The organism is Streptococcus sp. 27098_8_75 (assembly GCF_041432475.1).
In the GTDB taxonomy this organism is placed as follows: Bacteria; Bacillota; Bacilli; order Lactobacillales; family Streptococcaceae; genus Streptococcus; species Streptococcus gordonii.
The window spans coordinates 173015-288357 of the sequence record NZ_JAPVZR010000003.1 but is presented as its reverse complement, the minus strand read 5'-3'; the positions used below and the strand labels follow the sequence as shown (position 1 = coordinate 288357).

Annotated in this window: 116 protein-coding genes, 4 tRNA genes, 1 other RNA gene and 4 pseudogenes (1 of these 125 cut by a window edge); 25 read left to right on the top strand and 100 right to left on the bottom strand. The window is 39.7% G+C overall.

Annotated features, from left to right (window positions below; translation table 11 throughout):
- Nucleotides 1-31: 31 nt before the first annotated feature.
- From O3640_RS06890 to O3640_RS06825, 14 genes and pseudogenes are all read right to left on the bottom strand, one after another.
- The gene (locus tag O3640_RS06890; protein WP_061599432.1) at nt 32-610 is read right to left on the bottom strand and encodes a sugar O-acetyltransferase; all 579 of its coding nucleotides are present in this window, start codon (nt 608-610) and stop codon (nt 32-34) included.
- Nucleotides 607-1425 carry a PRD domain-containing protein gene (locus tag O3640_RS06885; protein ID WP_061599431.1) on the bottom strand — a complete coding sequence of 273 codons (819 nt, stop codon included), beginning with the start codon at nt 1423-1425 and terminating at the stop codon, nt 607-609. The genes O3640_RS06890 and O3640_RS06885 overlap by 4 nt, the downstream gene beginning before the upstream one ends.
- A 17-nt stretch (nt 1426-1442) precedes the next feature.
- Nucleotides 1443-2207, bottom strand: a complete 765-nt coding sequence (locus tag O3640_RS06880) for a ribonuclease HII (protein ID WP_227221306.1) — start codon at nt 2205-2207, stop codon at nt 1443-1445.
- The gene (ylqF, locus tag O3640_RS06875; protein ID WP_227221307.1) at nt 2194-3045 is read right to left on the bottom strand and encodes a ribosome biogenesis GTPase YlqF; all 852 of its coding nucleotides are present in this window, start codon (nt 3043-3045) and stop codon (nt 2194-2196) included. The genes O3640_RS06880 and ylqF overlap by 14 nt, the downstream gene beginning before the upstream one ends.
- Before the next feature lie 144 nt (nt 3046-3189).
- Nucleotides 3190-3528 (bottom strand): ATP cone domain-containing protein, encoded by a 339-nt coding sequence (locus O3640_RS06870; protein ID WP_008808609.1) that lies wholly within the window; start codon nt 3526-3528, stop codon nt 3190-3192.
- A gap of 240 nt (nt 3529-3768) precedes the next feature.
- Complete coding sequence (gene dapA / locus O3640_RS06865; RefSeq protein ID WP_060553553.1) at nt 3769-4704, bottom strand: 4-hydroxy-tetrahydrodipicolinate synthase; 936 nt, start codon at nt 4702-4704, stop codon at nt 3769-3771.
- Between the two features lie 208 nt (nt 4705-4912).
- Nucleotides 4913-5989 (bottom strand): aspartate-semialdehyde dehydrogenase, encoded by a 1077-nt coding sequence (locus tag O3640_RS06860; protein ID WP_227221308.1) that lies wholly within the window; start codon nt 5987-5989, stop codon nt 4913-4915.
- A 245-nt stretch (nt 5990-6234) separates the two neighbouring features.
- Nucleotides 6235-6390, bottom strand: a complete 156-nt coding sequence (locus O3640_RS06855; protein WP_227227196.1) for a hypothetical protein — start codon at nt 6388-6390, stop codon at nt 6235-6237.
- Nucleotides 6391-6581: 191 nt separating this feature from the next.
- Nucleotides 6582-6707: a hypothetical protein gene (locus O3640_RS06850; protein ID WP_264458297.1), complete on the bottom strand. Its 126-nt coding sequence runs from the start codon at nt 6705-6707 to the stop codon at nt 6582-6584.
- A 185-nt stretch (nt 6708-6892) separates the two neighbouring features.
- Nucleotides 6893-7552: a DNA alkylation repair protein gene (locus O3640_RS06845; RefSeq protein ID WP_227221310.1), complete on the bottom strand. Its 660-nt coding sequence runs from the start codon at nt 7550-7552 to the stop codon at nt 6893-6895.
- Between the two features lie 3 nt (nt 7553-7555).
- Nucleotides 7556-8164 (bottom strand): DUF5052 family protein, encoded by a 609-nt coding sequence (locus O3640_RS06840; protein ID WP_221738221.1) that lies wholly within the window; start codon nt 8162-8164, stop codon nt 7556-7558.
- Nucleotides 8165-8169: 5 nt separating this feature from the next.
- Nucleotides 8170-8697, bottom strand: a pseudogene (locus O3640_RS06835) (N-acetyltransferase family protein).
- Nucleotides 8698-8768: 71 nt separating this feature from the next.
- Complete coding sequence (locus tag O3640_RS06830) at nt 8769-10439, bottom strand: formate--tetrahydrofolate ligase (RefSeq protein WP_227955562.1); 1671 nt, start codon at nt 10437-10439, stop codon at nt 8769-8771.
- Nucleotides 10440-10621: 182 nt separating this feature from the next.
- Nucleotides 10622-11146 carry a hypothetical protein gene (locus O3640_RS06825; RefSeq protein WP_227221312.1) on the bottom strand — a complete coding sequence of 175 codons (525 nt, stop codon included), beginning with the start codon at nt 11144-11146 and terminating at the stop codon, nt 10622-10624.
- 152 nt (nt 11147-11298) lie between these two features.
- On the opposite strand from O3640_RS06825, the gene O3640_RS06820 reads away from it, so the two are divergent.
- From O3640_RS06820 to O3640_RS06800, 5 genes are all read left to right on the top strand, one after another.
- Nucleotides 11299-11991, top strand: coding sequence for a phosphopantothenate--cysteine ligase (locus tag O3640_RS06820; protein ID WP_227221313.1), 693 nt, complete (start codon nt 11299-11301; stop codon nt 11989-11991).
- Complete coding sequence (coaC, locus tag O3640_RS06815; protein ID WP_227221314.1) at nt 11988-12539, top strand: phosphopantothenoylcysteine decarboxylase; 552 nt, start codon at nt 11988-11990, stop codon at nt 12537-12539. The genes O3640_RS06820 and coaC overlap by 4 nt, the downstream gene beginning before the upstream one ends.
- A complete protein-coding gene (locus O3640_RS06810; protein ID WP_046165527.1) occupies nt 12523-13086 on the top strand; it encodes an ECF transporter S component in 564 nt (187 codons plus the stop codon). Before coaC ends, O3640_RS06810 begins: the two co-directional genes overlap by 17 nt.
- A 236-nt stretch (nt 13087-13322) precedes the next feature.
- Nucleotides 13323-15041, top strand: coding sequence for a phospho-sugar mutase (locus O3640_RS06805; RefSeq protein ID WP_008809162.1), 1719 nt, complete (start codon nt 13323-13325; stop codon nt 15039-15041).
- Between the two features lie 111 nt (nt 15042-15152).
- Nucleotides 15153-15500: a thioredoxin gene (locus O3640_RS06800; RefSeq protein WP_227221315.1), complete on the top strand. Its 348-nt coding sequence runs from the start codon at nt 15153-15155 to the stop codon at nt 15498-15500.
- Nucleotides 15501-15606: 106 nt separating this feature from the next.
- Here the strand turns inward: O3640_RS06800 and O3640_RS06795 are convergent, their stop codons facing one another.
- The 6 genes from O3640_RS06795 to O3640_RS06770 form a co-directional block, all read right to left on the bottom strand.
- On the bottom strand, nt 15607-16242 hold the full coding sequence (locus tag O3640_RS06795) for a hypothetical protein (protein WP_223347569.1): 636 nt from the start codon (nt 16240-16242) through the stop codon (nt 15607-15609).
- Between the two features lie 59 nt (nt 16243-16301).
- Nucleotides 16302-17450 (bottom strand): A/G-specific adenine glycosylase, encoded by a 1149-nt coding sequence (gene mutY / locus O3640_RS06790; RefSeq protein ID WP_227221317.1) that lies wholly within the window; start codon nt 17448-17450, stop codon nt 16302-16304.
- A 66-nt stretch (nt 17451-17516) separates the two neighbouring features.
- Nucleotides 17517-18494 carry a phosphate acetyltransferase gene (pta, locus tag O3640_RS06785; protein ID WP_227221318.1) on the bottom strand — a complete coding sequence of 326 codons (978 nt, stop codon included), beginning with the start codon at nt 18492-18494 and terminating at the stop codon, nt 17517-17519.
- 21 nt (nt 18495-18515) lie between these two features.
- Nucleotides 18516-19403: an RluA family pseudouridine synthase gene (locus O3640_RS06780; RefSeq protein ID WP_227221319.1), complete on the bottom strand. Its 888-nt coding sequence runs from the start codon at nt 19401-19403 to the stop codon at nt 18516-18518.
- The gene (locus O3640_RS06775; protein WP_048780091.1) at nt 19393-20217 is read right to left on the bottom strand and encodes an NAD kinase; all 825 of its coding nucleotides are present in this window, start codon (nt 20215-20217) and stop codon (nt 19393-19395) included. The genes O3640_RS06780 and O3640_RS06775 overlap by 11 nt, the downstream gene beginning before the upstream one ends.
- A complete protein-coding gene (locus O3640_RS06770) occupies nt 20201-20866 on the bottom strand; it encodes a GTP pyrophosphokinase family protein (protein ID WP_046165521.1) in 666 nt (221 codons plus the stop codon). Before O3640_RS06770 ends, O3640_RS06775 begins: the two co-directional genes overlap by 17 nt.
- A gap of 102 nt (nt 20867-20968) precedes the next feature.
- Here O3640_RS06770 and O3640_RS06765 point away from each other — a divergent pair, with 102 nt between their 5' ends.
- The 6 genes from O3640_RS06765 (at nt 20969) to O3640_RS06740 (ending at nt 25058) form a co-directional block, all read left to right on the top strand.
- On the top strand, nt 20969-21538 hold the full coding sequence (locus tag O3640_RS06765; RefSeq protein ID WP_227221320.1) for a CYTH domain-containing protein: 570 nt from the start codon (nt 20969-20971) through the stop codon (nt 21536-21538).
- Between the two features lie 71 nt (nt 21539-21609).
- On the top strand, nt 21610-22566 hold the full coding sequence (locus tag O3640_RS06760) for a ribose-phosphate diphosphokinase (RefSeq protein WP_111724295.1): 957 nt from the start codon (nt 21610-21612) through the stop codon (nt 22564-22566).
- Nucleotides 22567-22575: 9 nt separating this feature from the next.
- Nucleotides 22576-23703: a cysteine desulfurase family protein gene (locus tag O3640_RS06755; RefSeq protein WP_061599421.1), complete on the top strand. Its 1128-nt coding sequence runs from the start codon at nt 22576-22578 to the stop codon at nt 23701-23703.
- Complete coding sequence (locus tag O3640_RS06750; protein ID WP_008809173.1) at nt 23693-24040, top strand: DUF1831 domain-containing protein; 348 nt, start codon at nt 23693-23695, stop codon at nt 24038-24040. The genes O3640_RS06755 and O3640_RS06750 overlap by 11 nt, the downstream gene beginning before the upstream one ends.
- Nucleotides 24041-24074: 34 nt before the next feature.
- The gene (locus O3640_RS06745) at nt 24075-24308 is read left to right on the top strand and encodes a DUF4649 family protein (RefSeq protein WP_008809174.1); all 234 of its coding nucleotides are present in this window, start codon (nt 24075-24077) and stop codon (nt 24306-24308) included.
- Nucleotides 24309-24410: 102 nt separating this feature from the next.
- Nucleotides 24411-25058 (top strand): redox-sensing transcriptional repressor Rex, encoded by a 648-nt coding sequence (locus tag O3640_RS06740; protein WP_008809175.1) that lies wholly within the window; start codon nt 24411-24413, stop codon nt 25056-25058.
- A 19-nt stretch (nt 25059-25077) separates the two neighbouring features.
- Here O3640_RS06740 and radC read toward each other — a convergent pair whose 3' ends face one another.
- From radC to gyrA, 3 genes are all read right to left on the bottom strand, one after another.
- Complete coding sequence (gene radC, locus O3640_RS06735; RefSeq protein ID WP_008809176.1) at nt 25078-25758, bottom strand: DNA repair protein RadC; 681 nt, start codon at nt 25756-25758, stop codon at nt 25078-25080.
- 83 nt (nt 25759-25841) lie between these two features.
- The gene (locus tag O3640_RS06730; RefSeq protein ID WP_008809177.1) at nt 25842-26597 is read right to left on the bottom strand and encodes a class A sortase; all 756 of its coding nucleotides are present in this window, start codon (nt 26595-26597) and stop codon (nt 25842-25844) included.
- Nucleotides 26598-26600: 3 nt separating this feature from the next.
- On the bottom strand, nt 26601-29054 hold the full coding sequence (gene gyrA / locus O3640_RS06725; protein WP_371586803.1) for a DNA gyrase subunit A: 2454 nt from the start codon (nt 29052-29054) through the stop codon (nt 26601-26603).
- A gap of 195 nt (nt 29055-29249) precedes the next feature.
- Between gyrA and O3640_RS06720 the strand changes: the two genes are divergently transcribed.
- Nucleotides 29250-30236, top strand: coding sequence for an L-lactate dehydrogenase (locus tag O3640_RS06720; protein ID WP_008809179.1), 987 nt, complete (start codon nt 29250-29252; stop codon nt 30234-30236).
- Between the two features lie 42 nt (nt 30237-30278).
- Here the strand turns inward: O3640_RS06720 and O3640_RS06715 are convergent, their stop codons facing one another.
- The 12 genes from O3640_RS06715 to parE form a co-directional block, all read right to left on the bottom strand.
- Nucleotides 30279-30695 (bottom strand): NUDIX hydrolase, encoded by a 417-nt coding sequence (locus O3640_RS06715; protein ID WP_227221321.1) that lies wholly within the window; start codon nt 30693-30695, stop codon nt 30279-30281.
- Between the two features lie 53 nt (nt 30696-30748).
- Nucleotides 30749-30820 (bottom strand) — tRNA-Arg (locus O3640_RS06710).
- Between the two features lie 85 nt (nt 30821-30905).
- The gene (gene rpsA, locus O3640_RS06705) at nt 30906-32111 is read right to left on the bottom strand and encodes a 30S ribosomal protein S1 (protein WP_008809181.1); all 1206 of its coding nucleotides are present in this window, start codon (nt 32109-32111) and stop codon (nt 30906-30908) included.
- Between the two features lie 162 nt (nt 32112-32273).
- A tRNA-Gln gene (locus O3640_RS06700) sits at nt 32274-32345 on the bottom strand.
- 50 nt (nt 32346-32395) lie between these two features.
- Nucleotides 32396-32476, bottom strand: a tRNA-Tyr gene (locus tag O3640_RS06695).
- 53 nt (nt 32477-32529) lie between these two features.
- The gene (locus tag O3640_RS06690; protein ID WP_045503224.1) at nt 32530-32760 is read right to left on the bottom strand and encodes a DUF2969 domain-containing protein; all 231 of its coding nucleotides are present in this window, start codon (nt 32758-32760) and stop codon (nt 32530-32532) included.
- A gap of 98 nt (nt 32761-32858) precedes the next feature.
- The gene (locus O3640_RS06685; RefSeq protein WP_223343938.1) at nt 32859-33881 is read right to left on the bottom strand and encodes a branched-chain amino acid aminotransferase; all 1023 of its coding nucleotides are present in this window, start codon (nt 33879-33881) and stop codon (nt 32859-32861) included.
- 152 nt (nt 33882-34033) lie between these two features.
- Nucleotides 34034-36484 carry a DNA topoisomerase IV subunit A gene (parC, locus tag O3640_RS06680; RefSeq protein ID WP_227221322.1) on the bottom strand — a complete coding sequence of 817 codons (2451 nt, stop codon included), beginning with the start codon at nt 36482-36484 and terminating at the stop codon, nt 34034-34036.
- A gap of 244 nt (nt 36485-36728) precedes the next feature.
- Entirely contained in the window at nt 36729-37547 is an 819-nt protein-coding gene (locus O3640_RS06675; RefSeq protein WP_227221323.1) for an aminoglycoside 6-adenylyltransferase, read from the bottom strand.
- A gap of 145 nt (nt 37548-37692) precedes the next feature.
- Nucleotides 37693-38043: a YgdI/YgdR family lipoprotein gene (locus tag O3640_RS06670; protein WP_227221324.1), complete on the bottom strand. Its 351-nt coding sequence runs from the start codon at nt 38041-38043 to the stop codon at nt 37693-37695.
- A 265-nt stretch (nt 38044-38308) separates the two neighbouring features.
- The gene (locus O3640_RS06665; RefSeq protein ID WP_227221325.1) at nt 38309-39526 is read right to left on the bottom strand and encodes an AbiH family protein; all 1218 of its coding nucleotides are present in this window, start codon (nt 39524-39526) and stop codon (nt 38309-38311) included.
- A gap of 18 nt (nt 39527-39544) precedes the next feature.
- The gene (gene parE, locus O3640_RS06660; protein WP_268709894.1) at nt 39545-41494 is read right to left on the bottom strand and encodes a DNA topoisomerase IV subunit B; all 1950 of its coding nucleotides are present in this window, start codon (nt 41492-41494) and stop codon (nt 39545-39547) included.
- 162 nt (nt 41495-41656) lie between these two features.
- Between parE and plsY the strand changes: the two genes are divergently transcribed.
- Entirely contained in the window at nt 41657-42301 is a 645-nt protein-coding gene (gene plsY, locus O3640_RS06655; protein ID WP_012000642.1) for a glycerol-3-phosphate 1-O-acyltransferase PlsY, read from the top strand.
- A 17-nt stretch (nt 42302-42318) separates the two neighbouring features.
- Here the strand turns inward: plsY and O3640_RS06650 are convergent, their stop codons facing one another.
- From O3640_RS06650 to O3640_RS06600, 11 genes and pseudogenes are all read right to left on the bottom strand, one after another.
- Nucleotides 42319-42465, bottom strand: coding sequence for an LPXTG cell wall anchor domain-containing protein (locus tag O3640_RS06650; protein ID WP_268721976.1), 147 nt, complete (start codon nt 42463-42465; stop codon nt 42319-42321).
- 173 nt (nt 42466-42638) lie between these two features.
- Nucleotides 42639-44498 (bottom strand): annotated as a pseudogene (gene nt5e, locus O3640_RS06645) (cell surface ecto-5'-nucleotidase Nt5e); the annotation flags it as partial.
- 140 nt (nt 44499-44638) lie between these two features.
- Nucleotides 44639-45907, bottom strand: coding sequence for a dihydroorotase (locus O3640_RS06640; RefSeq protein ID WP_048774628.1), 1269 nt, complete (start codon nt 45905-45907; stop codon nt 44639-44641).
- 12 nt (nt 45908-45919) lie between these two features.
- Nucleotides 45920-46384: an 8-oxo-dGTP diphosphatase gene (locus O3640_RS06635; RefSeq protein WP_048774629.1), complete on the bottom strand. Its 465-nt coding sequence runs from the start codon at nt 46382-46384 to the stop codon at nt 45920-45922.
- A gap of 8 nt (nt 46385-46392) precedes the next feature.
- Nucleotides 46393-47046, bottom strand: a complete 654-nt coding sequence (locus O3640_RS06630) for a uracil-DNA glycosylase (protein ID WP_048774630.1) — start codon at nt 47044-47046, stop codon at nt 46393-46395.
- Between the two features lie 34 nt (nt 47047-47080).
- Nucleotides 47081-47833 carry a DUF4336 domain-containing protein gene (locus O3640_RS06625; protein ID WP_268723214.1) on the bottom strand — a complete coding sequence of 251 codons (753 nt, stop codon included), beginning with the start codon at nt 47831-47833 and terminating at the stop codon, nt 47081-47083.
- Between the two features lie 2 nt (nt 47834-47835).
- Nucleotides 47836-49389 (bottom strand): hypothetical protein, encoded by a 1554-nt coding sequence (locus O3640_RS06620; RefSeq protein ID WP_268721977.1) that lies wholly within the window; start codon nt 49387-49389, stop codon nt 47836-47838.
- A gap of 134 nt (nt 49390-49523) precedes the next feature.
- Entirely contained in the window at nt 49524-50153 is a 630-nt protein-coding gene (pyrE, locus tag O3640_RS06615; protein WP_061595899.1) for an orotate phosphoribosyltransferase, read from the bottom strand.
- A 78-nt stretch (nt 50154-50231) separates the two neighbouring features.
- Nucleotides 50232-50924, bottom strand: a complete 693-nt coding sequence (gene pyrF, locus O3640_RS06610) for an orotidine-5'-phosphate decarboxylase (RefSeq protein WP_045503251.1) — start codon at nt 50922-50924, stop codon at nt 50232-50234.
- Between the two features lie 249 nt (nt 50925-51173).
- On the bottom strand, nt 51174-52112 hold the full coding sequence (locus O3640_RS06605) for a dihydroorotate dehydrogenase (RefSeq protein WP_227221330.1): 939 nt from the start codon (nt 52110-52112) through the stop codon (nt 51174-51176).
- 9 nt (nt 52113-52121) lie between these two features.
- Nucleotides 52122-52928, bottom strand: coding sequence for a dihydroorotate dehydrogenase electron transfer subunit (locus O3640_RS06600; RefSeq protein WP_125397129.1), 807 nt, complete (start codon nt 52926-52928; stop codon nt 52122-52124).
- Nucleotides 52929-53115: 187 nt separating this feature from the next.
- Between O3640_RS06600 and O3640_RS06595 the strand changes: the two genes are divergently transcribed.
- Nucleotides 53116-54024, top strand: a complete 909-nt coding sequence (locus O3640_RS06595; RefSeq protein WP_227221331.1) for a LysR family transcriptional regulator — start codon at nt 53116-53118, stop codon at nt 54022-54024.
- A gap of 22 nt (nt 54025-54046) precedes the next feature.
- Nucleotides 54047-55027: a hypothetical protein gene (locus tag O3640_RS06590; RefSeq protein ID WP_048780139.1), complete on the top strand. Its 981-nt coding sequence runs from the start codon at nt 54047-54049 to the stop codon at nt 55025-55027.
- 27 nt (nt 55028-55054) lie between these two features.
- Here the strand turns inward: O3640_RS06590 and O3640_RS06585 are convergent, their stop codons facing one another.
- The 9 genes from O3640_RS06585 to rpiA form a co-directional block, all read right to left on the bottom strand.
- Nucleotides 55055-56020, bottom strand: coding sequence for a hypothetical protein (locus O3640_RS06585; RefSeq protein WP_227221332.1), 966 nt, complete (start codon nt 56018-56020; stop codon nt 55055-55057).
- Nucleotides 56021-56143: 123 nt separating this feature from the next.
- A complete protein-coding gene (locus O3640_RS06580; RefSeq protein WP_223343929.1) occupies nt 56144-56875 on the bottom strand; it encodes an NAD-dependent protein deacylase in 732 nt (243 codons plus the stop codon).
- Nucleotides 56876-56886: 11 nt separating this feature from the next.
- The gene (locus O3640_RS06575) at nt 56887-57648 is read right to left on the bottom strand and encodes a hypothetical protein (RefSeq protein WP_227221333.1); all 762 of its coding nucleotides are present in this window, start codon (nt 57646-57648) and stop codon (nt 56887-56889) included.
- Nucleotides 57645-58358: a purine-nucleoside phosphorylase gene (gene deoD / locus O3640_RS06570; protein ID WP_008809205.1), complete on the bottom strand. Its 714-nt coding sequence runs from the start codon at nt 58356-58358 to the stop codon at nt 57645-57647. Before deoD ends, O3640_RS06575 begins: the two co-directional genes overlap by 4 nt.
- A gap of 221 nt (nt 58359-58579) precedes the next feature.
- The gene (locus tag O3640_RS06565) at nt 58580-59290 is read right to left on the bottom strand and encodes a type 1 glutamine amidotransferase (RefSeq protein ID WP_227221334.1); all 711 of its coding nucleotides are present in this window, start codon (nt 59288-59290) and stop codon (nt 58580-58582) included.
- A complete protein-coding gene (locus tag O3640_RS06560; protein ID WP_268723215.1) occupies nt 59287-60522 on the bottom strand; it encodes a chloride channel protein in 1236 nt (411 codons plus the stop codon). The genes O3640_RS06565 and O3640_RS06560 overlap by 4 nt, the downstream gene beginning before the upstream one ends.
- A gap of 4 nt (nt 60523-60526) precedes the next feature.
- On the bottom strand, nt 60527-61339 hold the full coding sequence (locus O3640_RS06555; protein ID WP_227221335.1) for a purine-nucleoside phosphorylase: 813 nt from the start codon (nt 61337-61339) through the stop codon (nt 60527-60529).
- A gap of 28 nt (nt 61340-61367) precedes the next feature.
- Nucleotides 61368-62579 carry a phosphopentomutase gene (locus O3640_RS06550; protein ID WP_227221336.1) on the bottom strand — a complete coding sequence of 404 codons (1212 nt, stop codon included), beginning with the start codon at nt 62577-62579 and terminating at the stop codon, nt 61368-61370.
- Between the two features lie 12 nt (nt 62580-62591).
- Nucleotides 62592-63269 carry a ribose-5-phosphate isomerase RpiA gene (gene rpiA / locus O3640_RS06545; RefSeq protein ID WP_227221337.1) on the bottom strand — a complete coding sequence of 226 codons (678 nt, stop codon included), beginning with the start codon at nt 63267-63269 and terminating at the stop codon, nt 62592-62594.
- Between the two features lie 230 nt (nt 63270-63499).
- Between rpiA and mnmE the strand changes: the two genes are divergently transcribed.
- Nucleotides 63500-64873 (top strand): tRNA uridine-5-carboxymethylaminomethyl(34) synthesis GTPase MnmE, encoded by a 1374-nt coding sequence (gene mnmE / locus O3640_RS06540; RefSeq protein WP_227221338.1) that lies wholly within the window; start codon nt 63500-63502, stop codon nt 64871-64873.
- Between the two features lie 150 nt (nt 64874-65023).
- On the opposite strand, the gene O3640_RS06535 is transcribed toward mnmE, so the two are convergent.
- From O3640_RS06535 to dnaG, 8 genes are all read right to left on the bottom strand, one after another.
- A complete protein-coding gene (locus O3640_RS06535) occupies nt 65024-65593 on the bottom strand; it encodes a TlpA disulfide reductase family protein (protein ID WP_227221339.1) in 570 nt (189 codons plus the stop codon).
- Between the two features lie 415 nt (nt 65594-66008).
- Nucleotides 66009-66707 carry an LrgB family protein gene (locus O3640_RS06530; RefSeq protein WP_060553517.1) on the bottom strand — a complete coding sequence of 233 codons (699 nt, stop codon included), beginning with the start codon at nt 66705-66707 and terminating at the stop codon, nt 66009-66011.
- A complete protein-coding gene (locus tag O3640_RS06525; RefSeq protein WP_008809214.1) occupies nt 66700-67080 on the bottom strand; it encodes a CidA/LrgA family protein in 381 nt (126 codons plus the stop codon). The genes O3640_RS06530 and O3640_RS06525 overlap by 8 nt, the downstream gene beginning before the upstream one ends.
- Nucleotides 67081-67295: 215 nt before the next feature.
- Nucleotides 67296-67383, bottom strand: a tRNA-Ser gene (locus tag O3640_RS06520).
- A gap of 8 nt (nt 67384-67391) precedes the next feature.
- Nucleotides 67392-67740: a transfer-messenger RNA gene (ssrA, locus tag O3640_RS06515) on the bottom strand.
- Between the two features lie 114 nt (nt 67741-67854).
- The gene (locus O3640_RS06510; RefSeq protein WP_012000664.1) at nt 67855-68193 is read right to left on the bottom strand and encodes a metal-sulfur cluster assembly factor; all 339 of its coding nucleotides are present in this window, start codon (nt 68191-68193) and stop codon (nt 67855-67857) included.
- Between the two features lie 52 nt (nt 68194-68245).
- The gene (rpoD, locus tag O3640_RS06505; RefSeq protein WP_008809216.1) at nt 68246-69358 is read right to left on the bottom strand and encodes an RNA polymerase sigma factor RpoD; all 1113 of its coding nucleotides are present in this window, start codon (nt 69356-69358) and stop codon (nt 68246-68248) included.
- A 2-nt stretch (nt 69359-69360) separates the two neighbouring features.
- Nucleotides 69361-71142: a DNA primase gene (gene dnaG / locus O3640_RS06500; RefSeq protein WP_371586802.1), complete on the bottom strand. Its 1782-nt coding sequence runs from the start codon at nt 71140-71142 to the stop codon at nt 69361-69363.
- Nucleotides 71143-71343: 201 nt separating this feature from the next.
- Between dnaG and mscL the strand changes: the two genes are divergently transcribed.
- Nucleotides 71344-71724 (top strand): large conductance mechanosensitive channel protein MscL, encoded by a 381-nt coding sequence (mscL, locus tag O3640_RS06495; RefSeq protein ID WP_223349956.1) that lies wholly within the window; start codon nt 71344-71346, stop codon nt 71722-71724.
- A 108-nt stretch (nt 71725-71832) separates the two neighbouring features.
- Here the strand turns inward: mscL and rpsU are convergent, their stop codons facing one another.
- The 6 genes from rpsU to O3640_RS06465 all read right to left on the bottom strand — a co-directional run bounded on the left by rpsU (nt 71833) and on the right by O3640_RS06465 (nt 76072).
- A complete protein-coding gene (rpsU, locus tag O3640_RS06490; protein WP_000048054.1) occupies nt 71833-72009 on the bottom strand; it encodes a 30S ribosomal protein S21 in 177 nt (58 codons plus the stop codon).
- A gap of 127 nt (nt 72010-72136) precedes the next feature.
- A complete protein-coding gene (locus tag O3640_RS06485) occupies nt 72137-72820 on the bottom strand; it encodes a DUF4956 domain-containing protein (RefSeq protein ID WP_223349955.1) in 684 nt (227 codons plus the stop codon).
- A gap of 10 nt (nt 72821-72830) precedes the next feature.
- On the bottom strand, nt 72831-73562 hold the full coding sequence (locus O3640_RS06480) for a polyphosphate polymerase domain-containing protein (RefSeq protein WP_223349954.1): 732 nt from the start codon (nt 73560-73562) through the stop codon (nt 72831-72833).
- 209 nt (nt 73563-73771) lie between these two features.
- Nucleotides 73772-75217 (bottom strand): M56 family metallopeptidase, encoded by a 1446-nt coding sequence (locus O3640_RS06475; RefSeq protein WP_227955601.1) that lies wholly within the window; start codon nt 75215-75217, stop codon nt 73772-73774.
- Between the two features lie 14 nt (nt 75218-75231).
- The gene (locus O3640_RS06470) at nt 75232-75609 is read right to left on the bottom strand and encodes a BlaI/MecI/CopY family transcriptional regulator (RefSeq protein WP_008809223.1); all 378 of its coding nucleotides are present in this window, start codon (nt 75607-75609) and stop codon (nt 75232-75234) included.
- 109 nt (nt 75610-75718) lie between these two features.
- Nucleotides 75719-76072, bottom strand: coding sequence for a DUF1304 domain-containing protein (locus O3640_RS06465; protein ID WP_045773326.1), 354 nt, complete (start codon nt 76070-76072; stop codon nt 75719-75721).
- 192 nt (nt 76073-76264) lie between these two features.
- On the opposite strand from O3640_RS06465, the gene O3640_RS06460 reads away from it, so the two are divergent.
- The 3 genes from O3640_RS06460 (at nt 76265) to O3640_RS06450 (ending at nt 80573) form a co-directional block, all read left to right on the top strand.
- A complete protein-coding gene (locus tag O3640_RS06460; RefSeq protein ID WP_227955603.1) occupies nt 76265-77581 on the top strand; it encodes an FAD-containing oxidoreductase in 1317 nt (438 codons plus the stop codon).
- Between the two features lie 112 nt (nt 77582-77693).
- Nucleotides 77694-78662: an NAD(P)/FAD-dependent oxidoreductase gene (locus O3640_RS06455; RefSeq protein ID WP_227955605.1), complete on the top strand. Its 969-nt coding sequence runs from the start codon at nt 77694-77696 to the stop codon at nt 78660-78662.
- Between the two features lie 384 nt (nt 78663-79046).
- Complete coding sequence (locus tag O3640_RS06450) at nt 79047-80573, top strand: ATP-binding cassette domain-containing protein (RefSeq protein ID WP_061582915.1); 1527 nt, start codon at nt 79047-79049, stop codon at nt 80571-80573.
- A gap of 75 nt (nt 80574-80648) precedes the next feature.
- Here O3640_RS06450 and O3640_RS06445 read toward each other — a convergent pair whose 3' ends face one another.
- From O3640_RS06445 to O3640_RS06405, 9 genes are all read right to left on the bottom strand, one after another.
- Nucleotides 80649-82385, bottom strand: coding sequence for an ABC transporter ATP-binding protein (locus O3640_RS06445; protein WP_223349948.1), 1737 nt, complete (start codon nt 82383-82385; stop codon nt 80649-80651).
- The gene (locus O3640_RS06440) at nt 82375-84117 is read right to left on the bottom strand and encodes an ABC transporter ATP-binding protein (RefSeq protein WP_227221347.1); all 1743 of its coding nucleotides are present in this window, start codon (nt 84115-84117) and stop codon (nt 82375-82377) included. Before O3640_RS06440 ends, O3640_RS06445 begins: the two co-directional genes overlap by 11 nt.
- A 96-nt stretch (nt 84118-84213) precedes the next feature.
- The gene (locus O3640_RS06435; protein ID WP_227221348.1) at nt 84214-85401 is read right to left on the bottom strand and encodes an MFS transporter; all 1188 of its coding nucleotides are present in this window, start codon (nt 85399-85401) and stop codon (nt 84214-84216) included.
- A 158-nt stretch (nt 85402-85559) separates the two neighbouring features.
- Entirely contained in the window at nt 85560-86906 is a 1347-nt protein-coding gene (gene asnS / locus O3640_RS06430; protein WP_045503330.1) for an asparagine--tRNA ligase, read from the bottom strand.
- Nucleotides 86907-86927: 21 nt separating this feature from the next.
- A complete protein-coding gene (locus O3640_RS06425; RefSeq protein WP_008809232.1) occupies nt 86928-87293 on the bottom strand; it encodes a VOC family protein in 366 nt (121 codons plus the stop codon).
- A 198-nt stretch (nt 87294-87491) separates the two neighbouring features.
- Nucleotides 87492-87962: a hypothetical protein gene (locus tag O3640_RS06420; protein ID WP_125376784.1), complete on the bottom strand. Its 471-nt coding sequence runs from the start codon at nt 87960-87962 to the stop codon at nt 87492-87494.
- Between the two features lie 234 nt (nt 87963-88196).
- Nucleotides 88197-88511, bottom strand: a complete 315-nt coding sequence (locus O3640_RS06415) for a hypothetical protein (RefSeq protein ID WP_227955607.1) — start codon at nt 88509-88511, stop codon at nt 88197-88199.
- 150 nt (nt 88512-88661) lie between these two features.
- Nucleotides 88662-89840, bottom strand: a complete 1179-nt coding sequence (locus tag O3640_RS06410) for a pyridoxal phosphate-dependent aminotransferase (protein WP_008809235.1) — start codon at nt 89838-89840, stop codon at nt 88662-88664.
- Nucleotides 89837-90325: a DUF5590 domain-containing protein gene (locus tag O3640_RS06405; RefSeq protein WP_223349943.1), complete on the bottom strand. Its 489-nt coding sequence runs from the start codon at nt 90323-90325 to the stop codon at nt 89837-89839. Before O3640_RS06405 ends, O3640_RS06410 begins: the two co-directional genes overlap by 4 nt.
- Before the next feature lie 81 nt (nt 90326-90406).
- On the opposite strand from O3640_RS06405, the gene O3640_RS06400 reads away from it, so the two are divergent.
- Together O3640_RS06400 and O3640_RS06395 are read left to right on the top strand one after the other, a co-directional pair.
- Nucleotides 90407-90853, top strand: coding sequence for a MarR family winged helix-turn-helix transcriptional regulator (locus O3640_RS06400; protein WP_223349986.1), 447 nt, complete (start codon nt 90407-90409; stop codon nt 90851-90853).
- Nucleotides 90854-90937: 84 nt separating this feature from the next.
- Nucleotides 90938-91486, top strand: coding sequence for an NADPH-dependent FMN reductase (locus tag O3640_RS06395; RefSeq protein WP_223352187.1), 549 nt, complete (start codon nt 90938-90940; stop codon nt 91484-91486).
- 143 nt (nt 91487-91629) lie between these two features.
- Here O3640_RS06395 and O3640_RS06390 read toward each other — a convergent pair whose 3' ends face one another.
- The 6 genes from O3640_RS06390 to yaaA all read right to left on the bottom strand — a co-directional run bounded on the left by O3640_RS06390 (nt 91630) and on the right by yaaA (nt 98286).
- Nucleotides 91630-93096, bottom strand: a complete 1467-nt coding sequence (locus O3640_RS06390) for a glycoside hydrolase family 32 protein (protein WP_223349942.1) — start codon at nt 93094-93096, stop codon at nt 91630-91632.
- Nucleotides 93097-93104: 8 nt separating this feature from the next.
- The gene (locus O3640_RS06385) at nt 93105-93959 is read right to left on the bottom strand and encodes a carbohydrate ABC transporter permease (RefSeq protein WP_223349941.1); all 855 of its coding nucleotides are present in this window, start codon (nt 93957-93959) and stop codon (nt 93105-93107) included.
- Nucleotide 93960: 1 nt separating this feature from the next.
- Complete coding sequence (locus O3640_RS06380) at nt 93961-94845, bottom strand: carbohydrate ABC transporter permease (RefSeq protein ID WP_008809241.1); 885 nt, start codon at nt 94843-94845, stop codon at nt 93961-93963.
- Nucleotides 94846-95007: 162 nt separating this feature from the next.
- Complete coding sequence (locus O3640_RS06375) at nt 95008-96330, bottom strand: sugar ABC transporter substrate-binding protein (protein WP_012000694.1); 1323 nt, start codon at nt 96328-96330, stop codon at nt 95008-95010.
- 112 nt (nt 96331-96442) lie between these two features.
- Nucleotides 96443-97462 (bottom strand): LacI family DNA-binding transcriptional regulator, encoded by a 1020-nt coding sequence (locus O3640_RS06370; protein ID WP_223349940.1) that lies wholly within the window; start codon nt 97460-97462, stop codon nt 96443-96445.
- A gap of 89 nt (nt 97463-97551) precedes the next feature.
- Nucleotides 97552-98286, bottom strand: coding sequence for a peroxide stress protein YaaA (gene yaaA / locus O3640_RS06365; RefSeq protein WP_223343902.1), 735 nt, complete (start codon nt 98284-98286; stop codon nt 97552-97554).
- Between the two features lie 120 nt (nt 98287-98406).
- On the opposite strand from yaaA, the gene O3640_RS06360 reads away from it, so the two are divergent.
- Entirely contained in the window at nt 98407-98871 is a 465-nt protein-coding gene (locus tag O3640_RS06360) for a DUF1836 domain-containing protein (protein WP_053794563.1), read from the top strand.
- A complete protein-coding gene (locus O3640_RS06355) occupies nt 98846-99493 on the top strand; it encodes a hemolysin III family protein (protein ID WP_012000697.1) in 648 nt (215 codons plus the stop codon). Before O3640_RS06360 ends, O3640_RS06355 begins: the two co-directional genes overlap by 26 nt.
- Nucleotides 99494-99646: 153 nt before the next feature.
- Here O3640_RS06355 and O3640_RS06350 read toward each other — a convergent pair whose 3' ends face one another.
- Both O3640_RS06350 and hemH read right to left on the bottom strand, forming a co-directional pair.
- Nucleotides 99647-99841 (bottom strand): hypothetical protein, encoded by a 195-nt coding sequence (locus O3640_RS06350; RefSeq protein WP_045635253.1) that lies wholly within the window; start codon nt 99839-99841, stop codon nt 99647-99649.
- Between the two features lie 86 nt (nt 99842-99927).
- A complete protein-coding gene (gene hemH, locus O3640_RS06345; RefSeq protein WP_048775834.1) occupies nt 99928-101022 on the bottom strand; it encodes a ferrochelatase in 1095 nt (364 codons plus the stop codon).
- Between the two features lie 142 nt (nt 101023-101164).
- On the opposite strand from hemH, the gene pepT reads away from it, so the two are divergent.
- Complete coding sequence (gene pepT, locus O3640_RS06340) at nt 101165-102391, top strand: peptidase T (RefSeq protein ID WP_227221350.1); 1227 nt, start codon at nt 101165-101167, stop codon at nt 102389-102391.
- A gap of 168 nt (nt 102392-102559) precedes the next feature.
- Here pepT and O3640_RS06335 read toward each other — a convergent pair whose 3' ends face one another.
- From O3640_RS06335 to O3640_RS06270, 14 genes and pseudogenes are all read right to left on the bottom strand, one after another.
- Nucleotides 102560-105904: a pneumococcal-type histidine triad protein gene (locus O3640_RS06335; protein WP_227221351.1), complete on the bottom strand. Its 3345-nt coding sequence runs from the start codon at nt 105902-105904 to the stop codon at nt 102560-102562.
- Between the two features lie 8 nt (nt 105905-105912).
- A complete protein-coding gene (locus O3640_RS06330; RefSeq protein ID WP_227221352.1) occupies nt 105913-106845 on the bottom strand; it encodes a metal ABC transporter solute-binding protein, Zn/Mn family in 933 nt (310 codons plus the stop codon).
- A gap of 315 nt (nt 106846-107160) precedes the next feature.
- Nucleotides 107161-107892, bottom strand: a complete 732-nt coding sequence (trmD, locus tag O3640_RS06325; RefSeq protein WP_061582924.1) for a tRNA (guanosine(37)-N1)-methyltransferase TrmD — start codon at nt 107890-107892, stop codon at nt 107161-107163.
- Complete coding sequence (rimM, locus tag O3640_RS06320) at nt 107882-108400, bottom strand: ribosome maturation factor RimM (RefSeq protein WP_223349937.1); 519 nt, start codon at nt 108398-108400, stop codon at nt 107882-107884. The genes trmD and rimM overlap by 11 nt, the downstream gene beginning before the upstream one ends.
- Nucleotides 108401-108494: 94 nt before the next feature.
- A pseudogene (locus O3640_RS06315) lies at nt 108495-108856 on the bottom strand (TIGR02328 family protein).
- A gap of 75 nt (nt 108857-108931) precedes the next feature.
- A complete protein-coding gene (locus tag O3640_RS06310) occupies nt 108932-109486 on the bottom strand; it encodes a GNAT family N-acetyltransferase (RefSeq protein WP_223349936.1) in 555 nt (184 codons plus the stop codon).
- Nucleotides 109487-109651: 165 nt separating this feature from the next.
- A complete protein-coding gene (locus O3640_RS06305; RefSeq protein ID WP_223349935.1) occupies nt 109652-110317 on the bottom strand; it encodes a TrkA family potassium uptake protein in 666 nt (221 codons plus the stop codon).
- A 10-nt stretch (nt 110318-110327) separates the two neighbouring features.
- Nucleotides 110328-111677, bottom strand: coding sequence for a TrkH family potassium uptake protein (locus O3640_RS06300; RefSeq protein WP_227221353.1), 1350 nt, complete (start codon nt 111675-111677; stop codon nt 110328-110330).
- Nucleotides 111674-112225 (bottom strand): putative immunity protein, encoded by a 552-nt coding sequence (locus O3640_RS06295; protein ID WP_125367183.1) that lies wholly within the window; start codon nt 112223-112225, stop codon nt 111674-111676. The genes O3640_RS06300 and O3640_RS06295 overlap by 4 nt, the downstream gene beginning before the upstream one ends.
- Nucleotides 112226-112401: 176 nt before the next feature.
- On the bottom strand, nt 112402-112641 hold the full coding sequence (locus O3640_RS06290) for a KH domain-containing protein (RefSeq protein WP_008809259.1): 240 nt from the start codon (nt 112639-112641) through the stop codon (nt 112402-112404).
- A 15-nt stretch (nt 112642-112656) separates the two neighbouring features.
- Nucleotides 112657-112932, bottom strand: coding sequence for a 30S ribosomal protein S16 (gene rpsP, locus O3640_RS06285; protein ID WP_227221354.1), 276 nt, complete (start codon nt 112930-112932; stop codon nt 112657-112659).
- 120 nt (nt 112933-113052) lie between these two features.
- Nucleotides 113053-113701 (bottom strand): annotated as a pseudogene (locus O3640_RS06280) (hypothetical protein).
- A gap of 107 nt (nt 113702-113808) precedes the next feature.
- A complete protein-coding gene (locus tag O3640_RS06275; protein WP_143877613.1) occupies nt 113809-114765 on the bottom strand; it encodes a CPBP family intramembrane glutamic endopeptidase in 957 nt (318 codons plus the stop codon).
- A gap of 23 nt (nt 114766-114788) precedes the next feature.
- Nucleotides 114789-115343, bottom strand: partial view of a TIGR01906 family membrane protein gene (locus O3640_RS06270; protein WP_143877614.1) — the 3' portion only. The gene runs 66 nt beyond the window's last position; 555 of the gene's 621 nt are visible here — the last part of the coding sequence; its start codon lies off the right edge, out of view; the stop codon is at nt 114789-114791.

Below are 115343 nucleotides of genomic sequence, written 5' to 3'. Positions count from 1 at the left end.
TTCGCATTTAAAGTAAATAGGTGGATGTTAATTAGCTCAGGGCTTTATTTGACTTAGTTTTAGGGATTTCTTTGATAATCCGAGCTGGATTTCCAGCTAAAACAACATTGTCTCCAAAAGACTTGGTCACAACTGATCCTGCTCCTACTACCACATTATCTCCCAGTGTCACACCAGGCAGAATAGTCACACCGCCTCCAGCCCAGAAATTATCACCAATGGTAATGGGAGCTCCATACTCAATACCAGAATTTCTTTCAACAGGATCCAATGGGTGTAATGGCGTTAGCAATTGACAATTGGGACCAAACATAGCATTATCTCCAATCCTAATCGGACAAACATCCAGCATCGTCATATTCCAATTAGAATAAAAATTTTCTCCCAAATGAATGTTCACTCCATAGTCACATACTAAATTAGGATTCATTGAAATATTTTCAGCAGTTGAGCCAAACCATTCCTTAAGAATAGCACTACGTTTTCGAACGTCTTGTTCCTGGTTGAAAGAATACTGGAAATTTCTTGACCTAGCAGCTAGCTGTCTCAATTCCTCATCATGAGGGCGATAGGGTTCACCAGCAATCATTTTTTCGTATTCTGTTTTCATGACACCTTCCTTTTCATACGAGATAAGTGGATGATTAAATAGAGCTGTTCATCTTCTGATGTGGTGTAATTTCGAGTTTTTTCAAGATGGTCAACGATTTTTTGAGCCGTTTCAAAAGCACAAGGGTATTTAGACTTCATCAGTAGAAACATCTCATTGTCTTCTAAGTCTCTATATCCAGAGCCTGTCAAAACTCGCTCGCAAAAAAATTTCAAATGAGTCACAAAGCGTTGTACATAAATATCTTCCTCATCTAGAGAAATTTCTAAACTGTACTTGACAATGGTCATGATTTCTTCCATCAACATGGTCAGATCTCTTGCAGCTGCACCGTTCTCTAACTCTGCATTCACAATTGTTAAGGCCATGAAACCAGCCTCATCATCCGGTAAGTCTTTACCAAAATATTGACTTAGAAGCTGATTAGCATATTTTCCAACTTCAAATTCCTCTGGAAAGAATCGCTTGATATCCCACATAAGAAAATTTTTCAAATAGATGTCATCCTTCTCTCGCAAAACGACTCCATGCATGTGGTCAGCCATTGCTATAAAAGCATGATGATTTAACTTCTTAGAAATCTTTTTATGGGCAAATGCAATAACTTCGCCAGCTATTTCTATAATTTCAGGATCAATTTCGTTAATCAACTGCTTCCTGTCTGCTGACAAAATAAATTTTTTCTCAATCAGATCAAGCGAGATCTCCTGACCCGCTTTTCTACCAAAAGCCAGCCCTCTTCCCATGAGCACAATTTCTTCTTGGTTTTCTTCAGAAATAACGACATTATTGTTTAAAATTTTAATAATCTGCACTTCCAACCTCTTCATAACTAGTCAAGCATAGACTTAACTGGTTCAAATGTCTTTCTGTGAATTGGGCTCACCCCATAATGTTCTAGGCCCTCCAAGTGGCTCTTTGTTCCATAGCCAGCATTCTGCGCAAAGTCATAACCAGGAAATTCTTTGTCGTAGTCCGCCATCAGTCTATCCCTAGTAACCTTAGCAACAATGCTAGCCGCTGCGATAGACAGAGAATTGGCATCTCCTTTAATAATAGACTCTTGTGGAATTTCGACATCTAGTCTCATGGCATCAATCAGCAAATAATCTGGCTTGAGAGGAAGCTTTGACAAAGCCTCTTTCATAGCAAGCTTGGTCGCTTCATAGATATTGACTTGGTCAATAATATCATTGTCGATCTGGCCAACACCTATTGCCAAGGCCTTATCCATAACTGCTTGATAGATTTCTTGATGCTTTTTCTTGGGAATCTTCTTACTGTCGTTAAGTCCCTTAATTTTACATTCTGGTGGTAAGATGACAGCTGCAGCGACAACTGGACCAGCTAGAGGACCGCGACCAACTTCATCAATTCCAGCAATAGCTTGGTAGCCAGATTGATAGAGCTCTTTTTCATACCGTAGCATCTGATTCAAACGCAAATCTTCATCTAACTCTGCTTGAATAGCCTTTTTACGCTTTTCAACAGCCTTTTGAACTCCACTACGCTGATCCTTTGCCACCTCTTCTAAAAAAGAATCAGACAACTCAGTCACCAACTCCAAACGCTGCTGAATCTCCTTAATCGTTGCCATCTAATTCTCCAACAATATCCAAGCAGTAACGGCCCAGCTTACCATCACGAACATCTTTAACAAAAAGACTATAAAAATGATCGTAGTCATCACGGAAGCCAAGTTTTTGAGTCATATCCATAATCATATCAGGCGCTTCCTGACTTAGATCCAGCTGCTTGAAGCGTGCTGTCAGCTCATCAGGATAATGCTCCTTAAAATAATTAAGTCCAAAAATCGTCACTTCATCCATAGGTAACAGATTATCCTTAATTGCACCAGTCAGAGCTAACTTGAGAGCAACCGTCTCGTCTTCAAACTTAGGCCAGAGGATACCTGGTGTATCCAAGATTTCCAAATCTTTATTTGACTTGAGCCATTGCTGACCTTTTGTCACACCGGGTTTATTCCCTACAACAGCAATTTTCTTACCTGCCAAGCGATTCATGAGAGTTGATTTGCCAGCATTTGGGATACCGATTATCATGGTACGCAGGGTTTCGATGCGAATTCCTCTCTCCTTCTGACGAGCCAATTTGTCAGCCATCAATTTCTTAGCGGCATCTGTCACCTTTTTAACGGCAGACTGTTCTTTAGAATTAAGAGCCAAAGTAGGAATTCCTTGACCTTCAAAATAAGTCTGCCACTCCTTGAGACGGACAGAATCAGCCAAATCCGCTTTATTTAAAACCAAAAGCTTGGGCTTTTCTCCTACAATTTTAGTTAGCATGGGATTTTGACTAGATAAAGGGAGACGGGCATCAACCAAGACAGTCACAAAATCAACAAACTTAATACTTTCTTGGACCTGTCTCCGAGCTTTGGACATATGCCCAGGAAACCATTGAATCGTTGCCATATTTTTTCCTTTCAGCGAATATCTTTCAGAATATTTTCATCTTTAACTATTTTAACATATTTCTAGAATTTAAGAGGGAGAATCCAAAACGGACAACTCAACATCTCCTAAAACAAAGAAAAAAGCCTCTATGGGCTTTAGCATTTATCTAACTTGTTCAAAGTGAAGGTGTACTGCAATATGATCTCCATAACCACTGCGCTCCAAATCACGTTGTAAACGATAGGAGATGTAATGTTCAGCAATAGTAATGTAGCCTGCTCCCAAGAGACGACTTTCAACCATTGATTGAATCATACTAATAGTTGCTCTCTCTACTTTTGCTTCTTGCAAATCAAGAACAACCTTTTTTGTAACTTGTGCCAAATTTTGCCGTAAATCATCAGTCAAAACATAGACTGTCTGAGCAGCCTTTAATACAGCTTGATAGATTTTATCCGGATCAAAATCTACAACTTCACCACTGCGCTTAATTACTTGCATAATAAACTCCTTTATTTATCTATTTCTAATATAATGTAAGTCACTAACATGACTTCTGCCAATCTAGTTCTTCACAGCCTGCTCAAAAAGAAAACTCAAAGCTAGACCATACCTTAACATTATATAATTTTTTCCAATATTTTTCAAAGGTAGCTTTCTTTTTTAGACTTTAAAAAGCGAAAAAGAAAGGAAAGCACTTGGCAATCCTTTCTAAAAAATAATTTGTTTTAATTTCATCAATCAATAATCCGGTCTCAGGACACCTTTAACAGTCTCTTTGGTTGCTTGGTAGTCACCATCAACCACGACCTTAATAATGCGTTTGGCATCTTCTTCAGGTGCAGGCACAAGTGGTAAGCGAGTTGGGCCTGCCGCAAAGCCCAAGTAATTAAGCACAGCCTTGACTGGGGCAGGGCTTGGGTAAGAGAAAAGCGCATTGACTTTGGGAATGAATTTCCGTTGAATAGCTGCTGCTTTTTTGATGTCATTGTGCTCAATTGCGTCCAGCATTTCAAACATTTCATCACCGTTTGTGTGAGAAGCAACAGAGATAACTCCATCAGCCCCCAGATTCATAGCATGAAAGGCATCACCGTCCTCACCGGTATAAATCAGAAATTCCTCTGGACGATGCTCAATCAAATAAGCCATATTAGCAAGACTAGTACATTCTTTAACACCGATAATATTTGGATGTTCTGCCAATCTCAGCATGGTCTCAGGAGTCATCTCAACTACTACCCGTCCTGGTATATTGTAGATAATGATAGGCAGGTTTGAAGCATCCGCAATAGCTTTAAAGTGCTGGTACATGCCTTCCTGTGAAGGTTTATTATAATAAGGAACAATAGCCAAACCAGCTGCGAAACCACCAAAGGCATCTACTTCTTTGACAAATTCGATAGAGTCACGTGTTTCATTGGTACCAACACCCGCTATTAAAGGCACACGACCTTTAACAACCTTTTGAACAGCCGCAAATAATTCCAATTCTTCATCATGAGTCAGAGTGGGACTTTCTGCTGTTGTACCCGCCAATAAAATACCATCCGTGTGGTGAGCCAGAAGATGCTCTATTAAGTCAGGAATGGCTTCAAAATTAATTGATCCATCTTCATGAAAGGGTGTAATGAAAGCAGTGATTATTTTACAATTAAGCAAATCTTTATAAGCCATATGAAAACCTTTCTATATAAGGAAAGGAGGCTTAAAGAATTTCTTCTTAGCCTCTTTTTGTTATAGCAAAACTTGTTTGAGGTTTAATTGACTTAATGAAACTAGTCATTTATCAGTTATCTCATCTAGAATCTGAAAAAAACAGAAACATTAAAATTCAAACTAGCCTTATTCTATGTTAAAAACTATCAAGTTTTTTATAAACCTTTTATTTTAACTCGTAAACAAGTTCTTCAGTCGGACGAACTAAGCCACGCTCATGCAAGCTTTCAGCAATTTGTACTGAGTTCCAAGCAGCTCCCTTAAGAAGATTATCAGATACGATCCACATATGAACGCCATTTTCAACATCTAGATCCTTGCGAACACGACCAACAAAGGTTTCTTTTCTACCTACTGCGTTAACAGCTTGTGGATAGACTTGATGGGCGACATCATCTTCTAAAACTGTACCTGGAAAGGCTGCAATAGCTGCCTTTATTTCTTCGATAGAGGCAGTTTCTTTAGTTTCGATATAGACAGATTCAGAATGCGCTGATAAGACTGGAATGCGGACACAAGTAGCAGAAACTTTAACAGATTCATCTTCTAAGATTTTCTTAGTCTCCTTGGTCATTTTCATTTCTTCATAAGTATAATCATTGTCAGTGAAAACATCGATTTGTGGTAATGCATTAAACGCAATTGGATAATGTTTCTTGTCCCCACCAGAAGGCAAGATATTAGCAGTCAAATCCTTTGGATCAACACCATCATTTAATACCTGACGCAACTGATCCTGCGTTTCCAAAATTGCACCCATACCAGCACCAGATACAGCCTGATAAGTTGATACAATCACGCGCTCAATTCCCCATTTATCAGCGATTGCTTTCAATGGAAGCATCATTTGAATCGTAGAGCAGTTTGGACAAGAAATAATTCCGTTGTGACGGTCCAAGGCATGGGCATTAACCTCTGGTACTACTAATGGTGTTTTGCTGTCTTGGCGGAAGTAAGAAGTATTATCAACAACTACTGCCCCTGCCTTAACCGCATAAGGAGCATACTTTGCTGAAGTCGAGCCACCAGCAGAAAAAAGAGCAATGTCAACGCCATCAAAAGCAGTTTCAGTAGTCTCTTCAATTACAATGTCTTGCCCCTTAAACTGCAAAATCTTTCCAGCCGAACGTGCAGACGCTAAAAAGCGCACTTTATCAATAGGAAGACTTGAGTCTTCCAACATTTTAATCATCTGAGCTCCAACGGCTCCAGTAGCACCCACTACAGCAACTGTATATCCCATACAAACTACCTCTGAATTTTCTAAAAATTTTGTATATTCTATAATTATACTATTTTTTAAAAAAATTGTAAATCCAATCTGAGACTATAAAGGGATAAAATTGAATTTTTTTGATCTTAAATATGTTATATATTTTACATAAAATGATTCATCTACATCAACATACACAACATCTCTTACCTTTAAATAAATCTTTATAAGGTTACAGCTTTTCCCTCACGAACAAAACTGCATCCATTGCTCTATTACTCAACTGCCTTCTGCGAAGTCATTTCATCAAGAGCAATAGCACTCTCAACGCCGACCGTATCAGCATCAATTTCTCTAAGTTCGGCTTCAACTAATGGTCTTGCCTCTCTAAGAGAGGGATCAAAGTTTACAGCTTTTGTTCTTACGAACAAAACTGCATCCACTGCTCTACTACTCAACCGCCTTCTTCGAAGTCATTTCATCAAGAGCAATAGCACTCTCAACGCATATCGTATAAGCATCAATGTCTCTAAGTTCGGCTACGACTAACCGTCTTGCCTATCTAAGAGAGGGATCAAAATTTACAGCTTTTGTTCTTACGAACAAAACTGCATCCACTGCTCTACGACTCAACCGCCTTCTTCGAAGTCATTTCATCAAGAGCAATAGCACTCTCAACGCTGACCGTATCAGCATCAATTTCTCTAAGTTCGGCTACGACTAACCATCTTGCCTCTCTAAGAGACATAGAAAAATCCCCAATCCGTAGACTGGGGATTCGAGGCATCTTTCGATGAGAACAGCTGGTTCACACAACTGCTCAAGGTCCGCTCCTGCGTTACAATTGAATGTAGACCTCCTCAGCGCAAAAGGCTCCTAGGAGCCAATCGACTCATCGCATGAACCTAATATACCATGAAGGAACTCAATCTGTCAAGAAGATATATACTTACTTCCCTCTCGAACACTAAGTGCAGCCATTTCTGCCTGATGCCGCTCTATAAAATCCTTGACCCAGTCTGGATTGGTTTTTGAATAATCTCTCAGCGCCCAGCCGATGGCCTTGTTAATAAAGAATTCAGTCTGGCCTAGATTATTTACTAAAATCTTTTCCAACAGCTCTGTGTCCGTTTCTTCTTTTCGCAGCAGCTGATGATCGATGGCCAAGCGCCGCAGCCAGATATCCTCATCACAACTCCAGGATAAAATAGTAGCTTTGGTTTCTGGAAATCGGGCAATAATGGATCCGACCAAGCGGTCTAGAAAGTCAACTGTATCCCACCAAGATTTTGTTTGGGCAAGTTTTTTTAAATCTGGCAAGTCAGATGGTGTCAATAGTTTCTTGCGAATCTCCAGATAGTCGAGCGCTACGTACTGCAATTCTCGATAAGGATTATTCCAAGCTTCATTTATAAAATTCCAGTCAATAACACAGTCAGTCTGTTGTTTGAAAAAAGCTTTTACGAGCTTCCGTCTAGCCGGAGTCTTAACTCCTAGAAACTCAAATTTATTTTTCATATAGGCTTTCATAGCCACCGCATCATTAGATATGGCTACAGCTTTTAACTCTTTTACCAATTCCTCTACATCCATAGCTTACTCCAGCAATTCACGGTCATAAATAGTGTAGTCACATCGGTAAATCACGAGACGTTTGCCGTCAATCAGCAACTCCGAAGTTTTAGGAGCATCAGATTTATCAAGAGAGACACGGTCGCCAGCATAGGCTGCCAGCGGAGTCCCATTTTGAGAACGAATCAAAATAACCTTTTTCTTTCCAGTAAAGTCATTTTTAAAGGCTGAAATCATGCGATTCAAAACGGGAACAGAATGACTATTCTCCTCAATATCTGCAGTCTTTTGATATTGAGCAAAGACATCTTTCAAGCCTTTTTCTTCTGCAATCAGGGAAGAGCCCACATGGTCAATCTCATACTTACCCAAGGTGATTTTGAGAACAGAAGAGTCCTCCTTGGAATTTCCTTCCGCATCAACTGAGTCAAACTCCTCGTTACGAGAGATGGATAGAGACTTGCCCGACATTTGGTCAATAAGCTGAGAATTTTCATCATAGGTGCGAACTGTCATCTCTAAACCAATCCATTCCTCCTTGGCATTTTTAAGCCAGTTTTCAATCATCTGACAACCAGATAAGGTAATTAAACCAATGGTTAACAACAAAATAATTAGATATTTCTTTTTCATACTTCCTACTCCTTTTCTTTTAAAAGCTTGATTGGTCTAGCTTCCTTGTCTAAAGACTTTTGTAGCCAAACAATATCGTGCCAACGGTTGAATTTATAGCCAATTTTAGGAAAATGCGCCACCTGCTGATAGCCTCTTTTTCTATGCAAAGCCAGACTAGCCTCGTTTGGCAAAGAAATACAGGCTAGAAAATGCACATATCCCATCTGATCTAACAGGTCTTCTAGCGCATCATAAAGCTTACTGCCGACTCCTTTCCCTCTAGCATCTTGACTGACATAGACGGATAATTCTACCGCCTAATCATAGGCTGCACGCGCATAATAAGTCGAAGCGTAAGCATAACCTAAGACTACACCGTCTTCTTCCGCCACCAGGTAAGGATATTTTTCCAATGTTTTCTCAATCCTAATTGCAAAATCCTCAATGGTCGGAACTTCATATTCAAAAGTAATGGCTGTATTCTCGACATAAGGCGCATAAATATCTAACAAGGATCTAGCATCTGATGGCTTAGCTAATCTAATCTCCATAATGACTCCATGTTCTCAGTATTTTCATTATTATACCAAAAAAGACTCGTAACGAGTCTTTTAAACCATGATCAAAATAGACCAATCGCTGTACCATCTGATGCCACATCCATATTAAGTGCAGCAGGACGTTTTGGTAGGCCTGGCATGGTCATGACATCTCCTGTCAAAGCCACGATAAAGCCTGCCCCAAGTTTTGGTACCAACTCACGAATGGTAATTTCAAAGTTTTCAGGAGCGCCCAGAGCAGCAGGATTGTCTGAGAAACTATACTGTGTTTTGGCCATACAGATTGGCAGCTTGTCCCAGCCGTTTTTGATAATTTCCCGAATCTGAGTCTGCGCTTTTTTCTCAAAGTTCACTTTTGAACCACGATAGATTTCTGTGACAATCTTCTCTATCTTTTCTTCAATAGAGAGTTCATTGTCATAGAGGCGAGTGTAATGAGCAGGTTCTTCATTAATGGTTTTGACTACAGCCTCAGCCAAAGCTACACCACCTTGAGCGCCATCAGCCCAGACGCTAGCAAGCTCAACCGGTACTCCGATTTCTGCACAAAGTTCCTTCAAGGTTGCAATTTCAGCTTCTGTATCAGAAACGAATTCATTAATAGCAACAACTGCTGGAATACCGAACTTACGGATATTTTCAACGTGGCGTTTAAGGTTAGCAAAACCTGCACGAACTGCTTCTACATTTTCTTCTGTCAGTGCATCCTTAGCTACGCCGCCATTCATCTTAAGAGCACGAAGGGTTGCAACAATAACTACTGCGTCTGGAGAGGTTGGCAAGTTTGGAGTCTTAATGTCCAAGAATTTCTCAGCTCCAAGATCTGCCCCAAATCCTGCTTCAGTCACCGTATAATCAGCCAAGCGTAGCGCTGTACTAGTTGCTAAAACAGAGTTACAGCCGTGGGCGATATTGGCAAACGGCCCGCCATGAACAAAGGCTGGTGTCCCGTAAATAGTCTGTACCAGATTTGGCTTAATCGCATCTTTCAATACCAAAGCCAAGGCACCTTCGACCTCAAGGTCACGAACATAGACTGGTGAGCGGTCATAGCGATAACCGATGACAATGTTTGCCAAGCGATTTTTCAAATCTTCAATATCCGTAGCTAAGCAAAGAATTGCCATAATTTCAGAAGCAACCGTGATATCAAAGCCATCTTCGCGTGGAATACCGTTGACTGGACTACCTAAGCCAACAGTCACATGGCGCAGAGCTCGGTCATTCAAGTCAACCACACGTTTCCAGATAATGCGCCGCTGATCAATTCCCAGAGCATTTCCTTGATGTAAATGATTATCAATGAGTGCAGACAAGGCATTGTTAGCCGTCGTGATGGCATGCATGTCTCCAGTAAAATGCAAGTTAATATCTTCCATAGGCAAGACCTGCGCATAGCCACCGCCAGCTGCTCCTCCTTTGATTCCCATTACTGGACCCAAAGACGGTTCGCGGATGGCAATCATCGTTTTCTTGCCAATCTTGTTCAAGGCATCCGCAAGACCAATGGTAATAGTTGATTTCCCTTCGCCTGCTGGAGTCGGATTAATAGCCGTTACTAAAATCAATTTACCAACTGGATTTTTTCTTACCTCAGAAATCTTATCAAAGCTAAGCTTAGCCTTGTACTTACCATATAATTCCAAGTCATCATAGTCGATGCCAATTTTTTTCACCACATCCACAATAGGCTGTAATTCAATACTTTGAGCAATTTCGATATCTGTTTTCATCAAATTCTCCTTCATCCATTTAGTATATAGATTATAACAAAAAAAGAGTAAAACCTACACAATTTAACTCTTTTTAAAAAACATTGTTCGTGTTTTGCTTTGCGAAAACTAGAATTCATCAGATAAAATTATGAAATTCACTTGAAACTTTATAGAAATCTAAATTTTAAGTTGTAATTCCTTTAATCAAGAAATCCACTCAAAAGAATCTCCGGATGGTATTTATTTAAGACATCGTAGATATCATACTGGTCTTCATCTAATTTATCAATTGAAATTTCGTAATCAGGACCATCTTGGGTATAGGGACAAATATAATGCTTTACACTTCTATGTCCTTCAGAACTATATTCGGAACGCTTCTTATAAGAAATTCTTTGAATATCTTTCCATGGAATGCTAATTTGTTCATCATCAATGCGAAAGACGAACTCATCCTTTGTCCCAGCTAGAATTGGTACCTTACTCTCTTTTTCTTTAAATATATTTTTTATTAGATAGAGTATGATTCCGCCAAAGATCGCAGCTAAGAATATAATTATTAAGGTAGAGTGCGACAAATCATGCTCTATGCCCTTATCAATATCCATGTATATACTTATAAAAGCAACAATTCCAAATCCAAACATGACCAATATAAACATCAAATTTGTAAAATAAAAATTTGAACCAGCATAATATTCAAATTGATAATTCTCTTTCTCCATACTCTCTCCTTTTTTCAATAACATACAATCATTCATACAGAATCTTGATAAGAAACAAGTAAGCTCAAGCTGTTATCAAATTTCTAATTCACAACAACTTTCTGAAAATATAATTATTTTACTAAATTTACTTTTTCTTGTAAAATAAGGTTATGAATATATTGATTACTTCAGGCGGAACAAGCGAAAAAATAGATCGTGTTCGCTCTATTACCAATCATTCAACTGGACAGTTAGGAAAAGTCATAGCCGAAACTTTCCTAAATAAGGGTGACCAAGTGACTTTAGTAACGACTTCCAAGGCTGTCCGTCCTCTACTACATCCCAATCTTACTACAGTAGAAATTGAAAATGTCTCAGAGCTTCATGAAAAGCTGGAACCACTTGTCCATAGTCATGACGTACTGATTCACACCATGGCAGTTTCTGACTACACTCCGATTTATATGACCGGTTTTGATGAAGTTTTAGCTAGCTCTGACCTTACAGAATTACTGAATAAGTCTAACTCAGAAAGCAAGATTTCTTCTCAGGATGATGTCCAGGTACTTTTCCTTAAAAAGACACCAAAAATCATCTCCTTAGTAAAACAATGGAATCCCGACATTCGCTTGATTGGATTCAAACTCTTGGTTGATGTTTCTAAGGAAAAGTTACTTGAGACAGCGCGAGCCAGTCTCCAAAAAAACAAAGCAGATATTATTGTTGCCAATGATTTAAATAAAATTACTGAGAAAGGGCATGAAGCTTATCTAGTTGAAAAAAATAGGGTGACGCAAGCCCATTCCAAGCTTGAGATTGCTCAACTCCTCTACCAATATATCCACAGGGAGGCAAAAACATGACTCAGATTACTCTAGCAGTTAGTGGTAGCATATCAGCCTACAAGGCAGCAGATATTACTAGTCACCTAAAGAAAGAGAACTTTGATGTGACTGTCCTCATGACACAAGCTGCGACAGAATTTATCACACCTCTAACTCTGCAAGTCTTATCACAAAGGTTGGTTGCTCTTGATATCATGCAAGAGCCTGATCCTAGTAAGGTTAATCATATTGCCATTGCCAAAGAGTCTGACCTCTTCTTGCTGGCGCCAGCTACAGCCAATACCATCGCTAAATTAGCAAATGGTCTAGCTGATAATATGGTAACAGCCACTGCTCTGGCCTTACCTATTCAAACCAAGAAAATTTTGGCACCAGCTATGAACACAAAAATGTATGAAAACCCGCTAACTCAGCACAATTTGGAGCGTCTGCAAAATTTTGGATGGAAGATTATCCAACCACGCGAAGCTGTTTTAGCCTGTGGTGATCAGGGGACAGGTGCTCTAGCTGAGGTTGACACAATTATTGATACAGTAAAGGAACTTATTTATGAAAAAACAATCTAAGATTGCACAAATTGCTATTTTCTTTGCCATTATGTTGGTACTGCATCTGCTTAGCTCAGTGATTTTCAACCTTCTGCCAGTACCAATTAAACCAACGATTATTCATATACCTATTATTATCGCTAGTATCCTTTACGGTCCTCAGGTTGGAATGGTCTTAGGTTTCCTTATGGGATGTATTAGTGTGATTACTAACACCATAGTGCTTATTCCTAGTAGCTATCTTTTTAGCCCTTTTGTACCAAACGGAAATCTACATTCGCTTATGATCGCTATGGTGCCCCGCATTTTAATCGGTCTCACTCCTTATCTTGTCTACAAAGTCCTACATAACAAACTTGGTTTAGCTATAGCTGGAGCAGTTGGTTCTGCTACTAATACCATCTTTGTCTTGGGCGGAATCTTCTTTCTATTTTCAAATGTCTATCAAGGAAGTATCCAAGCTATGCTTGCTGTTGTTTTATCCGCAAATTCAATTGCAGAGTTACTTATTTCGGTAGTCTTGACAACAACTATCGTCCCTGCACTTGAAAAAGCTAAGCAATAATCTTCTAATCAATAATCTTGTAAGGGCAGTTATCTATCTGTCCTTTTTTGAATTCCTCTATATGATTTATTTGAAATTCTTTAAAAAATTTTTTCAAAAGTATTTCATCATTTTCTATATCTGACCTTTCAAAATAAGTGAAAATATGCTACAATGAAAGCGATTAGATATATTCAAGAGCGGGATGATTTATCATGATTTTCCTCTCTTCATTTTTTAAATAAAGGAGACATTCTATGACTTACCAAGAAAATTATCAAAAATGGGTCGATTTCGCTGATCTTCCAGACTACCTTCGTCAAGATTTAGAAAATATGGATGAAAAAACAAAGGAAGATGCCTTTTATACCAATCTTGAATTTGGTACTGCTGGTATGCGTGGATTGATTGGTGCTGGTACAAACCGCATTAATATCTATGTTGTCCGTCAAGCGACTGAAGGTTTGGCTCGTTTGATTGAGTCAAAAGGTGGAAATGAAAAAGAACGTGGTGTGGCAATTGCCTACGATAGTCGTCACTTCTCTCCAGAATTTGCCTTTGAATCTGCTGCAGTTCTTGCAAAACATGGTATCAAATCGTATGTATTTGAAAGCCTTCGTCCAACTCCAGAACTTTCATTCGCCGTTCGCCACCTCAACTGTTTCGCAGGTATCATGATTACTGCCAGCCACAACCCTGCTCCATTTAACGGTTACAAGGTTTACGGCGAAGACGGTGGACAAATGCCTCCACACGATGCAGATGCTTTGACAACTTACATCCGTGCTATCGAAAACCCATTCGCTGTTGAAGTTGCAGATGTAGAAGCTGAAAAAGCTTCTGGCTTGATTGAAGTCATCGGCGAAGCTGTCGACGTAGAGTACCTAAAAGAAGTGAAAGATGTGAACATCAATCCAGCTTTGATTGAAGAATTTGGTAAAGACATGAAGATTGTCTACACACCACTTCATGGTACTGGTGAAATGTTGGCTCGTCGTGCTCTTGCCCAAGCAGGATTTGACTCTGTTCAAGTTGTTGAAGCGCAAGCAACTGCAGACCCTGACTTCTCTACAGTTAAGTCTCCAAACCCAGAAAACCAAGCAGCCTTTGCCCTTGCCGAAGAACTCGGTCGTCAAGTTGGTGCAGATGTTCTTGTCGCAACTGACCCTGACGCTGACCGTGTTGGTGTGGAAGTGCTTCAAAAAGATGGTAGCTACCTTAACCTTTCAGGTAACCAAATCGGTGCTATCATGGCTAAATACATCCTGGAAGCCCACAAAAATGCTGGAACTCTTCCTGATAATGCAGCTCTCTGCAAATCCATCGTATCAACTGACTTGGTAACGAAGATTGCTGAAAGCTACGGCGCAACAATGTTCAACGTCTTGACTGGTTTCAAATTTATCGCTGAAAAAATCCAAGAATTTGAAGAAAAACACAATCACACTTACATGATGGGATTTGAAGAAAGCTTCGGTTACTTGATCAAACCATTTGTACGTGATAAAGACGCCATCCAAGCCGTTCTTGTCGTTGCTGAACTTGCTGCCTACTACCGCTCACGTGGTTTGACACTTGCTGACGGTATCGAAGAAATCTACAAAGAGTACGGCTACTATGCTGAAAAGACCATCTCTGTGACTCTTTCAGGTGTAGACGGTGCTGAACAAATCAAAGCCATCATGGCTAAGTTCCGTAACAATGCTCCAAAAGAATGGAATGCAACAGCTATCACTGTCGTAGAAGACTTCAAAGCCCAAACTTCTACTGCTGCAGATGGCACTGTAACAACCTTGACAACACCTCCAAGTGATGTTTTGAAATACACACTTGCGGATGGTTCATGGATCGCTGTTCGCCCTTCTGGAACTGAACCAAAAATCAAGTTCTACATTGCAGTTGTAGGTGAAAGCAACGAAGATTCACAAGCTAAGATTGCAAATATCGAAGCGGAAATCAACGCTTTTGTAAAATAAGAAATTATAAAAGATGAGAGCAACCAATCTCATCTTTTTTTCGTATCAAATCTAAGCAATTTTAGAAACTTTATGGCATACTAGTTTTATCAAAAGAAAAGAGGATGATTTATGGAACAATTTGCTCAAAATATTAAAGACTTAGAAGTCACAACTGTTGATCGTGCTCGTCAAGCGATTGCTGACAAAGAGACAGCAACTTTCTTCGTTGGTCGTAAAACTTGCCCTTACTGCCGTAAGTTTGCTGGAACATTAGCTGGTGTCGTAGCTGAAACTAAAACACACATCTACTTCATTAACAGTGAAGAAGCTAGTGAATTAGAGAAACTGCAAGCCTTCCGCTCTGAATATAGCATTCCGACGGTTCCTGGCTTTGTTCATGTTCAAGACGGCCAAGTAGCAGTTCGTTGTGATTCTTCTATGACTGCAGATGAGATTAAAGCTTTTGCCGGAATTTAAGCAAAACCTCCATCTAAAGGGTAGTTTATTAGCCTCTCTCCTTACAGAGCGAGAAGGTCTATAAGTTATTTTAAAAGCGAAAAAGACAAACTATATTGTTTGTCTTTTATTTTTCTTTCAAAGCATATATCGGAAAGCCGTGTTCTACTATTCTATCATCTAGTTTAAAATAATTTTTAAACCAAAGTTTATATTTTTTAAATAAAGCTTCAATACAGAAATACAGGATGATTATTAAAAAGATAAATAAAAGAGCGTGCCAATTTTGAAATTCCGATGAACTCTCAATGAACATATCCCAGTATGCACATGAGAAGAGCAAAAGAACTCCTAAAATTAAATTCAAATATAAAATATAGCTCACTAAGAAGAGAAATTGATGTTTCTTTGATCTTTTACTGTAATAGACTTTATAGTTTTTGGTATGTCTTTCGAAGACAGGCAAGTGAAAGGAATAGCTTCCGCTACCGAACTTAACTAACTCAGGTAAGGCATGATAGCCACACCAATGAAGGATTTTAAAATTTAACTCACGAATTAAGAAAAATAAATTGTAACAAATAAAACAACAAATTAAGATAGAACTGATTTTTGCATGATTAGAATATAATTCGCGAATAAAAGCAAAATATGCAAAAGCCAAAAAATAATTGAAACATGCTAATATAAAATAGAGAATACTAGCAAATATACTACGAGCTCCTATAAAATTTTTATCTGAATAATCTGGTCTATAATCCATATAAGTTACATAATCCTATTCTTTCTTCATAAACCTATGCTCTAAATTGAAATGAACGTTCATTTATTAAATGCCTCCCACATCTTCTGCTGGGGTTTGGCAAAAGGATACTTCTCAAATTCATCTGGATGTAGCCACATGACCTCTCCATCAGCTACGATCTGGCTATCATTAACTCGGCCATAAGCTAGCTGGATATGCCACTTGCGATGGCTGAAGACATGTTGCACCTTTGGAAAAGACTCCTGCTGCCAATCGACAATCAAATCATAATCCTGTTCAAAACTTTCTTGAGGAGACAAATCCAGACTTGGCTGATTTTCAGCTATCTCAAAGAGGGACATCTGATTTTCAGTTTGAAATTCCTCAACTTCAATCAGGGGAAAATGCCAAAATCCAGATAACAAGCCAGCTGTCTCATTCTTTTCAAGCAAGAATTGTCCCTGCTCGTTTTCGATAATCAAGCCCTGCAGATAGACCGAAACTGGCTTCTTTTTAGGGGCTTTAATAGGATATTTATCCATAGTTCCATGTAAATAGGCTGCACTGAACTCTTTTACAGGACTGTCTTCTGGATGAGGATTAAGAGGAGCTTCGATATCTGACCCCAGATCCATCAGTGCTTGATTGAAATCTCCGGGCCTGTCTGGATCAATCAGAATCTCCATCATAGCCTGAAAGACCTTCCGATTGCTGGGTTGACCAATATCTAAATCCACTTCAAACAATCGACTCAGCACCCGCATGACATTGCCGTCCACTGCAGGCTCAGCTAGACCAAAGGCAATACTAGCAATAGCACCAGCCGTATAAGGTCCAATTCCTTTGAGGCTAGCAATCCCTTCATAGCTATCAGGAAATTTCCCAGCGAAATCTATCATTATCTGCTGGGCTGCTTTTTGCATATTTCTCACCCGCGAATAATAACCCAACCCTTCCCATGCCTTGAGCAGTCTATCTTCTGGTGCCTGTGCTAAGTCAGCTACTGTCGGGAACCAGCCAAGAAAACGCTCATAGTAAGGAATCACCGTATCCACCCGAGTCTGCTGCAGCATAATCTCAGAAACCCAGATATGATAAGGATTATTTGTTCTACGCCAAGGCAGATCGCGTTTGTTTTTATCATACCAAGTTAATAATTTCTCGCGAAAAGAAGCAATTTTATCTGCCTCCCACATCTCAATTCCGTATTCTTTCAAATTTAACATAAATCTAGTATAGCATAAGGATAAAAAAATTGGAGAGCTTACGCCCCCCCAATTATCTCATATCGTTTAATAATGACCAACTGCCTGACTAGCTGTAATCAAGGTCAGCTTGTAAACATCATCCGCATTACATCCACGAGAAAGATCATTAACTGGATGATTAAGCCCTTGTAAGATAGGACCTACTGCGGAGAATCCACCCAAACGTTCAGCCAGTTTGTAGCCGATATTACCAGCTTCAATGCTAGGAAAGACAAAGACAGTCGCTTGACCAGCCACTGGGCTGCCAGGTGCTTTCAGCTCTGCGGTTGCAGGCACGAAAGCTGCATCAAACTGCAATTCGCCATCGATTGCCAAATCTGGACGCATTTCTTGTGCTAGCTTAGTTGCCTCCACTACCTTATCAACCTTTTCTCCAAAACCAGAACCTTTAGTAGAATAGCTGAGCATAGCGACTTTCGGATCAATATCAAAAATTTGTGCTGTCAAAGCTGAGTTAATAGCAATCTCTGCTAAAACATTGGCGTCTGGATCGATATTAATAGCACAGTCACTAAAAATGTAGCGCTCATCATCACGAACCATTAGAAAGGCACCAGAAGTGCGCGAAACCCATGGCAAAGTCTTGATGATTTGAAGAGCAGGTCTAACAGTCGCTGCTGTAGAGTGAATAGCGCCTGAAACCATTCCTTGAACCTTACCAAGATAGACTAGCATAACACCGAAATAATTGACATCTTCCTTCAACAATTGACGCGCTTCGTCTGCAGTAATTTTTCCTTTACGACGCTCAACAAAAGCTTCCACCATTTCCTCAAAGCAAGAACAGTTTGTAGGATCAATAATCTGAAAACCTTCTGTTATTCCTTCAATCTCTAAATAAATCCGAATTTTTTCAGGATTACCCAAAAGAACTGGAGTAATATTAGTTTCTTTGACAAGGCGCTTAGTTGCTTGAAGAATACGAGGTTCTTCGCCTTCAGGTAAAACAATTTTCACTTCTTTATCCTGTAAGGCATCACGAATATCATCAAAAATTTTCATATCTAGTTCATCTCCTATTAATTAATTTTTAAATATCTGAATTACTTGTTCAAAATCTGTTGGAAGAGGACTGGCACGTCCAATTTCCTCTCCACTGAATGGATTGTAGAATTTCAAAGTATGACAGTGAAGAGCTTGGCGGCTAATACCTTCAGACATGCTTCCACCATATAAATCGTCTCCCAAAAGTGGAAAACCGATATGTGAAAAATGAACTCGAATCTGATGCGTCCTTCCTGTGTGAAGGTGAATATCCACTAGGTAGATGTTACCAAATTGCTCAATAACCTTGTAGCTAGTATGAGCATATTTACCTCCCTTGGCAACTCTTCGTGTAATAATACTATCTTCATCACGCGCAATCGGAGCAATAATTTCTCCTTCTTTTTCTAAAAGACCATCTCCCTTAACCAAGGCTAAATAACGCTTCTCGATAGCTCTTTTTTGTAATTGCTTATCCAATCGTGCATGGGCATAGCCGTGTTTGGCAAATAGCATAAGACCGCTAGTATCCTTGTCCAAACGTGTCACAATATGGACTTGATGATTTTCATAACCAGAATCTATATAATAAGCTTTGACATAATTAGCCATAGTATTAGAGTGGTTCACGCTTGGAATGCTTGCAACGCCAGCCGGTTTATCAAGTATTAAAAAATGATCATCCTCAAAAACTACTTCTAGTTTTTTCGAAATCGCTTCTAAACTTTCAAAACCTTCTTCCTTGGGAATATCGATCGTAACTTTATCACCAATGTCTAACAAGTAAATTGCATTTTGCGGTTCGTCATTTACTAAAATACCCCCGCCTCTAAACTTAATTTTAGCAAGAAGGCCCTTTGAAACATCATGTTTTTTGAGAAAAGTTTTGACTTTGACATGTTCATCTGCAATAAACTCAAATCTCATCGTCTACTTCTCCAATAAAGGCATCCTTAACTCGGTTCCAAAAGCTCGTATGACTTGGGCTAGCGACAAAATGTATTTTATGATTATCTATTTGAAATTCAACCTTAGAAATATGCTTGAAAGTATAAGTTCTATTATCCACCGAAATCGTATGCTGATCATTTCGAGTTGGAAAGATTTCAATCTTATCTTTTTTGGGAACAATGATAGACGAGCCCAAAGTACGATATACACGATTATTAAGACTAGCCACTTCAGCAATTTGCAAGGCCTCGATTGTCGGATGGAGAACTGCTCCACCTAAGGATTTATTGTAAGCCGTACTGCCTGTCGGAGTAGAAACTGAAATCCCATCCCCTCGGAAGCGTTCAAAGGCCACATGGTTAATCATGACATCAGCGACCATAGTCCGATCTGATCGCTTTATCGTAGCTTCATTCAAAGCTAGTTTAGTTTTTACAGAACCATCCTCAAGAAAAATTCTAACATTTAAAATCGGATAGGAAACCTGAGCACCTGTGTCCAATTTTAGATTATCTATTAACTTGTCAATTTCGAAATCTCGATAATCAGTATAAAACCCTAAGTGTCCAGTATGAACACCGACAAAACGAACTTTATCTAATTGTTTTTCATATTTGTGAAAAACTGACAAGAGCATGCCATCTCCACCTACAGAAATAACTATATCAGGATTTTTATCGGTTAAAATGAAACGATTCTGCCTTAGTTTCTTAATCAATAATTGGCAGACTTCTTTACTTTGAGGTTTATAATTGCTAAAAACTGCAATCTTTTTATCTATATTCTTCATCTGTATCGTCACTATTTCCTACGCCATCATTTAACTTCCGATAAGGCGGATCAAACAGAACTTGAGCCTCTTGAATATCATGGCGAATTTCACCCATTGTTTTATCCAATTCATAGGCAATTCGAGCTGTTATTTCCAACCTTTCCTTAATTTCTTGAGGAAATTCTCCCTTATATTTATAATTCAGAGAATGCTCAATTGTCGCCCAAAAATTCATGGCTAAGGTCCGAATTTGAATTTCAGCCAAGACAACTTTATTACCGTCAATTGTATCAACAGGATATTCAACTATCACATGATAGCTACGGTAGCCACTTGGCTTCTTATAAGTGATATAATCTCGCTCTAGAACAATCTTCATATCTTTCCGCTGACGCAAGACTTTCAGAACTTCAGTGATATCATCCTCAAATTGAACCATAATTCGAAGTCCTGCAATATCATTCATATCACGGTCTAAGTTTTCTAAACTTATTCCATGCATAACCATCTTCTCTTGGATACTTTCAATAGACTTGACCCTACCGGTTACAAATTCTATAGGTGAGTGTCGTTGTTGCTTGCGGTATTGCTTTCGAATCCCACGCAGTTTGACTTTTAACTCACCAACAGCTTGGACATAAGGGTCTAAAAATTGTTCCCACTCCATAAATGCACTCACTCACCTTGTCATTTTTAATTATTTTATATAAAATAAATACGTCTATTATTATAACATAAATCGTTTTCAAGCGAAAGAAAAGGATCAACAATGAATCATTTAGAAATTGAATATAAATCTGGATTAAACAAAGAACAATTCGACAGTCTGCTACCATTTTTTAAAGATATTACTCCAGTAAAACAAACAAATTATTATATAGATACCCCTGATTTTTTTATCAGAGACCATAAAATGGCTTTCCGAATCCGTCGTTTTGATGATTCAGCCGAGCTGACTCTGAAGATATCGCAAGAGGTGGGAACGATGGAATATAACCAAGCTTTATCAGCTGATGAAGTTCATTCAATAATTGAGAATATGACTCTACCAGAGGGAGAGATTCTTGAAAACTTGAAGAAAACGAAGATTCAGCTAAATCAATTAACCATCCTAGGCCACTTAACCACCATTCGCAGAGAAATGAAACATGAGTTTGGACTTCTAGCTCTGGATGAAAATTTTTATTTTGATGTTCACGATTATGAAATCGAACTTGAAGTTCAAGATGCTGAAGATGGGAAAGTTAATTTCTTTGACTTTCTACAAGAAAACAATCTCCCATACACACCCCTAAAAAGCAAGATCGCTAGATTTGCTAAAAACTTGCCAAATAGCTGAAAAAATCTTATATTTTTGATAAAATAGTAATCAGAAAATTAAAGGAGTTATCTTTAGGTATGTTTGGTTCAATCAATGACAAAAAGAACATGAAATTATTCTCGCTCAACTCAAATCATGCTATCGCTGAGAAGATTGCAAAAGCTGCTGGAGTACCGCTTGGGAAACTTTCATCACGTCAGTTCTCTGATGGAGAAATCCAAGTCAACATCGAAGAAAGCGTACGTGGCTTTGATGTTTTCATCATTCAATCTACAAGTTTTCCAGTAAACAACCATTTGATGGAACTGCTCATCATGGTAGATGCTTGTAATCGTGCCAGTGCTAACTCAGTTAATGTTGTAATTCCTTACTTTGGTTACGCTCGTCAAGACCGTACAGCGGCGCCTAGGGAGCCAATTACAGCAAAACTAGTAGCAAATATGTTAGTAAAAGCAGGTGTGAATCGAGTACTGACTCTTGATCTACACGCTGTTCAAGTGCAGGGATTCTTCGACATTCCTGTTGACAATCTTTACACTGTTCCTCTTTTTGCAAAACACTATTGCGATAAAGGCTTAACAGGTGATGATGTTGTCGTTGTAAGTCCAAAGAACTCAGGTGTTAAGAGAGCTCGCAGTTTAGCAGAACATCTAGATGCTCCTATCGCTATTATTGACTATGCTCAAGACGATGCTCACCGCAATGAAGGATATATTATTGGTGAGGTAGCTGGTAAGAAAGCGATCTTAATTGATGACATCTTGAATACTGGACGTACCTTTACTGAAGCTGCTAAAATTGTCGATCGAGAAGGAGCAACCGAAATCTATGCGGTTTCAAGCCACGGTCTCTTCGTTGATGGTGCCGCTGAAAAATTAGATGCTGTTCCGATCAAAGAAATTTTAGTAACCGATTCTGTAGACACCAAAGAAAAAACTCCAAAAAACATCCAGTACATTACAGCAAGTGAGTTGATTGCTGATGCTATTGTCCGCATCCAAGAGAGAAAACCTGTCAGTCCTCTCTTTGCATATAATAAAAAATAAGGACTGAAAATGATTTATTTTGACAATGCAGCCACAACCCCTCTTTCGTCTATAACTATCCAAAAGATGACTGATTTAATGGGACAGGTCTATGGAAATCCATCTAGCACCCATCAACATGGACGAGAGGCTAGCAAGATTCTTAGACAGGCCAGGCAGACTATTGCTCAGGTATTGCGAACTAATGCCAAAAATATTCTGTTCACTTCTGGTGCTACCGAAAGCAATAATACCCTACTAAAAGGCTATGCTCTCAAGCATCAAGATCTAGGAAAACACATTATTACGACAGCAATTGAGCATCATTCTGTTTTAGAACCCTTACACCATTTAGCCGAAAAATACGGATTTGAGATTTCTTTTATCCAACCAGTCGACGGAAAGATACGAGTAAAAGATATAAAGGATGCACTTCGTCCTGACACAATTCTCGTTTCTACCATGTTTGCTAATAATGAGACCGGTTATCTACTACCTATTAAGGAAATTGGAGAAGTTTTAAAAGCTCATCCAGCAAAATTCCATGTAGATGCGGTTCAAGCTATGGGGAAGATTCCTATCTATCCAGAAGAATTAGGAATTGATTTTTTAAGTGCTTCAGCTCATAAATTTCATGGGCCGAAGGGAACTGGCTTCTTATATGCTAAAGATTTCCACTTTGATAATCTACTTCACGGTGGAAGTCAGGAAGATAAAAAAAGAGCTGGTACGGAAAACATCATTTCCATTGCTGGAATGGCTACAGCACTAGAAAATAATATTGAATATATAGCCGAAAACTTCAGTCATATTCAAGAGCTTCGATACGAACTTTTGCAAGGACTTGGTACTATCGACTATTATCTCAATGAACAGGAGCCTCATTTACCTCATGTGGTTAACATGGGATTTCCAGGCCAGGCAAACGATATCCTGCTGATGAAGTTAGATATGGCAGGAATTTCTGTCTCCACAGGATCAGCATGTACTGCTGGAGCGATTGAGCCAAGCCACGTTTTGTCAGCTTTTTATGGTGAGACTTCCCCCAAATTAAAAGAATCCTTCAGAATCAGTTTTTCTGATCAAAATACAATTCAAGAAATACAAATTTTAACAAAAAATTTAAAAGAAATTTTAGGAGAAACACATGGCCTTTGAAAAGTCAGTAGCATTAAAAGATTGTTTATACAGTTATGAAGTAAATCCAAATGTTAAAAAATTTACATTAAAAGATAATACCTTTGCCGAAACAAAAGTGGGAAACTTTGAGCTAACTCGCCTCTTAGAAGAAATTCCAAATAGTGGTCAAGGATTTTTATTGAAAATTATTTTCAATAAAGACCTGTCAGGCTTTAAAATTAATATCACAGATAAATCTGGTCTTCGCTTAGTTAATATTTTTAAATCAGAAGATCAAAAGATTATTCAGCAGAAATTCTACTTTTTGATGGATAGTTTAGTTGAGAGAGAGATTTTTATAAAGACAGAACAATAATCCAACATTCATTCAAGAATAGCAGAGAATATACATGATTGAACTTAAATACTTAGATTCTTATAAGGCCGAACGAATCGTTCGTTATCTTGATTTTGATGAATTCATGCTAGCTTTTTCAGGCTGTGTCACTATTCCGGATAACTTAAAGGTCCTCTCTTTGACTTATAACGGTAAGGAACTTCCCTACGAAGGAAAAATAGGCAATCTCTATCGAACCATGTCACAGTTTGATTTGTCAGCATACGAAAATAAAAAAGAAAACTAAGGATTTTAGTTTTCTTTTTTATTTTTACTTTCTTGGATTATTTTAAAATAGTTGATTTTTTCACAAACTTTCTATAAAATAGAAATGAAAGGACGTGATTTTGTGAAAACTGAAAAAAATTCAAGTATTCCTCGTGCAACTGCCAAGCGTTTATCCCTCTACTACCGTATTTTTAAACGTTTTAATGCAGAAAAAATAGAAAAAGCCAGTTCCAAACAAATTGCTGAAGCAATTGGTATTGACTCTGCTACTGTTCGAAGAGATTTTTCTTATTTTGGTGAACTTGGACGCAGAGGTTTTGGCTACGATGTTAAAAAATTAATGAATTTTTTTGCTGATCTACTTAATGATAACTCAATCACCAATGTCATGCTTGTAGGCGTTGGTAATATGGGGCACGCTCTTCTCCACTACCGCTTCCACGAAAGAAATAAGATGAAAATTGTCATGGCTTTTGACGTTGATAGCCATAAAGAAGTTGGAACAAAAACTCCTGACGGCATTCCAATTTATGGAATTTCTCAAATCAAAGAGAAAATCAAGGACGCTGACATCAAGACAGCAATTTTAACTGTTCCAAGTGTAAAAGCCCAGGAAGTAGCCAATATTCTTGTAGAGGCTGGAATAAAAGGGATCATGAGTTTTTCACCTGTACATCTTCACCTGCCAAAAGAAATTGTGGTTCAGTACGTCGATTTGACAAGCGAACTGCAAACTCTTCTCTACTTTATGAAAAAAGAGCATGATTAAGCACTATAGCTAACCGTCCTTAAATGAGGTCTGTTTCCTCTCGATAACTATAATAGCTATCCCCTCCCACAATTAAATGATCCAATAAAACGAAGCCCATCATTTCGCAGGCTTCTTTTATTTTCTCAGTCACCTGATCATCATCCCTACTTGGCCTAGTCGCGCCTGAAGGATGATTATGGACCAAGATAATTGATGTCGCCATATGCTTAATCGCATAATGAAGAATCTCCCTAGGTTCTGCTAAACTCCGAGTCAGACTTCCAATGAAAATTGTCTGTTGATGAATAATCTGATTTTGTGTGTTCAAATAAAGTGCAACCAAATGCTCCTGTTTTTTATGACTTAATTCCTGTTGCATTTTCTTAGCAAGTTTTTGACTACTCAGTATACGTTCTCCTTCAAAATTCTCCGCTTTTGAAATACGACTACCCAACTCAATCATGGCCTGTAGCTCAATCGCCTTTACTTGCCCTATACCAGATATCCCCTGTAGTTCAGATAGAGTCATGTGACGCAGTTCAGTCAGACTTGATACTGATGCTAAAATTCTACTAGCTATTTGGAATACATTCTCTTTTTTATTTCCTGTACGAATGAGAATAGACAGCAATTCCTGATTGCTTAACTGCTCTGCTCCTAGTCTTACTAATCGTTCCCGTGGTAATAATGATTCCTCTTGAAATGATATACTGTACATAAAAACCTCCTTACAATCTATTTATTCGCAAAAGAAAAAAGGAAAGCATTAAACTTATGCTTCCTTCTTTTTTATTATAAGATTTATAGTTGCATTTGATTGTATGATTTATTGAAGTAGTTCAAAATCTTCTTCGGTGTTTCTTTGTATGGAGTTTCACTTTCTAAAACACCCTTAACAATTGTACGAGAAGTTGCCGCAGCATCTTCACAGGTTACCAAAGTAACCTCTGCTGTACCATCAGCTGCATCATCAACCACATCTACCCTTTCAGGTTCCACGTTTTCAACACTAGTTATTGAATAAGTATAAACTTTATCTTTATCTGTCAGATAAATCTTCATACCAGCTTTTGCTCGATCAAGAGGGGAGAAGAGCATTTCATTGGCTCCCGTAATCCCGAAAACATGGTGGCTAGCTAAAGCATAGTTTCCTTTTCCCATTTGCTGAGTTTCTTTCATAGTACCAGCGCCATAATAAAGACCTGCATTCTCCAGTCCATTAAAAATTGGTAAATTAAGGGATAGTTCAGGAATCGCAATCCCACCGATAACAGGAAGTTGTTGCGCTTTCCATTGAGCATTTAAAACTGCTTCAGTCGATAGAGGCTCAACCTTTTCAAAATTGAAACTACCTTTACTTGCTTTATTCTTCTCAATTTCTTTCTTAGATACTTTAGAAACCTGGTACTTGTTTGTATGCCAAACCATAATCATATTTCTAATTGAAGAATTAAAGATTAGGGCAAGTGCAACTAACAGTAAGATAACCGAAAGAATATTTAATATAATATTACGTCTACTACGTTTCTTCTTGGCTCTTCGTGATCCTCTAGCCATATTTTACTCCTTCTCGTCTTGCAACTCTTCTTTATCATCTGCTTCTACAGTTGTAAAGGTAACAATCTGAGCATTCTGATCAAGACGCATAACCTTAACACCCATTGTAGAGCGACCAGTTTGTGAAATATTTGCAACACTTGTCCGAATAATCACACCAGTATTGGTTATGATCATCAGATCTTCTTGACCATTGACTGTCATTAAACCAGCTAAAGGACCATTTTTCTCTGTAATATTAGCTGTTTTAATCCCTTTACCACCACGGCCTTTTGTCGGATATTCACTAGCAAGAGTTCGCTTACCATAACCCTTCTCAGTAATAACAAGAACTTCATCGTTGTCAGACACAACACCTGCTCCAACAACCTGGTCACCGTCTCTTAGGTTAACACCACGTACACCAGTTGCAATACGACTCATGTTACGAACAGCTGTCTCATTGAAGCGAACAGAATAACCAAATTTTGTTCCGATAATAACATCAGCAGCTCCATCAGTTAGGAAAACATTAATCAGCTCGTCTTCATCCTTCAAATTCAAAGCCTTGAGTCCATTCTGACGAATATTAGCAAAATCAGCCACACTAGTACGCTTGACTACCCCAAGCCGAGTTGTAAAGAAGAGATAAGAGTCCTGGCTATGATCTTGTTCAACGTTGATAATAGTTTGAATTGTTTCTCCTTCATCCAATTTCAGGAGATTCACAATTGGTAAACCTTTTGCAGTCCGGCCATATTCAGGTATCTCATATCCTTTCAGACGATAAACTCGTCCCTTATTAGTGAAGAAGAGTAGACGATCATGAGTACTAGTCGAAACAAGTTCCTTGACGAAATCATCATCCTTGACGCCTGTCCCTTGAACACCACGACCTCCACGTTTCTGAGCTGTAAACTCATCTTGGTTTAAACGTTTGATATATCCTTTATTTGACAAGGTGATCAAAACATCCGCTTCTTCAATCAGATCTTCATCTTCTAGAGAGAGAACTTCTCCTACCATAAGCTCTGTTCGACGTTCATCAGCAAATTTCCGCTTAACTTCATCCAATTCTTCTCTAATAATTGTAAGAACTCTTTCAGGTTTAGCTAAGATATCTGCCAAATCAGCTATTAGAGCAATCAATTCATCATATTCTGACTGAATTTTATCGTGTTCCAAACCAGTCAAACGACGCAAGCGCATATCGAGAATAGCCTGACTTTGACGTTCAGACAATTCAAACTTAGCCATTAATTCAGCCTGTGCTTCAGCATCCGTCTCGCTGTTGCGAATAATGCGAATAACTTCATCGATGTGGTCAAGAGCAATTAGCAAACCTGCTAAAATATGAGCGCGAGCCTCGGCCTTATCTTTATCAAAGGCTGTTCGACGAGTCACAACTTCTTTTTGGTGCTCAATATAAGCTAAAAGGATCTCACGGAGAGAGAGTATTTTAGGAACACCACCCTGAATCGCTAACATATTAAAGCTGAAATTGGTCTGCATTTGTGTCAATTTAAAGAGATTATTTAGAATGACATGAGCAGACGCATCCCTACGAACCTCAATGACAAAACGGACACCCTCACGATTAGACTCGTCACGGACAGCTGTAATACCATCGATGCGTTTTTCTTGTACTAAGCGAACAATGTGTTCATGAACCTTAGTCTTATTAACCGTATAAGGAAACTCAGTTACGACAATCCGCTCGCGACCATTTTTCATTTCTTCGATTTCAGTCCGAGAACGTAAAACGATCGATCCTTTCCCCGTTTCATAAGCACGGTGAATACCTGATTTGCCCATAACTAGAGCGCCAGTTGGAAAATCAGGCCCAGGCAAAACTTCCATAATATCACGGGTTGTTGCTTCAGGATTATCCATGACTAGCTTAACTGCATCAATAGACTCCGCTAAATTATGAGGCGGAATATTAGTCGCCATTCCAACAGCAATACCAGTTGCGCCATTGACCAAAAGATTTGGAAAACGTGCAGGAAGGACTATTGGTTCTCGCTCATTAGCGTCATAGTTATCGATAAAGTCAACAGTATTCTTGTTGATATCACGAAGCATCTCAAGAGCAATTTTGCTCATACGTGCCTCTGTATAACGCTGAGCAGCAGCTCCATCTCCGTCCATGGAACCAAAATTTCCATGGCCATCAACAAGCATGTAGCGATAGCTCCACCATTGCGCCATCCGAACCATAGCTTCATAAATAGAAGAGTCACCATGCGGATGGTATTTACCCATAACATCACCTGTAATACGGGCTGATTTTTTATGTGGTTTATCAGGAGTAACTCCCAGCTCATTCATTCCATAAAGAATCCGACGATGAACCGGTTTTAATCCATCACGAACATCTGGAAGTGCACGAGAAACGATAACACTCATAGCATAGTCAATGAAACTTGTCTTCATTTCACTCGTTAGATTGACATTTACTAAATTCTTATCTTGCATTAAAAAAATGCCTCTTTTCACTTTATATAACTGTACTATTATATCATATTTTAAACATTTTTTCAGTAAATAGCCTTGATCCTAAAAACGTTTACATCTTTTAAAGTTGACCATCTGCCGTGACAAAGCATGTTAAAAGTGATAGAATAGACTTGTTTGGGACAAACCCGTAAAAAATAAAAGGAGATTTTAGAGATGACTCTTGAAAAACAACATAAAAAAGTAATCCTTATCGGTGATGGTGCCGTAGGTTCTTCATACGCATTTGCGCTTGTTAACCAAGGAATTGCACAAGAACTTGGTATTATTGAAATTCCACAATTATTTGAAAAAGCTGTTGGTGACGCAGAGGACCTTAGTCATGCGCTCGCATTTACTTCACCTAAGAAAATTTATGCAGCAAAATACGAAGACTGTGCGGATGCTGACCTTGTTGTTATCACAGCTGGTGCTCCCCAAAAACCAGGCGAAACTCGTCTTGATCTTGTTGGTAAAAACCTTGCTATCAACAAATCTATTGTAGAGCAAGTTGTTGCTTCTGGTTTCGATGGTATCTTCCTCGTAGCTGCTAACCCAGTTGATGTCTTGACTTATTCTACTTGGAAGTTCTCTGGCTTCCCTAAAGAACGTGTCATTGGTTCTGGTACATCACTTGACTCAGCTCGTTTCCGTCAAGCTTTGGCAGCTAAAATCGGTGTTGATGCTCGTTCAGTCCATGCCTACATCATGGGTGAACATGGTGACTCAGAGTTCGCTGTTTGGTCACACGCTAACGTAGCTGGTGTAAAACTAGAACAATGGTTACAAGCTAACCGTGACTTGAACGAAGCAGATCTTGTAGACCTCTTCATTTCAGTCCGTGACGCCGCTTACTCAATCATCAATAAAAAAGGTGCTACATACTACGGTATTGCAGTTGCCCTTGCTCGTATTACTAAAGCTATCCTTGATGATGAAAATGCCGTTCTACCACTTTCTGTCTTCCAAGAAGGCCAATATGGAGTTGAAAACGTCTTTATCGGTCAACCGGCAATCGTTGGTGCTCACGGTATCGTACGTCCAGTAAATATCCCATTGAACGATGCTGAAACTCAAAAAATGCAAGCTTCTGCTAAAGAGTTACAAGCAATCATTGATGAAGCATGGAAAAATCCAGAATTCCAAGCAGCTTCTAAAAACTAAGAAAAAAACATCTCCTTGTTAAAAGGGGATGTTTTTTTTGCTTTATACAGATTTGTCAGCAAAAATATCTATCAAATAAGGTACGATGAGCTCGCTCTCTAGGTCTTTCAAAGAAGAAATCCAGACAAAGTCTGTGTGCTCTTCTGGATCTAATATAATATCACGCTCTTCCAAAATTCTACCCGCATAAACTAAGCGTGTGAAAACAGTATCTTTGCTAGCATCAAACTGACTATCTTCATGGATAATCTTATCAATCCGAAGGTTTTGATTAACCTCCTCCATAGCCTCACGTAGAGCGGCCTCTCTAGGCAGTTCATTCTCTTCTACACTTCCGCCTGGAATATCCCAATAAGATGTATAGACATTAGGGAGGCCTCGCTTTATTTTCGAGCGTTTGATAAGCAAATACTTCCTGTCTTTCTCGATCAAGCTATGGGCAATTAATTTTACTGTCATTGCATGTTCCTCCAAGAAAGAAAAAAGACTCCGAAGAGTCCAATTTTAAGTCATCCACCCTGAGAGAATCGAACTCCCATCTCAAGAACCGGAATCTTACGTGATATCCATTACACTAAGGGTGGCAACTCATTTATTATAACTAATTTTCACTAAAAATACAAGTCAAAAAAGAAAAAGAAGTTGAGAAAACTCAACTTCTAAATTATCTTATAATTCGATATCACCGAACAAGTCAGCCATTGAGAATCCAGTTTGAGTTTCTGGAAGTTCAAAGTCACGTTTTTCTTGACGTTTAGGACGACGTGGACGTGATTGGCGTTTTTCTTCTTTTTCTTGTCCTTCTTCTTGCGCAGGGCGTTCTTCAAGAGCTTTAATAGAAAGTGATACACGCTCATTAGCTGGGTTAACTTCAAGAACTTTAACAGTTACTTCTTGGCCAACTGACAAGACATCTTTTGGATTTTCAACACGTTTGTGAGAAATTTGTGAGATGTGAACCAAACCATCAATACCTGGCAATACTTCAACAAAAGCACCAAAGTCTGTCAAGCGTTTAACAGTACCTTCAATTACATCACCAGCAGCAAGTTTTTGTTCAACACCATCCCATGGTCCAGGTGTTGTAGCTTTAAGTGAAAGTGATACACGACCTTCTTCTTCGTTTAAGTCAAGGACTTTCACTTCAATTTCTTCACCAACTGTTACAACAGATTTAGGTGATACGTTACGCTCATGTGATAACTCAGTTAAGTGAACCAAACCATCAACACCACCAAGATCAATGAAAGCACCAAAGCTAGTGATACGAGCAACTTTACCAGTTACAACATCACCAACATTCAATTTTCCAAATACTTCAGCACGAGCTGCTGCAGCTTCAGCTTCAACAACTTCACGACGTGAAAGGATGAAGCGATTTTCTTTTGGATCAACTTCTTTAATCTTAGCATCAAATTCTTGACCTACAAAGCGTTCAGTATTACGTACAAAACGAGTGTCAAGCATTGAAGCTGGAATGAAACCACGAAGTCCTTCAAACTCAACAGAAAGTCCACCTTTAACTGCACGAGTTCCTTTAACAGTAACAACTTCTTCTTCACGACCAACCAATTTGTCCCATGCTTTGCGAGCTTCTAAACGTTTTTTAGATACTAGGTAAGTAACTGTATCTGTATCTTTACCCACTACTTGACGAAGAACGAGCAATTCAAGTGTTTCGCCTGTTTTTACAAGGTCGTTAATGTCAGCATCGCGATCATTAGTCAACTCACGAAGAGTTAACACTCCTTCAACACCAGTTCCAGAAATTGCAACATTAGCTTGGTTTGCATCAACTGTCAATACTTCAGCTGTAACAACATCACCTGGCTCGACTTGGCTAACACTGTTTAGCAAATCTTCAAATTCATTCATCTAAAAAATCCTCCAACAATCAAGTTTTCACTTGACATCCATTTTATTTTCCTAAGCGCCCGCAACGACATATTGATTTATCTTTACCGTTTTTATACCATTTATAAAGAAATAAAATACCCTAAGATATTTTATCCCCTCATCTGATATATCACCTAAGAACTGGGGTAGCTGGATTCGAACCAACGCATGAGGGAGTCAAAGTCCCTTGCCTTACCGCTTGGCTATACCCCAAAAAAGAGCGCTGACAATAGTCACTTTATCATCGTCAAAATGAACGCTAATGGAGAGAGAGGGATTCGAACCCCCGAACCCGAAGGAGCGGATTTACAGTCCGCCGCGTTTAGCCTCTTCGCTATCTCTCCGTATACAATCAACGTCATCTATTATAACACGAAAAAAATGGAAAATCAACACCTTATTTACCTAAATTATAGGTTTCTATTAAATTTTCAACAGCTTTTTCAAGTTTTTTATAGAAAGCATCCGCATTTCCGTTTTTGATTATAGCATACTGACCGTCTAATTCTGCAATTTCACCAATAACTTTTTTACCAATAACGAGTGAATAGCCATCAAATAAATCTGCTCCCACTTTGACCTGGCTATCATTAATTTGAATTTCAATTTTCTTATCTTTTTTACTCATTTCTTACCTCTTTCAAGATACTATTTTACACAAAAAGCAAAAACCTGGCAAGTGATTTCTTGTAATTAAGAAGAAAAGAGCCTTTTAGGCTCTTCCTATCAATCAACTTTGTAGATCCAACCTTCTGGCGCTTCAACATCACCAAATTGGATACCAGTTAATTCATCATACAGCTTGCGGGTAACTGGACCGACTTCTGTCTCACTATAGAATACATGGAAATCATCACCATGTTGGATACCTCCGATTGGTGAGATAACTGCTGCTGTACCACAAGCTCCGGCTTCAACAAAGCGATCCAAATCATTAATCGGAACATCGCCTTCAACCGGAGTCAAGCCCAAGCGGTGCTCTGCCAAGTAAAGCAAGGAATATTTGGTAATGGACGGTAGAATGGATGGACTCAGCGGTGTTACAAATTCATTATTTGCTGTAATTCCAAAGAAGTTCGCTGATCCGACTTCTTCAATCTTAGTATGAGTTGATGGATCTAGGTAGATGACATCTGAAAAGTTACGAGTCTTAGCCATCTTACCTGGTAGGAGACTAGCTGCATAGTTACCACCTACCTTAGCGGCACCTGTACCATGTGGAGCCGCTCGGTCATATTCGTCTTGGATCAAGAAGTTGGTTGGAACCAAACCACCCTTGAAGTAGTTTCCAACTGGCATAGCAAAGATTGTAAAAATATACTCCTCTGCTGGTTTTACCCCGATGATATCTCCGATACCAATCAAAAGTGGACGAAGGTAGAGAGTTCCTCCTGTTCCATATGGAGGTACATATTCTTCATTTGCACGGACAACAGCCTTACAAGCTTCCACAAACATTTCAGTTGAAACTTGTGGCATCAAGAGACGATCGCAAGTGCGTTGCAGGCGCTTAGCATTCTCATCTGGACGGAAGAGCTGGACACTGCCATCCTTGGTTCGATAGGCCTTAAGTCCTTCAAAAGCCTGCTGACCATAGTGAAGGCTTGGAGAAGACTCAGAAATATGCAGGGTCGCATCTTCTGTCAGCTTGCCTTCCTCCCACTGACCGTTGCGGTAATAAGCTAAAAAGCGATAAGGCAATTTCATATATGAGAATCCTAGATTTTCCCAGTCGAGATTTACAGTCATAATCTTACTCCTCTACTTCCAAACTTCATTTTTTAGATACTCCTTATTTTACACCTTTTTAAGAAATTTTCAAGCATTATTTTCAATTTTCAGAAAATTTCGTTATTAAATTTTAGTTTGAAAAAACCAGCTCGTTTGAACTGGTTTGATAATTACTTAATATAAGCTGAGAAGACTTCTTCGTCTGAAATGGTATCAGAGATAAAGCTGCCGTTGCTGGTGCGCTCAGATAGGCTAAGATCAGCAAGGTTTACATCATAGACAGTTCCTTTATTAGAAAGCACCTGCAAAATTTGCTCCTCACTGGATTCTGCTTCAGTAGTAAAGAGGTCAAAGTCCACAGCTTCGCCATAGACTGGTCCAGCTACAAAGACACGATGTGGCTTGGTCTTAAGCTCTCTCAGAACTTGGAGACCACGATTTGCACGACTAGTAACAGGAATATCAGCGACTGCCATACGCTTGAGCGAACCACGCTGAGTCAGGATGTAAAGCGAGTCTGTGTTGGCGATAAAGGCTGCCGCTAGAACATCGTCCTTCTTAAGGTTGATGGCTTTAACCCCAGCTGCCTTAGCACCAATAACAGGTACTTCCTCAATATTGAAACGAAGGGCATAGCCATTCTTGGTCACGAGCATAACATCATCCAGCTTAATCGGCGCCAGAGCAATAACCTGGTCATCTTCATTTTTCAGCTTGGCAAACTTGAGCGACTTAGACTTGTAGGTCCGCCAAGGACTGAACTCCTTGCGCTCCACTCGCTTGATTTGACCTAACTTAGTCACTGCAAAGTAAGTGCCTTCCTCAAAGCTGTCCAGTAATTCTGTATAGATAACTTCTTCCTTGGTATCAAAGTTACTGATGGTCTGGCTGAGGTGTTCTCCAATTTCTTTCCAGCGGATATCTGACAGCTCATGAACAGGCCGGTAAATAACATTTCCGAGACTCGTGAAAATAAGCAAATGCTGAGTTGTCTTGGCCGGACTGACAAAAATCAGTCTGTCATCATCACGCTTGCCCATCTCCTCTAGGGTCGAAGCTGAGAAGGAACGCGGACTGGTTCGCTTGATATAACCAGAACGAGTCACGCTGACATAGGTTTCTTCCTCAACAATGAGACTAGCTGTATCAATCTCGATAGCGTTTGCTGTATCCTGCAGCTCACTGAGACGCGGATTACCAAACTTCTTTTTGACATCGCGGAGCTCTCGCTTCATGAGATTATACATGGTGCGCTCATCACCGATAATAGCAGCCAGCATCGCAATCTTCTCGCGAAGCTCTGCTTCTTCCTCTTCCAGAACCACTACGTCTGTATTGGTCAAACGGTAGAGTTGGAGAGTGACGATAGCCTCAGCCTGCTCCTCGGTGAAATCATAGCTGACCTTAAGATTTTCCTTGGCATCTGCTTTGTTTTCAGAAGCACGAATCAGGGCAATCACCTCGTCCAAAATGGAAATAACCCGAATCAGTCCTTCCACGATATGGAGCCGTTTCTCAGCCTTAGCCTTGTCAAAACGGCTTCGAGCCAGAATAATCTCCTTGCGGTGGGCAATATAACTGGTCAAGATTGGTACAATCCCCACCAAACGAGGCGTGAAATTGTCGATCGCTACCATGTTGAAGTTGTAATTAACTTGCAAATCAGTGTACTTGAAAAGATAGTTAAGAATCAGCTCAGTATTAGCGTCTTTCTTGAGCTCGATGGCAATGCGAAGACCGTCACGGTCGGATTCGTCCCGCACCTCAGCAATGCCAGCCACCTTATTATTGACCCGCACATCGTCAATCTTCTTGACCAAGACCGCTTTATTAATCTCGTAAGGAATCTCGGTGATGACGATTTGCTCTTTACCGCCCTTCAACTTTTCAATCTCAGTTCTGGAACGCACCACGACGCGACCTTTACCAGTCTCATAGGCTTTCTTGATCTCATCACGGCCTTGGACAATAGCTCCTGTCGGGAAGTCTGGACCAGGCAGAAACTCCATGAGTTTGTCCACCTTGGCAGACGGATGGTCAATCATATAGATGACAGCGTCAATAACTTCGGCTAGATTATGAGGAGGAATATCCGTCGCATAACCAGCTGAAATCCCAGTTGCTCCATTGACCAAAAGATTAGGAAAGGCTGCCGGCAGAACGGTTGGCTCTTTCTCAGTATCATCGAAGTTCCAGGCAAAAGGAACGGTATCTTTCTCGATATCCTGCAAAAGATAGCCAGCCATCTCAGACAGGCGCGCCTCAGTATAACGCATAGCCGCCGGTGGATCACCGTCCATGGAACCATTATTCCCGTGCATCTCAACAAGAATCTCACGGTTTTTCCAGTCCTGAGACATGCGGACCATAGCATCGTAGATGGAGCTGTCACCGTGAGGGTGGAAATTCCCCATAATATTCCCGACAGACTTGGCAGACTTGCGGTAGCCCTTGTCAAAGGTGTTACCGTCCTTGTTCATGGAATAAAGAATACGGCGCTGAACAGGCTTCAAGCCATCGCGAATGTCTGGCAAGGCCCGCTCTTGAATGATGTACTTGGAGTAGCGACCAAAGCGCTCTCCCATGATGTCCTCAAGGGACATGTTTTGAATATTACTCATATAGGATACAGAGCCCGTAAAATACAAAGTGAAAATAGGAAATTATTGCAGTGAGCGATGCTCACAAGAGAATTTATCTTTTTCACACAGTATTTAGGGCGTGTTCAACTCCTTTCAAAGAATGTAGAGTAGTTTTTTATAAAATAAAGGATATTTTACGGAAATTAGTCCCGTGTTCAGTTACTATAAGTAACCAAACTATCCTTTCTGTAGTTTAATGTTTTAAATTACGTTCTTTATTTAGTCAGTGATTGGTGAGTCTTGCCTCAGCATATTCAATCATCTTCTCAGCGGTTTCTTTGTCATAGTGGAAGCCGGTTTTGAGAGAGAAAGCTTGGGCTTCTTTGTGGAAAAAGTCCATGGTAGCAAAGAGAGACTTGGTAATTTTTTTCTGGTCAGAAAAGTCAAGCAAGGCTGTAAATTCCTTCTCTTTCTCAGCAGGCAAATACTGAAAGAGGTACTTGTAGTTCTTGCCAACATCGACAGTTCCTTTATCTGCTGCCACTTGCCAAGCTAAAAGCTTGAGCAATTCTTGCTGGCAGATTCCATACAGATGATCTGTTGCATAAACCAGCTGGTTCCGATAAATGCCCTTGACTACATAGGCTGACACCCACCAAAATTCATTACAGGATTTGTCAAAGTCAGTCGCGATGGCTGGTGCCGTCCAATAGCGCTTGGGTGTCGGTGCGTAAGGAGCAAACAGTCCCTGCGGGTCATCCAGCACCGTGAAATCCGCTTCGCTATCCACCCACTCTTTGATATGCTCCTTGGGGCAAAGAGTCAAATCTATCCGATTGCCATCTTCAAAGAGCATGAGATAGAGGCGACGATGGTCTAGTAGAACATGCTGCTCAATCACGCGCTCGCCAAACCTTTCCAACCAAGCAAGGTCGGCCACCAGAGCATGCAAATCCTCCACAATGTAGACCACATCATAGTCTTGGAACTCATCCTTGGTAGCATTTGGGTTTGTCCGCGAACCAGACATAGCGACAGCGTAGACCTGTAGCGCTTTTGCAGTTTGCAAAATCACATCAAACATCTCGGTTTCAGTTTTCATGGGAATACCTATCTTTTCAGTGGAACTTCTTTATATAGAATCAAAGTTGGCAAAGCGGATTCCTGCATGTCTCGAAAGATGAGACCGACCATTCCAAGTATAGTCATCTAATCACTCCTCTGCTCACCTAAATCTAAAAATAACTCTACTTTTCCTTTTTAAATTTAAAACTTTCTCCATTAGTTGCAGAAATGCCATCAGATGTAAAAGGTTGATATTCAATAGTATTTTCGTCAACTTTTTTAATCTGATGACGATTACCATTGACATCAACAATAGTGAATTGATCGCCTTTTTTATCTTTTACTTCACCTTTTTCAGCAATTTTTTCCTTACCGTTTAAAATATTCCATTTACCTTGCTTTTCTTCAAAAACATAGGTGCTTTTTGTTTTTTCACTCTTCCATGTACCGTTTAGCCAGGCTTCTTGCGAAGAGCAAGCAGTTAGGACAAATACTGAAAACACAAGCAATGCCAGTGTATAGATTTTTTTCATTTTTATAATCTCCTAATTTTTTTATTTATTTTAACATTAATTCCCTTTTTACCTTTTCTGATTTTCAGAAAGAAATATTGATTTAAAACTTCTTGATAGAAAAACTAACGTTCGTCTTTTTCTCAATAAAAACTCGCCTAATTTTGATAAACAGAATTTGACTTTAAATACTCCGTCAGAAAATTTGATACCTTTACTTTAGCTCTAGCGATCTTGTAAGAATATTTAGCGAGAGTTTTTTTAATATGGAGAATAATTCATGAATTCAATCCAAATAATCCAATTTGAACGCATTTAATTTTGTTTCAGAATCATACTGAACTATAGCAATCTTCTTATGAAGCTTATCTAATTCTTCATCATCTAGTTCCTTATAGGTTGCTACATCAATAAAACGATTAATTGTATCATTATCAGATTCTTTATTGCTATTGTAATTATAAATAATCAATTCAGAATCTGTCTCCAAAAGTGAATTAAGAATATTATTCCACCACCAAAAGTCACTATCACCGAGTGATAAACCATATAATATAAACAAATCAGAATTATTGAAATATGATTTATATTTTTTATCATTCTGAGCCCAATAGGGTTTTAAAAAATTCTTTGCTTTGTCTCTATTATTAACATTTGTTATTTGATTTTCGTTATCGAAACCAAATAACATTGACTTTGGAACATTTTGAAAACCATGAGGATGAGTGATATTGGTCATCAAATAACTGGAGTAATTAGTATCTTTATTTAAATATTCCTCAGGTATATAACCTGGCTCCCATTCTTTAGTTTCGGGGTTGAAAGCTTTCGAGAGAATCGTACCTCTATCTTCAGGATTTGGATAAAACTTAATCTGCCTATCTGCAAACTTATGGGGATGCGGATCAAATTGTCCTTTATCAAGCAATAAAATATTATCTAACATCGAAGTATAGTTGAAATTTAAAATTTCCCAGTTAAATAAAGAATAATGTTTGGTTTTACGAGGGAAACCCAATTTATTGAAATTTCTCGTATCTAAATCACCTAAAAAACGGGTAAAAGAATTAAGAGCAATTCCTTTTTCTGTGCTATCATTCCCTAACCTAGCAAGCATATTAGGAGTAATTATTTCATTTAAAAAATTTGAAAACTCGATTTGAAATTGAGTGAAATCTTTAGTCAATTTTACTATATTCTGCCAGTTAGGTTGATTAAAAATCTCAATTAAACTATTCTCGAAGTCACTCCAGTTTTGCTTGATATTAGGATCTTTTTCATTATCTTTCTTATCCTCAGTCATTTTTTGAAAAATCATATTATCCTTATCAAAATTCTTATAACAAAGATAATTATAAAAATTTTGATAAGAAGTTCGGTACGGAGATTTAAGATATTCCATTAACTGAATATCTACACCATTTCCAAAGAGAGCCATGATATTAATTTGTCCATCATTAGCTAGTTTTTTAAACTCTTGATTTGTATAAATATTATAGCCCATATTTTCTTTATCATCCTTTCAAAACACCATCTCCCCACTCTCCTCAAGCGTAAACTTAACATTATCCTCAATCCACTTACGGCGTGGTTCGACCTTGTCTCCCATGAGGACATTGACACGGCGTTCGGCGCGAGCAAGGTCTTCGATGGTGACACGGATGAGAGTGCGAGTTTCAGGGTTCATAGTGGTCTCCCAGAGTTGATCGGCATTCATTTCACCTAACCCCTTGTAGCGTTGAAGCATGGCACCTTTGCCAAACTTGCGACGCAGGTCTTCCAGTTCGCCATCAGTCCAGGCATACTCGACAACTTCGCTCTTTCCCTTGCCCTTGGACATTTTGTAAAGAGGAGGAAGGGCAATATAGACACGGCCAGCTTCAACCAGCGGACGCATATAGCGATAGAAAAAGGTCAGCAACAAGGTTTGAATATGGGCACCGTCAGTATCCGCATCTGTCATGATGATGATCTTGTCATAGTTGGCATCCTCAAGGGTAAAGTCCGACCCAACACCAGCTCCGATCGTGTAGATCATGGTGTTGATTTCTTCGTTCTTGAGAATATCGACCATCTTAGCCTTAGCGGTATTGATAACCTTACCGCGCAGTGGAAGGATGGCTTGGAACTTACGGTCACGTCCTTGCTTGGCAGAGCCACCGGCAGAGTCTCCCTCGACCAGATAGAGTTCGTTCTTGGCTGGATTCTTAGATTGGGCCGGAGTTAGCTTACCAGAGAGTAAGCCCTTGTCTTTCTTATTTTTCTTGCCATTACGGCTTTCGTCACGCGCCTTGCGGGCCGCTTCTCTGGCATCTCTAGCCTTGATAGCCTTGCGGATGAGGTTTGATGCCAACTCACCGTTTTCCAAGAGGAAGAAAGTCAGCTTGTCAGAGACAATGGAGTCCACAGCAGGACGAGCCAAGGGACTACCTAACTTGTCCTTGGTCTGGCCTTCAAACTGCAGGTGTGCCTCAGGGACCAGAATGGACAGAACAGCGGCCAAACCTTCGCGGTAGTCCGAGCCTTCCAAATTCTTGTCCTTTTCCTTGAGCAGGCCAGTCTTTCTGGCATAGTCGTTCATGGCCTTGGTAATTGCGGTCTTGAGTCCCGTCTCGTGGGTACCTCCGTCCTTGGTGCGGACGTTATTGACAAAGGACAGGATATTATCGGCGTAGCCGTCGTTGTACTGGAGGGCAACCTGAACTTGAAAGCCGCTCTCCTCGCCCTCGAAATAGAGGACAGGAGTCAGGGTTTCCTTGTCTTCATTGAGATAGCTGACAAAGTCTTCGACCCCGTTTTCATAATGGAACTCTACTTTTTCGCCAGTCCGCTCATCGGTCAAAGACAAGCGAACATTCTTAAGAAGGAAAGCAGATTCCTTAAGCCGCTCGGCAATAGTGTTATACTTAAAATCAATCGTTGAAAAAATCGTATCGTCCGGCATAAAGGTCACTTTGGTTCCAGACTTGGACTTAGGTGCAGTACCGATTTTCTTGAGCGTAGTGACTGGTTTTCCGCCATTTTCAAAGCGCTGCTTGTAGACTGTACCGTCACGGGTAATTTCTACTTCTAACCAGCTAGATAGGGCATTAACGACCGAAGAACCTACACCATGGAGTCCTCCTGAAGTTTTATAACCACCTTGACCAAACTTACCACCAGCATGTAATACTGTAAAAATGACCTCAACAGTAGGGATACCCATAGCGTGCATACCAACTGGCATCCCGCGTCCATGGTCAGATACTGTTAAGCTCCCATCTTTATTGATGGTGACATCAATCCGATCACCAAAACCTGATAAAGCCTCATCAACCGCATTATCCACGATTTCCCACACTAAATGATGGAGTCCTGTCCCGTCAGTGGATCCGATATACATACCTGGACGTTTACGTACCGCATCCAACCCTTCTAATACTTGAATGGCATCATCATTATAATTATTAATATTGATTTCCTTCTTTGCCACAAGGAACCTCCTGCATTATTCATCCTTACTATCTTACAAGTTTTTATAAAATTTTGCAAAAGTTTTTGTCACAAAAGCCTTGAAATAAACATTTTTATCGGATTAGACAAATAATTTACTAGATTGTTAAATACAAAGCAAAATTCGTGATATAATAAATTTATGATAAATACAATTTTGGGCCTAATTTTGGCATATTTACTGGGTTCAATTCCAACAGGTTTATGGATTGGACAGATTTTCTTTAAAAAGAATTTACGAGAATACGGTAGTGGAAATACCGGCACAACTAATACTTTCCGTATTTTAGGAAAGACAGCTGGAACTGTTACTTTTGCAATCGACTTTCTAAAAGGAACTCTTGCAACCCTACTTCCACTTTTTCTCCATATCAATGGTATATCACCCATGATTTTTGGTCTAATAGCTGTTCTTGGCCACACCTTTCCTATCTTTGCTGAATTTAAGGGAGGCAAGGCCGTTGCTACAAGTGCAGGTGTTGTTCTTGGATTTTCTCCCCTCTTCTTTTCCTATCTGATTATTATTTTTATTGTAACGCTTTACTTGGGAAGTATGATTTCTTTGGCTAGCATTGTTGTAGCTGGCTTTGCGATTATTTCCGTTCTTATATTTCCTTTATTAGGAATTATCCTTCCTAGTTACGATCTTCTTTTTACTTTGATCATTATTCTTCTAGCATCAATTATTCTGATTCGACATAGAGATAACATGGAAAGAATTAAAAATAAATCGGAGAATCTTATCCCTTGGGGAATCAATATCACTAAACAAGTACCAAAAAAATAAGCCCTAGGGCTTATTTTTTAGTCTTCTTGACTCTTCTTGAAACCAAGGATTCCCAAGAAAGCAGTAAACAAGGATACAATTAGTAAAGCTGGTGACTCTTTTGTTCCAGTTTCAGGAAGTCTAGCCTTAGATGATGTAAATGTTTTAGCAACATTAACTGTCAAAAGCTTACTGTTTGTAACAACTTCTTCCTTCTTCTCTTCTTTTGCAGGGTCTACTGTGCCTGCTGGTTTAGGAGACGGTTGAACTACATTGCCATTTGAAGAGTAATTGGAAGAGGTTGATAGTTTTGGCTACTTTGATTCTGATTAGACTGGCCATTTGGAACATCTGTTCTGCCAGGATAAGATTTTGGATCAGATGGATCAGTTCCATTTTTGATTTCTTCAATATCAGAAACTCCATCTCCATCGCTATCTTTTTTAGAAGAAATAGAAATCGTACGGGAATTTGGATTTATAACCGAATATGCACTTAAATCTGCTTTAGCTAGATAGTCAGCAAAAGCAACGTCCATAGAAGGGCCTTCTTCTCGCGCACCACCCAACATGGTGTAGCCATCACCACCGGCTGCTAAGAAATCATTTGTTGTCAAATAGTATTCTTTAGCAGGATCTAAGTTTTCATACTTACCGGTTTCTGGGTTTTTAATTTCAATATACAAAATACGTTTTTCAGCAGGCAAGGTTGTATCGTAATAAACCTTAGCACCTGAAACCTGTAGGAAGCCTCCGCTTGGTTCAAGAAGAGGTTGTCCATTTTCATCTAAAACAGGCTGGCCATTTTTTTCTTGTAAGATTGATCCAAGAGATTTAGCAAACATATCAGCAATGTTTTGACCTGTTACTTTGATTTGAGAAATGGTGTTTCCGAAAGGAAGAACCGCGATCACATCACCTTTTGTAATTGGCTTATCTTTGGCAATCGTTTCACGCAAACCACCACCGTTTGTCACAGCAAGATATGTTTTATGGCTAAATCCAGTTTGGCCGTATTCGTAAAGGGCGTCCGCCACCACATTACCAAGATTGGTCTCGCGAACCCGGACATTTTCACGCTGGCCGTTTAGCTCAACTGGACTGTTATCACGGACCACTTTAGCATTTTCAGCATCATAAGCTTCCTTAATTTTCTTGACCATAGCTGCTATTTTAGCATTTGGTACAACATCTTTAGTAGAAGCTGCAGAGATTTGTTGTGGATTTCCCAATAATTGATTAGCCTTATAAGTAATTTTACCAATGTTATTCAAATAACTTCCCGTTTGGTTATAAGTAACATTGTCTCCATAGGTTGTAGATTGAACTGTATGAGAGTGACCGTCAATAACCGTTACACGTTTGCCTTTGAGCTTTGGATTATTTGAAAGAGCTTCAGCTAAAGTAGATCCACGCCACTCTACTGGAGTAGTCGTATCAACACCTAAGTGAGCCAAAACCACATAATTCTTGTATGTTTTCCCCTCGGCAGCAGCGCGAGCTTCTACTTCATCAATAACTGAATTAACTTCTGAAATTGGATCTTTAAAAGTTACGCCTTGAACATTCTTAGGATGAGTTTTGGTTGCAGTTTCAGGTGTTGTCACACCGATTACCACAAACTCATCACCCACAACATTCTTATCCTTATCTACGATAGTTGACGCTTCAAATAAGCGAGCACCATTTACATAGGTGTTAGAACTTAAAAGAGGAAAATTAAGAATTTCTTTATATTTCTTAGCTTCATCTAGGCCAAAATCAAACTCATGGTTCCCAACGGCCATGGCATCGTAGCCCATCTCATTGAGTAGTTTAGCACGCTCTTCACCTTTGGAGCTATTTGAAATTGGCAGTCCTTGAAAGGCATCTCCCGCATCAACTACAAGAGTTGAAGGATTGTTTTTTCGTTCCTCTTCAATAACGGCTGCTAATTTAGCGTCTCCAATAACTCCTTTTTCTTCAACAATACGTCCGTGAACGTCATTTGTATGGATAATATTCGCTTCAAGCAAATCATTTTGTTGACCGGAAGCGCTTTCTTTACCCTGCGCACTTGTATCAATAGCTCCGTCCGGGACATTACCCTCTTGAGCTGAAGTTACTGCTGCAACTTCTTGACTAGGTTCAGTAGCTACTTGTTCATCTGCGTATGCCTGATGAGCTAGAAATGCTGGAGCAAGCAATAAAAGCGGTAAAAGAATTTTTTTCTTTTGCATAAACCGTCCTCTTTTTCTTTTTTATTAGTTTTATTATATCGAAAAAGGGAGTAAAAGTGAATTATTTTCTGTTATTTACCTATTTATGTTCGTATCTAAACAAAAAATCTGAGATCTTATTTATCTCAGATTTCTATAGTTTATCCTTCAAAAACAACTTCCCCATCACAGATGGTGAACTTCACTTGGCCTTTAAGCTTTTCACCAACAAAAGGTGAATTGGCAGCCTTGGAGGCAAAGTGGTCAGTCACAAGTCTATCGGCTTCCGGGTCAAATATTATCAAATCTGCAGGACCATCCTGAGCGATGAAGCCAACATCAAAACCATACAAACGTGCTGGATTGATTGTCATTTTCTCCAAAAGTTCCATCAAGCTCAGATGGCCAGCCTCAACTAGGTAGGTCAGTCCCAGAGAAAGCGAAGTCTCAAGACCAGTCATACCAGAAGGTGCTTTAGTGATGTCTTCAACATTTTTCTCGTCAGCATGATGTGGAGCATGGTCCGTCGCAATGACAGAAATGACACCAGATTTGAGCCCATCGATAACTGCTAGCCGGTCCGATTCTAAGCGCAGAGGCGGATTCATTTTAGCATTGCTACCCTTAGTCAATAGCAGAGCTTCTGTCTTAGAAAAGTGCTGAGGTGCTGCTTCAGCAGTGACTTGAGCGCCTAGCTTCTGAGCGAATTCCACAACCTTTACACTCTCAGCCTTGGACAAATGCTGGATATGCACATGAGCCTTTGCATCATAAGCAATCATAACATCGCGAGCAATCATGCTGTATTCTGCCACACCTGTCGCGCCGCAGATATGAAAATGCTCTTTGGCAATATGCTCATTGAAACCAAGTATGCCGTTGAGATTGGGATCTTCCTCATGCAAGCTGATAAAGGTGTCATTTTTACGTGCTTCTACGAGCGCCTGGCGGACAATGCCAGCGTTGGTCAGCGGAATACCGTCATCAGAAAAACCAACCGCTCCTGCTGCCAAGAGACCTTGGAAATCTGTCAGATGCTGCCCATCAAAATTCTCTGTAATCGTCGCGACCGACTTGATATGGATATTTTCCCGACTAGCTGACTCCAGCACTTCCTTCAGGGTTTCAACTGTAGAGATGGTCGGATTGGTATTAGCCATCATAACAACTGTCGTAAAGCCACCTGCTGCTGCTGCCAAGGCTCCCGTATGAATATCTTCCTTATGAGTCTGGCCCGGCTCCCGGAAATGCACATGTATATCCACCAAACCCGGAGCCACAACCAAACCACTGGCATCAATGACTTTTGCATCTTTCGCCTGCAAATCTTGACCGATTTTAACAATCTTTTTCCCCTCAACCAAGAGGTCAGTAATTTGGTCAAAACCAGTCTTAGGATCCATAACTCGTCCGTTTTTGATTAATAGCATCGTCTTATCTCCTTATTCGTAAAAGTCCACCTGCGTATCCAACAGCTTATCCCCGTCATAAACAAACTTTGCAGAAAAGAAAGGCTTGTCTTCTAAAAGCCACTCAACAAAGGTATGATCGCCTTCCCAGGTTGGTTTAGATAAGACCTGGTCATAGGGTACCCATTCCAAAGTCCCTTCATTGCAGTCAATCAGTTCCCCCTCAAACTCGGTCACCTTAAAAACATAGGTATACCAGTCCAAATTAGGAGTAAACTCTGGAAAAGTAATAATGCCTTTGAGAACGGGCTTGGCCTTTAGACCTGTTTCCTCTAAAATCTCGCGTGCAGCACATTCCTGCGGGGTTTCTCCTCGCTCTAGTTTGCCACCGACACCAATCCACTTCCCAGCATGAACATCGTTGGGCTTTTTGTTGCGGTGCAGCATGAGAAACTCCCGGCCATTATCAATATAACAAATCGTTGCTAACTGAACCATACTACCTCCTAAGCTAACCAATCGATAGGTTCCAAGCCTTTAGCCACTAAAAAATCATTGGTACGAGAAAAAGGTTTACTACCAAAGAAACCACGATAAGCGGACAGCGGACTTGGGTGAGCTGACTCGATTATCAAATGTTGGGAATTGCTAATCAAGGCTTTTTTCTTGCGGGCGTAAGAACCCCAGAGGATAAAGACGACTGGATCAGTCTTCTCATTAACTACCTTGATAATAGCATCCGTAAAAGGCTCCCAGATTAAACCGGCATGCGCATTTGCCTGACCAGCAGGCACTGTCAGCCCAGCATTAAGCAAGAGAACACCCTGCTGAGCCCAGGAAGTCAAATCATGCGACTCTTTCACTCCGATATCATCAGCCAGTTCTTTGAGAATATTCTGCAAAGAAGGCGGAGCTGGAATGTCATCAGGCACCGAAAAACTCAAGCCCTGTGCCTGTCTCGGTCCGTGGTAGGGATCCTGCCCTAAAATAACCACCTTAACATCCGCTAAATCTGTCGTCTGAATCGCGTTAAACACCTTTTCCCGCGGTGGGTAAATGGTTCCTGAAGCATACACTTCATCTAAAAAATGATTGATTTTTGCAAAATAACCTTCCGGCAGCTGCTCCTTAATCAAAGCGTGCCAAGCTGAATGCTGCATATATGTCTCCTCTCATTTCCTAGGATTGGATTTTTTATCGAATCCACCTAAATGCTCTTCTTAGTTCTGCTGTGCCATTTTCCAGAAAACAGCGACCGTGAGCCAGAATGATTTTTTCTGGTTTCCATGCTAACATCTGCTCTAAGCACTTCTTTGCTTCTTTTTGGTAACCGACAAAAGTCATACGGTAGTCAATAGGGGTCTGCCCATCCGGAGCTGAAACACGAACTAATTTATAAGCCTTGCTGCGAAGCGGACTTGCAAAATGCTCTGTTTCAAAATTCTCAATCAAATCCGTCAAAATCAAGGTTCCACTGTCCTTGTGGAAAAAGACCACTTCCTCAATATAAGCACTTCCCTTGAAAACCAACTGATCTATCTGGTCTGCCCAAACTTGTGGAGCCTCATTCGTCAGCTTTTCATCAAAAGAGACTGGGATTTTCTGCTTGGATGCTCTTCTTTCAACTCCTGGGCTAGACCAAGCAACTGCCTCAGGATAACGCTTCTTCCAGTCAGCCATATAGGCATAGTGAATCTTATTAGGTGAAACAAGGTGTGCGACTGGTCCCAAAGCATCTAACTGGTCAAACAAGGCTTGATTTGGTTGGATTGGTGAATGGCACCAGAGCTGGCCATTTGCTAACTTGATGACCGTCATGCGGGTAGAAAATGGCAACTTTGTCAGCACCGCATCCATCTCAATCAAATCACCGTCGACAATCCAGATATTCTCAGCAATGGGCTTCAAGGTATAAAGCGGTTCATAGATAGGAACAGGTCTTTTCATCTTCAATCATTCCTTTTCAACGACTTTAGTTTGGAAATTTTTGGCCACAAACGGCTTTTCTTCAAATCTTGAGAATACTGACTTAAACCAAGAGCAGAAACTAGTAAAATCTGTGGTAAAAATTGGATAAGATAACGGGTTTTCCCACCTTCAAAAATCTGTAGGAAGAGTAAGCCTCCAAAAACAGCAAGATTCAAAAAATTGATGCGATCATCAGGTCGGAACTTCCATAAAGTCATAACGAGACCTAGACTCATAACAATCCAAACTAGCTGCTTGATAAGAGCATAATAAACATACTCCTTCTTATCAATGCTTAAAAAGAATGTCCGAACAAACTGAGCAAGTGGATTGTTCTTTGTCTTTTCGTATAAAGGATTAATAAATGGTGTCTTTTCATTTTCAACATCCCGATAGAGCCAACCCAGAGTCCCCTCTGCCACTGTTAGAGATTGCTTGTAATATAAGTGCCCCCAAAATGTCGCGGGTGTATATTCCTTCAATCGACGCTTAATTTCCTTAATGACATTTTCCTTAGCGAACATGCCATTATTATAGTCATCCCTCTTGCTGGGTTCAATATATTGGAGTAACCCTTCTTTCATATCTGCTTGATTATGACCTATGTATGTAAGCCCCAAATTGATAAAGAGAAGTGGTCCTTTAGTTAACCCTTCTTTTTGAATAATTGTCACTTCATTCTGATTTTTAATCCCGGTATTTACTAGACTGTAGAGCATAGCAAAAGAGAGAGAGAATACGCATAAAACTAAAAAGAATTGCTTCCACTGCTTCTGCAAAAAGAATGTTACGAAGAAGGCAATCAAGAGAATCATGACTGTCGGGCGAACAAAATATAAGAAGCCTGTTAGCAACCCCAACGAAATACTTAAGGCAGTCAATTTCTTAATACTGTCAGCTTTAAAGATTCCAAAAATTAAGAAAATCTGTAAAGAAATAAAGGGCAGTGGCGGAATATCCGTATACATAGAGAAGAAATAAGGAGAAAATCCAGCCAAAAGTACATAAAGACTAAAAACGATATCAGCCGATTTTTGATTAAAGAATTTTTGACTTCCCTTATACAAAATACACGCAGTTAGATTAGCATACACCATGTTTAGTCCCTGCATTATCCAAAGTGCAGACGACTCCCCAAACAGCTTGTAGAAAAAGCGTTCGTAGAGAAAGAGAGGTAAGTTATTTGGGTTACGTGTGATATAGCTTGAAATCGATGTTTCTTTAAGTAAGCGAAATGCCCCGTTCAGAACAACTGCTGCATCCCGACGCACCAGTAATTCAGCTGCCCAAATCATAATAAGCTGAAAAATGATCACAGCTAGCATGATCGCTAATTTATGTCGCATCAAATAGCGGTATACTTTTAAAACTTCTTTACGATAATAATAAGCTCCAATCAGCAAGATACCAAAAATTGGATAGGCCCAATAACTCATCTCACTGATATAAAAGATTGAAACAAGAAACCAATGTACTACAAGGACTAACATGATTTTTTGTAAAATGGAAAACGATAGACGATAAATCTTTGACATAGGCTTATTATAGCAAAAATCAAGGTTTTTAGCTAAGAAAATACAGCAATCAAGAGACTGCTGCTTTTCTTTTAGCAAAGATAAAGTATCTGTTTCGATATGAAATATCGTTTAAACTCAAGCAGAACAAACTCTTAAAGATGCCAATTTTCTTGGTCTTCCTTAAAGCGTTTCAATAAGGCTAATCCTTCAGCATTGATATAACCTTCTTGCTCAGCTAGGTGAATCAACTCTGTATAGTTTGACAAAGTCACTAATTTCACACCCGCTTCATTGAAGTTTTTATCTGCTTTTGGCAGCTCATAGGTAAAGATAGCTGCTGCACCAATCACATCCGCACCTTCACGTTTCGCTGCAGCAATAGCATCTAAAACAGAACCACCTGTCGAGATTAAGTCCTCAATAACAACCATCTTCTGCCCTGGCGCTACCCGTCCTTCAATTTGATTGCCCGCTCCGTGATCTTTTGGTTTGCTGCGAATGTAGGCAAATGGCAGGTTCATCTTATCAGCGATAATGGCTCCGTGGGGAATACCGGCTGTCGCAGTTCCAGCAATGACTTCTACATCTGGAAATTCTGCCCGAATTTTTTCGACGAAACCATCTTCAATCAAGGTCCGAGTCTCTGGATAGGCCAAGGTCACACGGTTGTCTGTGTAAATAGGTGACTTGATACCTGATGCCCATGTAAAAGGCTCTTCTGGCTTCAAATACACTGCTTTGATTTTCAATAAATCACGCGCAATCTCTTTTGCTAAAGTCATTATTTGCTCCTTATAAATTTGAAATTTTATGATACTGTTAATTTTGTATAACGATTTAATTCGAATTACTTGTTTTGCTTAGCTATTCCACTGCTTCTTTATTTCATGATAAGCATCCCAAGGATTTTCAGCTTGGATAATCGGACGACCGACTACAATATAATCACTACCGATTTGATGTGCTTCTTGCGGAGTCATAACCCGTTTCTGGTCACCAATTTCTGCTCCAGCTGGTCGAATACCCGGTGTCACACAGAGAAAGTCTTCAGCAGTAGCCGCCTTAATTAGTTCAACTTCTTGAGCTGAACAAACTACACCATCCAAACCAGCTTCCTTAGCTTTACGAGCGTAATTTACAACAGACTCCTGAACCGTTGTCTGGATGTTTTGACAATCACGCATATCTTCTTCACTGGTCGAGGTCAGCTGAGTCACTGCAACCAGTTTAGCCTTGTCTCCCAAAACCTTCTTAGCTTCGCTCATCATCTCCACACCGCCAGCTGCATGAACCGTCACCATGTCGATGCCAAAAGTTCCTAAGACAGACATGGCTGAGCGCACAGTATTGGGAATGTCATGTAGCTTCAGATCCAAGAAAATGCTGTGTCCAAGTCCTTTCAAATAATGAACAATTTCTGGACCGATAGCATAGAAGAATTCCATACCGATTTTTACAAATAGTTTTTCATCTTCTGGAAAATGCTCCAAAAAAGCTTTGACATCGTCAAAAGATGGAAAGTCAAGGGCGATAATAGGACGTTCTTCACGCATGTAGGGATAATCTCCTTTTTTGATTATTAGCTTTAAAGAACTCCGGCAGGTACTCCTGTTGTCAACTATATCTTCACACTAGACTCGAAAATATAGAAAAAACCTTGCCTGAGAGCAAGGTTACACGAAAATGTGGCAGAATTTGCCATTCAAACGTATGATCCTTAGTAGCCTCTCTGGACTTCTTTAAAGGTTATATTTAGTTCATTCTATAATTTCACAGCAAGATTGTCAAGCAAAAATGTAACTTTAAAGCAAATTATCTCGAACTTCTTTTCGTAAGCTTTCAAGACTTTCGATGCCGTATTTATCCATCGCCTTAGGCAGATCTTCAATGATGGTCGGACAGGCATATGGATCTGTGAAATTGGCAGTTCCCACTCCAATAGCTGAAGCGCCCGCTATAAACATCTCCAGAGCAGCCTCCGCCGAATCAACTCCCCCCATACCAATGATAGGAAGTTTGCTTGCCTGCGCCACTTGACGGATCAGCTTGAGCGCTACCGGAAAGACAGCTGGACCCGACATACCACCTGTGCCATTAGCGATAATATGCTTGCGTGACTTCAAGTCAAATCGCATACCTACCAAGGTGTTAATCATGGTAAATCCAGCAGCTCCAGCATCTTCAACGGCCTTGGCTACCTGAGTAATATCAGCCACACTCGGAGTTAATTTGACATAGACAGGTACATCAGAAGTATCTACTGCTGCCTTGGTTGCTTGGTAAGCCAACTCTGGAACTTGACCAATCAAAAGCCCAGCATTTCCATGGTCAACATTAGGACAGGAGATATTGAGCTCAATAGCCTTTACATTAGGGGCTTGAGAAATTTTCCCAGCCACTGTGGCATATTCTTGATTGGAAAAACCTGCTACATTAGCGATGATTGGAAGGTCGGGATAATGTTTTTCCAACCAAGGCAGTTTTTCAGCTAGAACAGCCTCAACACCTGGATTTTGCAGACCGATGGCATTGAGCATTCCAGCTGGCGTTTCTGCCACACGCGGAGTGGGATTGCCAAAGCGGGGCTCCAAAGTCGTAGCCTTTATCATGATAGAACCCAGCAAGTCCAAGTCATAGTATTTGGCATATTCTTGACCGAAACCAAAGCAACCTGATGCTGGAATAATTGGATTTTTCAGGTCCAAGCCTGGCAAGGAAACTCTTAAACGTTTATCACTCATTTTTTCCTCCTAGACAATAATCGTGCCCGTTTCGAAGACCGGACCATCTTCACAAACCCGCTTATTGACTGACTCGTCCTGACCTGCCACATGAACGACACAAGCATAGCAGGCACCCATACCACACGCCATACGAGATTCCATGGAGAGATAAGCATGCGGATGATCCTGAAACTTACGATCGACGTACTGAAGCATAGCTGGCGCTCCACAGGAATAGACAGCCACATAGTCTTGGGTCATCTCATCTACCACCGCTGATACATAGCCCTTGCGACCATAGGAACCATTATCCGTCGTGACAATGACATCAGCGTATTTTTTCATTTCTGCTTCCAAAATAACAGCAGATTTATCATAAAATCCCAGAACAGCTGTCACTTGAGCTCCCTTAGCATGCAATTCTTTAGCAACCTCAAGCAGGGGAGGGACACCAATCCCACCACCGATTATCAAAACTCGGTCACCTGTCCTTACAGGGCTCAAATCAAAGCCATTGCCCTGAGGCCCCATAACATCAAGAAACGAGCCGACTGGCAGTTGAGAAAAAATAGCCGTCCCGCCGCCTTCTATCCGATAGATGATGCGACAAGTAAGATTGTCACGATCAATCTCTGCGATTGAGATAGGCCGGCGCAAAAGCTTGCTGTCATCTGGTACCCGAATATGTAAAAACTGCCCAGCCTGCATCTGGCTGACCATTTGGCCCTTTAGGAGCATGGAAAAAATATTAGGTGCAATTTCTACTTGCTCTAGCAGTTCCATCTGTTCCAGCATAATCTTACCAAATCTCTTTTTGCAACTGTCACTAACCATGACAACCTCACTTTCTACAAGAAAAAACCTCGCCACAGCAAGGTTTCGCAAAAAACAAGGCAGTCAATTGCCTCTTATATCGTTTTTCCTACCTTGCAGCCTCACTGGACTTGATTAAAGGTTTAAATTTATCATATTCTACAACTAAATAGATGTTTTGTCAATCCTATTATGATAAAATAGTCCTATGAGAATTCAACAACTACACTATATTATCAAAATCGTCGAAACTGGCAGCATGAATGAGGCTGCCAAGCAACTTTTTATTACCCAGCCTAGCCTATCTAATGCTGTGAGGGACCTCGAAAACGAGATGGGGATTGATATTTTCATTCGCAATCCCAAGGGAATCACTTTGACCAAAGATGGCATGGAATTTCTATCTTATGCTCGTCAAGTGGTTGAGCAAACACAACTTCTAGAGGAACGGTACAAGAACCCTGTCGCCCATCGCGAACTCTTCAGCGTATCTGCCCAACACTATGCTTTTGTAGTCAATGCTTTTGTCTCCCTCCTTAAGAAAAGTGATATGGAAAAATATGAGCTATTTCTTCGGGAAACTCGTACTTGGGAAATCATTGATGACGTTAAAAACTTCCGCAGTGAAATTGGTGTCCTCTTTCTCAACAGTTATAATCGTGATGTCCTATCCAAAATGCTAGATGATAATCATCTAGTTGCAACTCATCTCTTCACCGCCCAGCCCCATATATTTGTCAGCAAGTCCAATCCTCTGGCTAAGAAAAAAATGGTTCAACTGTCAGATTTAGAAAATTTCCCTTATCTCAGCTACGACCAAGGGACCCATAATTCCTTCTACTTTTCTGAGGAAATCCTCTCCCAAGAACACCATAAAAAGTCTATCGTAGTCAGTGACCGAGCTACTCTTTTTAACCTCTTGATTGGTCTGGACGGATACACGATTGCTACTGGTATCCTCAACAGCAACCTCAATGGTGACAACATTGTCTCTATTCCGCTTGATATTGATGACCCAATCGAGCTAGTCTACATCAAACATGAAAAAGCCAGCCTATCCAAGATGGGAGAAAAATTCATTGAGTATCTGATTGAGGAAGTGAAGTTTGATAAATAGATAAACGCTATTAGGAGATTAAATGGAATCAAAACGCCTAGTTAAAATATCTTGGATTTGTATTACCCTTGTTCTTGGAATAATCATTTACTTCAATATACACCCTATCCCTACTTTGATTAAACCTGGACTAACCATCACTATAAAAAATATTGACGGTGGTTTTTTTAACGCTACGAATCCTGTTAAAAACCTAGAAGACGCTGAAAACAATTTTTATGTAAAATTCAATATAAAAAAAGTTGATTATGTTTCTGAATCAGATTTTAACATTTATGATAATAACGGAAAGCAAGTCCCAATAACTGACTTTAGTTCTACTTTTGCTGAATATTCAAGTAATGATATTCAAATTTGGTTCAAAGGAAAAGCAAATACTAAATATAGACTTGTATATAATGATGATAACAATACCGACTATAGCGTCAATTTTGATACCCCTTCAAAAAAATCATACCTAAAAAAAGATGATCAGATTGTTAAAGCTTATGTAAAAAAATATTTAGAAAATGGAATAAAAGACGAATTAACTGAAAATATTATTAAATATAATTCAGATAGTATATATGCTAATATCTCACCATACTATACTCCATCAGATAAGGAAAATAAAGCTATTGTTCAAGCATATTGGGATGCTTTTATAAAAAACTGGAAAAACTACAGTATCGAAATGACAGAGGCTAGTGATGATAAATATTCATATACTATTAGGTATAGGTGGGGTGAGCCTGATATGGAAGAGTTAAATAAAAGGATAGATGAGAGAGAAAACCAACTAAAAAAAGAGCTAGGTAGTGATTATGAAAAACTCTTCAAGAAGATTATTACTGAGATACCAACTATGATTAGAAAGACCCCACAGAAAGAACCAGAAGAAAAATCTATAAGTTTTTCAATAAATAGAGAGGATATAGAAACACTTAATAGTCGAACCAGTTACAATAATATTTCAACGATTTCAAGTAAATTTAAATCGCCTCTCATGAAATTATATCCTTAAAATGAAGGAATCCAGATATTTTCTAAGCTACCTGGATTCTTTTTTATTTTGATTTAAAACTTCAGCAATGTATTCAGATTTATTTTCATCTATATAGGTTTTTGAGTTTGACTTGACCTTATAGTCATGATCATTAATTTGTTCGACAATATAAGAATGCGTAATGGTCATTTTAAACTGACTCCCTGTCGTACTAACACTTAGAGGTAAGTTAGTAAATTCGTCTGAATAGAAGATTCTGGGGTAAGAGTGATTTGAAGTATGAGTTAATCTATTGTTATAAAAATCATACTTTCTATCCCAGTAGTTACCCTTATGCTGCTTTTGATAATCTTCAAAAAAATCTAATTTATCATCCAAACTATTTTTCGAACTAGTAAAAAAAATAGGAGTCAAACTAAAATCAGGTTTATTCCCATATTCAAAATACGTTTGCTTCTCTCCTGTTTTAGGATTTTTTAATTGGTAAGAAATCTCACTGCTGACTTCTGGAACCTGATAAAGAGTATCGCCCTCATAAAGAAATAATAATATGTCTATAAGATTGCTAGTTCTCTTGTTATCGGGCAACTTAAAGTCCGGAAAACGAAAACTTAACTTTTGATAAATAGAATCATTTAACAAATTGGCACTAAATGATGGACCAATTTCAGAAGTCTCTTCTATGGGAATTTCTGACTTACTACCATCGGTAAAAGTAACATGTAAAATTTGTTTTTCATTATATTCATTCCAATTTGATAACATCTTCTCTGTCAAATCTTGATTTTGGGGTACTTTTTCATTCATTTGATGTACAAATTCAATGTTCAAATCCTTAACTACTTTTTTCTTAGGTTTGATCTCACTTACTTTGTAGTTGTATACTGTATAATATTGATTTTCCCAATCAAACCATTCTGGCATAAGATAATAACGCAAGCTGATAAATGTAACCAACAAAAAAGATATTACAATTAAGATTACTTGGTGCTTTCTCTTTAATTTTTTCATCTAGACCTCCTAGGCTCTACATTTTATTATAACATAGTCACATGAGTTTATATAGTTACTTCCCAACAGTAGATAATATAAAACACCCGAAAAAGCTTTTTATGGCTATTTTCAGGTGTTATTTTAAGTTCTCAATTTAGAAAACACTTCTCCTATCTTTCCTTCAATAACAAGGTCCGCCTGACTATCTTGAGGGATGCTGGTCTTGTTGATGACGACCAGATGCTTACCTACAAAGTACTGGATGAGGCTGGCTGCAGGATAGACGACCAAGGAAGTGCCACCGATTATCAGCAGGTCTGCTTGCTGGATAGCTTGAGCCGCCTGCTGAAAAACCTCCATATCTAGAGGTTCTTCATAAAGAGTCACATCAGGTTTTACAATGCCTCCACATGCAAGACAGTGAGGAACGGTACCCTTCAAAGCCAGAAAACCGTCCAAATTATAGAATCTCTGACAATTCAGACAGTAATTTCTATCCGCACTGCCATGAAGCTTGAGAACCCTTTTCGAACCGGCCATTTCATGCAAGCTATCGATATTTTGAGTCACAACAGCCTTGAGCCTGCCTTCCTTCTCCAAATCCGCCAAGTAGGCATGGGCTGCATTGGGCTTGGCATCTGGATAGAGCAGGTACTTCTTGTAGAAGTCAAAAAACTCCTGCGGATAGCGTTCAAACATAGTGTGAGAAACTAGCTGCTCTGCTGTAAAATGCCTTCCTAGCTTGACACTGTATATCCCATCAGAACTGCGAAAGTCCGGAATGTTGGATTCAGTCGAAACTCCAGCCCCACCGAAAAAGACGATATCCCGGCTTTGATCTATCAATTCTTGCAACCTTGCAATCTTATCCATCCTACTACTCCTTATAAGAGACTTTCTACGATCGCATTTGCACGGTCGAAGTAAAAAGGCTCCCTCTGATAAACTATGCCTGTCTCCTGCGCCAAATCAATCAGAAGCTCCATAAAGTGCTGAGACGAGAAACCTGTCGTTCTGTGCAATTCTTCCTCATCAAAAGGCCTGATAAGATGGGCAAGCGGATTACGGACTGATCTTTCCAACTCTCTTAGTTGCCCTGCCGATTTTTTGACAGATTCGGACAAATCCAACTGTAAAATCAGCTCCGTTAAACTAGAAGAATTAACCGTGCTTTCCGTATGGAAATTTTGCAAAATAGGATTATCAGAATTCCTCATCTTCTCAAACTTCCAACGGTCGTAACTGGCCTCTCTAGAATTATGAATATAGCTGTCAATATCTGGTAACTGCATGCGAATCAACCGCATAAAAATCCTATAAATGGCCGGACTAACTGCTCTAACAAAGTCAATCAATTGTTCATTTCTCAATTTTGCGTCTAGGTCATAAAGGTAATTAGCCAGCTGCTCGTCTGCTTCATTTTCATGGCAAAAAAGCTGAAAATCAGCTGGATTCATTCCAGTGATTTCCAACTTTAGATTCATGATAGATTGGATGTTGAGCTCTCTTCGCTCCGCTAGTGCCCCAAGAAGGCGAACCAAGTCAGACTGGGTAGACTTTCCTGCTCGCTCAGCCAGTTTAAGGGCATAAGCATAGTCATAGCGGGAAATCGCAAAGAGAATAGCTTTTTTAGCATCTACTTTCATGCTTCAGCAATCAAGGTTTCCAAACCAACCTTCATCATATCAGTGAAGGTATTTTGACGTTCTTCTGCAGTAGTGTCTTCATCTGGATTGACCAAACTATCAGAAATAGTCATGATAGCTAGCGCATCAACATGGTGTTGGGCAGCAAGATAGTAAAGCGCTGCTGCTTCCATTTCCACAGCCTTAACACCCCATTTACCGAGCTCGATGTTCTTTTCAAAGTAGTTTGAATAAAAGACATCAGAAGACAAAACATTACCAACGTGGGTGGTCATACCGAGATCTTTGGCAATATGGTAGGCCTTGTCTAGTAAATCAAAGCTAGCAATTTGCGGAAAATCGTACTGTGGCCAGTCATTACGGATAATGTTTGAGTTAGTTGCAGCTGCCTGTGCCAAAACCAATTCACGAACATGGACATCTTCGTTTAACGAACCTGCAGTTCCGACACGGATTAATTTTTTAACCCCGTAGTCAACAATCAACTCACTCGCATAGATAGAGATTGATGGCATCCCCATCCCAGTTCCCATGACAGAAACACGGTGACCTTTATAAGTACCAGTGTAACCAAACATGTTACGCACTTCGTTAAAACAAACAGCATCTTCAAGGAAGTTCTCCGCAATAAACTTAGCGCGAAGAGGATCCCCCGGAAGAAGAATTTTATCAGCAATTTCACCCTGCTGAGCAGCAATATGAATAGACATAGTTTATGATACAAAGAGCGAGAAGAAAACGACTGAAAATTAGGAATCTGACGAGAAATCCTGATTTCTCAGTCAGATTATCTATTTTCCGAGTTTTCCGCTCGTGTTCAAATTAGAACACCTTGCTCTACCTTTCTTTCTTAATTTTAAATTTAAATATGTCGCAGAACAGTTAGACCGAGTTTGACTACAAACTCAAATACTCTGCCTTTCTGTAGTTCCTAGTTTACCAATGAATCTAAAAATTTATAGAGTTTTGCATTCATTTCTTTATAATCGTAAGCTCGAATGACTTCAGGCTTTTGGACAAAGGTCAATTTTCGACTTTGTTCTTCCAAGACCTCTTCACCATCCGCGGCAATTAATAGTTCAACAGCTTCTGGATTAAATTCCAAATGAGCCTGAAAGGCATAATGTTTCGGACTGAAGCGAATAATTTGACGTGGACAACCTTGACTCGTCGCAAGAACAACAGCATCCTCTGTCAGCCCTGGCATATCACCGTGCCAGTGACCAGAATCAAAGCTTGCTCCAAACAAACTAACATGAGGATCTACAAGCCCTTCAGGTGTCAATGTCACAGGATAAACCCCAATTTCACGCTCAGGACTATGTTCATACTTCGCACCATAAGCAACAGATAGAAGCTGCGCACAAAGACAAACACCAACAATATAGATATCTGCAGCAATCGCTTCTTTCATAAAAGAAAGCTCAGCCTTTGGATCATAATATGGGAAGTTTTCTCTATCCTCATCGGGAGATTGAGGACCACCCATGACAATCAGAAAGTCAATCCCGTCAATTGTTTCAGGAAGAGGTTCTTTTTCGTAAACCTTTGTTGTTGTAATGTGATGACCTCGTTCCAGAGCCCATTTGAGATAAGCGCCTGGCACTTCAAATGTTTCATGCAGTACAAAATGTACCTTCATTGTTCCTTCTCACATCTCTTTCTAATCACGTAAGACATTCCTGCCGCTAGTACAAGCGGTATTGTCAAACTCCAATCCTGACCTGTAAATCCAAGACTTAGGGCAATAGCCGTCAGAGGAGCTTGTAAGGTCGTCCCTAAAAAGACTGTTGCTCCTAATAGCATTCCTAGAGCTGGATCCAGATGAATGCCAACTACTGTCAAAAGCAAGGTCACTAAGTAGCCAGATCCAATCCCCAAGGCAAATGATGGTGTCAAGGTTCCCCCATAGGCACCATTGCGTAAGAGAAGATAAACCAGAAGCCCCTTCATTGCAAGAGCCAGTGGAAGATAGGGAACCGGCTGGCGAGATGACAAGGCTTGCGCTAGTACCTGACCATTTCCCATAAAGATAGGGAAAAAGAATACAAGGCCCCCCAGCAGTAGAAAGGCTAGAGGAAGAGCCCAAAGAATCGACTCATCCTTCCGTCGTTTACGACTAGCCCACTTAGCTAGAGAACTAAAGACCAGAGCCAACGGAGTTACTATTAAAGCAATCAAGATAGCCTGCAAGAAACTGCTGGCCGACCATGAGATTATAGACATGTGATAAATTGCATCATGACCAATAACAAATTGAGAGATCCAAGTTGCCAGATAGGTACTTGTTAATACCAGCAAAAGGTTCTGCCATCTATAAGCAAGCCCTAAGGTCTCAAAGACAAATAAACTACTGGCAAACGGGACTTGATAAACAGCAGCAAGTCCAGCACCTGCACCACAAGCAATCAGTACTTTCTGATCTTTAAGATTTAAAGAAAATTCCCTAGACAAGCAAGTCCCCAGAAGAGCCCCAACCTCACGTGGGGCTCCTTCTTTACCAACCGAAGCGCCTGCTCCGACAATTGTGACCTGCATAGCTGCATGAAGGAGGTGGGCTAAGGGCGCTGGATTAACTTTTCCAACTAACTCAATTTGTTTTCGAATTGACAAAATTTTGTTGCGTGTCTGTAGGACATACCAAAAACATGCCGCCAAGCATCCTGTCACACATAAGACAAGGAATCTACGAATTCCACCTGCCTGTTGGAATTGCTGTAGCAAGTCCAACCTATGTTGTCCAAAGGCTAACCATTGAATGCTTTCTAATAGATAATGACAAGCAATCCCAACGATCCCCATACTTATTCCTAACACTAAAGTAGCTAGAGACAACCTCAGTCTGTATGGTAAGAATCGGAGACGTTCATTCATGACATTACAATTCAGCAAGAATCGCTTTAAGCAAGCCTTTGAAGTCGGATTTGACACGTTCAGTTACTTCTACTACTTCTTCGTGATTGAGTTCTTCTTGGAAACCAGCCGCAAAGTTAGTAATACATGAAATACCAAGGACTTTCAAGCCAGAATGTGCTGCCACAATCACTTCAGGAACTGTAGACATGCCGACTGCGTCTGCTCCCAAGGTCTTATAGGCACGGATTTCTGCTGGTGTTTCATAAGTTGGACCAGTTACACCGATATAGACACCTTCATCAAGCTTGATACCAAGTTTTTTAGCCACTTCATGGGCAGTAGCGCGGTATTCTGGTGTATAGGATTTTGACATATCTGGAAAACGTGGACCAAAGTCATCCAAGTTTTCACCGATCAATGGGTTTTGCCCCGTCATATTGATATGGTCTGAGATAGCCATTAAAGTACCAGGTCCATAACCAATACCACCAGCTGCATTGGTTACAAGAACCCCTTCACATCCCAAAACTTTCATGACACGCACTGGGAAAGTTACGACCTCCAAAGGATTGCCTTCATAGAAGTGGAAACGGCCTTGCAGTGCCAAGACTTTACGTCCTGCCAAGTCTCCATAGACTAATTTACCAGCGTGGCCAACGACAGTTGAGCGGCCCCAGCTCGGAATATCCGCATAATCAAGACTAACAGCATTTTCGATTTCTTCAGCCAATTCTCCTAAACCAGATCCCAAAATCAGACCAAATTCAGGTTCTGTCATTCCTTTTTCTTTTAAGAAGGCTGCTGTTGCTTTGATTTTTTCTGATAATGTTGTCATAAATATTTTCCTCACTCTCTTAAAGTTCTTATACCAATTTGTCCAAGAAGCTTTCACCAATCATCGCTTTGTCCACTCCGAAGTTTTCAGCAACAGTAGCTGAAATATCTGCAAAGTGTCCGACAGGAATATGACCGTGACCGCTTAAAGATTTTCCAAAAATTAAGAGAGGGATATATTCACGAGTATGGTCAGTACCAGCGTAGGTAGGGTCATTACCATGGTCAGCAGTAATCATGAGCAAGTCATCTTCACGCATATTTTCAATGATTTCAGGAATACGAGCATCAAACTCTTCCAAACAGTCGCGATAGCCATGCGGATTACGACGGTGACCGTAAAGAGCATCGAAGTCTACTAAGTTAGTAAAGGAGAATCCGTGTTTGAAGTCTTCGTCCTTCAATGCTTCAACTAAATTATCTACCCCATGATTATTGGACTGATTGTGGCCCATGTCATGGTTGATCCCAGCACCGTTGAAGATGTCGTTGATCTTACCAACAGAGTAAGTATCGATTCCCGCTTCGTTAAGCTTATCAAGTACAGTTGGCTCGAATGGTGATACTGCGTAGTCGTGACGATTAGCAGTACGGGTGAAGTTTCCTGGTTCACCAACATATGGACGGGCAATGATACGTCCTAGAAGCGCAGGTCTATCCAAAGTAATTGAACGAGCATATTCACAAATGCGATAGAGTTCTTCCAATGGAATCACTTCTTCATGAGCAGCAATCTGCAATACTGGATCAGCAGAGGTATAGATAATTAGCTCGCCTGTTTCCATCTGACGAGGACCAAAGTCATCAATAACTGCAGTTCCTGAATATGGCTTATTAGCCTCACGAATAACTTTACGGCCAGAAAATTCTTCAATCTGAGTCAAGATTTCTTCTGGGAAACCATTCCAGAAAGTATCAAATGGTTCAGTAATATTTAGTCCCATGATTTCCCAGTGGCCAGTCATCGTGTCTTTTCCGAGTGATACTTCCTCAAGTTTAGTATAATAACCGCTTGGATTTGCTTCCTGAGGAACTGTCTTCAAAGGAACAGGACGTTCGATATTTCCTAAACCGATCTTAGCCATATTAGGGACGGTAAGTCCAACTGTTTTGGAAATATGTCCCAGAGTATCTGAAGCACCGTCTGGCACTCCAGCATTAACAAAGTTGTTAGCATCGGGTGCGGCACCAATACCAACTGAGTCCATAACTACTAAGTGAATACGATTAAATTTTGCCATAAGATCCTCCTTTTATTTATTGGCTTCTAAAACTTGAACACCAGCTTTTCCTGCTACAATAACCTTATCTACCATTTGGTTAAAGAGACCGTGCTCAACTACACCAACAATATGGTCTAATTCACGGGCAAACTCAATAGGGTTTTCAATCACACCCAAATCTAGGTCAATGATAAAATTCTGCATATCCGTAACAAAACGTTGACCATCTTTCTGACGAAAAGATGGTTTGTAACCTGCACGTTCAAAGCGACGAAAAACTTGCTCTGCACCATACTGGACAACTTCGACTGGAAGCTTAAAAGCTCCTAGTTTCTCGACCAATTTACTTTCATCAACTACCCAAATGTAGCTTTTTGTCGGTGTTGCAACGACCTTCTCCATAAGGAGAGCGCCCCCACCACCTTTTATACCATTAAAGTTTGGATCAACCTCATCTGCCCCATCAACTGTCACATCAACTAAGTCAACTTCATCAATGGATTTGAGTGGAATTCCCAAACCTTCTGCTTGTTGGCTGGTTACACTTGAAGTTGTTACTGCGATAATCTGCAGTCCTTCTTCTTTGATCCGACGGCCAATCTCTTCGACAAAATAATAAGCGGTCGAACCCGTTCCAAGTCCAACTACCATACCATCTGTCACGAACTCAGCAGCCTTAATACCTGCCATCTTCTTTAGATTCTCCATTTTGACCTCCTTTGCATTTTTCAGGCGTTTGAACCGTAAAAAAAAGGTTCTTTGCCCAGCCAAAAGAATCAATCTATTTATAGTATAACACTATTTCATAGAACATGAAAGCATTTTCCTAATTTCTAATAATTTTTTGAAAATTGCCATAGTTAAATCAAAACCTTGCTCCCCTTTCGTTTTTACGTTACAATTAAGGTAATAATTTAAATATCAAGGAATACTAAAATATGATCACAAGAGAATTTGATACAATCGCTGCGATTTCTACGCCTCTTGGGGAAGGAGCTATCGGTATTGTCAGGTTAAGCGGAACTGATAGCTTTGCTATTGCCCAAAAAATCTTCAAAGGAAAAGATCTGAGTAAGGTAGCTAGCCACACGCTCAACTACGGCCATATTGTCGACCCTCAAAACCAAGAAGTACTAGATGAAGTTATGGTCGGTGCTATGCGCTCACCCAAGACTTTTACACGCGAGGACATCATTGAAATAAACACTCACGGGGGAATTGCGGTTACTAATGAAATCCTGCAACTAGCTATTCGAGAAGGAGCTAGAATGGCAGAGCCTGGTGAGTTTACCAAGCGGGCCTTTCTTAATGGTCGAGTGGATCTGACTCAAGCCGAGGCCGTTATGGACATCATCCGTGCCAAGACCGATAAAGCCATGAACAACGCTGTCAAACAGCTCGATGGCTCTCTTTCTAACCTCATTAACAACACCCGTCAGGAAATCCTCAACACACTGGCTCAGGTAGAGGTCAATATTGACTACCCTGAGTACGATGATGTGGAAGAAATGACGACACAGCTCATGCGAGAGAAAACAGCCGAGTTCGAGGAACTCCTGACATCTCTTCTCAATACTGCTCGACGTGGTAAGATTTTGCGCGAAGGCATTTCCACTGCTATCATCGGGCGCCCAAACGTTGGAAAATCAAGCCTGCTTAATAATCTTCTGCGCGAGGACAAGGCCATTGTGACAGATATTGCTGGAACTACTCGGGATGTGATCGAGGAGTATGTCAATATCAAGGGTGTACCGCTCAAGCTAATCGATACCGCAGGAATTCGGGAAACCGATGATCTTGTAGAACAGATTGGAGTTGAGCGTTCTAAAAAAGCTCTGCAGGAAGCCGACTTGGTCCTCTTAGTTCTCAACGCCAGCGAACCTTTGACAGATCAGGACAAACAATTGCTTGAAATCAGTCAGGATAGCAATCGTATCGTCCTACTTAACAAGACTGACCTAGAACAAAAGATTGAGCTTGATCAGCTCCCTACTGATATCATTAAGATTTCTGTCCTCCACAACCAAAATATCAATAAAATTGAAGAGCGCATCAATCAGCTCTTCTTTGAAAATGCTGGTATCGTCGAACAAGACGCCACCTACCTGTCTAACGCTCGCCATATCTCCTTAATTGAAAAAGCTCTGGAAAGCCTTCAAGCCGTCAACCAAGGATTGGAAATGGGTATGCCGGTAGACCTTCTCCAAGTTGATATGACCCGTACTTGGGAAATCCTCGGTGAAATCACTGGTGATGCTGCTCCAGACGAACTCATCACCCAACTCTTTAGCCAATTCTGCTTGGGTAAATAAGATTTCTATATAGGCATTAAACTCTATTTTAACAACACCTATTTATAATAAAATAAAAGGTATGATTCTTGTGTCCTACAAAGATTCATACCTTTTATTATTTATCGAAAGCTACTTAGAGAGTCTATTATAAGCTCTCCATTTAGTTCTTTATTTTAAAATCTCTTCTAGCTCTTTTTCGAGCGCTGCTTCGTCATGAAAGTTTAATATCACTTTTTTTACTTTTTGATTCTTATCGACTAGGTAAATCCCAGGAATTGATTGAACATGGAGGATATCCGCTGCTTTCTCACCTGCATCATAGTAATAGGGGAAGGTATAGTCTTTCTCACTGACATACTGATCCGCTTGTTCCTTTGTTTCCTTATGAAAATCAAGCATATCCAACATGACAAAATTTATTTTGTTTTTATACTTTTCGTAAACTTTTTGAATCTCCGGTAACTGTCGCTGGCAATAAGGACACCAGCTAGCCCACTCTACTACCAGCATAGGCTTATCATAAAACTCTGAACTCTTCTTTAAAGCCCCTAGCTGATCTTCCATTTCAAACTCTGGCAATTGCTGACCTGTCAATACATGTTCTACAGCTGCACTTCCACTTGTCTGTGTAGAAGCTTTATTGTTCTTTTTATTTCCAGAAAAATAAAGCATAGCAAAAACTGCCGCAACAATGACTCCTACAGTCAGAAAGGGCAACCACCATTTATCTTTTAACATTTTCTCACCTCATAATAAATCCATCTCAAAATATTTAATAAATATAAGAGATTGCAGTCTATAAACACTCAAAAAATATTGTTCTAAACTATTGAAAATATTTTTGTATAACGCGCCAGTAGTAAATTTATTATATCAGTTTCACTGTACCACATCAACAACTTTAACTTACAAGATATACTATAGTGTTGTAAAATTCATAACATCATTCTTTGGACTAATTCATCCATTAGAAATCTTGATTTTGCTGACCTAAAGATATTGTTCCCCATTTCAATTTTTCCCTCTATTTATAGCTAAAACTAAATTCTTCTCTTGCATCCTACTTCTTAAAAGTATTTTACTTTATAACAACTAAAAACAACATTTCAAAAAGATAAGAAATCATCAAAAAATAAATAAGAGGTTTCCCCTCTTATTTTGCTAAAATGAGCCCCGCAATTAAAGGACTGACAAAAACATACATTAAACCTGTCACTCCAATGGCCAAACCAGCCATAGCTCCCTCAACTTGACCATATTTAAAGGCTGCTCCTGTTCCGACTGCATGACCTGTTCCCCCAAGTGCTAAGCCAATAGCAACAGGATCTTCAATTTTAAGAAGTTTTAAAATAGTCGGCCCCATAACACTTGTCAAAATCCCTGTCGCTACAACAACTACTAAAGTAATTGTTGTGATCCCCTGCATCTTATCAACAATACCAACTGCCATTGCAGTGGTTACTGACTTTGGAAACAAAGAAATAGCAAGGAAAAAGTCCATTCCAAAAAATTTTGCTACAAGTGCCGTAAAACTTGTATTTACCAAAACTGATAAAGAGATACCTAATAAGATACTTCTAGCGTGGTGTTTCATTAAATGGAAAGTCTTGTAAAGCGGAATCCCTAAAGCAACTGTCGAAGGAACAATCAGATTATTCAAATATGATCCTCCGATATAATAATCCTTGTAAGAAATCCCAGTCCAAGATAAAAAGAGAATCACTAAAATTGTTGCCAAAAGTAGAGGCGTTGTCAAAGGATGTGGAAAACGTCTAAAAATCAACATTCCAATAAGATAAGCTAAGATAGACAAAGCCAAGCCAAACAAAGGATTAGTAACTACACTAGTCATGTCTTGCTCCCCTTTCTTCATAATCACCTTCATAACGTCTCTTAATAAACTGCACTGTATAGGCAATGACCACAACGTTCAGAACAATTGCCAAGACAACAATCAAAATGATGGGCAGGAGATAAGGTGCTATGATATGAAATTTATCCATAATACCTACTGCTGCTGGCAAAAAAAGAATAGTCATATTTGCCAGTAAAAAATTACCAACCATATTTACATGACGTAGGCGTAGCCATTTGAATTCTAAAGCTAAAAATAACAAAATTAATCCAATGATGCTACCTGGTATCGGTAAGTGAAAAATAGTTGAAATTCCCTCTCCAAGCAAAGAAATCGAAAAGATAATCATCAGTTGTACGTATAATTTCATGAAGCCCCCTCACTTTTCTAAGTAACAGTCTACTACTTTTCAGAAAAATTTCAATATGTTTTACAAAAATAAAAAGATGGAAACGAATCCATCTTTCTTCTGCGTATCAGAAAGTCTAAATAGTAGTCCCATTTTATATTTAGCCACCCAATCAGCAAAAAATTCCAATCCTTTTAAGCCAACAAAAAAAACGCCATTGGGCGCCTTAAATACTACGGAAGACATGGGATTCGAACCCACGCACGCTTTTACACGCCTACTGCGTTTCCAACACAGCCTCTTAAGCCTCTTGAGTAATCTTCCATTTTTAAATATGGAGCCGGTGGGAGTCGAACCCACGTCCAAACATCTGCCAACACATTTGTCTACAACCATAGGCTATGTATTGTTTTAACTTGATTTTGACACATAACTCAAGCCCAAATCAAGCGAGTCTATCAATCTCTTGTAAAATCACTAGACAAGATTCTACCGTAGCTTGCTAATAATAAGACCTGTCATCAGACACAAGCAATCCGAATCGGGTCACGCCCGCTGGTTTTTAGGCAGCTAAAGCGTAAGAAGTATTATTTTTTGCAGTTATATTTAACTGGCGTTTTACATCCGCTAGATGAGTCGCAAAATATGCCTCATAATGCCTGTCGAATCCGTAACGACCCCAAGACAATAAAATTATTATATCATATTTCAGCAAAATTGCAATTTTTTCAGATCAGATATTTATGATTTACTTTAATAAAAAATCTCGAACCCAGTTAGATTCGAGATTAATTATTATTTGATTCCAAGTGCAATTCTTGCGTAACGGCTCATTTTTTCAACAGTCCAAGCAGGATACCAAACTAGCTTAACTTCAACCTTAGTTACTTCTGGAATTTCTTCAAGAGCATCGTGGATTTGATCTGTCAGTAGATCAGCCAAAGGACATCCCATAGTTGTTAGAGTCATATCGATTTCTGTCTCACCATTTTCTTCGTTGAAACGAATTTCATAAATGAGTCCCAGATTGACAATATCAATCCCCAACTCAGGGTCGATTACTTGTTCCAAACTCTCAAGAATGCGGTTTTTAATGCCATCAATTTCTTCTGCTGTATATTTTTGCTCTGCCATCCTATCATCTCCTATTTAGTTCATATCTGTAGAATCTACATTTCACCATTTTTTAATCTTCAATGAAATCACGGAGTGGCTTGCTACGGCTTGGGTGGCGTAGTTTACGTAGAGCTTTAGCTTCGATTTGGCGGATGCGTTCACGGGTCACATTGAAGACTTTACCAACATCTTCCAAGGTCCGCATTTTACCATCATCCAAACCAAAACGCAGACGAAGAACATTTTCTTCACGATCTGTAAGGGTGTCTAAAACTTCATCCAACTGCTCACGAAGAACAACACGAGTTGTGTAATCAACTGGATTTTCAATTACTTCGTCTTCGATAAAGTCACCCAGATGGCTATCATCTTCCTCACCGATAGGTGTTTCCAGAGAAACTGGCTCCTGAGCAATCTTGAGAATCTCACGAACCTTATCTGGTGTCATATCCATACGCTCAGCAATCTGCTCAGGCGTTGGATCTTGGCCTAATTCTTGCAAGAGATTGCGTTGCTCACGAACTAGCTTGTTAATCGTTTCTACCATGTGAACTGGGATTCGGATTGTTCTAGCTTGGTCAGCAATCGCACGGGTAATGGCCTGACGGATCCACCAAGTTGCATACGTTGAAAACTTAAATCCTTTGGTATAGTCAAACTTGTCAACAGCCTTCATCAAGCCCATGTTTCCTTCTTGAATCAGGTCAAGGAACTGCATGCCACGTCCAACATAACGCTTAGCAATAGAAACTACCAAGCGAAGGTTGGCTTCAGCCAAACGTTGCTTAGCCTCAGTATCCCCCTGCTCTACCAAGATTGCCAATTCTTGCTCTTCTTCGTTTGTCAAAAGTGGAACGACTCCAATTTCTTTCAAGTACATACGAACAGGATCGTTGACTTTAGCTGAATTGCTACCTAAAAGTTCTTCATCAGTCAGCTCTGCTTCTTCCTCTTCGTTGTGTAAAACACGTGCACTTGGATTCCCTTCTTTATCTGTGATAGAGATCCCTGCATCTTGGATACGTTGCAATAGATCTTCGATACCATCTGCATCTAAGGTAAAAGGAATAATCAATTTATCATTAATTTCATCATCAATTGCCGTACCAGTTTTTTTATGGTTTCGAATAAATTCTGCAACTTGTACGTCAAATGTTGTTACTTCTTTTTGTTTTGTAGCCATTCCTACTCCATTCTTCTTTTCTGAGCGATCAAGCGCTCCAGTTCTTCAATAGCCGTATTAACATCACCATTATGAGATGCTTCTCGGACTTTTTTCCCAATTATTTGATTTTCCTTACGGAGCAATTCTTTATCTCTGATAGACTCTACTTCTGCCAATTCATTATCCGCAATTTCGCTAGGTAAATCTTCTTCTAAAATACGATACCAGGCTTGCTGGACTCCATCTGATTGCTCGGACAAATCTTGTGATGTCACTTCACCATTTTCGCAAAGTATCTGGTATAGAATCTGTAATTCAGGTGTTGCAAACTGAAAATCTTCTCTCAAACGGTAATCATTCAAAACAATAGGATATTCAATCATTCGATTAAGAAGGTGATTCTCAGCTTTTACTAAACGAGACACTTGCTTAGAAAGCGGAAGATTTGTCTGAAAATGAGGCTGTTGATAAACCTGTTCTTGCTGACTCTTTCGATTACTCAAGCGACTATTGTTAACAGCCTGCTCAACTTGCTGGTAATCAAAGTCTGGTAGAAGCTCTGCCAGCATATAAATATACGAATTCTGCGCCGTAATCGATGTGGCCTGAGCAATAATCGGAGCCATTTTCTCAACAAATTCAATCTGAGCTTGTAGATTCTCAGTATTTTCCGGTTTTAGATAGCGAATTAGAAACTCAACATCACTTATCCGAGTTTTGGTTAGCAAATATTGCAGTTCTTCAGGAGAATTTTTTTGAACAAATTCATCTGGATCCATTTGATCTGGAATAGAGACAATCTCAACAGATAAATCTTTTAATTCATCCAAAGCTTTAACAGTTGCTGCCTGTCCAGCCTTATCACCATCGTAAGATAAGATAACCTTTTTACAATACTTGCTAAGATGCTGAACATGTTCATGTGTCAAGGCCGTTCCCATTGAAGCGACTGCATTTTCGATACCTGCCCGGTAAGCTGCAATGACATCCATGAAACCTTCCATCAGATAGACTTCATGACTTTTCTTTATGGTTGCTTTTGCCTTGTCCAAATGATAGAGTTCATAGCTCTTATTGAAAATAGCTGTGCTGCGACTATTTTTATACTTAGCTTGATGACTATCAGTCGGAGGGGATTCCTCCCAAATCCTTCCGGAAAATGCCACTACCTGACCATTATCATTAGCCAAGGGAAACATGATACGATTTTGAAAAGCATCATAAACTAAATTACTCTCTGCCAGATTAAACAGTCCCGAGTTCATAATGGTTGCTTCATCAAATTTTTCAACCATACTCTGATAAAGATAGTTGCCTTCACTAGGGGCTAGGCCAATCTGAAAATGCTTAATGATCTCATCAGTCAATCCACGTTTGTAAAGATAAGCTCTGGCTTTTTCTCCCATCTTGGTCGTCATCAAGATAGCATGATAAAATTTCGCAGCCTCAGTATGAATATCATAGAGAGCTTGATACGGGTGTTGTCTTTTGGGTTGGGATAGTTCATTTTTATCAACTGCAAGTTGAATACCCGATCGTTCAGCAATTATTTGGACAGCTTCCATAAATGAAACGCCACGATATTCTTCGATAAACTTAAAAACATCTCCCGACTTGCCGCAACCAAAACAGTGGTAAAACTGCTTATCTTCAACGACATTAAAGGAAGGTGTCTTTTCTCCATGAAATGGACATAGTCCAAGAAAGTTGCGTCCAGCCTTAGTCAGAGCAACAACTTCTCCTATGACTTCGACGATATTGACGCTGTTTTTAATATCAGAAATGATTTCTTTATCAATCACCCGACAATACCTCCAATTTACCATAGAATACTATGTTATATTTTATAATAAATTAACAGAAAAGTAAAATATCAGCTACAGATTTACAAATAAACTTTAAAAGATAGACATGAAGATTTAACAATCCTATAAAACTAACCACTTGCAAAAGGTTATTATTTTCATTATAATAGATACTGATTAAAAAAAGGAGATATTTCTATGTTAAAAGAATTAAAAAACTTTTTACTTCGTGGCAACGTAGTTGACCTAGCTGTTGCTGTTATCATTGGTGCTGCTTTTGGTGCAATTGTTACTTCATTAGTAAATGACATTATCACACCACTTATTTTAAACCCAGCCTTGAGCGCTGCTGGTGTAGATAAAATTGCTGAATTATCTTGGAACGGTATTGCCTATGGTAACTTCCTAAGCGCGGTTATTAACTTCCTTGTTATCGGAACAGTTCTTTTCTTCATTGTTAAGGCTGCTGAAAAAGCTCAAAGCTTCGGTAAAAAACAAGAAGAAGTTGTCGAAGAAGAACCAGCTCCAACTGAACTTGAAGTACTTCAAGAAATCAAAGCTTTGCTTGAAAAAAAATAATATAACAAAAAACCTGAAAGTATATGTTCAGGTTTTTTTATTGCATTCCTACAATAACGTAATAGTTCTTTAACAAAAAAACAGCCCTGAGGCTGTTTTTTATTTCAATTAGAATTTCTTGCGCTTACGAGCTGCTTCTGATTTACGTTTACGTTTTACAGAAGGCTTTTCATAGAATTCACGTTTGCGTGTTTCTTGAAGAGTACCAGCTTTAGTAACAGCGCGTTTGAAACGGCGAAGAGCGTCATCAAGAGATTCGTTCTTACGTACTACTGTTTTTGACATGTTTTTCACTCCCTTCAAGTTCAGAATCTAGTTAATGATATCATATTAGGGAATTCATGTCAAGTTTTTTTTGAATACTATGTGTCTGTTCTTTTTGAGATTTCAAAAAATTACTCTAAAATTCACTTTACAATGTTTTATTCTTTTTAGCAGCTTTGGAAATAGTCATCGACAAAACCTTATCATAGACGAGAAACTGCTGCATGAGCTTACTATCACTTATCTCCGGTAATAAATCAATGACGTATTCCAACTTGATCAATTGCTTTTCAGCTGCTTCAATTGATGTCATTTCAACACTTTTACAGTTAGCTGAAAAGATAGCTTCAAAGAGTAATTCATAATCAAAATTAGCAGGAACTTTCATTTCCACATATCGCCTAGTCTGGCTAACAGAGGTAAAATTCATTTTTTCAAAAATCAACCAAACAAAGGAAATTGATAGGGTAAAAACGACAGCTAAAGCAACAAATCCCATCCCTGTTGTAATTCCGATGGCTGTTGCCATAAAGACTGCCAAGAGCTCTTTTGATCCTCCTGCAGCAGATCGAAAGCGAATCAAACTGAAAGTTCCTGCTACAGCAACACTGGTACCTAAATTGCCATTAACTAGTAAAATAATAATAGAAATAATAGCAGGTAACAGAGACAAAGTAATAACAAATTCTTTTGTATAAATCGTTTGACGTTTATATACCTTGGCTAAAACAATCCCTAAAATCAAGCTTGTGATCATTGAAAAAATCAGAGCTAAGGGATTAATTTTCACTTCAGCCGAGGAATAAATACTATTAAATAACTGATTGAGCATTGAGATCTCCTTAAGACTTGACTGTGTGGCTTAATCTTTCTTTTGTCTGTAGGTATGCTTTGCCATATTTTGAGAAGGATTGATCTATGAGACCAAATTTATTGAGAATGTCAGCCATCCATTGAGGATATTGACCAGGGAACTTAATTTCCATAATGACTTTTCCATCTTCTAGCAAAGGCCAGCCATAGCGTCCAGAAGTCAACTCAACATCATAATCTCTATATCGAATATTTGAATCAACAGTCACACGCACCTTCTTATCCTCTAATCCCTTCATAGAATAACGATCATAGCCAATCACCATTTTTGGTTTTAAATCTAGATAGCGCTCTTGTAATGCTTCTACTTCTGCCTTCACTCGATCGTCAGAAATAGTAGAATCTGCTAATCCATTTTCAATGAAATTTACAACCGAAACTGGATTAGAGACTAGGCGATACTTAAATCCAACTTCTTCAGACTTTTTCTTAATTTCTAAGAAAACTTGACAATCATCTGTCGGTTGCTCTGCATAAGTTCTCATTCGTAACTTTTCACGTCCTCCTTTGCGAGCAATCGAATCTTGAATCATCTGAAAATCATCATCATCAAAATAGATATTTGTTATAGTGGATCTTGCATAGTCATCAGCAATAAGATAAGGCGCCATCTCAGCCTCTAAACGCTCTAATGTGGCCCGGTCTAATATATACTTAGTCTCGATACGCTGAAAGTTTGTTTGAATCTTCTTTTGTTTCATGGGGATTCTCCTTTTTTGTTCTACAAATGTAGTTTAATGGTTTAAAAGAAAGAGAGCAACTGCTCAAATCCTAAAAATTTTTATTTCTACATTTGTCGTTTATAGTTATATTCTACACTTGTAGTTTTTGTTTGTCAAGAAATTTTTTCAAAAAATATAAAACTCTATCTATTTAGGTTCATATTAAACCTAAATAGATAGAGTTAATTTTAATCATCATCGTCATCCTTATCATCATCGTCGTCTTTATCGTCATCATCTCGAGAAGATGAAGTCTGACTCTTACTTGGTGATGGAACTGTTGTGACACTTGGACTACTACTAGGGGTTGTCACAGCTGGCTGATTAGTATCTGTTGAAGTATGATTCGAACTTGGGACTTCTTTCTCAACTGTCACAGTCTTTTCGACTACAGTGTGTTGTTTAAATTTTAAAACTTTTCCATTCTTTGCATTGATTAGAACTTCATGGGCAGTTTGACCGTGAGAAAAATAGATTTGGTAATTGTCCTTATCTCGAACAATCTTTAAATCTTTAATATCTTTTTCGCCAAGACCTAAATCTTTCAAGGCGACAGCCAAAGCCTGATCTTGACTAAATTCTTTAGATACTTTTTTATTGATTACTTTCTGTGTTTTTTGAACATTCATTGCAGAAGTTTCGATAGCAAAGACCGAGCTAGTCAAAAGCAAGAGAACTGAAACAGCTACTACGAAAACAGTAGACAATAACTTCTTAGGTAGACGACTATCCATAATGCTGATAATCCGTCTCTTTAGATTAAATTTTTCAGAGTAAAAGCAGGTCGTCAGAGCAATCGGAGTCTTTTTACTGCGATCAATCATGGTTAAAATTGTCTCTCCATAAAAAGTCCGGTAATGCATATCCTGATCATTTAAGACATCATAATCACAATACATTTCTCCTACTTCTTGAGTTTCACGACAAGCTAGGCGAACTATTGGATTAAACCAATGAAGACTTTTAACAAGGATCGCTAAAAGATTAATCAAGACATCATAGTGTTTGTAGTGTGTCAGTTCATGTCTGAAGACAAGTTGCAGCTCTTCCTCAGTGTAGTCCGACTCTGGTAATACAATCAATATATCTCTGAAGCCAATTAGCATAGGACTTTGTGACATAGGGTAGTGAAGCAGGCGAACCTTGTTTTTAATTCCCATCTCTTCTTGGATCTTTTGTAATTGAATCAGAGCTTTTTCATCTTCAATGGGAGTCCCCCATCGTTTTAGCATCTTTCTAAAAAGAATATAGGAATAAGCATATCGAGCGATGCTAAAGACAAAGCCCAGCAACCATATTGAAATAAGAATCTCGAACCAAGGCAAATTTAGAAAAGTTTGCCACAGATTGGGCTCAATCGTTTTTTCAGTAACTTGAGAAGCTACTTGTGCTGTTCCAGAAGGAACCTGTGTAGCCACTGTATTGATCGTTGATCCTGCATTCATTCGAATCAAACCTGAACCAAACTGAGGGCGGAATGGAAAGAGAAAACTCAGCAAAACCAAAAACCAAATGACATATTTTGCTCGGGCTGAAACCCGCGTCTTAAAAAGCGCAAAAAGTAAACTAAGTAGGATTACTAAAATCGAGGTAGTAAGACTGGTTAACAAAAAAGATAAAAGGAATTGCTTCATGGTGATGACTCCACTTATTTATTCTGATCAAGTAAACTCCTCAACTCGTCTAATTCATTGTCTGACAAAGAATTAGATGAAAAGAGAGTTTTAACAAGGCCCCCCATGGAATGACCACTATAACGCTTTAGAAAATCTGAAGTTTCTACTTCTAGGTATTCATCTTCTGAGATAATGGCCGTATACTGTCTTTCACGTCCCTTACGGACACTTTCTAAAAAGCCTTTTTCCGTTAAGCGAGCTAAGACAGTTAACAGGGTCTGGGGTTTCCAATGGTTATCTTCGCCCAGTTTTTCCATAATTTGGGCAGAAGTTGTTGGGTTTGGCAATTGCCAAATTACTTTTAAAATAGTAAATTCTCCGTCAGGCAAACGTTTAATGGATGTTTTCATAGTCTTCCCGTCTTTCTATATTCTATTCTCATCTTTATTCTACACTTGTCTAATTAAAAAGTCAATCCTTATGCAAAAAAGAGTGAGAAATAAAATACTCCCACTCTTTTTAGAAAAATAAACTGATTAAGGTCAGTATAGCTAACCCTCCCTGCTTAAGCAAGATTTTCGGATCACTAGTCAATGCTCCATAGGCCGCCACTAAGATAATGTAAATCATAAAGATAGCCATCCAAAAAGAATCTTGGGTAAAAACAGCTAGTAAAACCAAGACAGCAATCAAACCATTATAGACTCCTTGGTTTTTAAAAAGAGTGTTAACCGATTCCCTCTCAAGCTCCTCCTGAGTCATGTTAAAGACTCGAGCTGTTATTTTTGAAGCTGTTGCAAATGTCTCCAAATACATGATATAAAAAAATTCTAAAGAAACTAAAATTGCTGAAATAATAGTAAATATAGACATCTTGTCCTCCTTCTTTTAAAACCTAATTTAATCAGTATAACATAGAAATCAACATGAAAGGAAAATATTGCTCAAAACGTATACATATCACTTTTAAATGTCAAATAAAGAGCATAAATAAAATAGGCGTAGCAGAAATCAGCAATTTCTGACTAGATGTGATACAATCTTTTTGAAAAATGGAGGTAAATTATGTTAACTTATGATCTGATTGTTATCGGCTTTGGTAAGGCTGGTAAAACATTGGCTGCTAAAATGGCAACCCAAGGAAAAAAAGTTGCTTTGATTGAGCGAAGCAAGGCTATGTATGGGGGAACCTGTATCAATATCGCCTGCATCCCAACCAAAACTCTCTTAGTCGCAGCTGAAAAGGGCTTAACTTTTGACCAAGTCATAGCTGAAAAGAATGCTGTAACTAGCCGCCTTAATAGTAAAAACTATGCAGGAGTTAGCGGTGCTGGTGTCGACATTATCGATGGGGAAGCTCATTTCCTTTCCAACAAAGTCATCGAAATCACAGCTGGTGATGAAAAAGAGGAACTGACTGCTGAGACTATTGTCATCAATACTGGTGCTGTTTCCAATGTCCTACCGATTCCTGGATTGACTGATACCGAGCATGTCTATGACTCAACTGGCATTCAAAATCTGAAGGAACTTCCTAAACGCTTAGGAGTTCTGGGTGGCGGTAATATCGGCCTAGAATTTGCTGGACTCTACAACAAATTGGGCAGTCAAGTAACTGTACTGGATGCTGCACCTGTCTTTCTCCCTCGAGTAGAACCTTCTATCGCTGCTCTAGCTAAGAAGTACATGGAAGAAGACGGAATCCGGCTCTTACAAAATGTTCGTACCACACAGGTCAAAAATGATGGTGAAGAGGTTGTCGTTGTGACAGAGGATGGAGAATTCCGCTTTGATGCTCTGCTCTATGCTACTGGACGCAAACCGAATATTGAGCCACTTCACTTGGAAAATACTGACATTGAGCTGACAGAACGCGGAGCTATCAAGGTTGATAAACACTTAGAAACATCTGTACCTGGTGTATTTGCAGCGGGCGATGTCAATGGTGGTCTGCAGTTCACTTACATCTCACTAGATGACTTCCGTATCCTTTATAGCTATCTGGCTGGCGATGGCAGCTACACACTAGAAGACCGTAAAAATGTCCCTACCAGCATGTTTATCACACCTCCTTTAGCTCAAATCGGATTGACTGAAAAGGAAGCGCAAGAGCAAGGACTGCCGATTGCAGTGAAGGAGATTCCAGTCGCAGCAATGCCCCGCGGACATGTCAATGCTGACTTACGCGGTGCCTTCAAGGCTGTTGTCAACACTGAAACCAAGGAAATCGTTGGAGCAACAATCTTCTCAGCTGGAGCTCAGGAAATTATCAATATCCTGACTGTAGCCATGGATAATAAAATTCCTTACACTTACTTGAGCAAGCAAATCTTCACCCACCCAACGCTGGCTGAAAACCTTAATGATTTATTTGCTATCTAATTTCAAGCCCCATCAGGGGCTTTTAATATTAGGTAAACTTACTCACTTACATTTCTCCCCCTTTTTGTGGTACAATAATGCTAGTTTATTTTAAAAAAGATTGAGGAAAATTATGTCTGAACTGTATGATATTACGATTGTCGGCGGTGGTCCAGTTGGCCTATTCGCAGCTTTTTATGCTCATCTGCGCCAAGCCAAAGTTAAAATTATTGATTCCCTGCCTCAGCTGGGCGGTCAGCCAGCCATTCTCTATCCAGAGAAGAAGATTCTGGATGTGCCGGGCTTTACCAATCTAACTGGCGAAGAACTGACTCAGCGTCTGATTGAGCAGCTGGAAACTTTCCAGACTGAGATTTGTCTCAACGAAACAGTGTTGGATATCGTGAAAGGCGAAGAGGGCTTCACTATTACGACTTCTAAAGCGAAGCATCAGACCAAAACCATTATCATCGCCATGGGAGGTGGTGCTTTCAAACCGAGAGCTTTGGAGCTAGATGATACTGAGATCTACAGCAACCTCCACTATCATGTGTCAAATATCAGCCAGTACGCTGGCAAAAAGGTTGTTGTTCTGGGCGGTGGCGACTCAGCTGTTGACTGGGCGCTAGCTTTTGAAAAAATCGCAGAAACCAGCCTAGTTCATCGACGGGATAACTTCCGAGCTTTGGAGCATAGTGTGGAAGAACTCAAGGCTTCTAGTGTTAAGATTAAGACACCATTTGTACCTAGTCGATTGGTCGGTGAAAATGGCAAGATAACCCACTTGGAAATCAGCCGAGTCAAGGGAGAGGAAAGTCAGCTTTTACCTCTAGATCATCTATTTGTCAACTACGGTTTTAAATCCTCTGTCGGCAATCTCAAAAATTGGGGCCTAGAGCTCAACCGTCACAAGATTTTGGTCAATAGCAAGCAAGAAACCTCCGTACCAGGTATCTATGCTGCTGGAGATTGTTGCAGCTATGAAGGTAAGATCGACTTAATTGCGACTGGGTTAGGTGAGGCACCTACTGCTGTCAACAATGCTATTAACCATATCTATCCTGAGCAAAAAGTCCAACCCAAACATTCTACAAGCTTATAATATAAAAACGCAATCGAGGTTGGGATATACTGTCTCAGCCTTGTTTTCTATTGACTTTCTTAGTTCCTTCTGCTAAACTGTAGTCAAGTATATTTCGGAGGTACACGGAGACATGAAAAATTAAGTCTATTTTTTAAAGGAAACTTTATTTAGTAGATTTTGTCATGTTTCTGCATATCCGCGGGACTTCCGTTTTTTTTTGTGCTTTCAAGCTTCTATGGCTTATATTTAGATCAATCCTGTCGCTCCTATGACAGTGCAAGTTGTAAGTCTACAAACGAATTCCCCTATTTAGACACTCCTGTGTCTGATTTGTGCAATAAAAAACAGCTCTGCTAAATAAAGCAGGGCTGTTTTTTGTTTTAAAAAATGAAGGAGACATCTATGCTGCAAATAAGAAATCTAACCATTACCCACCTAAAAGACCTGAAGGAATTAGTCAAAGATTTGTCACTGACAGTCAATCAAGGAGACAAGGTCGCTATTATCGGTGAGGAGGGCAATGGCAAGTCCACCCTGCTCAAGCTCTTGCTAGACGAGCGACTAGTCAGCTCCTATGTCAGCTACAGCGGACAAATTGATAAGTCCTATACTGCTGCTGTTTATCTGCCCCAGCAGTTGCCTTCAGAAGATGCCCAACTGACGCTCAATGACTATTTCTTTGCTGATTTTGAGACAGAGCTGGACTATGCCAAGCTCTATCGCTATGCTGGAGAGCTCAACTTTGACAGTCAGCGTTTTGCCAGTCAGCAGCAGCTCTCTAGTCTATCTGGAGGAGAAAAGCTCAAGGTCCAACTCATCAAGAAACTAGCCAGTGATTGGGATATTCTCTTTCTTGACGAGCCCTCTAATGACCTTGATCTCGAAACTCTGACTTGGCTGGAAAACTTTATCAGCCACAGCCAGAGAACGGTCCTTTTCGTCTCTCACGACGAGCACTTCCTCGCTCAAGCCGCTACTAAGATTGTTCATCTGGAGCGAATCAAAAAGAAGCAGGAGGCCAGAACCAGCGTCAAGAGTCTGGACTATGAAAATTACCGCCATCAGCGTCAGGAGGCCTTTGAAAAACAAGGTCAATTGGCACGGAAAGAGCGGGAAGAACACGCCAAGACCATGGAAAAACACCGACGGGTTAAGCAGAGTGTGGAGCATACTTTACGAAACACCCATGACGCTACTGCAGGTCGACTGGTGGCTAAGAAGATGAAAAATATTCTCTCGCAGGGTAAACGATTTGAAAAGGCAGGCACTGAAATGACCGAAATCCCGACACAAGAAGATGTCATCAGCCTTCACTTCTCAGACATAGAAGCTCTGCCATTGACCAAAAGAATCCTCAAATTAGAAGGAATGAAGCTGAAAACAAACGAACGACAACTGGCGGAGAACCTGACTCTGGAGGTCTGTGGCCAAGAAAAAATCGGACTGATTGGTGCTAATGGTGCAGGAAAATCCACTTTGCTTAAGGAAATATGGAAGATCCTGCGTGAGCGTACAGATATACGAGTCGGCTACATGCCACAGCATTATGGTGACTTGCTGGCTGATGAGAGCAGTCCCTTGGACTTTCTGGCTCCCTCTGGCGACAAGTCCCAGAAGGAGAAAATCCTGACTCATCTAGCCAGTCTCCAGTTCACGCGCGACGAGGCCCGCCACCCGATTGGGCAGCTTTCCGGTGGCCAAAAAGCCAAGCTCCTCCTGCTCAAACTAGTCTTAGACCGCCCCAATGTCCTCCTTCTGGACGAGCCAACCCGCAACTTCTCTCCCACCTCTCAGCCTCAGGTTCGCCAGCTTTTGGCGACCTATCCTGGCGCCATTATCGCTGTCTCCCATGACCGGATATTTCTCAAAGAAGTCTGCCAGAAGATTTATAAACTGACGGAGACAGAATTGGAGGAAGTTGAACTATAAGCAAAAAGAGTTGGAAATTCCAACTCTTTTAGTTTTGTTTAGCATCAATCTGTGAGTTTTAATAAAGCTCCCCTTCTACTCCTGAGCCGTCTGCATTTGGTAATAAACACCTCTGGCTGCCATGAGCTCCTGATGATTCCCATGTTCGACAATATCACCATCTACCATGACGAGAATGATATCAGCATTTTGAATAGTGGACAGACGATGGGCGATGATAAAGCTAGTCCGTCCCACCATGAGCTTGCTGAAAGCCTCCTGAATCAAGACTTCTGTCCGAGTATCGATGGAGGAAGTCGCCTCATCCAAGATTAGGATTTTAGGAACAGAAAGGAAGACGCGGGCAATGGTCAAGAGCTGCCGCTGACCTTGAGACAGGGAGTCCCCAGCATCCGCCAGATAGGTGTCATACCCCTGAGGTAGCTGCTGGATAAAGAAATGAGCGTTGGCCGCCTTGGCAGCTTCAATGACCTCTTCTCGGCTGGCATCTGGCCGACCAAAAGCTATGTTGTTGTGAATGGTCGCCGTCTTGAGCCAAGTCTCTTGCAGTACCATACCGAACTGCTGACGATAAGAAGCTCTGGTGTAATGACTAATGGGAACATCGTCTAGCGAAATAAGACCACTATCAACATTGAAAAAGCGCATGAGGAGATTGATCAAGGTAGACTTGCCAGCACCAGTTGGCCCGACAATGGCGACCTTGCTAGCTGCTGGAATCCTTATATTCAAATCCTGAATCAGCTCTTTGCTAGGCTCATAGCCAAAAGCCACATGCTCAAAGCTAATCTGTCCTCTAACATCTTCAGACTGAAGAATTTCCTGGCCAGGCTCCGCTATTTCTTCTTGGCCCAAAACGCTGTAAATCCTCTCCGCACAAGCTAAAGCGCTCTGCAATTCCGACATGACTGACGATATATCATTGAAAGGCTTGGTGTACTGGTTGACGTAGTTGAGAAAAGTTACCAGCTGCCCAACCGTAAAACCTGTTCCCTGAATGATTCGGACAGCCCCAAAGCCTACAATCAAAGCATAGATCAGAGCATTGATAAAACGAGTCGAAGGATTGACTGTTGATGAATAGAAAATAGCCGCCTGCGAATAGTCTGCATAGATTTGATTACTGCGGGTAAAAGCTGTATCAAACTGCTCCTGAGCATTAAAGGCCTGGATCAGACTTTCTTGAGTCAAACTTTCCTCAATCAGCTGGGTCTGTGCTCCCCTCGCCTGTGTCTGTCGTTGGAAAAAGCTAAAACTCTTTCTGGCAATAAAGCGAGCTAAGAAGAGAGAAAGGGGCGTCAAAAGCAGAACCAAAAGCAAGAGAAAAAAGTCCAATCTGGCCATACTAATGATGGTCACTAAAATTGTTAGCAAACCCACAAAAAACTGATTAAAAACCATAAGCAAACCATTGCTGAGCTGCTCCAAATCAGTCGTCACCCGACTAACCAAATCACCTGTTCCCTGCCGGTCCAGATAAGCCAAAGGCAGATAATGAACTTTCTTGATAACACCTTGCCGGAGTTGCTGGCTATAGCGATAGACCAGCTGATTATAGAGCAAGGGATTGAGCCACTGAATCAGCGTATTGGCTAAGATGACTAACAACATCTGGCCCAAAATCGGCACCAAATGCTGGTCCGCTTGAGGAAGAAGAACACTATCAACCGCATTTCCGATTAAAACTGGAAGAAGAACAGTCAGAGCCACTTGAGCCACCGTTCCCAGACTAGCTAGGAGAAAGAGCCAGCGCGCCTGTAGCAAGTCTCGAGTCAAACGCCTCAAGCTACTAGATGATGTCTTATGCTTCATGCTTTCCCTCCTCTCCTTGACTATGCTGTGATTGATGGATTTCTCGGTAAATGGCAGAGCTGATTAGGAGTTCCTCATGGCGACCAAGGGCCACCTGTTCTCCCTTATCTAGGACTAAGATTTGATCCGCTGAGCGCAAACTATTGGTCCGCTGAGAGATCAAGACCAGACTGGTCTCTGTCAATTCATTCTTGATAGCCTGCAAGAGTCTTGCCTCTGTCAGATAGTCCAGAGCAGAGGTTGCATCATCTAAAACCAAGAAAGGCGCTCTCCGCAAGACAGCTCTGGCAATGGTTAAACGCTGACGCTGACCGCCAGAAAAATTCCGACCAAAGGCCTCTACAGTCGCATCCAAGCCACCTTCCTTCTGAGAGACAAAGTCCGCCGCTTGAGCAATCTCTAAAGCCTGCCACAAGTCTGCGTCTGTTGGCTTGCTTGACATGCCCAAGGTCAGATTGGAACGAACAGTTCCTTGGAAAAGCTCCGCCTTCTGAGGCACCAGACTGATCCAAGACCGCCATTCGCTGAGATTTTTAGGACTGCGTCCTTGGGAAAAGATGGTCAACTGACCAGCAGCCACAGGATAAAGATGAGCCAGCAGCTGGACTAGAGTAGACTTCCCTGAACCTGTCCCGCCAATAACACCTAAAGTCTGACCTCTTTTCAAATCAAAAGTCAGACCAGTCAAGGCTGGACTAGCCGCATTGGGATAGGAAAAGCTGACCTGCTGGACTTTAATGGCTTGATTTGGCAGAGCTGTTTCCTGCACTAATTCCTGCAGGACATCTTCTTCTGCTTGCTCGAAGACTTGACTAATGCGACCTGCACTGATATAGCTTTGATTGAGAGAATTGACTAGCATAGCTAGCTTGAGCAATTCCACCAAAATCTGCAATAAATAATTGACCAAGGCCACTAGCATTCCCTGAGTCAACAAGCCCTTGCCGATAAAGGTATTCCCCTGCCAAATCACAGCAATCAGGGTACCATTGACCGTAAGAAAGGTCAGAGGACTAATCAGACTAGCCAGAGCTCCCGTCCTGATTTGCCAGGTTTTATAGAGCTCGTTGCGATTGCGAAAACTCTGAATCTCACGCTGGGTCTGACCGAAAGCTCGTATAACCCGCATGCCCTGTAGCTGCTCACGAGTCAGATTGACTAGCTGGTCAGTCAGCTGACGAATCTTGGCATAGAGGGGATTCATCAGACGAGACATGAAAACGATAATAGCCGTTAAAATTGCTACCATGAGCAAAAACCACAAGGTAATGACTGGACTGATAGTAAAGGCCATGATGATGGAGCCAAAAACAATGATAGGCGCCCGCAGGAAGAGACGAAGAAATTGATTGATGCCCGTCTGGATCTGATAGGTGTCACTCGTCAGTCGAGTCACCAAGCTAGAAGTCGTCAGCTCATCCCGACTAGCCTTAGGCAAACGCAGGATTTTTTGATAGAGGTCGCTTGTCATCTGACGAGTAAAGCCCACTGCCGCCTTTGACGAATAATACTGGGCTACCACTGCTACCACCACGCCCAGCGCAGCCAAGCCCATCAAAAGAAAAACCATCCAGTAGAGATGGGAGCTGTCGTGTCTAGGAATGGTCTCATCCACAATACCCGCAATCAAAAGCGGAACCAAGAGTTCAAAACTGGCCTCCAAGAGCTTAAACAAGGGTCCCAGCAAAGACTCCCTGATATAGCCCTTGAAATATTTCAATAAATCTTTCATACTGCCTACTTCTCCATTAAACTTTATTTATTTTACCATAATTTTCAAAGGCTAAAAAATATTCTCCTTCTGACCAACAGAAAGAGAACATTGATATTAGACTTCTTGTAAGTTCTGGCTTATTTTCTTTAGACCTATATGCAAAAATGGAGTTACAACAAATAAAAAGCCGCCCAAAGCTATAAAAGTCCAATCGAAGCCAAAGTGATCAATCAACCAGCCCGTCATAGGGAAAATGACAATCATACTCAGGCTGAACATCATAGAATAGACACTGAGCATGGTCGCCCGTACTTCACTTGGCAGCTGCTTTTGTAAATCGTTGTCAAAAATTGGCTGGAAAAGAGCATACAAGGCGTTGCTGATTAGATAAATCAAAATATAGATAACTGGCGTTCCAAAATAGGACAGCAGGTAGCTTGCTCCAGTTAGAAAAACTACCGTAGGAAAGAGTTTCAAGGCAGAATACTTCTTTCCAATCATACTCGCCAGATAGACCGCCAAGATATTCAAAGCACTGCCAATTAGCATGACTACCGAAATCTGCCAATCTTTTAAGTCAGGCAATTGATTTTGGTAGTAAAAATAAAACATACACATCATCGTTCCGATGATTTGGGACAGAATCATCCAGATAAAAAGACTAGGATTTCTCTGTAACTCCTCTTTGACCGTCCAGATAATCTTTTTCATAGTCAGACGTTCTGCTTTCTCTGCTTTGACACTAGGCTCTTTCAGCATCCAGGTCAAGAAAAGAACGACGATAGAGGTGCCAATCATGATATAGTAGGTCAGATGCAATTGTCCATGGACAAAAAATCCAGCCCAGACTGTTCCCAAAGACCGGGTCGCCTCGGCCACTCCAGACATGAAGCTGGAGATGGACAGGTAACGTTCCTTGAGTCCGGCCTCCACAGACGAATCATAGACCATGGCTGCGCTTGTCCCCGAATCAAAATTATAGGACCAAGCACTAATCACCATAGCCAGTGCATAGACCCAGAAGTTCCCCTGCCCAGCTAACATAAGAATCGAAGACACAATCCCGGCTATTCGGCTCAAATAAAGATTGGTCTTGTAGGAAAAGCGATCCGCCAACATCCCAGAGGGAATTTCACAAATAACGCTAGTCGCATGAAAAATGCTTTCCAAAAGCCCAATCTGCCACAGGGACATGCCATTTTGACTTAGAAATAAAATCCAAAAACTAGTAATGCCTAGAAAGGCAAAAAATTCTACTCCGGCCATAAGACCGATATTTTTACGATAACTTCTTTTAAACATATTTTCTCCTTTAACAAGTGTTTTTTTAATTTCTATCCTTTATCACTTGTTAATCTGCTGTTTACATGACTCCTACCTCTTCTTTCTCTAAAATTCTATATTTTGGATTATTTCATTGTTCAATCTTGAAAAAACGCCACATGGGCGTTTTCATTAATTTACGGTTTAATACGGTGCAACATACGTGGGAATGGAATGGCTTCACGGATATGTTTGGTTCCTGCTACAAAGGTTACCATACGCTCGATACCGATACCGAAGCCACCATGTGGAACTGTTCCATACTTACGAAGATCAAGGTAGAATTCATATTCTGTCGTATCCATACCAAGGTCATTCATCTTAGCAACAAGGGCATCGTAGTCTTCCTCACGCATAGAGCCTCCGATGATTTCACCGTAGCCTTCTGGAGCAAGCAAGTCTGCACAGAGGACACGGTCAGGATTTCCAGGAACTGGCTTCATGTAGAAAGCCTTGATAGCTGCTGGGTAGTTCACGACAAAGGTTGGTACACCAAAGTGGTTGGAAATCCATGTTTCATGCGGTGAACCAAAGTCATCTCCATGTTCCAGATGTTCGTAGTCTGCATCTTCATCATTCTCATGAGCTTGCAAGAGGTCAATCGCTTCATCATAGCTAACACGCTTGAAAGGCTCTGCAATATAGCGTTTCAAGAGTTCTACATCACGTTCCAGCGTTTCCAAAGCCTGAGGAGCACGGTCAAGAACACCTTGGATCAAGGCTTTAACATAAGCTTCTTGCAAGTCAAGTGACTCATCATGGGTCAAGTATGAATACTCTGCATCCATCATCCAGAACTCAGTCAAATGACGACGGGTTTTTGATTTTTCAGCACGGAATACAGGACCAAAGTCAAAAACGCGACCAAGAGCCATAGCACCTGCTTCCAGATAAAGCTGACCTGACTGACTCAAGTATGCTGGAGTTCCGAAATAGTCTGTTTCAAAAAGCTCAGTTGAGTCTTCTGCAGCATTTCCTGACAAGATTGGGCTGTCAAACTTCATAAAGCCATTCTTGTCAAAGAATTCATAAGTAGCGTAGATAATGGCATTACGGATCTGCATCATGGCAACTTGCTTACGAGAACGCAGCCACAAGTGACGGTTGTCCATAAGGAAGTCAGTCCCATGTTCTTTGGGCGTGATCGGATAATCATTTGACTCACCAATTACTTCGATGTCTGTGATATCCAGCTCATAGCCAAATTTTGAACGCTCATCTTCCTTGACGATCCCTGTCACAAAAACAGATGTTTCCTGGCTAAGTCGTTTGATAGTATCAAATTTCTCAAGTCCTACTTCTTCACCAAATTTCTCGATAAAATTAGGCTTGAAGGCTACACCTTGGAAAAAGGCTGAACCATCACGTAGTTGTAAAAAAGCAATCTTACCCTTACCTGATTTGTTGGCAACCCAAGCACCTATGGTCACTTCTTTACCCACGTAGTCTTTTACATCAATAATCGTTACATATTTGTTTGACACTTTTTTTCTCTTTTCTATTTTTTATTCTTTGTGACAGACTGCCTCGACATTATTACCATCTGGATCCAAGACAAAGGCTGCATAATAAGGTTGGTGATATTGGGGACGAATACCCGGAGCGCCATTATCTTGACCTCCCGCTGCTAGACCAGCTTGATAAAAAGCATCCACTTGCTCTCTAGTCTCAGCACGAAAGGCAAAATGAGACGCATCTGATTGCCCTTGACTTAACCAAAAATCTCCAGCTGGAGCTGTTTGAGGCTCTGCAAAACTTACCGCCTGAGGAATTTCAAAGGCAATTTTGTAGCCCAATGGCTCTAAAGCTTGCTGATAAAAGAGCTTGCTGGCTTCCAAATCCTTGACTGTAATCCCAAAATGATCAATCATATCTGCCTCCTAGATTGGTTGCTAAATGTCACTTTATTTCAAGACAAATCTTTTGGACATCTGTTCTATATTTTACCATAAAGCGATTGCAATAGCTATCCTTGAAGAGACGAAAATTTAAAATTCTTTAAAAAGCTATCTTTTTCCGAAAATACTATTCTATAAGAAATCAGAAAAAGAAAACAGCTGTTTGGAAAATCAGTCTCCTTTCTTATTTTCAAGCTTCTCAGACTTTTCATAAACCATACTACTTTTCTTAGTATTTACCTCTCCCTTATCATTGACTTCAATATGTACCTTAAAATAAGTCCGCTCAATCTGAGGGTTATAACGAGTCTCATAAACCATAGTAAAGTCTGCATATCCCTTCCCAGAAAGTTCCTGCTCTGAAGGTCCACCGACAGAATTTTTCAAATGCTCGCTGTTTAAAGTTCGTAACTTTAACTCTAACCCTGGTTGATAATCGTTCAAGTACCAATCCATTCGGGTTGATGCATTTTCTTCAAAAAAGATCCGGTACTGTCTACCCTTGGCTTGTAAGCTATAAGTAGGTTCGCCAGACTTTGATTCAGAAATAGTTGTCCACCCTTGCTCAGCATTAAGGAAAGAACAAGCCGTCAATAGGAGCAAACATATTATTAGGTTTAAAAATATCAAACTACGTTTCATGCCACATTCCTTTCTAATAGAAATCAAAACATATATTAGATACACTTTAACTCATATTAAGGCTATATGTCTTGACTCTGAGCTACTCCATAAGGAAGCCCTAGAACAAACGCTTTCAGAATCATTTTATCACTTTAAACAACCTCTTACCAGCTAGAGTCGAAGAAAAGCAAAAAGGACAGGCTTTAAGCCCATCCTCTATTTTAAAAATATAATTGCTTTTCATTTATATGTTTACTTAGAATCAACCTTTTCAGTCTTAACTAAGACCATACTGCTTTCTGAAGGTTTGATTTGTCCATTCTTGTCGGCAGTTATTCCAACTTGATAATAATTTATTTCTTTTTGACTACCTGAATAATGTTCATAAACCATAGTAAAGTTAGCCGAACCTTGACCAGACAGTTCCCTCTTGGCTGTCGCCCCGTCTAACCCTTTTATCTCTTCTTGATTAAGAGTATGGCACTCAAGATTTTCAAGTGGATTATAATTATCTAAATGCCAGGTTTTTCTAGCTGAACCATTGTCATTGTATAGAATCTGGTACATTTTTCCAGACACTTGTAACCTATAAAAGGGGTCTCCCTCCTTAGACTGAGAAACAGTGGTCCACCTCTGCTCTGAATGAACAAAAGAACAAGCGGTCAAGCAAACCAAACTGACTGCCAACATTGCAAAACAGGAGATTCTCCTCATGCTTTAGCGCTCCATAAATTGCTGCAGGCGTTGAACAGCTCCTTTAAGTGTTTCCAGATCAGTCGCATAGCTGAGACGGACATTTTCTGGAGCACCAAATCCTGCGCCAGTCACCAAAGCCACACCAACTTCTTCCAAAATAGCTGTGGTAAAGGCTGTCACATCTGTATAACCTTTCATCTCCATAGCTTTTTTGACATTAGGGAAGAGATAGAAGGCTCCTTGAGGCTTAATGACCTCAAAACCTGGTACTTGAGCTAGAAGTGGGTAGATGGTATTGAGACGCTCTTCAAAGGCCTGACGCATAATTTCAACAGTCTCCTGACTACCTGTCAAGGCTTCAATAGCAGCATACTGGGCAACTGTCGTTGGATTGGAAGTGGTTTGGCCTGCAACCTTGCTCATAGCAGCTATGATTTCTGGTTCACCAACAGCATAGCCAATCCGCCAGCCAGTCATGGAATAACTCTTAGAAACGCCATTGATAACCACTGTTTGCTTGCGGATAGCCTCTGATAGACTAGAAATTGGCGTAAATTTATTACCGTTATAAACCAGACGTCCATAGATGTCATCTGCCAAAATCAGAACGTCATGCTCCACAGCCCAGTTTCCAATAGCCAAAAGTTCCTCGGCTGTATAAATCATCCCCGTCGGATTGGATGGTGAATTCAGAACTAAGACCTTGGTCTTGTCAGTTCGAACAGCTTCCAATTGTTCTACAGTTATCTTAAAGTCGTTCTCTTCAGTAGCTTGAACAAAAACAGGAATTCCTTCAGCCATCTGAATTTGATCGCCGTAGCTGACCCAATAAGGCGTAGGAATAATTGCTTCATCACCTGGATCAAGAACACTCATAAAGAAGGTGTAGAGGGAGAACTTAGCTCCTGTTGCCACCGTCACTTGATTCGGCTTGATTTCATAACCATAATAGTTGGCAAAGTATTGAACAATAGCTTCTTTTAACTCTGGAAGACCACTAGCCACTGTATAGAAACTAGCTTTTCCATCTTCAATAGCTGCCACAGCTGCTTGCTGAATGTTTTTAGGAGTCGGAAAATCCGGCTCTCCAAGAGTTAGCGACAGAATATCTCTGCCTTCAGCCTTTAAAGCTTTGGCTCTAGCTGCTGCAGCCAAAGTCACACTTTCTTCCATTTTTAAAACACGATTAGATAATTTCATAGCCCCTCCTTGCTCAGCAATTTCCTTTTTTCAAAATCGACAATATAGTAACTCTTTCCAGATTTGACTTCCCAAATTGGTCGGCCGTTCAAATAACCAAAAGTCACTTTGTCAATCACATCAGCTCCGTTTTTCTTTGCAATCTTTTCAGCCTGCCTTTTGCTAGTTCCCTCACTGAGTTCATAAACAAAAATTTTATCAGAACCCTTCTCAATCAGGATGGCTTTTTTCTTCTCTTGATCCGTTTCACCTAGCAAGCTGTAATAGGTCTTGTCCCCATTAAAAATGGCAAAGCTATCAACTTTACTGACTCCTGCATACTTGCGTGCCAACTCAATGGAATTAGAACGAGCGGCCCGATAAGGCTCCATTGATAAATTAAATAGATTTAGCAGAGAAAAGGCAAGTACCGTTAAAAGAATACCTATTCCAATGACGTACTGCCATATAAGGATTTTTTTATTTCTTTTTCTTCTATTTTTCACTCGTCCATTATACTATAATTCTATCTATATTTCTATCTTTTTCACATTGATTTTAATACTATTTATTGATAAAATATGGCTATGAGAACACTAGAAGAATTATTAGAAGAAAATAAACTAGACCTTAAAACCATGATTGTTTTTAGGAAGGCTGAGCGGACCATACGCTCCATTGAACAAAGAGTCATCAAAGAAAACAAACTAACCCCTACTCAGTTTTCTGTTCTGGAAACTCTCTATAGTAAGGGAAGAATGCGAATCCAAGATCTGATAGACCATATGCTTGCGACCTCTGGAAATATGACTGTCGTCATCAAAAATATGGTTCGTGACGGCTTGATTTCTCGGACTAGCGATCCAAATGATCGCCGTTCTTATCTGATTGAATTGAGCCAAAAAGGTCAAGACTTAATCGAAGAAATTTTCCCTCAACATATCCTGTGTGTAAAGGAAGCGCTTGGAATTTTATCAGACGAAGACAAAGAGACTCTCATTTCTATTTTAAAAAAATATAAGAATCTGAGCTAAATAATTGCTAATTAGTAATATTTGTTGTAACATAATCGGTAACAAGAGGCCTAACCCTCTTTGATTAAAAAATATGGAGGACTCATAATGTCTAAAGTACTATTTATCGTTGGATCCCTTCGTCAAGGTTCTTTTAACAACCAACTGGCTCAAGAAGCTGAAAAAGTTTTGGCTGGTAAAGCTGACGTGTCTTATCTTGATTGGTCTCAAGTTCCAATCTTTAGTCAAGATTTGGAACAATCAACGCCTTCAGCTGTTGCTAAGGTCCGCGAAGAAGTCCAAGCTGCAGACGCTATCTGGATTTTCTCACCAGTTTACAACTTCTCTATTCCTGGTTCAGTGAAAAACCTGTTAGACTGGCTCTCTCGTTCACTTGATCTTTCTGATCCTCGTGGCGCGTCTGCTATTAACGAGAAGGTTGTGACTGTCTCTTCAGTTGCGAATGCAGGACAAGAACCAATGTTTTCTATCTATAAAGACTTACTGCCATTTATTCGGACAACTGCTGTGGGCGAATTCACCTCAGCTCAAGTCAATGATTCTGCTTGGGTAGATGGTAAATTTATCGCAAGTCAAGAAACTCTTTCAAGTCTCGCTACACAAGCAGACGCTCTTCTTACTGCTATCGATTAGAAATTATAACTCCAATGATTTAAAAACACTGGGATGCCAATCTCAGTGTTTTTCCTATTTAACCAACAATAAAAACCAGTTTAAGTAACCAAACTTGGTCTACTCAAACTAGTTCAAATAGGGGGCAAAATAATCAGTCTCGCTCAATCTATATCATAAAATTCTAACGTTTTTATATTCAATTTATCAGCATTTGTTAAGACAATATCAGTCCCAAATTCTTTTTCATAAAACGTCATAGACATTGTTTGTCCATTTACAAAAAGCTCGATTGAATTAATATCTCGAAGAATTTCCAAGGTTAACGACTTAGGAGCATCCAATATATTCAGATGACGAATATCCTCATAAGGTTCTTCTTTTCCAATAATCTTATAACCCAGCCGTTCACGTCCCAAAGATAAGACCTGTTTGCCTGCATTATAGGAGATTTTCACTACCTGCTGATTTGTGGCATTTCTTGCATATAGCAATTCAAAATCTTCTGGTTTTTCAAGCTCTAGTATTAGGTACTGTTGTTGTTTAACAGCACTGGAGAAGATCAATTCTGATTGGTCCACTTGACCTGAAAATCTCTCTTGTATAGTTAGTTGGCTTGTTAATGTCTCAGGAATCTCTTGATACAAAAGATTATTCTTAATGGATAATTTACGAGGAATGGTCATCATACCAGCCCATCCGTGATTTAAATCATGTGTGGGAATATTTCGATGCCACATCTGTTGCCAAGCTACTAGATAGCGTTCCCCTATATCATTAACACAGGTCTGTGGAGCATAAAAATCCAAACCGCCATCTATTTCGTGAAAATTTTCCACTTGAAAATTACCTGATTTCCAGTCAACCTCTCCAATGAATGCAAGAGTAGAATTTAAATTCCAATATTGGTTGTCCTTACGTTCCATCTCAATTGGAGACATAATAAGAACCCACTTTCCATCCAATTCAAAAAGATCTGGACATTCCCACATGATTCCTTGATCGGGTTTTCCTTCCAATAATACAGACTTAAATTTCCAATTAAAGCAATCTTCCGATTCAAATAAGAGGATCTGTCCTCGAGCATCCGCAGTTTTAGAAGCGACAACAGTATAATAGTGGTTGCCATTTTTCATTATTTTCGGGTCACGAAAATCTGCAATATCCGCAATTCCCTTTATATGATTTTCTCCAATAACTGGATTTCCGGCATATTTTTCAAAATGAATACCATCATGTGAAACTGCCATACATTGAGTCTCTGTACGCACATTTCCTTCTTCAACATGACCAGTATAGATAAGAACTAACTTATCATCTATCACAATGGCACTTCCCGAGAAACAACCATTTCTATCATAGGCTTCACTCGGAGCCAAAGCTACTGGTAATTCCTCCCAGTGAATCAAATCTTTTGATTTAGCATGTCCCCAATGCATAGGACCCCAAACACTATCATATGGGTAAAATTGATAAAAGAGATGATACTCGTTCTTATAGTAAACAAAACCATTTGGATCATTCATCCAACCAATTGGGGGCAACAAATGAAACTTGCCTCGATAGCAATGATTAACTCGATGACGATTTTCTTTGATATATCGATTTGCTTGTTCAATCTTTTCTTTCATAAAGTCACCTACTTAATACCTGTCCCTGAACCACCCAAACCTTGAATAATGTATTTTTGAGCGACAATATAAACCAAGATCAATGGGATTGTTGAAATCGTTAAGACAGCCATTACTTGGTTGATATAGACAGGTTGAGTTGTATTAATGGTTGTAATCGCAACTTGGAGAGAGAATTTTGATGAATCCGTCAAAACCATGAGTGGCCAAATATAATCATTCCAGCTAGAAATAAAAGACAAGACTCCTACTGTTGCTACTGCAGGTTTAGACATGGGTAGCATAATACGGAAGAATATCCGTAAAATACTTGCGCCATCCATCCGAGCTGATTCGATGATTTCTTCAGGAATAGCAATAAAAAAATTTCTAAATAGATAAATATTAAAAACACTTGCTAAACCAGGTATAATAACAGCTAAGCGATTATTAACCAACCCTAGTGCGTTAATAATGGTAAACTGAGGAATCAACATCGTTTCCATTGGAATAATCAACAAAGCCAAAAGGATACCAAATAAAAATTTTTTTCCAGAAAAGTTAATTTTAGCAAAGGCAAAACCTGCTAAAGAGTTAACGATGATAGATCCTATAGCAAAAGTTCCAGCATAGAAAATACTATTTCCGATATAGGTAAGGATGCTAAAACGCTCTAAAACTTCTTGATAAGGCTTAAACCAATTTGCTGGATTTAGGCTTGGTAAGAAAGCCTGCCAACCTGTCAAATTCTTGTAAACATCAGCTTCTGGCTTCATAGAGGAAACCACCATCCAAATCATTGGAAAAAGAAAGAGAGCAGCTAAGAGTGTTAAGAGGACATATTCCAGAATAGTCGTTGGTCTAAAAAATTTTCTACGTTTCATTCTAGTTGTCCTCCTTCAATACACGTCTTTGGACTAAGCTAATCATACCAATCAATGTTGTAAATACCAGGGCAATTGAACTTGAATATCCAACTAATCGATCCGTGAACCCTTGTTGGTAAATATAATAAACCATGGTAATAGTCGAGTTCATCGGACCACCCTGAGTCATAACCATTGGCTGTACAATGAGTTTGAAAGCAGAAATCAAGGTTGTCAACAGGACAAACAAAGCGGTTGGTTTCAAAAGTGGCATCGTAATGTAACGGAATTGTTCCCATTTAGTAAAACCATCTAATTCTGCCGCTTCATAAACATCTTGTGGAATATTTTGCATACCGCCAAGGAAAAGGAGCATTTGATAACCTGCACCTTGCCAAGCTGATACAAAGACAATCGCATACATGGCTTGCTTTGGACTCCTCAAGAATGGCTGAGACGCAATTCCAATTTTATTCAACAAGGCATTCAAAAGACCATTATTTGGATTCAATAGATAAAGCCATAAAATTGAAATAACAACTAGTGACATTACAACTGGAGCAAAGAAAGCTACCTTAAAAAACATATTTCCTTTTCGTTTTTTATTGACAATCAAAGCCATACCTAGCGCCGCACCAAGCTGAATAGGAATAATCCATACAACAAATTGTGCCGTATTAACAACACTCTTTAAGAAAATTGGATCTTTAAACAAACGAATAAAATTTTCTAAACCAATAAATTTTCTGTCGTCTGGTGTCAATAAATAGTAATCTGTAAAAGCATAATAAACAACCATACAGACTGGAATAACCAGGAAAATCAAAAGCAGGATTAAAGCTGGCGATAAAAAACCATATCCTAAAAGATTTTCTTTTAATTTTAAACTCTTTTTCTGGTTCATGTTAAATTCCTCCAAGATATGATAATAAAGTAAAATCATAATAAATTAATGTAAAAATGGAACATTAAAAAATTGACATACTTATCTGCATATTCGCTAAACAAAAACTGGCTGAGACCAACTTCATATTTGACGTTTCGTCCCACCCAGTTTTATTGTCATCTATTTTTTCAAACTATCATCAATAGCCGTTTGCATCTCTTTGGCACGTGAATCAAGCACTTTTTGAACATCTGGATTTTCTTCATAGTAGCTGATGTCTTGCATAGCTTGTTGGAATGAACGTGATACTTGCGGATAGGCTACTACAACGGGACGTGCATGCGCAGTAGCTGCGTTTTGTTCCATCAAGAAACGCATTGGTTCAGAAACTTTGTCTTTGATATTTTCAATAGTTGATTTACGGATTGGCAACACACTATTTCCAAGGCTTAGAATTTCGCTTGATTCAGTATTCGTTGCAAATTTAACAAACTCAGCAGCTGCATCTTTTTTGTTAGACTTAGTTGTAACTGCTAATTGCCAGCTTCCTGAAGGTGATACCAATTTCTTAGTCTTGTTTGACACAGGATATGGCAAAATACCGAAATCAATATCTTTATAGTTGGTTTGCAAATCAGCAATTGTCCACGAACCACTTAACACCATTGGATACTGTCCAGTTTCAAATCCTTTTTCAACTGGACTAACAGTTGTATATCCTTCTTTTACTAGATCTTGGATAAATTGAACAGCTTGTGTACTTTCTTTGGAGTTAAAGTACCCTTCCGCTTTTGTTCCATCTTCATTTACTACACTGCCACCATTTGACCAAATCAATGGCATATATGCATAAGGAAGCATTTCATCATTTGAGTTCAAACGGAAATCAATAGCAGCTTCTTTAAAGTGATCTTTTAGCTTTTTACTAACCGCTTTGAATTCATCCCAAGTCCAAGGCTTTTTCAAAGTTGGTAAACTTGATTCATCAATTCCAGCTTCTTTAAACATTTTTTTATTATAATAAATTCCTACGTTTGATTCTGAGTAACCAAATGCATAGAATTTACCATCGTAAGTCCCTTGTTGTTTGATACTGTCAAGCACATCCCCCATATTATTATCTTTCAAATAATCATCTAATGGAGTAATAACCTTTGATTTAGCATATGCTGCTGTATTCGGACCATCAAGCGTAATCACATCAGGTAAACTATTTGTTGTAATCGCTGCGTTAACTTTATCTTCATATCCACCGCCACTTCCGCTACGCGGAATATACTCAGTTACAACTTTGTATTTTCCTTTATACTTCTTATTAAAGTTTTGGACTACTTGTTCCCAAGCCTTCCCTTCTGCAGTCTCATCAGAAAATTGGACCCAAACTTTCACGTCATCTTTTGATGCTGCTTCTTTAGAAGTCTTACTAGATGAACCTCCACTACATCCAGCAAGAAGCCCTAGTGATAGAGCAGCAACCATTGATAGAATTACGCCTTTACGCATATTTTCCTCCTTTTTGAAACGTTTCATTTTTATTTGTTTTATATAAAGGTTTATATTAAACCTTTATATTTTTGAAACGTTTCATTTTTATGGTTTCATTATACAACCGCTTTCATTTTTTGTCAAGTGATTTCTGTATTTTTTTTGTAGTACCACCTTCTGCAAAATAGACTGGTATTAAAACCCTTGATAACACAGCTTTTTCTTTAGAAATGAGTTGCAACAATAATTTGACAGAAGCTTGGGCAATCTTATCCAGAGGTTGTGCAATTGTTGACAGTAAATAAGTTTGATCCGCAGCATTTCTCAAACCATCAAAACCAATAATCTGATAATCTTGTGGAGCTTTTTTCCCAAATTTCTCCATTACTTTCATAACTTTAATAGCCATAAAGTCATTAATAGTAAAAATGCCATCGATTGTCGAATGTTCAAGTATAAATTCCTCAATCTGTTTTTCAGGTTCAACAAGTGGTTCTGACATATCTAATTTTAAAACAGAATGTCCCATACTCATCAACTTTTCACAAAAACCTAATTCACGCTGTTTAGTTTCATTCTCATGGATATTAGTACTTCCAATATAAGCGAGCTGTTTAGAACCTCGATTAAGCAACTCTTCCGCTGCCATCTGTCCCCCTTTATAATTCTCTGAAGTCACATAGGAGACATTCTCAGAAAAATGTCGATCAAAACTTACAAAAGGCAAACTGCTTGAAACATACTTATCAATATCTGAATAAGTTACAGCAATAATACCATCTACTTTGTTTTTCTCTAACATTTGAATGTACTCAATCTCATTTTTGACATCGCCATCAGCATTACAAATGAATAGTTTATATTGATTTTTAAGTAATTCTTTTTCAACGTAGTAGGCTAATTCTGAAAAAAATGGGTGCCAAATTGTCGGGATTATAAGAGCAATATTATTACTTTTATTGGTCTTTAGCCCCCGCGCATAATTATCTGGAATATAATTCAACTCTTCAATTGCTTCTTGTACCTTTTTTAGTGTGACTTTTTTGATACCTTTCTCGTTGTTAATAACGCGCGAAACTGTTCCGACACTAACACCAGCACGACTAGCTACATCTTTCATTGTGATGGATGTCCGACTTTTTCCTTGCATTTCTTAACCTCCATTTTAAAAAACAAGATCATATCTTGCAATCGTTTTCCTCAATTGATTATAAATAATTTCATTTTTTTTGTAAAGTTTTATCCATCTACTTTCTTTACAAAAACAAATTCTCTTTCTTGTGAAAGATTTTCTTGAAACTTAAATCCAGAAAAAGAACTCTGTTTAATATCAGATAGTTTGGTAATGTGATTCTCAATCAAATAACTCAAAAATTGGCCACGCGCCTTTTTGGAGATAGTCGAATGAATTTTCCGTTTTCCATCTTTTTCTTCCATGAATTTGAAGCGGATCATCTTATCTCTCATCTCTTTAGGAAAGACCTCCTCAAACTCACTGGACAAGAGCGAAAGCAGAATTTCTTGATCTGCAACAGCTTGACCATAGGTCTCTGTCCATAGCCTTTTCAATGATTGTTTTTTGACCTTGAGTTTTGTCATGAAGTCCAAACGATGCGGAGCAATCGGTGCCAAGGCAGGAATCACTCCATACAAGCTAGAGGTAATCAAGAGATGATTTTTGATATACTGCTCTTCTTCCTTGGTCAGATTTTTACGCTTAATGTTTCGGTACATAAGACCGTCAAAAAGATAGAGAGCAGGATAGGTTGGTGCAGTTTCATTTTGAAGCTCCTGAATACGTTGGTATTCCTCTTCTGCTTTCTCTGGCCGAATCTGATATAGCTGGGCTAAGTCAGTCACTGAATACTGACTCAAAGCCTGAATAATTAATTTCGTCTTTTCTGACAGACTTTCTGGCTCAATCTGAGCGACTTGAGTATTTAGTTCTTTTGCTGTTGGAATTAAAATTTTCATAGATTCATTATAACAAAACTTGTATTTTCTTGACTATCCTTACGATTTATTCTTGACTAATTATATTTTATATCATATAATCTAGTTATCAATACTAGATTATAGAAAGGTTGATATTTTATGATATCCTTTCCCCTCTGGCAAGAATTACCTGATCTTGATTTATATTTAGACCAGGTCCTGCTCTACGTTAACTCTGTCAATCAAAAGGCTTTTCCAGGACAGGAAAAAGTCTTAACAGCAGCGATGATTAATAATTATGTGAAGCATGCTCACATTCAAAAACCAATCAAGAAGAAATACAATCGCACACAAATTGCTCGGCTAATTATTCTCACAACGCTAAAACCAGTATTTCCTATTCAAGATATTATTGAGACTGTTGAATATCTAGTGAAAAACCAAGAGAGTTCCGAACTCTTTTACAATCAATTTGTTGGCTATATGAATGAAGAGACTGATATAGAAATCCATCCTCTTGTTTCATCTGCTTGTCAGACAGTCAAACTCTACCATCAGACCAGACAATTATCTCTAGAATTGAAAGGAGCACATGCAAATGAATCTAACCATGAAATTAAGTAAACGTTTGAGTTTTGGTGAGGAAGTGGCAAATGCTGTTACCCATGCGGTAGGCTCTGTCCTTACACTTATCCTACTTCCCTTATCAGCTATCTATAGCTATGAAGTCCATGGCTTACTATCAGCTATTGGTGTCTCCATTTTTGTCATCAGCCTCTTTCTTATGTTTCTTTCATCTACAATCTACCACTCCATGTCTTATGGCTCAACTCATAAATATATCCTACGTATCATAGATCATAGTATGATTTATATTGCCATTGCGGGCAGCTATACTCCAGTTGTCTTGGCTTTAATGAATAACTGGTTGGGTTATTTGATTATTCTAATCCAGTGGGGAACGACGATTTTTGGTATTCTCTACAAAATTTTTGCCAAAAAGGTCAATGAAAAATTTAGTCTAGCTCTTTATCTTATGATGGGCTGGCTGGTTGTCTTTATTATCCCACCAATTATTAGCCAAACAAGCCCGCTTTTCTGGGGATTGATGCTTGCTGGAGGTCTTTGCTATACCATTGGAGCAGGATTTTATGCCAAGAAAAAGCCCTATTTTCATATGATTTGGCATCTCTTTATTCTTGCTGCCTCTGCCTTTCAATACATCGCTATTGTCTTTACCATGTAACCATCTTTCATCTTAAATGATTACTTTAAACTTGTATACTAATCATAGCAAAAGCTCTCTGAGAAAAATTCTCAGAGAGCTTTTTAGTCAAATATAGTTAAAAATACAATAAGTTCCAAGCTTCTTGACTATCCATAGATCACTTCGGTTGAATTATTCTTTATTTTTGTCTTTTTTAGGCTTTTCTTTTTTAAAAGCAAAATAGAATAATAAGACCGGAAGTAACACATTAGCTGCGAGAGCCCCCATCCTATAAGAAACATCTGAATCAGCAGGTAATGGAGTTACAAAAGCATGATAAACAGCAAAAACTCCTAAAATCAAAAATAAAACTCTTTTAAAAGACATATAGACTCCTTCTAAACTTGCATTTCACCTCTTCAAGAGGATAAAATTCATTATTTAACAATAAATAGAATAACATACATTCATTTTTAATGATTGATTCTTCCCCTTTTTTCTAGCATTTTCTTAATAAAATAGGGCATTTTTACGTTTTCAATTCCCTTTTTTTCAATTAGTTTTTTTACAAATTCAGGCATTTGAGGCTCATCAATTTCTTTTAATATCTTAGAGCTTGTCTCAGAAGGAGCCAGTTCATCAAAAGTCGTTTGTTCTGGATAGAGATACTGAAAATCATCTCCTTCATGCTTACGAATGGTCGCCACGATTGCAGCAATCAAACGAGGGTCTGCATTAGGCATTGGTGGACGATGATAAGCCACACCAAGTTCTTGACACAATTCTTGACATTCTACATCATTATCAAAAAGAACTTCTATATGCTCACTGATAAAACTAATCGGAACAAAAATATAGTGTTTAGGATGGACAGTCTGATCACGAAGATATTCTAAGACATCTGGTTTGATCCAAGGAAGGCCGATATCACTTTCACTTTGCCAAGTATTAGTATATTCAAAAGAAGATAGTCCCAAGCGTTCTGCAATTATCTGTGCATTGTCAACAATTTGGTCAATATAAGGATCTTCAAAATCTAGAGCTAATAGTGGTACACTATGTGCTGAGAAAACAACTTTAAAGCTTTCACCCTTAACTTGTTTATCGATAATCTTCCTAATTTCATCTACCCAAAAGTTTAACAAATCTTCTGAACGGTACCAGTCCTTGATAATATTAAAACGGATTTTCTCACTGTGGATGAACTTTTCATATCCCATAACCGAGTAAAAAGAATAATGTGGTTCCAAAATCAGACAGATACATTCTTCAATGTCATCTAACTCCATTTGACGAATAAGGTCTGGGATGAAGGGGGATGAGAATTTATTCGCAAAATAAACTGCATATTCGCCTGCTAAAGCTTGTCTGACCAGCTCAACTTCTTCTCTTGTAATTTCTTGTAAAGGACTGCCACCAATTAGCTGATAGTTATCATAAAGATGCTGAATTTCTTGGTCTGTAGGACGCACACCTCGACGAATATTAGTAAAAAATGCAGCAACGTCTTCAAAAGTATAACCTTCTGGTGAACCAAAGGTCATCATCAAAATAGCTTTTTTAGTCATATTTCCCTCATTTTCTAAAGCTCTCTGCTATTATAACATGATATCAGTCAAAATAAGTATGACTTTTCTATTCTTTTCTACTTTGTCAGAAACATATCAATATGCTAAAATAGATTTAAATCAAAATGAAAGAAGAGATTTTATGAAATACCCTAATCTTTTAGAGCGTTTCTTGACATATGTCAAGGTCAACACGCGCTCAGACGAGACATCTACTACTACACCCAGCACCCAGAGTCAGGTGGACTTTGCTAACAATGTCCTCATTCCTGAAATGAAGCGGGTTGGCTTGGAAAATGTCTACTACCTGCCCAACGGCTTTGCGATTGGAACTCTGCCTGCCAACGACCCCAGCTTTACCCGCAAGATTGGCTTTATTTCCCACATGGATACGGCGGACTTCAACGCAGAAAACATCCAGCCACAGGTCATTGAGAATTATGATGGCGGAGTGATTTCGCTGGGACAATCTGGCTTCAACTTAGATCCTGCGGACTTTGCTAGTCTTCATAAATACAAGGGGCAAACCCTGATTACGACTGACGGAACCACCCTTTTGGGAGCAGATGATAAGTCTGGTATTGCTGAAATCATGACTGCTATCGAATACCTGTCTGCCCATCCAGAGATCAAGCATGGAGAAATCCGAGTGGGATTTGGCCCAGACGAGGAAATCGGTATCGGAGCTGATAAGTTTGACGCTGAAGACTTCGATGTGGACTTTGCCTACACAGTAGATGGCGGACCTCTAGGCGAACTCCAGTACGAGACCTTTAGCGCTGCTGGAGCCGAACTGACCTTCCAAGGCCGCAATGTCCATCCAGGAACTGCTAAAAACCAGATGGTCAATGCTCTCCAGCTGGCTATTGACTTCCACAACCAGCTACCAGAAGCCGACCGACCAGAGAAGACCGAGGGCTACCAAGGCTTCTACCACCTGATGAATCTGACTGGTACTGTCGAAGAAGCTCAAGCTAGCTACATTATTCGTGACTTTGAGACAAATGCGTTTGAAAATCGCAAAGCTACTATGCGGACCATTGCTGATAAGATGAACCTAGAGCTGGGCAGCGAGCGTATCAACTTGACCCTCAAAGACCAATATTACAACATGAAGCAGGTCATTGAAAAAGACATGACACCAATCACTATCGCTAAGGCAGTTATGGAAAGTCTTGACATCCGGCCTATTATCGAGCCCATCCGTGGCGGAACTGATGGCTCAAAAATTTCCTTTATGGGCATCCCGACACCTAACCTCTTTGCCGGTGGCGAAAATATGCACGGACGCTTTGAGTATGTCAGCCTAGAAACCATGGAACATGCTGTCGATACCATTATCGGTATCGTCTCTTATCAAGAAAAATAAACCTCTCATGAACATAAAAAAGAACAAGCTAATCTTTTCAAAATTAGCTTGTTCTTTTTTTTATTCTTCTAATTTGATTAGGCTTTTATGAATGAGATTTCGTCTGATAAATCCTAGGTAATCTTATTAACATATTACAGAATCTTCTCAGAATAAACCTTTTCTTTATTAGTTGCTTACTTCATTTGTCGTGGATGCCTGTTCAGAAGACTGAGCTGGCTCTTCTTGAGTAGCCTCGCTTCCTTGTTCCTTTGGCTCTAAAGCAGGACTAGCTGCTTCTGTTGTACTAGAACTTTCGCTTGATGAACCAGCAGAATCTTTAAGTTCACTAGATGTCTGATTGGATGAACTATCAGTTGGAGTTTCAGTAGGCTTTACAGTTTCAGATTCTTTTTCTTCTGATTTAGCTGTATCAGAAACTGGTTTTTCTACCTTCCCTTGATTTTGAAGCCCTTCAATAAACGATTGAACTTCGGCAAGCAACTCTTCTTTATTGACTTTGCTATCTGCAAGCTTATCAAATAAAGTATCTACTTTAGTAAATAATTCATCTGATGCATTTTGCTCTTCAAGTAGCTTATGGGCCGCCATCAGTAAAGCATAAATTTTCTTATACAGTTCTTGATCTTTTGGATTCGTTTCTTCTTGCTGATTTTTAATAGTATCAACCATTTGAGACAAGAGTAACTTAAGCTCTTCCAAGATGGTCTCCCGATCTTTACGTCCTTCTTTAAGATCAGCTTGAAGAGCCAATAATTGATTCTTGTAGTTTTCTTGACTAGTAGAATCTTTAACCTTATCTAAAAGTGTTTGTCCTTGCAGGAAGAGTGCTTGGAAGGTTGCATCAGGAATTTCTACTTTTGGCTGTGGCGCAAATTCACCATAAAGTTCTTTTAAGAAACCGTAAATGGCTGTTTTGTAGTTCTGATCATCCGTTTTTTCGGTATCTAGAATAGTTTTATCTTTAGCCTGACTTGCCTCTCCACTCGCAAGAGCCTTATCAACTTCTAGTTTGGTTTGATAGAGATCCAAGAATAAAGCTTTCAAATCCACAGCCTCTATAAAGGCTTGCGACTTATAAAGTTTCATAGCTAAATCAGCAACTTTTTTACGTAGTTCCGGTTGCAGACGAGCATCATCTACAGCAAGGTAGAAGGTCTTAAGATATTCGACAGAGGTCATACCTGTCCGGTCTTGATAATCTTGAAGACTTGTCAGAAGCTGATCAATTTCTTTCATCTTATCTTCATTTTTTGCAACCTTTGCCATTTGCAAGTCGCTTAGTAAGGAAGCTTTATTAACATTGTAGCTATCTGTTTCCAAGCGTTTGATCTTATCAACCAATTCCTGATACTTCTTATCTACTTCTGTCAGTTGCTCAGTCTGGGCATTTTTATCCACATGGATATAATGCTTATCAAACTGCTCTAAACTTGCTAAATAACCAGCCGTTGAGTTGCTCGGTAACTGCTTCATGGTTTCTACAAAATTCCCTAAAGCAAGCTCAATTCGACGTTGCATCAAGAGATCATTTGCGTAGATTGTTCGACTAGCAGCTAGCAGTGAGTCTACTTTCTCTAAAACTGCCTTTTCACTATAAGCTCCGGCCTGATATGCTGATTGTAAAGCAGGCAATTTATTCTTCAAGCCTAAGTTAACCCCTTTAGATTGAACTCGTATGTAATGATTGTGATCTCCATGAGGAATGACAAACTGACCGTTTTCGACTTGAATGCTGTATGGTGACAAACCTGAACGAAGAGCCGTTGTGTAGAGTTCGTTTAAGAAGTCTAACTCAGGATTTCCAGTTTCTAAAGGAATACGGACATGTTCTTTTCTAACAGCATATGGATGGATATGGGTTGGATCATAAGCCTGATCTGGATTATTAAAGACGAAGAAACCTTTGGAAATCTTAATGGCTTCACGAGGAACTCCATATGTTTTAGAGATATAGGCCATCTTTTCTTCATCGCTCGCATCACGAGAAAAACGATCATAATCAGATTTCTCTTGACTTGCTTGCGCTGAATGTTGTTGCTTCATCAACTGTGCTTCAGCCGCTGCAATTTGGTCTGCTGTCAAATCCTTTTTAAAGAAGTAGTGAGCATGACCACCATGTTGAACAACGTATCCTTCCTCATCTTTTGAGATGACATTTTCAGCGTGGAAACCGTGGTCATCTTTTTCAACTGGTTTTGTTGGTTCACTAGGCTTAGAAGGCTGAGTAGGTGTATTTACTGCTGTCTTAGGGTAAGTCTTTTGACCAGCTATTGGAATATTTCTTGCAATCTCTTCTTCTAGAGATGACAAGCTACTATATGGAATAAAGTGATAATGGTTCCCGTGAGGAATAGCCACTCCCTCAGCTGTCCTATGGGCAATTTTTGCAGGATCAAAAATCAGGCCATCTTTTTCAGCATAACGTTTTTCTTTAGGCATGCTGTAAAGCTTCTGCAATTCGTCCTGATAGTTTTTGCTAACCTCAGTTCCTTGATCGCTCGGTTTAGTGACTAATCCTACTCCTCCAGTTTGATTTGGCTTGGAAGGCTGACTTGGAACAGGAGCTGGATCGTGATTTGCTTGATGATTAGAATTTGCTATATGGCCAGTGTTCTGGTCTTGAGAAGGATTGTTTGCAAGATTCGAATTTTCTTCTCCAGATGGTTTATCAGTCGAAGAAGCCTGTTGATTTCTGCCTTGCAAATAGTTCCAATAAGCTTGAGCAGCAGCTAATTCACCAGCTGATAAGTCTCCCTTTGGAATATAATGAATGTGACCAGCATGAGGAACCAAATAGCCATCACCCGTGTCCGAAATAATGTCAGAAGGACTAAAAACATAACCATCGTCCGTCGTATAAGCTCCCCCTCTATTCTGTGATGCAGTATTCACAGGTGAAGTACTTCTTTTCCCAGCAGCAAACGAAGCACTTGGGCGACTAAAGTCCTGCGTCTTTCTGGATTGATTTTGACTTGATTTACCATCCGTTTCGACTCCAGCTTCGTCTTCCTTACCAGGATGAAGCTGACGTTGTCGAGCAATTTCATCGACTGACCGAACATTAGTTGTTTCTTTAGCATTCGTCAAGTATAAATAATACTTCCCAGCTACTTTAATAATATAACCGTCTTTTACCTGATTGACAATATCAGCTTCTTGCAGCTGATAATTGGGATCACGCATAATCAATTCTTCACTAAGAATCGCATCAAATGGGACTTTCCCGTTATAGTAATGATAGTGATCACCGTGAGAAGTAACATAGCCCTCTGCAGTGATTTTAACGACAATCTGCTCTGCTGCAATACCTTCTTTAGCACTAACCTGGTCAGGTTTTAGGTTTTCAGCCTTTCTAGCTTTGCTATTTTGTTTACTATTTGCTTTTTTCTCTACATAAGCGACCTTATTTTTTGATTCTGTCTGTTCTGATTGATGTTGCATAATAGCATATCCACATATTGTTAGAGTCGCTAAGGCCGCAACTGAACCAATGATATATTTCTTTTTCATTCTAAACCTCAATTTTTTAATTCTTTAGCTAATATTTTAAAGTTATCTTCCAAATTCTCCAGATAGGACTTATCATTTTCAGGGTCGGCTTCCAAAGGATTTAATACCTTAAGATTGACACCTGTCGCCTTCTTTAGAGTTTCTGCCAATTTAGAAGAAGCATTGCTTTCTACAAAAATGGTCTTTACTTGATAAGTCTTAATAAAATCCTGAATTTCAGTTAATTGTCTTGAACTGGGCTCTTGGTCAGGAGAAATACCAGAAATCCCAAGCTGCTTCAAACCAAAACGCTTGGCCAGATAAGAAAAGGCTGTGTGTTGCGTAACAAAAGTCTTATTCTTAATTCCATTAAAAACTCCTTGATACTTCTTACTAAGTTCTTTAGCCTTTTCAGCAAACTTCAAGGCATTTTTCTCATATTTTGTAGCATTCTTACTGTCTAACTTAGATAAGTGTCGAGCAATTAATTGTGCCTCTTCAGCTACTTTGTCAGGATCTAACCAAGTATGAGGATCATAAAGAGTCTTTTCATCAATTCCCTTATCAGCAGAAACATCTTCTAGGCCAGCTACCTTTTCTAACTGCATACCTTCACTAGCTTCAACCACTTGAACCTTAGACTTTTCTAAGCTCGGGTCTAGACTACCCGCCCAAGATTCTAACGTTCTTGAGTGGTAAACAAAAATATCAGCGTCATAAATAGCTGCCACATCACTGGCAGATGGTTCGAATTCATGAATCCCAGAACTTGATTGGATCATTCGGACATCATTCAAGTCACCCGAAACTTCCTTCACCATAGAATAGATAGGATAAAAACTTGTCACAATTTTGAGCCCCTTATGACTCTGAGGTGGACTCGATTCCTTTTTTGTGCAAGCTACAAGTGAGATCCCTACTATCACAAGAGCTATTAAACGAAGTATTCTTTTAATTTTCATAAAACTCCTTAACCAGTTCAATAATTAGTCAAATGAATAGCTATTTCTAAAACACTAAAACATGTCTTAAAAACAGCTTTTTTCTTAACTGGTTTATTAACCAGTTAACATATTACGCTTTTTGGTCTATCCTGTCAAGTATTTTTTTCATAATTTTAAAGATATTTGTCTTTTCTAAGAAACCTTATGACAACAAAAAAGCCACCGATGGTGACTTTTGGGGAGATTATTATGAAAAAGATTAGGATACTATCAAATAAAATTAGGAGTTTTTATTTGATGGGTATAGTATAGAATAGGCATCTTAAACTATTCTTAAAGATTTTCTCTTTCTAAAGATTCTTTTATTTGATCCAAAAATGCTGTTTCTTCTTCTGTGAAATCATAATCTTCCAAGAGATCAGGCCGTCTTAGATAAGTCTTTTTCAGACTTTCATAGAGACGCCACTTGCGGATGTTTTCATGATGGCCGCTCATGAGGACTTCCGGAACGACCATACCCCGATATTCATAGGGCCGAGTGTACTGAGGATACTCCAAGAGCCCAGACGAAAAACTGTCATCTGTATGACTGGCTTCCTTGCCGATAACCTCTGGAATCAGGCGAACAGTAGCGTCAATCATGGTCATAGCCGCTAATTCTCCACCAGTAAGGACATAATCACCAAGTGAAATCTCGTCAGTCACTAAAGTCTTAATCCGCTCATCATAGCCTTCGTAATGGCCACAAATGAAGATGAGTTCCTCTTCCTTAGCCAGTTCCTCAGCATAGGCTTGGTCAAAAGTCCGACCAGCAGGATCTAGCAAAATCACACGCGGTTGCTTTTTTTCAATGGCATCATAGGCATCAAAAATAGGTTGGGCCCGTAGCAGCATACCCTGGCCTCCGCCGTATGGCTCGTCGTCTACATGCCGGGATTTTTCAGCCTTTTCTCGGAAATTGTGATAATTGATTTCTAAGAGGCCTTTTTCCCGAGCTTTACCGACGATAGAGTGTTCCAAGGGCGCAAACATCTCCGGAAAGAGAGTCAAAATATCAATTTTCATCGTCCAATCCTTCCGGTATCTCTACATCAACCCGACCTTGCTCAATGTCAATCCCCAGCACCACTGGCGGAATATAAGGCAGCAGCAAGTCGCGCTTGCCTTTACGCTTGACAACCCAGACATCATTGGCTCCTGGTTGCAGAATTTCCTTAATTGTACCAAGAAGAACATCATTTTCATAAACTTCAAGTCCGATGATTTCATGGTAGTAAAATTCTCCATCTTCTAAATCTGACAAATCCTCTTCAGCCACTTTCAGGCTAAAATCACGAAATTTCTCAATATCATTGATATGGTACATGCCCTTAAACTTGATAATATCAAAGTTTTTGACCTTGCGATGGCTAGCAATCTCCACATCCATGACAAATTGATCTTTCTTGTCAAATAGGGCAAGGGTATTGCCTTTTTTAAAACGCTCTTCTGCAAAATCTGTCACCGACAAAACCCGCATCTCCCCTTGCAAACCTTGGGTATTGACGATTTTACCAACATTAAAATAATTCATTTTTACTCCAGTTAATCTTTTTACTATTCGTTTTATTGTATCATTTTGCTGGCTTTTTCTCAAGGCAGGCAGCTGGCTCAGAAAGCGGAAAAGCTTATAAGTCAATGCCTTTTTCTTTGAGATTTTGCAGGCATTCCTCATAGTAAGCTGCGTCATGCTCGGGGTAAATAGGGCTCGCCACAGCCATTTCTTCCAGATGCACATAAGCTGGACAAGTCTTGCCACGATAGTCCCGCTCCAGCCATTCTGGAGACACACGATAACCTCGCTTGCTCATCTCCTCCATAATCAGCTCATGGTAGCGATAAAGCAAGTAAGAAGAGTGCGTAAAAACATAGTCAACGGTCGCATGTTTCTTGCCCCAGCCATTGCCACGAAGACGCAGCATTCCCGATGCTGACCAAGTAGTTGCGGACGGGGAAGCTTGGGAATCAGTGCTTGATGCCAGAGTCTCATTTTATCCTCCATTTAGTAAAAACAAAGCAATCTTTTATTGCTCAAAATCGCAATTGAGCTCCAGAGAATTTCCTTTTAATAATCGCTGAAACGTCTATGTTTGATTTCAAAGTCGAAATAATTCTCCTCCTGAATTCGGCGGAAAATGTCTCGGTAGGCTTCTTCATCAAAAGAATTCCCTCGATAAAGGATTTCAAAGCTAAGATCCTCATATTCCAGAAAGGCATTAGCTGAGCGGAAGCCTTTGCTGTGATAGAAATCCCAGCGAGCCTGACGCTGCGCAAGATTGTCACATGGCTCATCCAGACGCTCGATTTCTAAAATCATGGTTCGCTGATAAAAATTGACCAGTTTTTCGATGATTTCACCGCCATAGCCATGGCTGCGCAGGTGAGGCATAATCGCAAAGAAACTAACATAAAAGGCTTGCGAGTTGGAGATAGCAAAGGCAAAACCAACAAATTCCTTTTCATGATAAAAGGCGAAAAAATTAGCATCTTCCTGTTCCTCATATCGTAAAAATTCACTGAGCGGTATCCTTTCCTCTTCTGGGAAAGCTTCATTATTCAAGTCTTCTACCTTATCCAAATCCGGAAAATCTGCTGTAATGATCTGGCTGGTTAAGCTCATAAAATCACTCCTTTTCTAGTGATAGTATAACAAATTTTACAACTGGTTTCAAAAAAGAGCCCTGAAAGAGCTCTTATGTATTTATTTTTCTGAAATGATAGTAAGGTGCCGAATTACTAGAAAGTGCCAATAGGACTTTCCAGCGAAGAGGACCTATCCTAGCTACTACTTCACTATTTCACGTAAATCGTCCAAATGCTGGTTATCAGTCACAGCCATAATGCTGACTCCTGCTGGCCAGACAAAGTCTGGAGTAAACTGGCTTTCCAAAGGCTGATTTTTTGTCAGACGATAGCCGATAATATTAAGATGATACAATCTACGAGCATCTACTTCACGGACCGTTTTCCCAACCCAGCTAGCGGGCAGCTCAAACTCAGCCACAACTACATCGTCATCCAGCTGGAAGACCTCAATCGAATGGTTAAAGAGAATGGTCTTAGCCAATGAAATACCAGCCTCCACTTCAGGCAGGATAACCAAATCAGCTCCCACCTTTTCCAACACCTGCTGGGTCACTTCATCCTTGACCTTGGCAATGACATTTTTTACGCCCAATGCCTTGCAGTGCATGACCGCTAGGACGCTGGATTCCAGACTTTCTCCCGTCGCCACGACGACCGTATCACAGGAACCGACGTCTGCGGCCTCCAAAAGCTCCATATCAGTAATGTCCCCGATCACACCGACGGCAATCATGTCTTCATACTGATTGATTGTCTCTTCGTGATTATCAATTGCAATGATTTCTACATCCTGAGAAATCAAGGCCTCAATGATACTCTGTCCAAAAATCCCCAAGCCAAGGATTCCAACTGTTTGATTTGCCATTTCTTTTCTCCTATCCAATCATAATGTCCGCCTTGCTGTAGTGCAAGGTAGTCGCCTTCTTCGGTTGATAATGGTTAAGACTGACCATAAGAGTCAGCGGCCCCACTCGTCCAATAAACATCAGCAACATAATCACAACCATACCAGCTGTATTGAGGCTGGTAGTGATATTGGCTGTCACACCAACTGTAGCCAGTGCCGACACGGTCTCAAATATCAGGTAAATAAAGCGATGACTGCTATCGGTCACTAGCCCAAGAGCCAAAAGACCAAGCAGAAATGTCAGCTGAAAAATCACTGTCACACCAAAAGCCTTCTGCGCTAGCTGAGGAGCCAGCGTTCTCCGACCAAGATTGGTATGTGGCAAGCTCAAAATCTCCTTACGAGCGAAAAGCAAAAGAACTAAGAAGGTAGTAATTTTCAGACCGCCCGCTGTACCACCCGGAGCTCCTCCTAAAAACATCTGGAGCAGATAGATAAACAGGGTTACTGGACGAGCAGCCGTATAATCTATGGAAGCAAAGCCAGCTGTCCTCATGCTGACTGTCTGGAAAAAGCTGACCAGTAGCTTATCATCAAAGGTAAGATTGCCAATCGTTCCAGGATTATTGTACTCCGTCCAAAGACTCGTGACCGTCCCAAAGACGAGAAGACCAGCAGTTAGCAGCAAGACTACCTTAGTATGAAAGTGAAGCCCCTTCTGTTTTCCTCCCAATTTAGTCGCCAAGTCAAACCAGACCATAAAGCCAAGTCCTCCAGTAATAATGAGGAGAGCCAAGGTGATATTGACCAAAACATCTGTCTGCAAGCCTAGTAGGCTATCATTACCAAAATTATCAAAGCCCGCATTACAAAATGCAGAAACGGCTAAAAAGATAGAATTAAAAATCCCTTTTCTCAGACCAAACTTGGGAATGAAGCGAATCATGAGAAGAAGCGCACCCAGTCCTTCGATAGCAAAAGTCGTGATAAAAATCGAACGGACAAATTGACCTAAGGTACGATTGTTACCATAACTAAAACTATCCCGCAGAATACGGCGATCCTTGAGGCTGAGCTTTTTCCGACTTTCCATGGTGAAAAATCCGATAAAAGTCAGGATTCCCAAACCACCAATCTGAATCAGCAACATACAAAGGAGCTGTCCCCAGACATTGTATGTATCCACAACCGATTGAGTAAAAAGCCCTGTCACACAGACCATCGAGACAGCTGTAAAAAGATGATCCAGATAGCTCGCTTGGGAACTTGCCGTCTGCACCCAAGGCAGACTGAGTAGCAAGGAGCCACAGAATATCACCAGAAGAAAAGACAAGATAATCTTTTGCGCTGGTGACAAGCGTGAAAATAAATGCTTCATAAAGTTTCCTTTCCTGATCTAATAAAAGCAGAGGCCATCTCTATCTGTCTTTCTCTTTCCTTGACAGCCCGCTGCATATCATCTGGACTCTGCAAATTCCTGACTTTGATGGCATAATCCGCTGCGACAATAGCATGGCCCCGCATGTGGCCTGTTGCGACTCCTTGGGCAAAGACACGCGCAGCATATTTACCGATTTGTGATTGGGCTTGCTGCGACAGTTTGTTAGCCAAGAAACCAGCCTGCCTTAGTTCATAGACAGATGCCCTCCCATCAAGTCGAGCCTGAAAAACCTCTCTTACCTGAGTCAAAATCTTCTGCTTTTCAGACTCATCTTCCGCATCAATCAGAGCTATAAAGCTTGACGCCATTTTCATAGCCCATCGAGCCAGTTGCCCCTGAGGAAGTTCCTCCAAAACAAGCTCCAATTCCAATCTCTTCTCACTATCATCCAGAATTTTTAGCTTATAAGGGCTCGGTAAAATCACTTGATCATTCTCATAAGACTTGCGCTCATGAGCGTTCCAAGCATAATCTTCTGACTTCATATGTCCTCCGGTTTCGAATTTCTCTAAACTCGCCCCTGCATTTCGTTCCCATCTTAAATGAAGTACCTAGTTCTCGCAAAGCTCTAACTGCATCAATGGCCCTAAATTCAACTACGCCTAAAGGCTTGTTTCATTAATGGCCATAGAAAAAACGGGACACATAGCCCCGCTGCTTCTTATTTCTCATCAATGACGATGCGAACTTTTTTATCTTCGGTTGGGACAGAGTAGACAATCGTTCTTATGGCAGAGATAGTACGACCTTTACGACCGATAACACGTCCAACGTCAGTTTGATCAAGATCGAGATGATATTCCATAAACTCTGGAGTATCTTCGATTCGGATAGTTAAGGCATCTGGTTGTGAAATCAAAGGTTTCACTATTGCAATAATTAGATTTTCAATCGTGTCCATAATCAACCTACAATTCTATTTTTTAGAGTATTTTGAATCGTGGAATTTCTTCAATACACCTTCTTTTGAAAGGATGTTGCGAACTGTATCAGATGGTTGCGCACCATTTTCCAACCATGCAAGTACACGGTCTTCTTTCAAAGTTACTTGGTTTTCAGCAACAAGTGGGTTGTAAGTTCCAACTGTTTCAATGAAACGTCCGTCACGTGGTGAACGTGAATCTGCCACGTTGATACGGTAGTAAGGTTTCTTTTTAGAACCCATACGAGTCAAACGGATTTTAACTGCCATTTTTAAATTTCTCTTTTCTGTTTTATATTTTAGTAAATAACAAAGCTATTTACTGACAGAAATAATCTTACCATAGTTTTATGAAGGTGTCAAGAAAAAAACTTGACAGGATTGATTTTTTTACCGAGAAATTTCGCCATTCTTTTCGGATGTTTGAGTTAATAAGCCTGCTTGATCCATTTCACGAATCAATTGTTTAATTTCAGATTCTTTACCAGGTTTTACAGTGATCGTATCAATGTGCCTTATGGCTGAATTATCCTGGATATCAACCAAGGTCAAAGCCTTCTCATAATATTCAATCCCTTTTTTTAGTCTTTCCTGATTATTCCATTGTAGAATTGAGTAATTTATAGACTGATCTTTCCCAATCTCTTTAAAGTAGTCCAAACTTTTTTCTTCTAAAAACTGATATAAACCAGTATTTAATAAATTTTCCCCGACTTCAGCATATGAAATATCCTCTAGCTGTACAACATATACCTCAATTTGGTTGTTTGTTCGTTTGGGACTTTCTTTTAGTACAGGGTGACGCTGAATCATTTCTTCTGAAAAATGAACAGTAAATGTAAGTCCTCCACCTTCAATCTAGAGAAGTGAAAATTTTTTCGATTTTTGTATTTCCTTCCCTTATATCGCTAGGGGATGCCTTAAAAAGATTAAAAGTTAAGGGATTAAAAGTTGAAAAAAGTATCAAAAGTGAAATAGTTAGAAAAGCCGCAAAAGCAATCAAAATTGCTTTTAGGAGTACAGCTACTCTATCGTTCATTTTTCACTCCTTCGAATCTACTATGAAACTCCAACTCTTTCCTATGCAACAACTCAGACCATAAAATTGTCAGGACTTGGATTTTTCTAGAAGACCTTCTCATACTATTATAAAAATAGCATATATATTGCATTTCCAATCATGAAAATCGTAAAGAGCCAAAACCAGACAGACATAAAAGCTGAACGAAAGCTTCCGCTCTCAGGTTTATTTATTTCTATATAGACTGAAATCTCTTTTCGAAGACTGTAAAGGAAATAAAGGGCTAGACCACTTCCACCATAGAGTAAGATAACGTGCACAAGTCCAACTAAAACTCCCGGTAAGAAGCTATAAATCAATGCTAAACCATCTCCAAGGACAAGATTGTTGAAGATGTGAAGTCCAATGGCCCAAAATACTGAGTATTCTAGAGTGACGTAAGAGAAAATGAAACCAACAAAGGTAGCGAAAATGATCTGAGGTAAATTCCCGTGGAAAATTCCAAATAAAAGGGAAGAGAAACTGATGGCAAATACTTTTCCATATTTTTCGAAAGTCCTTAGTCCTGCAACCCGGAAAATCAACTCTTCTGATATGGGACCGACAATAGCACTGTATAAAAACATCGTCCAGGTTGTAGAATCTGCGGAAGCAGCCTCAACTGAAGACATTATTGAGAGACCAAAAATATTCAAAAAGTATTCAAAGAATTGACTAAACAAGTTAAAAAAAGTCTGGGCAAGTAAAAGCAAGCTAGTCAGAATAAGAAAAGCTTTTGGTGTCATTGCTCTTTTTTTATGTCTAAGATCAGTGCTAAAAAGTTGCTTCTTACGATATAACCAGAAAATCAAGAGGCCAACCGGTACAGCAAAAAGATACATTCCCCCATCATTTGCTAGAAATTGTGATGCTGCTTCCTTTGCAGCTCGTAAATTGTCCCCTCCATATTGATAAATAAAAATTAGCAGGGTCACAATTGAATAAACAGTTACTACTGCTGACATTGCTAAAGTATACAAGAGACACAACCCTGAAAATCGAGCAACATCCTTGCGAATTTCTTGATTCGTTTTACTTATCATAATTATTTCCTTAATTAAGTTAGTCATTTAAGCTTTCTGCTTAGAAAATACAAGGTCAAAAAAATTCCCTCATAAAGCAAAGCAAACAGAATAAAGGCGTGCATGAAAAATTCTTCTGGTAAAATCCAAATGACTGGATCCTTAGCCGGGTCAAACAACCAGGTGCTATCACCAACAAAAAGAACTTGATGAAAGAGAGTGAAAAAATTGTTAAAACCAATCAGAAAGGCCAGTCCAGCTAGAACAAGCGGCAAGATACTAATTAATAGAAAAGCCCGTCTGTAGAGACCTAAAAATCCCTTTTTAATCACTTCTTTGAAAAAGAAAATCAAAGCTGGCAGAGTAACTAGAAAAATAGCTTGCGCCAAGTGAAAGAGATACTTGACCGCCTGAAAATGATGCAGCCCAGCTGTAGACGAGCGAAAATCCGGCATCACCAGTTTCTGACTAAAAGGATTGGTCAGGTAATCCATCAAAATATTAAAATTATACTGGATGGTCTCAGCTTTCAAATAAACCTTATCCGGCAGGTTGAAATAAGAAATCTCCATCGGATATAAGAGCCAAGCCAGATAAAT

Coding starts and splice junctions, on each gene's coding strand:
- mnmE (WP_227221338.1), top strand. CDS start 63,500: ATGATCACAAGAGAATTTGATACAATCGCTGCGATTTCTACGCCTCTT.
- O3640_RS06755 (WP_061599421.1), top strand. CDS start 22,576: ATGATTTATTTTGACAATGCAGCCACAACCCCTCTTTCGTCTATAACT.
- O3640_RS06635 (WP_048774629.1), bottom strand. CDS start 46,384: ATGGTTCAGTTAGCAACGATTTGTTATATTGATAATGGCCGGGAGTTT.
- ylqF (WP_227221307.1), bottom strand. CDS start 3,045: ATGGCAACGATTCAATGGTTTCCTGGGCATATGTCCAAAGCTCGGAGA.
- O3640_RS06360 (WP_053794563.1), top strand. CDS start 98,407: ATGATATCCTTTCCCCTCTGGCAAGAATTACCTGATCTTGATTTATAT.
- O3640_RS06800 (WP_227221315.1), top strand. CDS start 15,153: ATGGAACAATTTGCTCAAAATATTAAAGACTTAGAAGTCACAACTGTT.
- O3640_RS06720 (WP_008809179.1), top strand. CDS start 29,250: ATGACTCTTGAAAAACAACATAAAAAAGTAATCCTTATCGGTGATGGT.
- O3640_RS06555 (WP_227221335.1), bottom strand. CDS start 61,339: ATGACAACATTATCAGAAAAAATCAAAGCAACAGCAGCCTTCTTAAAA.
- O3640_RS06770 (WP_046165521.1), bottom strand. CDS start 20,866: ATGGAGTGGGAACAATTTTTAGACCCTTATGTCCAAGCTGTTGGTGAG.
- O3640_RS06715 (WP_227221321.1), bottom strand. CDS start 30,695: ATGACAGTAAAATTAATTGCCCATAGCTTGATCGAGAAAGACAGGAAG.
- O3640_RS06670 (WP_227221324.1), bottom strand. CDS start 38,043: ATGAAAAAAATCTATACACTGGCATTGCTTGTGTTTTCAGTATTTGTC.
- O3640_RS06485 (WP_223349955.1), bottom strand. CDS start 72,820: ATGCTCAATCAGTTATTTAATAGTATTTATTCCTCGGCTGAAGTGAAA.
- O3640_RS06640 (WP_048774628.1), bottom strand. CDS start 45,907: ATGCTATTAATCAAAAACGGACGAGTTATGGATCCTAAGACTGGTTTT.
- O3640_RS06295 (WP_125367183.1), bottom strand. CDS start 112,225: ATGAAGTCAGAAGATTATGCTTGGAACGCTCATGAGCGCAAGTCTTAT.
- O3640_RS06480 (WP_223349954.1), bottom strand. CDS start 73,562: ATGAAACAAAAGAAGATTCAAACAAACTTTCAGCGTATCGAGACTAAG.
- O3640_RS06450 (WP_061582915.1), top strand. CDS start 79,047: ATGCTGCAAATAAGAAATCTAACCATTACCCACCTAAAAGACCTGAAG.
- rpoD (WP_008809216.1), bottom strand. CDS start 69,358: ATGGCTACAAAACAAAAAGAAGTAACAACATTTGACGTACAAGTTGCA.
- O3640_RS06470 (WP_008809223.1), bottom strand. CDS start 75,609: ATGAAAACATCCATTAAACGTTTGCCTGACGGAGAATTTACTATTTTA.
- O3640_RS06380 (WP_008809241.1), bottom strand. CDS start 94,845: ATGAACCAGAAAAAGAGTTTAAAATTAAAAGAAAATCTTTTAGGATAT.
- O3640_RS06590 (WP_048780139.1), top strand. CDS start 54,047: ATGGAATCAAAACGCCTAGTTAAAATATCTTGGATTTGTATTACCCTT.
- rpiA (WP_227221337.1), bottom strand. CDS start 63,269: ATGGAGAATCTAAAGAAGATGGCAGGTATTAAGGCTGCTGAGTTCGTG.
- O3640_RS06415 (WP_227955607.1), bottom strand. CDS start 88,511: ATGTACCAGATTCTATACAATGACAATGGTTCAGCTAGAAAAACCTGG.
- rpsU (WP_000048054.1), bottom strand. CDS start 72,009: ATGTCAAAAACAGTAGTACGTAAGAACGAATCTCTTGATGACGCTCTT.
- O3640_RS06890 (WP_061599432.1), bottom strand. CDS start 610: ATGAAAACAGAATACGAAAAAATGATTGCTGGTGAACCCTATCGCCCT.
- O3640_RS06530 (WP_060553517.1), bottom strand. CDS start 66,707: ATGACTAGTGTAGTTACTAATCCTTTGTTTGGCTTGGCTTTGTCTATC.
- O3640_RS06525 (WP_008809214.1), bottom strand. CDS start 67,080: ATGAAATTATACGTACAACTGATGATTATCTTTTCGATTTCTTTGCTT.
- O3640_RS06745 (WP_008809174.1), top strand. CDS start 24,075: ATGATTGAACTTAAATACTTAGATTCTTATAAGGCCGAACGAATCGTT.
- O3640_RS06440 (WP_227221347.1), bottom strand. CDS start 84,117: ATGAAAGATTTATTGAAATATTTCAAGGGCTATATCAGGGAGTCTTTG.
- O3640_RS06455 (WP_227955605.1), top strand. CDS start 77,694: ATGTCTGAACTGTATGATATTACGATTGTCGGCGGTGGTCCAGTTGGC.
- O3640_RS06795 (WP_223347569.1), bottom strand. CDS start 16,242: ATGGATTATAGACCAGATTATTCAGATAAAAATTTTATAGGAGCTCGT.
- O3640_RS06420 (WP_125376784.1), bottom strand. CDS start 87,962: ATGAAACGTAGTTTGATATTTTTAAACCTAATAATATGTTTGCTCCTA.
- O3640_RS06355 (WP_012000697.1), top strand. CDS start 98,846: ATGAATCTAACCATGAAATTAAGTAAACGTTTGAGTTTTGGTGAGGAA.
- mutY (WP_227221317.1), bottom strand. CDS start 17,450: ATGTTAAATTTGAAAGAATACGGAATTGAGATGTGGGAGGCAGATAAA.
- O3640_RS06535 (WP_227221339.1), bottom strand. CDS start 65,593: ATGTTAAAAGATAAATGGTGGTTGCCCTTTCTGACTGTAGGAGTCATT.
- gyrA (WP_371586803.1), bottom strand. CDS start 29,054: ATGCAAGATAAGAATTTAGTAAATGTCAATCTAACGAGTGAAATGAAG.
- coaC (WP_227221314.1), top strand. CDS start 11,988: ATGACTCAGATTACTCTAGCAGTTAGTGGTAGCATATCAGCCTACAAG.
- O3640_RS06300 (WP_227221353.1), bottom strand. CDS start 111,677: ATGAAGCATTTATTTTCACGCTTGTCACCAGCGCAAAAGATTATCTTG.
- pepT (WP_227221350.1), top strand. CDS start 101,165: ATGAAATACCCTAATCTTTTAGAGCGTTTCTTGACATATGTCAAGGTC.
- yaaA (WP_223343902.1), bottom strand. CDS start 98,286: ATGAAAATTTTAATTCCAACAGCAAAAGAACTAAATACTCAAGTCGCT.
- O3640_RS06765 (WP_227221320.1), top strand. CDS start 20,969: ATGAATCATTTAGAAATTGAATATAAATCTGGATTAAACAAAGAACAA.
- O3640_RS06510 (WP_012000664.1), bottom strand. CDS start 68,193: ATGGCAGAGCAAAAATATACAGCAGAAGAAATTGATGGCATTAAAAAC.
- O3640_RS06335 (WP_227221351.1), bottom strand. CDS start 105,904: ATGAAAAAGAAATATATCATTGGTTCAGTTGCGGCCTTAGCGACTCTA.
- O3640_RS06750 (WP_008809173.1), top strand. CDS start 23,693: ATGGCCTTTGAAAAGTCAGTAGCATTAAAAGATTGTTTATACAGTTAT.
- O3640_RS06350 (WP_045635253.1), bottom strand. CDS start 99,841: ATGTCTTTTAAAAGAGTTTTATTTTTGATTTTAGGAGTTTTTGCTGTT.
- O3640_RS06870 (WP_008808609.1), bottom strand. CDS start 3,528: ATGCAAGTAATTAAGCGCAGTGGTGAAGTTGTAGATTTTGATCCGGAT.
- rpsA (WP_008809181.1), bottom strand. CDS start 32,111: ATGAATGAATTTGAAGATTTGCTAAACAGTGTTAGCCAAGTCGAGCCA.
- O3640_RS06475 (WP_227955601.1), bottom strand. CDS start 75,217: ATGAAGCAATTCCTTTTATCTTTTTTGTTAACCAGTCTTACTACCTCG.
- O3640_RS06305 (WP_223349935.1), bottom strand. CDS start 110,317: ATGGCAAATCAAACAGTTGGAATCCTTGGCTTGGGGATTTTTGGACAG.
- O3640_RS06460 (WP_227955603.1), top strand. CDS start 76,265: ATGTTAACTTATGATCTGATTGTTATCGGCTTTGGTAAGGCTGGTAAA.
- O3640_RS06465 (WP_045773326.1), bottom strand. CDS start 76,072: ATGTCTATATTTACTATTATTTCAGCAATTTTAGTTTCTTTAGAATTT.
- O3640_RS06775 (WP_048780091.1), bottom strand. CDS start 20,217: ATGAAGAATATAGATAAAAAGATTGCAGTTTTTAGCAATTATAAACCT.
- O3640_RS06600 (WP_125397129.1), bottom strand. CDS start 52,928: ATGGTTAGTGACAGTTGCAAAAAGAGATTTGGTAAGATTATGCTGGAA.
- O3640_RS06410 (WP_008809235.1), bottom strand. CDS start 89,840: ATGAAATTATCTAATCGTGTTTTAAAAATGGAAGAAAGTGTGACTTTG.
- O3640_RS06560 (WP_268723215.1), bottom strand. CDS start 60,522: ATGAATGAACGTCTCCGATTCTTACCATACAGACTGAGGTTGTCTCTA.
- radC (WP_008809176.1), bottom strand. CDS start 25,758: ATGTACAGTATATCATTTCAAGAGGAATCATTATTACCACGGGAACGA.
- O3640_RS06435 (WP_227221348.1), bottom strand. CDS start 85,401: ATGTTTAAAAGAAGTTATCGTAAAAATATCGGTCTTATGGCCGGAGTA.
- O3640_RS06375 (WP_012000694.1), bottom strand. CDS start 96,330: ATGCGTAAAGGCGTAATTCTATCAATGGTTGCTGCTCTATCACTAGGG.
- O3640_RS06370 (WP_223349940.1), bottom strand. CDS start 97,462: ATGCAAGGAAAAAGTCGGACATCCATCACAATGAAAGATGTAGCTAGT.
- O3640_RS06275 (WP_143877613.1), bottom strand. CDS start 114,765: ATGATAAGTAAAACGAATCAAGAAATTCGCAAGGATGTTGCTCGATTT.
- O3640_RS06550 (WP_227221336.1), bottom strand. CDS start 62,579: ATGGCAAAATTTAATCGTATTCACTTAGTAGTTATGGACTCAGTTGGT.
- O3640_RS06730 (WP_008809177.1), bottom strand. CDS start 26,597: ATGGCTAGAGGATCACGAAGAGCCAAGAAGAAACGTAGTAGACGTAAT.
- plsY (WP_012000642.1), top strand. CDS start 41,657: ATGATAAATACAATTTTGGGCCTAATTTTGGCATATTTACTGGGTTCA.
- pta (WP_227221318.1), bottom strand. CDS start 18,494: ATGAAAATTTTTGATGATATTCGTGATGCCTTACAGGATAAAGAAGTG.
- O3640_RS06860 (WP_227221308.1), bottom strand. CDS start 5,989: ATGGGATATACAGTTGCTGTAGTGGGTGCTACTGGAGCCGTTGGAGCT.
- O3640_RS06780 (WP_227221319.1), bottom strand. CDS start 19,403: ATGAGATTTGAGTTTATTGCAGATGAACATGTCAAAGTCAAAACTTTT.
- O3640_RS06630 (WP_048774630.1), bottom strand. CDS start 47,046: ATGCAGCATTCAGCTTGGCACGCTTTGATTAAGGAGCAGCTGCCGGAA.
- O3640_RS06330 (WP_227221352.1), bottom strand. CDS start 106,845: ATGAAAATTAAAAGAATACTTCGTTTAATAGCTCTTGTGATAGTAGGG.
- deoD (WP_008809205.1), bottom strand. CDS start 58,358: ATGTCTATTCATATTGCTGCTCAGCAGGGTGAAATTGCTGATAAAATT.
- dapA (WP_060553553.1), bottom strand. CDS start 4,704: ATGGCTTATAAAGATTTGCTTAATTGTAAAATAATCACTGCTTTCATT.
- O3640_RS06400 (WP_223349986.1), top strand. CDS start 90,407: ATGAGAACACTAGAAGAATTATTAGAAGAAAATAAACTAGACCTTAAA.
- O3640_RS06840 (WP_221738221.1), bottom strand. CDS start 8,164: ATGAAAAAGAAATATCTAATTATTTTGTTGTTAACCATTGGTTTAATT.
- O3640_RS06605 (WP_227221330.1), bottom strand. CDS start 52,112: ATGAGTGATAAACGTTTAAGAGTTTCCTTGCCAGGCTTGGACCTGAAA.
- O3640_RS06390 (WP_223349942.1), bottom strand. CDS start 93,096: ATGAAAGAAAAGATTGAACAAGCAAATCGATATATCAAAGAAAATCGT.
- O3640_RS06675 (WP_227221323.1), bottom strand. CDS start 37,547: ATGAAAACTGAAACCGAGATGTTTGATGTGATTTTGCAAACTGCAAAA.
- O3640_RS06290 (WP_008809259.1), bottom strand. CDS start 112,641: ATGGACACGATTGAAAATCTAATTATTGCAATAGTGAAACCTTTGATT.
- O3640_RS06805 (WP_008809162.1), top strand. CDS start 13,323: ATGACTTACCAAGAAAATTATCAAAAATGGGTCGATTTCGCTGATCTT.
- O3640_RS06850 (WP_264458297.1), bottom strand. CDS start 6,707: ATGTCTCTTAGAGAGGCAAGATGGTTAGTCGTAGCCGAACTTAGAGAA.
- O3640_RS06620 (WP_268721977.1), bottom strand. CDS start 49,389: ATGTCAAAGATTTATCGTCTATCGTTTTCCATTTTACAAAAAATCATG.
- mscL (WP_223349956.1), top strand. CDS start 71,344: ATGTTAAAAGAATTAAAAAACTTTTTACTTCGTGGCAACGTAGTTGAC.
- O3640_RS06310 (WP_223349936.1), bottom strand. CDS start 109,486: ATGAGCTTAACCAGCCAGATCATTACAGCAGATTTTCCGGATTTGGAT.
- O3640_RS06625 (WP_268723214.1), bottom strand. CDS start 47,833: ATGAAAAGACCTGTTCCTATCTATGAACCGCTTTATACCTTGAAGCCC.
- pyrE (WP_061595899.1), bottom strand. CDS start 50,153: ATGACTTTAGCAAAAGAGATTGCGCGTGATTTATTGAAAATCAAAGCA.
- O3640_RS06825 (WP_227221312.1), bottom strand. CDS start 11,146: ATGGAGAAAGAGAATTATCAATTTGAATATTATGCTGGTTCAAATTTT.
- O3640_RS06445 (WP_223349948.1), bottom strand. CDS start 82,385: ATGAAGCATAAGACATCATCTAGTAGCTTGAGGCGTTTGACTCGAGAC.
- rimM (WP_223349937.1), bottom strand. CDS start 108,400: ATGAATTATTTTAATGTTGGTAAAATCGTCAATACCCAAGGTTTGCAA.
- O3640_RS06690 (WP_045503224.1), bottom strand. CDS start 32,760: ATGAGTAAAAAAGATAAGAAAATTGAAATTCAAATTAATGATAGCCAG.
- O3640_RS06880 (WP_227221306.1), bottom strand. CDS start 2,207: ATGGCAACGATTAAGGAGATTCAGCAGCGTTTGGAGTTGGTGACTGAG.
- O3640_RS06820 (WP_227221313.1), top strand. CDS start 11,299: ATGAATATATTGATTACTTCAGGCGGAACAAGCGAAAAAATAGATCGT.
- O3640_RS06580 (WP_223343929.1), bottom strand. CDS start 56,875: ATGGATAAGATTGCAAGGTTGCAAGAATTGATAGATCAAAGCCGGGAT.
- O3640_RS06425 (WP_008809232.1), bottom strand. CDS start 87,293: ATGATTGATCATTTTGGGATTACAGTCAAGGATTTGGAAGCCAGCAAG.
- parC (WP_227221322.1), bottom strand. CDS start 36,484: ATGAGTAATATTCAAAACATGTCCCTTGAGGACATCATGGGAGAGCGC.
- trmD (WP_061582924.1), bottom strand. CDS start 107,892: ATGAAAATTGATATTTTGACTCTCTTTCCGGAGATGTTTGCGCCCTTG.
- O3640_RS06685 (WP_223343938.1), bottom strand. CDS start 33,881: ATGACTGTAAATCTCGACTGGGAAAATCTAGGATTCTCATATATGAAA.
- pyrF (WP_045503251.1), bottom strand. CDS start 50,924: ATGCGTGAAGAACGTCCTATTATCGCCCTTGACTTTCCATCTTTTGAC.
- hemH (WP_048775834.1), bottom strand. CDS start 101,022: ATGACTAAAAAAGCTATTTTGATGATGACCTTTGGTTCACCAGAAGGT.
- O3640_RS06585 (WP_227221332.1), bottom strand. CDS start 56,020: ATGAAAAAATTAAAGAGAAAGCACCAAGTAATCTTAATTGTAATATCT.
- O3640_RS06565 (WP_227221334.1), bottom strand. CDS start 59,290: ATGAAGGTACATTTTGTACTGCATGAAACATTTGAAGTGCCAGGCGCT.
- O3640_RS06830 (WP_227955562.1), bottom strand. CDS start 10,439: ATGAAAACAGATATCGAAATTGCTCAAAGTATTGAATTACAGCCTATT.
- O3640_RS06595 (WP_227221331.1), top strand. CDS start 53,116: ATGAGAATTCAACAACTACACTATATTATCAAAATCGTCGAAACTGGC.
- O3640_RS06845 (WP_227221310.1), bottom strand. CDS start 7,552: ATGGATGTAGAGGAATTGGTAAAAGAGTTAAAAGCTGTAGCCATATCT.
- O3640_RS06575 (WP_227221333.1), bottom strand. CDS start 57,648: ATGAAAGTAGATGCTAAAAAAGCTATTCTCTTTGCGATTTCCCGCTAT.
- O3640_RS06810 (WP_046165527.1), top strand. CDS start 12,523: ATGAAAAAACAATCTAAGATTGCACAAATTGCTATTTTCTTTGCCATT.
- rpsP (WP_227221354.1), bottom strand. CDS start 112,932: ATGGCAGTTAAAATCCGTTTGACTCGTATGGGTTCTAAAAAGAAACCT.
- O3640_RS06385 (WP_223349941.1), bottom strand. CDS start 93,959: ATGAAACGTAGAAAATTTTTTAGACCAACGACTATTCTGGAATATGTC.
- O3640_RS06665 (WP_227221325.1), bottom strand. CDS start 39,526: ATGGGCTATAATATTTATACAAATCAAGAGTTTAAAAAACTAGCTAAT.